This window comes from Microbacterium sp. BE35 (assembly GCF_031457705.1).
GTDB lineage: Bacteria > Actinomycetota > Actinomycetes > Actinomycetales > Microbacteriaceae > Microbacterium > Microbacterium trichothecenolyticum.
Genome location: NZ_JAVDXD010000005.1, coordinates 111926 through 222713, shown reverse-complemented (window position 1 = coordinate 222713; position 110788 = coordinate 111926). Strand labels below are relative to the sequence as shown.

Below are 110788 nucleotides of genomic sequence, written 5' to 3'. Positions count from 1 at the left end.
GTTGGATGCCGGGCACACGTGGGACCGGTCGCGGATGGTGACGCAGGACGAGATCCTCACCGCGCTGTCCGCGCGGTGGACGCTGACGCCGGTGCCCGGTCGGGGTGGGGCGCCCGCGGCGCGGTGGACGCTGGATGATGGTCCGCATTCGGTGGGGGTGATCGCGTCGGTGACGGCGCCGTTCTGCGGCGACTGCGACCGGTTGCGGTTGACCGCGGACGGACAGTTGCGGAACTGCCTGTTCTCGACCACCGAGTACGACCTCCTGCCGATCCTGCGGGCGGGCGGCGACGACGACGAGATCGACGGGATGCTGCGCTCCTGCGTGCGCGGCAAGCTCCCGGGCCACGCGATCAACGACCCGTCGTTCCTGCAGCCCGCGCGCGGCATGAACGCGATCGGCGGCTGACATGGGACGCATCACGACGCGCACCCCCGTCACCCGCATCGCGCTGAACGACGGCGATGTCGCGGTACGCCGTCGCGCCGACACCCTCGTCGTGGAGGAGCCGCTCGAGATCCGCATCGCCGGCGAGCCTCTCACCGTCACGATGCGCACGCCGGGCAACGACCTGGAACTCGCGGCCGGATTCCTGGTCTCGGAGGGCGTGATCTCGACCGCCGCAGACCTGCGTTCCGCGATCCACTGCGGCGGACCGGGCACCGGGGCTGCGGCACCCTCGTCGCTGTCGACGATCGGCGTCGGTCCCGCGGAGCCGGCGACCTCGAGCGAGAACACCTACAACGTCCTCGACATCGCTCTCGCGCCCGAGCTCGCGCCGCTCGTCACCGACATCGCCCGCAACTTCTACACGACGAGTTCGTGCGGCGTGTGCGGCACAGCGTCCATCGAGGCGATCGAGAAACAGTCGCGCTACGACGTCGGAACGGATGCCGCGGCCGTCGACGCGACGATGCTCGCCGGTCTTCCCGACGCCCTGCGCGCCGGCCAGACGGTGTTCGACAAGACCGGAGGTCTCCACGCGGCGGCTCTGTTCGACGCGGCGTCCGGTGAGCTCCTCGTGCTGCGCGAGGACGTCGGCCGGCACAACGCCGTCGACAAGGTCATCGGCTGGGCGGTGCTGGAGGATCGCCTGCCGCTGAGCGGAATCGTGCTGCAGGTGTCGGGCCGCGCGAGCTTCGAGCTCGTGCAGAAGGCCGTGATGGCCGGCATCCCGATCCTGTCCGCGGTGTCGGCGCCGTCGTCACTGGCCGTCGAGCTGGCTGCGGCCTCCGGGCTCACGCTCGTCGGGTTCGTGCGAGGGTCGTCGATGAACGTCTACGCGCGGCCCGACCGGGTGCGGGTCACTGCCGCGGTGCGCTGACCGCGCCGGGGATTCAGCCGCGCGAGGTGGCGAGCTGCACCACGCACTGCGTCGGGTCGCACGACGGCGCGATGCCCTCGACGCGCAGCGGGCCGCCGGCCTGCGCCAGCACGCTGTCCATGAGCGCGACGTGCACGCTGCACAGCACGCCGCGATGTTCGGCGGCGGGCACGTGCGGACACGGCGTCAGGTCGACCGTGAGGTGGCGCTCGTCGACCACGGGGTCGAAGCCGGCATCACCGAGGTCTTCGACGAGTGCGTCGAGCTGGTGCAGGGCTTCGGCGCCGAGGTCGGCATCCGTGTCGGATCCGTAGACGCGACGCAGCAGGTCTCCGCGACGGGCAGCCGCCTCCGCACGGCGGGCGGCGACGGGGCTCGAGGCCTCGTCGGAGCCGGTGGCGGCCGAATAGAGCACGCGCGGGCGACCTCTTGTCGTGCGGCGCTCGGTCTCGGCGATCACATACCCGGCGTCGATGAGACGCTGCACGTGCTCGCGCACGGTGTTGGCGTGCAGGCCGGTCGCCTCGACGAGCTCGGAGATCGCCCGCTGCGGGCGCTCCTGGAGCAGGTGCATGATCTCGACGCGAGAGTAGCTCGAGATCGCGCTGTACCCGGTCGTCATGGTCCCATTATCGCGGGGCGTCATGACGACCGGGTGCCCGCAGGTTCAGCCGTGTCGGATCAGAACAGCTGGCCGAAGATGAGGATCGCGACGAAGAACACCGCGACGATGCCGACGATGATCGCGAGCGTGCGTCCGGAGAGCTTCGCGACGCCCCAGCCGACCAGCACGGGGATGGCGAGGAGGAACAGCGCGACGATCCACCAGAACGCGGAGTAGGCGCCGCTGGTCGCCTCCTCGAGGCGTCCGCCGAACAGCGACTGCGTCGCCGGGTGCGTCGCGAAGCGCACCGCGATCGAGATGGGGACCGCCACGAACACGAAGACGACGAGTCCGATGAGCCAGCCCCAGAGGGTGGCGCTTCCGCCGCCCGAGAGGACGCCGCCGTGGAGCTCGGGTTCGGGCTTCTGCTGCTGCTTGCCTGATGCCATGGGCATGACTCTAGTGGCGCGCGATGGCGGGGCATCGCACGATTCGCACGATTTCGCCCGGATATGGCGCTGTCCGCCGGCGGGGACGGGCGGACAGCGTCGGGGCGCCAGGGAGAACCGCCACTGGGGGAGCGGACTCCGCGCTCACCATCCACGACCGCCGTCCGTCGAGGGGTGGAGCTTCGGGGCGCACGGTCACGGGGTCTGAGGGAGAAGCTACGCCCACCGCCGGTATTCGCAAGGGGGATTGCCTGTGCGTCTCCTGAGTGCTATTCGGTCGTGCCGATCGCCGCTGTTCGCGCGCTCGTGGTGGGATGGGACCGACATGAGCCAGCCGCCGCCTCCTCCCATCGATTCCGCCACTGCGATGGCCGCTGCCGTACGGGAGGGGGAACTGACCGCGCAGGAGGTCGTCGAGGAGCATCTGGCCCGCATCGGGCGGATCGATCCCGGCGTCAACGCGCTCACCGTGGTCTTCGCCGACCGTGCGCGCAGCGCGGCCGCCGAGATCGATGCCGCCGTCAAGGCAGGTCGCGACCCCGGGCCTCTCGCGGGCGTCCCGATCTCGGTGAAGGAGAACATCGACCTCACCTGGTCGGCGACGACGAACGGCTGGCGCGGGCTGGCCGACGCCGTGCCCGCCCGAGACGCCGCCGTCGTGCGGCGGTTGCGGGATGCCGGGGCGGTGCCCGTCGCCCGGGGCAACATGCCCGACTTCGGGATGCGGTGGGACACGGACAACGACGTGTTCGGCCGCACCCTGAACCCGTGGAACCGCGCACGCAGTGCCGGCGGATCCAGCGGCGGAGACGCCGTCGCCGTGGCGACCGGGATGAGCGTGATCGGCCTCGGCAACGACTTCGGCGGCTCGCTCCGCCTCCCCGCCTACGCGGCAGGCGTGGTCGGACTCCGCCCGTCGCTCGGGCGCGTGCCGCGCGCGGCGGTGCGAGAGCAGCCGGTGGCGCTCACGCTCCAGCAGTTCTCCGTGAACGGGCCCATGGCGCGGCGCGTCGACGACGTCGCGCTCGCACTCGGGGTCATGCAGGGATGGGATGCCGACGACCCGGTGTCGATCGCCGCGCCCGCGGTGCGACCCGCTGCGGTGCCGCGCCGCGTCGGCGTGGTGCGCGATCCTGCGGGCCTCGAGGTGGATCCGGATGTGGCGGCCGGACTCGACCGGGCCGCAGCATCCCTCGCGCGTGCAGGCTGGGAGATCGTCGACGCCGCCGGCCCGCTCCTCGAGGAGGCGGCCGTGCTGTGGCGGCGCCTGTCGTGCACCGACATGCTCATCTCGCTCGACCCCGCGGCGCTCGGCCTGCCGCTCGGGCGTTCCGCCACGCAGTTCCTGCGCGACAGCACGGCGGCGGCGCGCCCGTACGAGTCGGCGCGCGAGTACGCGCAGGCGTGGGCGCGGCGGGCCGTGATCGCGGCCGAGTGGAGACGGCTGCAGGTCGAGGTGCCCGTGATCCTGGGTCCCGTGTCGATGTCCCGGATGCGCGAGCCCGACTACGACCTGGGCGGTCAGGAGGCCGCGGATCGCGCATGGCGAGATCTGTGGCTGACGGTGGTCGTCAACTTCCTCGGACTGCCGGCGCTGGCCCTGCCCGCCGGCCTCGGGGCCGACGGCATGCCCACCGGCGTGCAGCTCATCGGCCCCATGTTCGGCGAGGACGTGCTGTTCGAGGCGGGGCGCGCGGTCGAGGCCGGAGTACCGGCACTTCCCCCGGTTCCTTCGCCGGTCTGAGGGGACCTCTGGCGCCCGGAGGCGCCCCTGCGCCAGGCTGAGGCAGGCCAGCCGGGGGTGCGGGCAGGTATCAGCGGCATCCGTCCGTCCTCCTCCGGGACGGAGCCGAACGGAGGACCCATGTCTCGCACGCAGGCGTCGCCGGTCGCGCTGCCCGATCTGCGGGGGCGCACTGCGCTGGTCACGGGCGCGAGCGATGGCGTCGGTGTCGAGATCGCACGTGGCCTTGCGGCGGCGGGCGCCGATCTCGTGCTGCCGGTGCGCAATCGCGTCAAGGCAGAGCGGGCGGTCGAACGCATCCGGGAGAGCGCGCCCGACGCGCGTGCCGACCTGGTCGACCTCGATCTCGCGCGGCTGGACTCGGTCCGCGCGCTCGCGGCGGCAGTCCTCGCCGAGCGGACGCAGCTCGATCTGGTCGTGCTGAACGCCGGCATCGTGCTGCTCGGCGACCGCGAGCGCCATATGAGCGCCGATGGTTTCGAGCTGCACTTCCAGACGAACTTCCTGGGGCACTTCGCGCTCACGACGGCGCTGCTGCCGCTGCTGCAGGAGCGAGGTGCGCGCGTCGTCGTGCAGCTGAGCCTGGCGGCCGGCGTCTCGCGCCTCGTGTGGGACGACCTGCAGAGCGAGCACCGCTATGCGCCGCTGCGCGCCTACGGGTCGTCGAAGGTGGCGCTGGGACTGTTCGGCTACGAACTCGCCCGGCGCTCGGCGGCGGTCGGCGGGGGCATCACCGTGCGCCTCAGCCACCCCGGCGTCGTGCCCGGCACCGGGATCGCGCCGGCCATGCGGGCCCGCGATCGGGGCGGGCTCGGACGCCGGCTCGCCGACCGCCTCGGCAGCACGCCGGCGCAGGCAGCGCAGCCGGCGCTGCTGGCCGCGGTGACGAACGCGCCGGCCCCGGGCTTCTTCGGCCCCACAGGCGCCCTGCACTTCGGCGGGGCGGCCGGCCCCGTGCGTCCGTATCGACGACTCGCCGATCCGGTCGACGGTTCGCGGATGTGGGCAGTGGCCGAACAGCTGCTGCAGGACCGCAGCGATGCCGTGCGCGCGTGACCGTCGGCTACGGGCCCGGCGTCTCGGGTGTCCGCGGAAACGGCGGCTCCTCCGGGTGGGGCGCCAGCGGCTCTTCCGGCCACGCCGCCATCGGCTCGTCCGGCGGCGTCGGGATGCTGGGGCCGGGACCCGGCTCAGGGTTCCCCGGCCCGGGAGAGCCCGGTCCGGGCGGCATCCCATCCGGCGGATTCTGGTCCGGCAGCGGTTCGGGGACTGTGGGGTCGGTCATGGCCTCTCCTGGGAGGAACGAGGGTCGCGCGTCACGCCCCTTCTGCGGGTGTCAGTCTGCGCATCCCGGCGCGGCCCGGCGAGGCCCTTGACCTCGTCGGGCGAAGAGATTACAGCGGCCTCCGTAGGCTGGAGGGGTGGCATCCGTTCTCAACATCTCGGCGTACCTCTTCACGCGCATCGACGACACCGGTGAGCTGCGCACGCTGCTGCGTGAGTGCGCGGTCGCTGCCGGGTTGAAGGGCACGATCCTGCTCGCCGAGGAGGGGATCAACCTCTTCCTCGCGGGTGACGCCCAGGGGGTGCGTGGCTTCGTCGCGGAGCTGCGGGCGGATCCGCGCTTCGCCGCGCTCACGACGAAGGAGAGCTGGTCGGACGCGCAGCCGTTCGGCAAGATGCTCGTCAAGGTCAAGCGCGAGATCATCCGCATGGACCACCCCGCCATTCGCCCCGAGGGCGATCGTGCGCCCGCCGTCGCTCCCGCCACGCTGCGCCGCTGGCTCGACAGCGGTCACGACGACGACGGCCGCGAAGTCGTGCTGCTCGACACCCGCAATGCCTTCGAGGTCGACTACGGCGCCTTCGACGGCGCTCTCGACTGGCGCATCGAGCGGTTCACGCAGTTCCCGGATGCCGCGGCCGCCGCAGCGCGCGACCTCGAAGGCAAGACCGTCGTGAGCTACTGCACGGGCGGCATCCGGTGCGAGAAGGCCGCGATCTACCTGCGCGAGGCGGGCGTCGAGGCCTACCAGCTGGAGGGCGGCATCCTGGGCTACTTCGAGCACGTCGGCGGCGACCACTGGAACGGCGACTGCTTCGTGTTCGACGAGCGGGAGGCCTTGACGCCGGCGCTGGTGCCGCGATCGGGAGCCGTCGCGTGACCGTGCCGGAATCGGCGGCTGCGAGCCCCGTCGGTCGCGCCACGGTCCTGGGCGCGCTCGCCCTCGACGTCGCGCTCGTGATCGCGTTCGCCGCCATCGGCCGCGCGAGCCATGACTCCGACGTGTGGACCGGCCTCTGGCAGACCGCCTGGCCGTTCCTGGCCGGCCTGGGTATCGGCTGGCTCGTCACGCGAGCGTGGCGTGCACCGGCGGCGCCCGTACGCACCGGCCTGGGCGTCTGGGCGATCACCGTCGCCGGTGGGATGCTGCTGCGCTGGGCATCGGGTCAGGGCACCGCTCTGGCGTTCATCATCGTCGCGTCGCTGACGCTGCTGGTCGCGCTCGTGGGCTGGCGGGTCATCGTAGCGGTTGTGCGACGCGTGCGCCGGCGCTGATCGGAGCGAGTTCAGTCGGTCTCGCGGAGGCCGGTCGCTATCACGATCCGGTTGCCCTCGATCACGCCAGGGCCGTCGCCGGGAAGCGGCGCGGGTGCGGGGGTGATCTGCTCCGCCTCCCACACGGCGCGGGCGTTCTCCGCGGTCGGGTAGAAGAACTCCTCGACCCCGAGCAGTCCGCCCGACGAGTGCGACGGCGTCTCGCCGCGCCGGCGGCGGCGGTGAGTGTCGAACGCGAACCACAGGAAGTACACCGGCAGCGCGACGATCACGGAGACGAATCCCCATACCATCACGTCGCCCAAGGCCATGCCGACAGCGTACGTCGCGTCAGCGGTGAGCGGAGGCCTGGAGGGTCGCGTCGGGAGGGAACTCGGCGAACCACGCCTCGAACGGCACCGGTCTGCCGTCGCCGGGCACCGCGTCGACATACGCGGTGGCGGCGCGCACGATGCGGCCGTCGGTCGCCCGCGCGACCACGGTGACGGCGACGTAGCGCTGGTCGTCTGCGAACCGCCCGCTCACGGTGCCGGTCGCTGAGCCCGGCGGTGTCCGTGTCGATGTCCCGCCGGGATCGGGCGCGCCGGTGAGCCCGTCGACGCTGAACGAGCCCGTCTCTTCCCCCGGCGAGAGCGTCGCTTCCGAGGCCTCGGGCACGGTCACCTCGATGGCGTCGATCAGCTCTTCGCCCTCGATGGTGAAGTAGCCGACGACCGCGGTCTGACCCGACAGCAGGGTCGCGATGGCGGTCGAGGAACCGATGACGGTGCCGTCCTCGGCGTACGCCTGTGCGTCGAGGAAGGCGTCGAACACATAGTCGGCATTCGGGTTGTCGACCACGACGACGTACCACCAGATGTCGCCGAAATCGTGCCCGAACGCGGTCTCCGTCACCGTCGGCTGCTGGGGCGTCGGGAACTGCGCGCCGGGGTCGGGCTGGCCGTCCGTGCCCGGCGCGGCGACGCCGGGGATGGCGTAATCGTCGTAGTAACCGTCGCCTGAGTTCGAAACGACATCATCGCCGGAGGAGGTGCCGAACGGTCCGAGCCACGCGACCGCGATCACGATCGACACCAGGCCGCCGAGGACCGAGGTCACCAGCGCGCCCACGCCGAAGCCTTTGCCCCCCTGATGCCGGCCGAGGAGAGCGACCAGCGACAGTACGAACGCCGCGAGGAGCAGCAGGGGAGCGAGCAAGCCTGAGCTCGACCCGAGCCCTGCACCGACGAAGAGCAGGAGCATGCCGGCGCCGGCGAGGACCAGCGCGACGATGGCGAGCGCCTTGGGTCGGCTGCCTCCGGGCAGGGGGTACCCGGCCCCACCGGGTGCCGACGGGGAGCCTGGCGCAGCCGGGTACGCCGAGGTCGTGGGGTAGCCGGGCCCGACGGGGCGGCCGGATGCCTGAGCCGCGCCGTCCCGCGCGTAGGGCGGGAGCAGGGGGTCGGCTCCGCGCGGGTCCGTGCCGGCGAGCGCGTAGCCGTGCGGCGCCGCGTAGCGGCCCGGCGTGCCCGACGCCGTGGGCGGGGATGCGGCGTCGCCGGGTTCCGGCGCCGCGTACGCCGGGACCGCGTATTGGGGAGCGTCGAGGTCGGGTGTGCGATAGCGCTGCGGGGTGGCAGCGCCGTCCGCAGTCGACGCGTTCGCCGGGTCGCCCGGCGTCGCGGTGTGGGCGTCGCCCGGAGGCAGGGGATCGGGCATGCGGCTCCTGTTCGCGGTCTCCTGGGTGCCCAACCTAGCGAAGTCGCGTGGCCGCGGTCGGGCGCCTCTCGCTCCCCGACACGACGGCGGCGCCCCCGGCGCGGCCCTGGGCGGGCGACGCGGGGGCGCCGTCGTGGCTTCGCGGCGTCAGCTCAGGCCGTTGTCGGCGAGCCAATCCTTCGCGATGTCTTCGGACGAGCGCTGGTCCACCGTCGATTCGACATTGAGCGCGACGAGGCCCTCGGGCGTCAGCGCGGCGCTCACGGCGTTGATCACGTCGGCGATCTCGTCGGCGATGTCGGCGTTGACGACGGGGACGACGTTCGACGCCAGGAAGAGGCCCTTCGGGTCCTCGAGCGTCACCAGATCGTCGGTCTTGATGCGGGGATCGGCGCTGTAGACGTTCGCCACCTGGATGTTGCCGGCGACCAGCTCGTCGACGGTGGTGTCGGCGGTGGCGCTGAAGGCCACGTCGACGTTGTAGAGGTCCTTGAGGCCCTTGGGGCCGTAGGGACGCTCCTCGAGCTCCGGCGCCCCACCCAGCACCAGGCCCTCGATGCCGGCGAGGTCCTCGATCGAGGTGAGTCCGTTCTCCTCGGCGAACGCGGCCGTGACGTTGTAGGAGTCCTGATCGGTGGCGGGCGACTGGTCGAGGACCGTCAGCCCGTCCGGCAGGGCGTCCTTGAGGGCCGCGTAGACGTCATCCGACGTCGTGGCCGTCGTCTGAGGGTCGAAGAACTGCAGCAGGTTGCCGGTGTACTCCGGGAACAGGTCGATCGAGCCGTCCTCGAGCGAGGGGATGTACACGTCGCGCTGTCCGATGTTGAAGTTGCGCTCGACGGTGAAGCCGGCGCCCTCGAGCGCCTGCGCGTAGATCTCGGCGATGATCTCGTTCGAGTAGTAGGCCTGCGAGCCGATGACGATGGTCGACGAGTCAGCGGTGTTGCCGCTGTCGTTGCTGTCGTCGCTGAGGGGGTCGCTCGAGGCGCAGCCCGCGAGGGCGAGCGCCGCGATCGCGGTTCCGGCCAGGGCGGCCGTGAGGCGGGTTCGTGCTGTGGACATTGTCATACCTCCGGTGTGGTGGTGGGGGATCAGTGGGAGACCTGCAGCGAGCGGACCGAGTCGGTGCGGGCGGCTCGTGACGACCGCCGGCGAGGGCCGTCGGTGCGGGGCACGGCGAAGCGGGCGAGCAGGGCGAAGAGTCCGTCGAGCACGATGGCGAGGGCCACGACGATGATCGAGGCCCCGAGGATCTCGGCGAAGTCGCGCAGCGCGATGCCCTGCAGGATGTAGAACCCGAGGCCGCCCACCCCGATATAGGCCCCGATGGTCACCGTGGCGACCACCTGCAGCGTCGCGGAGCGGAAACCGCCGATGAGAAGAGAGAGTCCGAGCGGCACTTCGATCCGGAACAGGATCTGCCACTGGGTCATTCCCATCGCGCGCCCGGCGTCGATCACCGAGCGGTCGATCGCCTCGATGCCGGCATACGCTCCGGCGAGGATCGACGGGATGGCGAGCACCACGAAAGCTGCGACGGCGGCCTCGGTCTTGAGCGAGACGCCGAACAGCAGGTAGAGGAGCACGACGAGCCCGAGCGCGGGCAGCGCGCGGGCAGCCCCCGACAGGAACACCGCTACCTCGCGCCCCTTGCCCGTATGACCGATCAGCCAGCCGACGGGGACGGCGATGACGGCCGCGATCGCCACAGAGCCGAACGTGTACGCGAGGTGCTGGGCGATCGCGGTCGGCAGCGGCAGGGAGCCCGTCAGCCGCGCGGGGGAGAAGATCCAGGCGAACGCGTCGGCGAGCAGGTTCATGCGGCCACCGCCCGGGGCCGGGCGCGGCGCGGCGCGGAGATGCGCCGGGTCCACGGCATGAGCGCGCGCCCCGCCAGCATGAGCAGGAGATCGGTGAGGACCGCGATCACGACGACCGCGACGACGCCGGCGAACACCTCGGCGATGATGCGTCGCTGCGACCCGTTCGTGAACAGGTAGCCCAGGTTCTGAACGCCGATGAGGGCTCCGACGGTCGCCAGCGAGATCGTGGACATCGCCGTCACGCGCAGCCCCGCGAGCACCACGGGCCCGGCCAGGGGGAAGTCCACCGTCCAGAAACGTCGCCAGCCGCCGAAACCGACCGCGACCGCGGCGGACCTCGTGCCGGGGTCGACCGAGGCGAGACCGTCCGTGACGGATCGGGTCAAGATGGCCACGGCGTAGATCGTGAGCGCCACCACGAGGTTCAGCTCGGATTGGTAGGGGATGCCGAACAGTGTGGTGAGCAGAGCGAAGAGTGCGAACGACGGGATGGTGTACAGCAGACCGACGACGGTCAGCACGGTGCCGCGCAACCGCGTGTACCGGAAGGCCACCCACCCCAGAGGCACCGACAGCACGAAGCCCGCGATGATCGCGATGGCGCTCTGCCGCAGATGATCGAGCGTCAGCGCCCAGATCATGTCGACGTTGTCGGCGACCCAGCTCACAGTTCGTCCTCCACGAGCACGCCCTGTGTGCGGCCGGCGTCGTCGACGAGCACCGTGCCGCGCGCCGTGCGCTTGGCGCGCAGTGCCCGCGTGCCCCGCTCGACCCCGATGAAGTCGGCCACGAAGTCGCTCGCCGGGTTCTCGATGATCTCGCTGGGGCTGCCGATCTGCGCGATGCGCGCGCCCTTCTCGAGGATCACCACCTGATCGCCGAGCAGGAACGCCTCGTCGATGTCGTGGGTGACGAACACGATCGTCTTGTCGAGCTCCTTCTGCAGGCGGAGCGTCTCTGTCTGCAGTTCGCGGCGCACGATGGGGTCGACCGCTCCGAACGGCTCGTCCATCAGCAGGATGTTCGGGTCGACGGCGAGGGCGCGGGCGACGCCGACGCGCTGCTGCTGACCGCCCGAGAGCTGGCTCGGATACCGCTTGGCCAGACCGCGCTCGAGGCCGACGACATCCATGAGCTCGAGAGCCCGCTCGCGCGCCTTCGCCTTCGCGACGCCGTTCAGCACCGGCACCGTCGCGATGTTGTCGACGACGGAGAAATGAGGGAGGAGGCCGGCGTTCTGCAGCACGTAGCCGATGCCCCGGCGCAGCGTGACGGGGTCGCGTTCCGAGATCGGCTCGTCGTCGATCGTGATGACGCCGCCGGTGGGGTCGACGAGCCGGTTGATCATACGCAGCAACGTGGTCTTGCCGCTGCCGGACGAACCGACGAGCACCGTGGTCTTGTGCGCGGGCATGAGCACGCTGAAGTCCTCGACGGCGGCCGTGCCATCGGGGTACCGCTTCGAGACCCCACGGAATTCGATCGCCATGCTGCCCTTTCGGCCGGGGTTCCCAGATAACCACAGGCCGCGGACATGGCGGCTCAGGCTGGACAGACGCCGTAACCTGCGCCATCCTTCCGTCTGCAGGCGCTGCGGGCAATGGCTTCGCAGCTGTCACCGGCGGCCGCTACGGTGGGGCGCATGACTGCTCGGGAGTACGACCTCATCGTGATCGGCGGCGGTCCTGTCGGCGAGAACGTCGCCGACAGGGCGACGCAGGGCGGCCTGTCGGTCGTCGTGGTCGAGAGCGAGCTCGTCGGCGGGGAGTGTTCTTACTGGGCCTGCATCCCTTCGAAGGCGATGCTGCGCGCGGGCGCCGCGGTGCGTGCCGCGCAGCGCGTGAAGGGCGCCGCCGAGGCGGTGACCGGAAACGTCGACGTGGCCAGGACCCTGGTGCGCCGCGACGAGCTGGTGCACAACTGGGACGACACATCGCAGGTCGAGTGGCTCCACGGTGCGGGCATCGATCTCGTCCGCGGGCACGGGCGCCTGACCGGCGAGCGCGAGGTCACCGTCACCGGTGCCGACGGTGCTGAGACCGAGCTCGTCGCCCGCCACGCGGTCGTGGTGTCCACCGGTTCGGCGGCGCTCCTTCCCGACATCCCGGGGCTGCGCGATGTCGCACCGTGGACCAGCCGCGAAGCCACAGGCGTCCACGACGTCCCGACATCGTTGGCGGTGCTCGGCGGCGGCACCGTCGGAACCGAGATGGCGACCCTGTACGCGTCGTTCGGCTCCACCGTGACCCTGATCGCCCGGTCCGGCCTCCTGCGAGGCGTCGAGGCCTTCGCGGGCGAGGCCGTCGAGAAGGCGCTGACGGATGCCGGGGCCACCGTCAAGACCGGCGTGGAGGTCGAGCGGGTCTCGCGTGACGACGCCGGCGAAGTGGTGCTGGCGCTGTCGGACGGGTCCGAAGTGCGGGCGGCCGAAGTGCTGGTCGCGACGGGCCGGGTGCCGCGGACCGAGGATCTCGGGCTCGAGGCGGTCGGGCTCGAGCCCGGTTCCTGGCTCGACGTCGACGACACGCTGCGCGTGCGCGGGGTGGACTGGCTCTACGCCGTCGGCGACGTCAACCACCGGGCGCTGCTGACGCATCAGGGCAAGTACCAGGGCCGCGCCGCGGGCGATGTCATCGCCGCGCGGGCGAAGGCCGCCGACGTCGACGACGCCCCGTGGGGCAGGCATGTCGCCACGGCCGATCACTCGGCGGTCCCGCAGGTGATCTTCACCGACCCCGAGGTCGCCGCGGTGGGGCACACCGAGAAGTCCGCGCGCGAGGCAGGTCTCAGCATCCGCGTCATCGATTACGACCTGTACTGGATCGCGGGCGCGAGCGAGGTCGCCGACGACTACCAGGGACGAGCGCGAGCGATCATCGACGAGGAGCGCCGCGTGCTGGTCGGCGTGACGTTCGTCGGGCAGGACGTCGGCGAGATGCTGCATGCGGCCACGATCGCGATCGTCGGCGAGGTGCCGATCGAGCGCCTGTGGCACGCGGTGCCGTCGTATCCGACGATCAGCGAGGTGTGGCTGCGCTGGCTCGAAGAGTACGGCCGCTGATCCCGTGAGGAGGACCGCCATGCGACCCGAACCCCTGCCCGCTGGTCCCGGCCAGGAATCGGTCTGGGACTACCCGCGCCCGCCGCGCCTGGAGCGGGTCGGGCGCCGCGTGCAGATCCGGCTGGGCGGCGAGGTCATCGTCGACACAGACGATGTCGTCCGTGTCCTCGAGACGAGCCATCCGCCCGTCTACTACCTGCCGATCCAGGCGTTCGCCGAGGGGGCGCTCATGCCCGGCGAGGGGTCGTCGTACTGCGAGTTCAAAGGCGGCGCCGCCTACTTCGACGTGCACGGGGGCGACCAAGTGCGCCCGCGCGCGGCGTGGACGTACCCGCGTCCCTCCGAGGGGTTCGAGCAGCTCGCGGGTCGGGTCGCGGTGTACCCGCGTGAGATGGACCGCTGCACGCTCGACGGCGTGGAGGTCGTGCCCCAGCCCGGGCGCTTCTACGGCGGGTGGATCACTCCCGATGTGGTCGGTCCGTTCAAGGGAGAGCCGGGCTCGCTGGGCTGGTGAGACACCGGTCCACGACCCGTCCACGCGCCGCCGGCGCGTCGCGCGGAGTCTCCGGTCGCGTGGACCCGGCTGCGGCATCCCTCGTGCGAACTGCACAGCGAACGCCCAGGCCCGGACCTTGTCCACCGATATATCGGTAGGTATCGTCAGGGTATCGGCACACGCTCGTTCAGGAGGTCGCCATGAGCGGTTCATTCCAGGGATTCGGTTCCCGTCCGGGAGGGCAGGGCTCGGGGCTTCCGAGCAGCTTCTGGGACGCGATGGACCAGTTGAAAGACACATTCGAGCGCAGCTTCTCGCCGCGCGTCGCAAAGGGCGATGTGCGGGCCGCAGTGCTCGCGATCCTCGCCGAGAAGCCCATGCACGGGTACCAGATCATTCAGGAGATCGAGGAGCGCAGCGACGGCGCGTGGAAGCCGAGCCCCGGCTCGGTGTACCCCACGCTGCAGATGCTCGCCGACGAGGGCCTCGTCGCCGCCGAGGAATCGAACGGCAAGAAGACCTACTCGCTGACCGAGGCGGGTCGTGCGGCGGCGGCGGCCGCCGAGGGGCAGTCGGCCCCGTGGGAGGCGGCCGGGTCACGCGACTCGGGACGCGCCACAGCGCTCCCCAAGGCCGGCGCGAAGCTCGCTCAGGCCGCCGCGACGGTCGGCCGCAGCGGCACGCCCGAGCAGGTGGCGAAGGCCGTCGAAGTGCTCGACGACGCGCGGCGTAAGCTCTACTCGATCCTGGCTCAGGACTGACGGCCGGCGTGCCGGCAGACGGCGTCGGCCCGAGTCCGCGGGTTCGGCGGGGCACACGATCCCGGGCGACCGGGATCGCAGGCATCCCTAACCGCTGAACAGCACCGTCCGAGGAGCTTCGATGGCCGACGTCGGGAACCCGCGCGCCCGCTACCGCCGGATCCTGCGCTTCGCCGGCAGGTACATCGCGCAGGCGTGGTGGTACGAGCTCGTCCTGCCCCGGTTCGGCTTCGGCGCGCTCGCCGCGCGCGGCCGCACCCAGCGCCTCCAGAACATCGCCCGCCGGTTCCACGTGCTCGCGGTCCAGTACGGCGGCCTCATGATCAAGGTGGGGCAGTTCCTCTCGTCCCGGCTCGACGTGCTGCCGCCCGAGATCACGAAGGAGCTGGAGGGACTGCAGGACGAGGTCCCTCCGGTCGCCTTCCCCGCGATCCGCGCGCTCGCCGAGGCGGAGCTGGGCATTCCACTGAGCCGCGCGTTCGAGTGGGTCGACGAGACTCCCGTCGCCGCGGCATCCCTCGGCCAAGCGCATCGCGCGCGGCTGACGCCGGCCGACGCGGCTGAGACAGGGTTCGCCGGCGTCGTCGTCAAGGTGCAGCGGCCCGGGATCGAGGAGATCGTCGATGTCGACCTGGCGGCGCTGCGCCGCGTGGCCGGCTGGCTCACCCGTGTGCGGATCGTGCGCGATCACGTCGACCTGCCCGCGCTCGTCGAGGAGTTCGCACACACCAGCCGTCAGGAGATCGACTACCTTCACGAGGCCCAGAATGCGGAGCGCTTCGCGATGGACTTCGCGGGCGACCCGCGCGTCACGGTGCCCGAGATCGCGTGGGAGCGCACGACGCGCCGCGTGCTGACGCTCGCCGACGTCACCGCCATAAAGATCAACGACGTCGAGGGACTCCGGGCTGCGGGCATCGATCCGGCGCAGGTCGCGGTCGAGTTCGCGAACGTGATGTTCGACCAGCTCTTCCTGCGCGGCTTCTTCCACGCCGACCCCCATCCTGGGAACATCTTCGTGACGCCGGTCACGCGGGCCGTCGGCGACTCCCGGCATCCCTGGACCCTCACCTTCATCGACTTCGGCATGATGGGCGAGGTCCCCGACAAGCTGCGCCACAACCTGCAGCAGCTGATGATCGCGGTCGCCTCGCGCAACAGCGCGCAGATGATCGACAGCATCCGTGCCGTCGGCGTGCTCCTCCCGTCGGCGGACACGGTCGAGCTCGAGCGCGCGATGACGGCGCTGTTCGGGCGCTTCGGGGGCATGGGGTTCGCGGAGCTGCAGGAGGTCGACCCGCGCGAGTTCCGCCAGTTCGCCAAGGAGTTCGGCGACGTGATGCGGTCGCTGCCGTTCCAGCTGCCCGAGAACTTCCTGCTCATCATCCGCGCGGTCTCGCTCACCAGCGGCATGTGCAGCTCGCTCGACCCCGCCTTCAACGTGTGGGACGCCGTCGAGCCGTATGCCGCGCGCCTGCTGCGCGACGAGCGCGGCAACGCCGCGAAGGCGATCGCGCAGGAGGCAGTGTCGACCGCCGGCGTCATGGCCCGGCTGCCGCGTCGCCTGGACGACATGGTGACGCGCATCGAGGACGGGCGCCTGGTCGCCGACGTTCCCAAGCTCGACCGGTGGCTGCGCCGTCTCGAGCGCCTGATCAGGCGCGTCGTGGCGGCCGTGCTGTTCGCCGGGCTGCTGATCAGCGGGGCAGTGCTGCGCGCCGAAGACCTCACGATCGGCACCGTGCTCATGATCGGCTCGCTCGTGCCGCTGCTGTACGCGCTGTTCGCGGGCTTCTCAGGCAGTCGCGGCCCGCAGGGCTGAGCGCGCATCGGCAGGTCCAGAAGTCGCGTGACGGATGCTGCGCCCCCGGCGCGTCAGCGGCCGTCGAGGTCCGCGATCGCGGCCTCGACCTGCGCCAGCCGAGCGGTCGGGGCGCCGGTGACCTCGATCACCGTGGCGTCACCGAGCAGGTCGGGGTCGTCCGAGAGCTCGAGGAGCGCACCGTCCATGGCCTCGCGCAGCTGCGGATCCTCGTCCGCGGGCACCCGGATGTCTCCACCGAGCGGCAGGATCACGAGCAGATCCACGTGCGCCATCGCGGCCACGGTGAGGTCGAGGGCTCGGGCCGGGTGACCGCCGGGCCGGGACACGCGGCCCAGCTCGTCGAGGGCCGTGAGGTACGCGAGGAAGTCGAGCGGGCCGCGCTCGGCGATGACCTTCGCGCCCTGCTCGAACGCGGTGAGGCGCCGGGCGGAGATGCCGAGCTGGGCGAGGAACAATCCCGCATCGGGCTCGTCGCCTGCCTCATCCAGGAGCTCGTAGGGGTCCGACAGGACCTCGTAGCCGGGGTGTGCCGCCGAGAAGTCGCCGATGAGGGTGCTCTTCCCGCTCGCATGGGTGCCCGAGACCACGATCCGCATGATCGGAGCATACGGGTGGCGCGCGTCCGGCTGGGCAGGCCCCCCACCCGCTACGGTGGCACGCAGGAACTCGTCCTCGGGGGTGCGTGTGGTCTGGGCGGTGATCGTGCGGGTCGCAGATCTGCTGGTGCAGCTCGCCCTGATCTGGCTCGGGCTCCAGATCCTCCTCGTGGACGACATCGAGCCCACCCTTGACGCGCTCGCCGCATGGTGCGCGCTCGGCGGGCTCTACTGGCTGGCATCCGTGGTCGCCGTCGGCGCGAGTGTGAAGCGATCCCGGATCGCCGCCCCGCGGTGGATCGGACAGTTCGACGCTCATCCGGTCGTCGCGGCGATCACCGCGTCCGCGACCTTTCTCGCGAGCGTGGTCGGAATCGTGGCGGCCATCGAGATCGTCGTGCTGCGGGGCGACCCGGACTGGGCAGGCTGGGTGGAGCCGGTCGGCGTACTCGCGATGCTGCTGTCGTGGGGGCTGTACCACTGGGGCTTCGCGCGCATCTACGACCGCCGCTACCGCCTCGCCGCCAATCCGCCGCTGATCTTCCCCGGCACCCGGAACCCGCGCCTGGCAGACTTCGTGTACTTCTCGTTCACGAATGCGACCACGTTCTCGGTGTCGGACGTGCAGGTCGTGACGACACGGATGAGGTGGACCGTGGTGTGGCACACCACGACCAGCTTCTTCCTCAATGCGGTCATCATCGTCCTCGCGTTCAGCACCATCATCAACGCCGACCTGACGGCTCCCTAGACTTTCGAGCACGGGCGCCCGCGCACGGCGCCCTTCACAGGTGAGCAGAGGGAGCGGCGATGCAGCTGGGAATGGTGGGCCTGGGCCGGATGGGCGGCAACATCGTCCGGCGTCTGATGCGGGACGGTCACGAATGCGTCGTGTACGACGTCAGCCCGGACGCCGTGTCCGGACTCGCTGGTGAAGGCGCTGTCGGGTCGGACAGCCTGGCGGATCTCGTCGCCAAGCTCCAGGCGCCGCGCGCCGTCTGGCTCATGATCCCTGCCGGGCTCACCGGCAGAGTCGTGGACGAGGTCGCCGCGCTGCTCGATCCGGGCGACATCATCATCGACGGCGGCAACTCGAACTACCGCGACGACGTGCGCCGTGCGGCCGCCCTGCGCGACAGCGGCATCCATTACGTGGACGTCGGCACGAGCGGCGGCGTGTTCGGCCTCGAACGCGGGTACTGCCTCATGGTCGGCGGGCCCGACGAGGCGTTCGCCCGCATCGAGCCGATCCTGCGCACGATCGCCCCGGGCAGCGGTGAGGTCGAGCGCACGCCGGGGCGCGCCGGGGACTTCGCCCCCGAGGAGCTGGGGTACCTCCACTGCGGGCCGTCCGGCGCCGGCCACTTCGTCAAGATGGTGCACAACGGCATCGAGTACGGGGTGATGGCGGCGCTCGCCGAAGGCCTCAACATCCTCGAGCACGCGGACGCCGGTGTTCAGGAAGCCGAGCACTCCGCCGAGGTCGCCCCGCTCGAGGAGCCCGAGTTCTACCAGTTCACGATCGACACCCCGAAGGTCGCCGAGCTGTGGCGCCGCGGATCCGTGATCTCGTCGTGGCTCCTCGACCTGACCGCGGCGGCGCTCCAGGGCAACCCCACACTCGACGGCCTCGCGGGGCGTGTCTCGGACTCGGGCGAGGGACGCTGGACGGTCAAGGCCGCGGTCGACACGGGCGTGCCGGCGCCGGTGCTCGCAGCATCCCTGTTCGAAAGATTCGCATCGCGCGGCGAGGACCATTTCGCCAACCAGGTGCTCTCGGCCATGCGGTTGCAGTTCGGCGGCCACCAGGAGCTGCCTGCCGGCGACGTGCTCGAGGCGGGCTCGCGCAAGTCGGAGTCGTCCGGCGGCCGTCAGCCAGGGACCGACGGCGCTTCGTGACCAAGGCCGACCTCAAGAAGTCGATCGCGGCGTACACAGCACCGCGCGGGTCGTTCGAGATCGTCGACGTTCCACCGCTGCAGTACCTCATGGTCGACGGCCACGGCGACCCCAACACCTCGGACGAGTACGGCGAGGCCGTGGCGGCGGTGTTCGGGGCCGCCTACAAGCTCAAGTTCCTGAGCAAGGGCGAACTCGGCCGCGACTACGTCGTCATGCCGCTCGAGGGCTTGTGGTGGTCCGACGACATGGCGGCGTTCACGTCGGAGCGCGACAAGTCCCGGTGGAGCTGGACGATGATGAGCCTCGTTCCGGAGTGGCTCGACGGCAGCCATTTCGAACGCGCGCGGGATGCGGCCGCCGCCAAGGGCGGGTCACCCGCCCTGGATCGACTGCGGCTGGCGGAGCTCGCCGAGGGCCGGTGCGTGCAGAGGCTCCACGTCGGGTCGTACGACGACGAGGCGCGGGTGCTCGCCGAGATGCACGAGCGCTTCATTCCCGAAGCAGGGCTGCGCATGCGAGGCCGGCACCACGAGATCTACCTGACCGACGCCCGCCGCACGGCCCCCGAGAAGCTCCGCACGATCCTGCGTCAGCCGGTCGACCCCTCGGGCTGACGTTCAGACGGTCGGCGGCTTCGCCGCGTCGGCCGCCTCCTGCGTCGGGTGGCCGTGGGCGCCCTCCGCCGTGCTGCCAGGACCGCGCGAGATGAGGTTCGTCGCCCAGCGCTCGTTGAAACCTGCCAGGAATCCGACGGCGCCCCAGAAGAACCAGCTCGCGACGTGATCGTCGGGGACGGTGAAGATGCCGGCGAGCAGGCCGCTCTTCAAGAAGAACACCACGGCCGCGGCGAAGAACCAGCCGAGGAAGATGCGGTAGATCGCCGCGCCTCGGGCGGCCGACTCGATCGTGAGATTGTGCATGCGATGCATGCGCAGCATGACGCTCACGCAGGCGCCCGCCGCGCCCGCTCCGACGGCGACCAGCACGTCGCGCAGAGCCTCGCTCTGGTCCACCGGCATCGGCCCATGGCGCCACAGCGTGATGACGGCCACGCCGCCCGCGCCGATGAGCAGGAGGAGGAAGAACGTCATCGTGACGCCGCCGAGCAGGCCTCGCGCGTACCGTCGGCGTGCGATCTCGCCCTCTCTGCGCTGGAGGAAGTCGGCCGCGTAGATGATGCGGCCGTCCAGGGCGGTGAGCTCCGAGGGGTGGGGCCCTGGTCCGTCGAAGCCGATCGCGGCGATTCTCACCGCTTCGTGAACGAGTTCGTCGAGCGTGGCGACGTCTTCGCCGCGCAGGACGAAACGGCCGCGCAGGATGATCTCGTCCAGCCTGCCGAACTGCTGCGGGGCGTTCACGGCGACGATCAGAGCCGCCCTCTGGAACTGCGCGTCGTCCACATGGAGGAGCCCGATCGGCTTCTTCCGCGAAGTCGCTCTCCTGCGTGCGGCCGCGCGTGAACGTGCAGCATCCCGCATCCGTGCGATCTCGAGGGCGAGCCAGGACCTGCCCTCAGGGATCTTGATGCCGACGGTGGGTGGCGCCGGCAGCGTCGCATCAGCCACGATCGCTCTCCCTTGGCCTCGCGGCGCGGGTTGCGCCGCATGCTGTGAGGAGGGTGCCCGTGCGCCCCGTGATACCCCGACGCACGAACGGATGCCGCGACCCGGCCGGGTCGCGGCATCCGTTTCTCGTCTGGCTTACGCCGTCGCGTCGGCGCGCTTGGGGAGCACCCAGCCGGCCCGCGGGAAGTGGCACGTGTAGCCGTTCGGGATGCGGATCAGGTAGTCCTGGTGCTCGGGCTCGGCCTCCCAGAACGGGCCCTCGGGCTCGATCGTGGTGACGGCCTTGCCCGGCCAGAGCCCCGAGGCGTCGACATCGGCGATGGTGTCGCGGGCGACCTCGGCCTGCTCGGGGGAGAGCGGGAAGATCGCGGAGCGGTAGCTCGAGCCGATGTCGTTGCCCTGACGGTTCAGGGTCGACGGGTCGTGGATCTGGAAGAAGAACGCCAGGATGTCGCGATACGTGGTCTTCGTGGGGTCGAAGACGATCTCGACCGCCTCGGCGTGACCCGGGTGCTTGCGGTAGGTCGCGTGAGCGTTCTCGCCGCCGGTGTAGCCGACCCGGGTGGCGAGCACGCCGGGCTGGCGGCGGATCAGGTCCTCCATGCCCCAGAAACAGCCGCCGGCGAGGACCGCAGTCTCGGTGCCGGGGGTGCGGGTGATCTCGCCGGTGTCGAAGGGACCGCTGGTCATGATGCGTGCTCCTGGTTCTCGGTGGTGAAGAGGTGTCGGTAGGCGCCATAGCCCTCGTCCTCGAGCGACGAGGCGGGCACGAAGCGCAGTGCGGCCGAATTCATGCAGTATCTCAGGCCCCCGGCCTGCCGTGGGCCGTCGGGGAAGACGTGACCCAGATGACTGTCGGCGCCCGACGAGCGCACCTCGGTGCGCGGCAGCAGCAGCTTCCAGTCCTTCTTGGTCGAGACGGCGTCGGGCTCGATGGGCTTGGTGAAGCTCGGCCATCCGGTTCCACTGTCGTACTTGTCGGTCGACGAGAAGAGCGGCTGGCCCGAGACGACGTCGACGTAGATGCCGGGCTCGTGGTTGTTCCAGTACGCGTTGCGGAAGGCGGGCTCGGTGCCCTCCTCCTGCGTCACGCGGTACTGGGTGTCGGTGAGGCGGCTGAGCGCCTCGGGGGTCTTGCGGTAGTCGTTGCTCACGATTCCTCCAGTTCGACGCGGCTGGCTGCGGCGTCATAGAGGAGAACGGATGCCTCCCGGGTTTTGGTCCCGCGAACCTGGGAGCGCGCCGTGAGTTCCGTCGCACGCGCCCAACTGCGATCGACCGCGGGGCGATCGAGAGATGTATGCATTCTGCAGGCGTGGAAGGTATTATGCATGCATGGCTGTCACCGTCACGATTCGCAACGTGCCGGACGACGTGCGCGATGAGCTCGCCGCTCGCGCGGCGCGGTCCGGCAGGTCGCTCCAGGAGTACTTGAGCTTCGAACTTCGCCGCCTGGCGACGACGCCGAGTGCTGCCGAGGCCATCGCACGTGCGCGCCTCAATGCGCAGACGTACCCGCAGCTGGAGATGGATGAGATCGTGAGCGCCGTCGATGCCGAACGGCCCTGATGCTCCCGGCATCCTGGTCGTAGATGCGAGCGTCGTGGTCGCGCTCGTCGCAGCACAAGCCGCACGCACGGCGACGCTCGCGGGCCGGATCGGCAGTGCGAGCCTGCATGCGCCGGCCATCCTCCCGATCGAAGTGGACAGCGCGCTTCGTGGCCTCGAGCGCGGAGGGCGGCTCAGTGCGGCGCAGGCGTCGGCAGCACGTCTGCATGCCCACGCTCTTCCGATCGAGCTGTGGCCATGGGAGCTGCTCGCTGATCGGGCGTGGGCCTTGCGGGCGAACCTTTCGACCTACGACGCCGGCTACGTCGCGCTCGCCGAGCGACTCGGTGGGACTCTTCTCACCGGCGATCGGCGCATCGCCTCGGCCCGCGTCGCGGGGTGCCCCATCGAGGTCGTCCGCATCTGAACTCGGGCTCAGGCCGAGCCGAGCTCTCCGCTGAGGCGGCCATGGAAGCGGGCCGCAGCATCCGTCATCCCGTACAGCTCGACGGTCGTTCCGCGCGCCTCGTACTTCGTGACGATGGCATCGAGGGCGGCGACCGTCGAGGCGTCCCAGACGTGGGTGCGCGAGAGGTCGATGACGACGTGCGGCGGATCGGCAGCGTACTCGAACTGCGTGGTGAGGTCGTTGCTCGACGCGAAGAAGAGCTCGCCGTCCACGCGGTACCGGGCGGTGTCGCCGTCGACCTCGCGCGTCACGGTCGTGAAGTGCGCGACGCGGCGGGCGAACAGCACCATGGCGGCGAGCACGCCGAGGATCACGCCGACGGCGAGGTTGTGGGTCCAGACCGTGGCCACGACGGTCACGAGCATCACGAGGGTCTCGCTCCGCGGCAGCCGCTTCAGCGTCGACGGACGGACGCTGTGCCAGTCGAACGTCATGACCGACACCACGATCATCACGGCGACAAGGGCCGCCATCGGGATGAGTCCCACGATGTCGCCGAGGGCGACCACGAGGATCAGCACCCACACGCCCGCCATGAACGTCGAGATCCTCGTGCGACCGCCGGACGTCTTCACGTTGATCATCGTCTGGCCGATCATCGCGCAGCCGCCGGTGCCGCCGAGGAACGCCGACGCGATGTTGGCGACGCCGAGTCCCCACGCCTCACGGGTCTTGCGTGAGCGGGTGTCGGTGATGTCGTCGACGAGCTTCGCGGTCATCAGCGACTCGAGGAGCCCCACCAGCGCGGCGGCGAACGCGTACGGCGCGACGATCTGCAGCGTCTCCCACGTCAGCGGGACGTTCGGGATGAGGAGCTCCGGAAGGCTCCGGGGCAGTTCGCCCTGGTCGGCGACGTTCGGCACCGCCGAGAGCCCGAACGCCACGACGACCGCGGTCAGCGCCACGATCGCGATGAGCGGTGCGGGGATCGCGCGCGTGACGCGCGGCCAGACGAACAGGATGCCGAGACCCACGGCGACGAGCACGTACACCGCCCAGGGCACGTCGACGAGCTGCGGCATCTGCGACAGGAAGATCAGGATCGCGAGGGCGTTCACGAAGCCGACCATGACGCTGCGCGGAATGAACCTCATGAGCCGGGCGACGCCCAGCACCGCGAACAGCACCTGGATGACGCCCGCCAGCGCGATGGTGACGATGAGATAGTCCGAGCCGTACTCGCGCGCGACGGGTGCGATCACCAGCGCGACCGCCCCGGCAGCGGCGGTGATCATGGCCGGACGCCCGCCGGTGAACGCGATGACGACGGCGAGCACGAACGATGAGAACAGTCCGACGCGTGGGTCGACGCCCGCGACGACCGAGAAGGCGATCGCTTCGGGGATGAGGGCGAGCGCGACGACGAGGCCGGCGATGACCTCGCGGGTCAGCAGACCCGGGTGCCGCAGCGCGTGCAGCACGGTCGGCCGGCTGCCGGAGCGATCGGCGGATTCGCTGACGGCGGACACGGGCGCTCCTCGGATATCGCGCGCACCGTTGCGCCCGCAGGGGGTGGATGAGGGGAGGGACGCCGCGACCCGCGCGGCCCTTCGACTCTAGCCGCGTCCCCGAGGACGCCACCGATCTTCGAGCCCTCCGGGTCGATCGTGCGGAGTGACGTGACGGCCGATGTCGACCTCCGGGTTCACAGGGCATCTGCCCGGTGAGCCGGCGTACCGCCGGCTCACCGCGGGAGGGTCCCCGCGATGACGGTGGGAATCATCGCCGCGCCGGGGATGCGGCCGACGGCGTCGCGCATTCGTGATGGGAGAGCGGATGCCGCGGGTCGAGCATCCGCGGCCGAATGGTGGAGTGCTCCCGGCCTCTCGTCAAGGGGGTGACAGCTGTTCACCCCGCCGGCCTACAGTCGCTCGAGTGGTGGACCGAGTCAGCGCCCAGCCCGACCACTCGGGTTTTCGCGCCGATATCCAAGGACTGCGTGCGATCGCAGTCGGGTCGGTCCTGCTCTATCACGCGGGAGTGCCGTTCCTGCCCGGCGGTTACGTCGGCGTGGACGTCTTCTTCGTCATCTCGGGCTTCCTCATCACGTCCCACCTCCTGGGACAGCTGGAGAGCCACGGCACGCTGAGGTTCGGGGAGTTCTACGCGCGACGCGCGCGACGCATCCTGCCGGCGTCCTTCGTCGTGCTCACGCTCTCGGTGGCAGCCGCGCTCATCTGGTATCCACCGCTGCTGATGAAGGACCTCTGGGCGGCCGCCGTCGCCACGGCGCTCTACGTGCCGAACTACTTCTTCGCCTCTGCGAACTCGGACTACCTCGCCGAGTCGTCGAACCCGTCGCTGTTCCAGCACTACTGGTCGCTCGGCGTCGAGGAGCAGTTCTATCTCCTGTGGCCGGCGCTGCTCGCGCTGGTCTGGGTGCTGGCCCGGTCGCGACGCGCGCTGCTGGGGGTGCTCATCGGGGTGGTGGCCGCGTCGTTCGCGCTCTGCGTGTGGCTCACGTTCACCGCGCAGCCGTGGGCGTTCTTCTCGCTCCCCTCGCGCGCGTGGGAGCTCTGCGTCGGGGGCTCGTGGCCGTGCTGCTGCAGCGGCGGCCCGGGATCGTGGGGGAGCGGGGGGCCGCTCTCCTCGGGTGGGCGGGCATCGCGGCGGTCGCGGCGTCCGTGTCCTTCTTCTCGCCCGAGACGCTCTTCCCCGGCGCGGCGGCCGCCCTTCCCGTGCTCGGCACGGCTGCCGTGATCGCGGCGGGCGAGTCGCGGCTTGGACCGACTCGGATGCTGTCCGCCCGCGGCATGGTGTTCCTCGGAACGATCTCGTACTCGCTGTACCTCGTGCACTGGCCGGCGATCGTCCTCCCCGGCACCGCGCTGCCGGGGGAGCTCCCGCTGTGGATGACGCTGCTGATCGCGGTCGCGTGCGTGCCTGTCGCGTGGCTGCTCTACCGGTTCGTCGAGGACCCGGTGCGGCGGACACCGCTGCTCACGAAGCGGCGGGCGCGCGTCACGCTGGCGGGCGCGCTGGCGGGCTCGCTCGCGTGCCTCGGCCTCGCCAGCGCCGCGTACGCGGTGGCCGACACCCGGTCGCTGCACGCGGAGCGCGCGGCGTCGAGCACCGTCATCGCCGACGCCCCGCGCGGCACCGACTTCGTGCCCGACAACCTCGCGCCCGCGCTGCGGGACGCGCGCGACAGTCTCCCCGAGGTCTACGACGACGGCTGCATGCTGGGCATCGCCTCCACGGACGCCGAGGGCTGCGTGTACGGGGATCCCGCGGCGCCACGCATCGTGCTGTTCGGCGACTCGCACGCCGCGCAGTGGTTCCCGGCGCTCGAGGGCTTCGCCACCTCGGCGGGGTACTCCGTCGAGGTGCACACGAAGAGCTCATGCCCCGCCGCCGACATCGAGTCGCTGCGCCGCGGTGCGCCGTACCCGCAGTGCCCCGAATGGCGCGATGCCGTGATCGACCGCATCAACGCCTCGCCGCCTGCTCTGGTGGTCCTGGCGACGTTCACCGACCCCGAGCTCGCCCCGGGCGTCGACGACGACGCGAAGACGTGGGCGGCGGCATTCGGCCGCACGCTCGACGCGATCGACGCGCCCGTCGCGATGATGGCCGACACCCCCGACATGCGTGAGGATCCGGCGCCCTGCCTGTCGGCGCACCTGTCCGACGCCGCGGCCTGCGCGCAACCGCGGACGGTCGCGCTCGAAGGACCCGCGCGTCAGGGCGAGGCTACGGCGGCCGCGAAGCGCGGCATCCCGCTCGTCGACCTCAACGAGTACCTCTGCGACGCCGACGCCTGCCCGCCGATCATCGGCAACACGCTCGTCTACCGCGACTCGCACCACCTCACCGCCGCCATCAGCGCCGACATGGCCCACGTGCTCGGCAGGGCGCTGCAGCCCCTGCTGCCGCCTCATGCAGGAGGGTGACTGCGACGGCACTCCGCCACCGGCCGGTCGGCCGTTGCGCGCGGCCCCTCGCGCCCGCGACGATGGGGACATGCGCGCGGTCATGTACGAGCGGTACGGGTCGCCCGAGCGGCTCGAGCTGCGCGACATCCCCCGGCCGGTGCCCGGCGCCGGCGAGGTGCTCGTGGAGGTCTTCGCGACGTCGGTCAACCTGTCGGATTGGGAAGGGCTGCACGGCAGCCCGGCTTACGCCCGGCTCGGCGGGCTGTTCCGGCCGCACCGCGGGATCCTCGGCTCCGACATCGCCGGCCGGGTCGCGGCCGGCGGCGACGGCGCGACCCGCTTCGCGGTCGGCGACGCGGTGTTCGGCGACATCATGCCTCGGTACGGAGGGTTCGCCGAGTTCGTCGCCGTGCCCGAGTCGATGCTCGCTCCCAAGCCCGTGCAGCTGTCGTTCGCCGAGGCGGCCGCTCTTCCGCAGGCCGCGGCGATCGCGACGCACGCCGTCGCACTGGCGGAGCCGGGAGCACGGATGCTGCTCAACGGCGCCGGCGGAGGATCGGGGAGCCTGGCGATCCAGCTCGCGGTCCAGCAGGGCGTGCACGTGACGGCGGTCGACAACGCCGGCAAGCTCGACTTCCTTCGCGCGCTCGGCGCGGACGAGGTGATCGACTACCGCCGCGACGACTTCACCCGACAGGGGCCGTACGACCTCATCGTCGACCTCGTCGCCCGCCGTTCGGTGTTCGCCTACGCCCGCGCGCTCGCGAAGGACGGCCGGTGCGTGATGGTGGGCGGAACGGCAAGGACACTGGTACGGATGCTGACCGCCGGCGCGCTTGTCGGGGTCCTCACCCGCAAGCACCTGGGTGTGCTCTTCGTGCGCCAGGGGCCTTCCGCGTTCGTGCCGGTCGCCGAACGCTGCGCGGCAGGAGAGGTGCAGGTGCACATCGATCGCGTGTTCCCGCTCGACCAGGTCCCCGAGGCTCTCGCGTGGCACGGTGAGGGCCGCGCCCTCGGCAAGGTCGTGGTGGCGGTGCGCAGGGAGTGACCCATCAGGGGTGCCAGGCTGCGGTTACCAGTTCGGCGCGGAGCATGTCAACGGGCAGACGGATCCGGGTGGCGATGCATAACCTGGCGGAGCAACACAAGCAGTTCAACGCGTAGCGGTCGAGCTTCGGCGTTCGGGTCGCCGTACCGTCTCCCGTCGACGCGTGATGGTCCCGGTGGGAGGGCAACCCACCGGGACCATCTTCTTCGTCTGGGACTGCGGATGCCGGGTGCCGAGGCATCCGAGCGGCATTAGCCTGTCGGCATGCACCGGATCTTCACGATCAGCTTCGCCTCGGTCTACCCGCTCTACGTCACGAAGGTCGAGAAGAAGGGACGCACGACCGCGGAGCTCGACGAGGTCATCGAGTGGCTCACGGGATTCGACGACGCGGAGCTGAAGCAGCACATCGACGAGCACACGACCTTCGAGGACTTCTTCGCGGACGCCGACCTCAACCCGAACGCCTCGCTCATCACCGGCGTCATCTGCGGCATGCGCGTCGAGGAGATCGAGGACCCGTTGATGCAGAAGATCCGCTACCTCGACAAGCTCGTCGACGAACTCGCCCGCGGCAAGTCGATGGAGAAGATCCTCCGCGCCGCCTGATCGACCGGGTCGACGCCCACCTCGACGCCGTCGAGCCAGCGGCGTACGCGGCCGGCGTCGTCGACGATCAGGCCGGTCGTCGGGCCCGCGCGTCCGATCCACCCGAGGTCGTCGAATCCGGCCACGACAGCCGCGGTGGCCCAGACATCGGCATGGGCGAGGCTCGCCGACACCACCGTCGCCGACGCGGCTCCCGCCGCCGCGCGGCCGGATCTCGGATCGATGATGTGCGCGCCACGCTCCGCGCTCCCCGAGGTGGCCACGGCTCCATCGCGCACGGGCACGGTGGCGAGCACCCGCGCCCGGTCGGCGGGATCGACGATCGCGACGTTCCAGGTCCAATCGGCTCCCGGCGCGGTGAGGAGCTGAAGGTCGCCGCCGGCGTTGATCCCCGCCGCGACCACGCCGGGATGATCGAGCAGCGGGGCGAGGTGCGTGCGGGCGGTCCGCTCCGCGGCCCATCCTTTGACATACCCGGTCGGATCGAACACCCCGGCCCACGTCGCGGTGAACAGGCCGCCGGTGTCGGACTCTGCCTGCGCGCATGCCTGGGCGACCTCGGCGACCCAGGGCGAGGCATCCACCATCGCGAGCTCGCCGCGCGCCACGCGCAGCAGATCGGAGTCGTCGCGATACGGCGAGAAGACCCGATCCACGAGGCGCAGCTCGTCGAAGAGGGCGGCGGTGGCGGCGGCGAACACGTGAGAGTCGACGTCACCGATCACGTGCACGCTGATCGCCGTGCCCATGATGTCGGCGACCTCCACATGCCGGTGCGGACGCTTCATGCCCGTGCCTGGTCGATCGCGCTCTGCAGCGACTGCAGGTAGCCCTGGCTGGTGTACGTCGCGCCCGACACCATGTCGATGTCGGCGGACTGGGCCGCGGTGGTCTCGGCGACGAGCACGGGGAGTGCGCGCTGGTTGATCTGGCGGTCGCGAGGGTTTCCCGACGGGTACTCCGGCACCTGCACGTCGGTGATCTGCCCGCCCGAGACGCTGATCTGCACCTGGACGGGGCCGAAGCGGGTGTTCGCCGACGAGCCCGTGTAGGTGCCGTCGGAGAGTCCCGTGGACGACCCGGAGCCCGCGTCCGAGCCCGTCGCCCCGGATGTCGAATCGCCGGAGCCCGCGTCGGTCTCGGCCCCGCTGCCGGTCTGAGTGCCGGTGTCGGTCTCGCTTTCGGTGCCACTGCCGTCGCTCCGTGTCGAGCCGGATGAGCTCGACGAGGTGCTCGCGGTGTCTGCGGCGACCGGTTGGATCGCGTCGATGTGCGAGGTGCGGTAGCTGAACAGCAGCACCAGGCCGCTGACGGTGGCGAGGACGGCGTAGACGATCTTCTTCATCTCGGACTCCTGGAAGGGTGCATGACGGCCTCAGATCGTGAAGGACTCGGTGTGGATGCGGGCCGGCGCGACCCCGGCTGCACGCACGTCGCGAGTGACGGCATCCATCCACGGCTGCGGACCGCAGACGAACACGTCGTAATCGGCGAGGTCGGGCGCGAGGTGGCGGAGGGCATCGGCGCCGTTCCATGCGACGTGGGACGCGGGCAGCCACGGCGTTGCGGACGACGCGCGCGGTCCGTCGAGAGGAACGTGCCGCAGTCCGCGATCACGCACGAGCGCTGCGATGGCGGCGCCCCGCAGCGCGGCGTCAGGAGTCGAGTCGCGGGTCACGAGCGTGGCCTCGCCCGCAGCGAACGGCTCGGACTCCAGCAGCGACACGAGTGGTGCGACCCCGGCCCCGGCGCCGACCAGGAGCAGCTTGCGCCCGCAGCGTGCCTCTCCGGTCATCCGGCCGTACGGACCCTCGACGAGCACCCGCGTGCCGGGGCGAAGCCCGGCGAGCCGTGCGGTGCCGTCCCCGACGATCCGCGCCGAGATGGCGAGCTCGTCGCCGCGGGGTGCGGCCGAGAGGGAGAACGGATGGCCGCGCGACCACCCCGGGCCGTCGAGGAAGCGCCAGACGAAGAACTGGCCGCCACGTGGGGCGAGGCGATCGAGCCGGCGTCCGCGCATCCGCACGGTCACCCCGCCGGAGCCGTCGGCCTCGACCGCGGCGACCCGCAGGCCGTGCCGGATCGACTGTGCCGCCGGAACCCCGAGGCGGAACACGACGATCGCGGCCGCCGCGAGCGCCCACAGGGTCCACCAATAGACGGTCGCCCACGCGGACGCCGTGAAGTCGGCGCCGGCCCACAGCTGGTGCGGCAGTGCGATGCCGACGCCGACATACGCGTACAGGTGGAGCAGGTGCCACGACTCGTACCGCAGCCGGCGCCGTGCCCGCCGGATCGACGTGACCGCGACGAGCACGATGAGCACGGCGCCCGCCGTCGCGAGCAGCATGCCGGGGTAGTCCCACACGAACTCCCACAGCTGCACGAACGGGTTGACCTGTGCGACCGCCGCGTAGCCGGCGACCAGCAGCGCGATGTGCGCGAGCATGAGCCAGAACGACCAGAACCCGACGACGCGGTGCATCCTCGTGATGCCGTCGCGTCCGAATCCCCGTTCGAACAGCGGCACCCGCGCCATGAGCAGCACCTGGTACAGCAGCAGGTTCGCCGCGACCAGGCCGCACAGGCGCCCCACCGCGTTGAGCGCTTCCGCGCCCTCTCCGAGGACCGCGTCGACTCCACCGCCGGACACCCACAGGGCCGCCACGAACAGGCTCGTCAGCCAGATGACGGCGATCGCGCCGGCATTCCACGCGGCAGCGCGGCGGCGCCCTGCGGCGAGGGACGGACGCCGCAGCGCGAGCGGTGCGGTCGGTGACGCGATCGTAGCCATGGCTGCTCCTCAGGGTTGGTCGGCGGAGGAGGGTCAGGAGCCGTCGGACTCGGTCCCGGAGTCGGAGTCGGCGTCGTCGCCGTGCGGGTCGCCCTGACCCGGACCGCCGGGTGCGCGGTTCTGCCGGCCGTCGTCGGGGCCGCCGCGCTGCCCGGAGCCGTCTCCGGGGCTGCCCGGCGTGTGGCCGCCCTGGTTCCAGCCGACCGGAGCCCCGACGGGTCCGCGGGCGCTGCCCGCCGCCCAACCGGTGCCGAAGCCGACGCCGAGGAGCAGGACGGCGGCGACCGCGGCACCGGTGACCTTGACCCACGTGCGCCGCAGCAACGTCGGCGTCTCCGTGGCGGTCGCGGGTGCGGCCGCTGCGGCCGGAGCGACCGGAGCGGCCTGTGTCGCATCCGGTGTGGGGGACGCCGGCGCGACGGGCGGCTGCGGCGGGAGAGGCGTCATCGCCGGGGTGGGCGCCGCAGGTCGGGAAGGGGCGGACTCGGGAGCGACCGGCTCGGTGGGTGCGGCCTCGCCGGGCGTGCCGCCGGGCTTTTCAGGGGTGCTGTCGGACATGACCACACTGTCCCTCCGAGGTTCCAAGAATGCTCAAAGAGTCGGTCGATCTGGGCATTCTCATAGGTTCGCGCCCGGGAACCCTCAGCGTTCCCCCGCGCGCCGGCCGCCCGAGGGCAGATCCAGCAGGAACGTCGTGCCGGCGCGCGATGTCTTCTCGACGCGCACGCTGCCGTCGAAGCGCGTGACGATGTCGCGCACCAGAGCGAGGCCGAGCCCGAACCCACGTCGCCCGTCCTCGCTCGCCACGTCGGTCGAACGGGCGAAGCGGTCGAACAGCCGATCGGGATCGATGCCGGCGATGCCGCTGCCCTCATCGACCACCCTGATCTCCACGCGGCGCCCGGCGGGTCGTGCGCGGACGGTGATCGTCGAGCCGGTGGGGGAGTAGCGCACAGCATTGTCGAGCAGCGCCATCAGCGCGCGCGTCAGCGAGGTGTGGTCGGCACAGACGAGCAGATCGGCGGATGCCTCGGCGATGAGTGCGACGCCGCGCGCGGCGGCCCGAGGCTCGATGACCGCGATGGCGTCGTGCGCGGCGGCGGCGACCGATGCGAAGGCGCCGCCGTCGCCGGCGCGGGCGCCGGCCGTCTCGGCCGTGAGCAGCAGGTCGGTGAGCACCGCATCCATCACCATCGCATCCCGGCGCAGATCGGCGAGTACGGCGTCGACGTCGCCGCCGCGTTCAGCCCGATGCTGTGCGAGCTGGATCCGGCTGGTGAGGGTCGTCAGGGGCGTGCGCAGCTCGTGGCTGGCGTCGGCGACGAAGGTGCGCTGCACCTCGAGGGCATCCGCCAGCGGCTGCGCCGCCCGCTTGGACGCCCACCAGGCGACGAACCCCAGCGCGACGACGCCGATCAGCCCGATCAGGATCGCGAGGGGAACGACGTCGTCGAGGTCGATCACCCGATCACCCGGTCCGTCCCAGCCCCCACCGCCGGGACCGTGCGGCGGACTGTGCTCGGGCCGCGAGGTCGCGAACATCACCGCGACGATGACCGTGGTGATGATCGCCACCACCGCCGCCGCGGCGACGGCCACCCAGACCCCGGCGCGGAGGGCTGCCTGCTGCACGCGCCGGCGGTCGGCGGCGGTGGCAGCATCCGTCCGCTCGCTCATCAGGGTGTCCCGCTGCGATACCCGCGCGCGCGGACGGTCTCGATGATCTCGGGCGTCGACTTGCGGCGGACGTAGTGCACGTAGGTGTCGACCGTGGTGGCCGAGCCGCCGGGGAACACATGAGCGAGGATCTCGTCGCGCGAGAACACGTGCTCGGGGCTCGAGGTCAGAAGTTCCAGCAGCTCGGATTCGGCCTGCGTGAGCGGGATGCGGCCGTCGGCGGGGGAGTAGAGCGCCTGCGAGGCGGGGGTGAACACCCAGTCGCCGAGCTCGCGGCGATCGCCGGCTCCGCGCCCGCGGCGGAGCGCGCGCAGCCGGGCGCGCAGCTCGGCGAAGTCGAACGGCTTCATGAGGTAGTCGTCGGCGCCGGCGTCGAGCCCGGTCACGCGGTCGTCGACCGCGCCGAGCGCCGTGAGCATGAGTGCGGGCGTCGCGATGCGCGCCGTGCGGACGGCGCCGACGAGTTCGACGCCCGACATGCCGGGCAAGCGGCGATCAACCACGATCACGTCGTAGCGGCGGCCGAGCGCAAGACGCAGCCCCTCCTCGCCCGTCGACGCGTGGTCGACGTCGTACTCGTCGCCGAGCATCTCGACGACGATGCCGGCGATCTCGGCCTCGTCCTCGACGTACAGCAGACGCGGCCCGGGCGACGGCGGAGATGACGAAGAGGGCACGTCCACAGTCTGGACGTGCCCTCTTCGAGGCTGTCAGGCGAGCGCTATGGATCGCCTATGAGCTTCGCGGCGTTGATCAGTACCAACCGGTCGACTGCGAGTGGCTCCACGCGCCGCAGGGGCTGCCGTAGCGGCCCGAGATGTAGCCGAGACCCCAGGCGATCTGCGTCGCCGGGTTGGTCTGCCAGTCGGCACCGGCGCTGCCCATCTTGCTGCCGGGAAGAGCCTGCGGGATGCCGTAGGCGCCGCTCGAGCGGTTGTAGGCCTGGTAGTTCCAGCCCGACTCCTTGTTCCACAGCGACACGAGGCAGCCGAACTGGTCGTCGCCCCAGCCGTAGCCTCCGAGCATCGATCGGGCGGTCGCCTGGGCGTCGGCAGGACTGGTGCCGCCCACGGCGCCGCCGGTGGCGAACACCGGCGCGCCGCCGCCGGACGAACGCGGCGCCGACGACTTCTTCGCGGCGGCCGCGGCGGCGGCTTCCTCGGCGGCCTTGGCGGCTGCGGCGGCTTCAGCCTCCTTGCGGGCCTTCTCCTCCGCCTCCCGCTGCGCCTTGAGCGCGATCGCGGCGTCGAGCTTGCCGCGCAGGCCCTGCGCCTGCTCGTTGACCGACGCGGTCAGGGTGGTCACCGCATCCGTGACCTCCGTCGTGTACTCGGCCGGGAGCGACTGCGCGCGCTTCAGCTGAGCGACGGCACCCTCGAGCTCCGAGGTGTCGACGGTCGTGTCGGGCGTGCCGACGTCGAGGCCCGACGTGGCGATGTCGGCGGCGACGGTGGTCGCGGCGGTCACCGCTGCGTCCGCGTCGGCGACCGTCTTCTCGAAGGCGCTCGGAGTTGCGGCAGCCTCGGCCTTGACGGAGGCGGTGGAGTACGACGCCAGCGCGAAATTCGTGAGCGCGCCGGACGCCTCGGCTTGCGACGCGGGGGTCGCCGTGCTGAACGCGGCGGTGGCCAGCACGCCTACTGCGAGCGTCGCGGCGACCAGCACCGGGCGGCGGCGGAGGCGGCGTTCGGCGCGGCGGACGGTGCGACGTGCGGGCAGAAGAGACGTGTGGGAGCGCATATAAGACCGGGTTCCGTATCAGCGAAATGCGCCATCGGGCGGCGCGTCGTGACCGTTCGGGCGGGCACAAGTCCCCGAGTCTCCCGGGCCTTTCTGGACGCTTCCGGTGCGTTACCTGAACGTTACATGTGAGCGCAAAGTCTGAAAAGGCCAGGTCAAGAGCTCAGATCCCGCTCCCTGGGCGCCCTGGGAAGGTCCTCCGAACTACGATCGAAGCACCCGCCGCATGTCTACAGGAGGCTCATCCGTGCCCTCGTCCATCGCTCCCGCCCGCCCCGCAGCCCTCGCGCACGCGGACGATCTCGCCGCGTTCGTGGCGGCGTCGCCGTCGAGCTTCCACGCCGCTGCCGAGGTCGCGAGCCGCCTCGAGGACGCGGGGTTCACGCGTCTCGACGAGGCGGCCGGGTGGCCGGCTCCCGCCGGTGGGAAGTACGTCGTGGTGCGCGACGGCGCGGCGATCGCGTGGGTCGTGCCGAAGGGTGCGTCGGCGTCGACGGGTGTGCGCATCTTCGGCGCCCACAGCGACTCGCCGGGGTTCAAGCTCAAGCCGAAGCCGACCACCGGCAAGCTCGGCTGGCTGCAGGCCGGCGTCGAGATCTACGGCGGCCCGCTCCTGAACTCGTGGCTCGATCGCGAACTGCGGCTGGCGGGTCGCCTCGTGCTCGACGACGGCACGGCCGTGCTCGCCGCGACCGGTCCGCTGCTGCGGCTGCCGCAGCTTGCGATCCACCTCGATCGCGAGGTCAACGACCACCTCGCGCTCGACAAGCAGTCGCAGACCCAGCCGGTGTGGGGCCTCGGCGAGGCGGAGTCCGCCGACATCCTCGGCGAGCTCGCGCGCGAGGCCGGCGTCGACGCGGCGCGCGTCCGCGGCTACGACGTCGTCACCGCCGACGCCGCGCGTGGTGCGGCGTTCGGACGCGACGACGTCTTCTTCGCCTCCGGCCGCCTCGACGACCTCGCGTCCGTGCACGCCGGGGTCGTCGCCCTCGAGCGCGCGGCCGACGGGCACGACGCCGACCACATCGCTATGCTCGCCGTCTTCGACCACGAGGAGGTGGGCTCGGGCACCCGGTCGGGCGCGGCCGGTCCGTTCCTGTCCGACGTGCTCGAGCGGCTGTGGCTGTCGCTGGGCGCCGACCGCGAGCAGCAGCTGCGTGCGCTCGCCGCGTCCTGGTGCGTCTCGAGCGACGTGGGCCACTCGGTGCACCCCAACTACCCCGACAAGCACGACCCCGTCGTGCAGCCGGTGCTCGGCTCCGGCCCGATCCTGAAGATCAACGCCAACCAGCGGTACGCCACGGATGCCGCCGGCGCGGCCGCCTGGAACGGCTGGTGCGCCGCGGCGGGCGTCACGAGCCAGGAGTTCGTCTCGAACAACGCGGTGCCGTGCGGATCGACGATCGGCCCGATCACGGCGACCCGTCTCGGCATCCGCACCGTGGACGTCGGCATCCCGATCCTCTCCATGCACTCGGCACGCGAGCTCGCCGGCGTGAGCGACCTGTGGGACCTCGCCCGCGTCGCAGAGACCTACTTCCGCGCCTGACGCCCGAGCACAGAATCGGACCTGTCCGACGACACGCCGGGACCCGGATGCTGCCACCCGGCGTGTCGCGAGAGGCGTCCGATCCTGTGCGCCCGCGAGGGTGCGACCGCGGGCGCAGAATCGGAAGTTCGGGGAGACACGCCGGCGACGGATGCCGCCACCCGGCGCGTCGGGCGAAGCCTCCGATCCTGTGCGCGCAGTCAGGCGCGCGGTGCGGCCGCGCCGAGCGCGAGGTACTGGTGCGTGAACGCGATCGCTGCGCCGCCCTCGCCGACGCCCGCGACGACGCGCTTCACCGAGCCGGACCGCACGTCGCCGATCGCGAAGACGCCGGGCACGGTCGTCTCGAGGGCGAACGGGCGGCGCGCATGGTGCCACGAACCCGATTCCGCCGCATCCGCCCCAGTGAGCACGAACCCGCGCGCGTCGCGCGCGATCTCAGCCGGCAGCCACGCGGTCTCGGCGTCGGCCCCGATCATGACGAAGAGCACGTCGACGTCGCGCTCCTCGACGGCGCCCGTGCGGCGGTCGGCGATGTCGGCGGCGCGGAGCGCATCGGCGCCGTGCAGTCCGACCACCTCGCTGCGGGTCTCGACGCGGATCGCAGGGATCGCCGCGATCTGGTCGATGAGGTAGCGCGACATGCTCGACTCGAGCGATTCGCCGCGCACGAGCATCGTGACCGACCGTGCGTGCCTGCTGAAGAACAGCGCCGCCTGCCCGGCCGAGTTCCCGGCGCCGATGATGCAGACGTCCGCACCCTGCGCCACCGCCGAGTCGCTGCGCGCGGCGCCGTAGTAGACGCCGCTGCCGAGGAACCGCTCCACGCCCTCGACCGGGAGCGTGCGCCACACCACGCCCGTCGCGAGGATGACGACCTCGGCGCGCACGACGTCGCCGCCGTCGAGCGTCAGCTCGCGCGTCTCAGGGTCCAGTGCCTCGACCGTGCGCGTGACCACGATCTCCGCGCCGAGCCGCTTCGCCTGTGTGAAGGCGCGTCTTGCCAGGTCGTCGCCCGAGATGCCGAACGGGAATCCGGTGTAGTTCTCGATCCGCGTCGAGGTGCCCGCCTGGCCGCCGGGCGCGAAGGTCTCCACGACAAGCGTCCGCAGACCCTCGGCTGCGGCGTTCACGGCGGCGGTAAGACCGGCGGGGCCGGCGCCCAGGATCACGACGTCATAGCGGTCGGCTGCGGGCGTCACATCGAGCCCGACCGCCTCGGCGATCTGCCGCATCGTCGGATTCTCGAACCGCGCGCCGCTCGCGAGCTCGATCAGCGGGTAGTGCGGGGCGTCGGCGGCGGCATCCACGTCCACGCGTTCGAAGTCGACCTGGTTGCGCGAGAGGAACCCGATCACGCGGTGCGCGCGGGCGCTGCGTCGCGGATGGATGAGCCGCACCTCGTACTCGTGCTGCTCGGCGGCCATCGTCTGGAGCGAGTCCAGGTACCGCCGCGCGAGCCCCGCGACCCGGTCGGGGACCGACGGCGCGTCCGCGGCGAGCGAGTAGTAGACGGCGGGCTCGAGTTTGAGCACGCGCGTCGGCTCCCCGGCACGGCCGCTCGCCGGGAACGGCGTGCTGAGGGTCATCGGGACTTCGCCGAAGAACTGACCCGGCCGGCGCGTGCCGATGACGCGCTCCTCGCCGCCCACCACTTTCGTGATCTCGGCCACCCCTTCGACCACGACGAAGAGGGCCCGAGTGTCGCCTTCGTGCGCGAAGTACTCGCCCGTCACGAGCCGGATGTCCTCGACCGCGCCGGCGAGGTGGGCGAGGGCCGCGTCGGGCACCTCGGCGAAGACGTGCAGGGCCCGAAGGCCTTCGACGGTGATCATGCGGCTCCCCAGCAGCGCAGGCACACGCGGCGCGGTGCGCCCGATGGCGCCGGTGCGCCACGGGGCGAACGTAGCGGCACGGCCGAGCGGCGGTCAACAGCCGGTTCCGTCAGCCGGGACCGCGTGTCCAGGATGCGGCGTAGCCTGAACGGATGCCGCAGCCGTCGACTCCGCAGACCGGCGAGCCGCGCCGTGGTCATGCCCTCGGTGCGCGTGCCCAGCTCGCCGCGCTCGCCGACGATTCCGCGACCGGAGCGGGCGCGTTGGTGGATCTGCCTTCACCGGCCGATCCGCGCCCGGCGGCGGTGCTCATGCTCTTCGGGGTGCTCGACACGCTCCCCAGCGATCACGACGCGCAGGCCCACGCCGTGTCGCGCGACCTCGACGTGCTGCTCCTGTCGCGCGCGACGACGCTGCGCGCGCACCCGGGGCAGGTCGCGTTCCCCGGCGGCCGTCTCGATCCGGGCGACGACGGCCCCGTGGCCGCGGCGCTGCGCGAGGCGCGCGAGGAGACCGGCCTCGACCCCGCCGGCGTCGAGGTGCTGGGCGAGCTCGTCGACATCCCTCTCGCCTTCTCGCAGCACGTGGTGACTCCGGTGCTGGCGTGGTGGCGGCATCCGTCACCGGTCCGCGTCGTCGACGAGGCGGAGTCCGCCGAGGTCTTCCGTGCGCCCGTCGCCGATCTGCTCAGCCCGGCGAACCGCGGGGTCACGGTGATCCGTCGCGGCGGGCAGGAGTGGCGCGGCCCCGGATTCCTCGTGCGGCATGCGACCGGCGAGCACCTGGTGTGGGGATTCACCGGGATGGTCCTCGACGCGCTGTTCGACCGCCTCGGCTGGACCGAGCCGTGGGACGACGGGCGCGAACTCCCGCTCGCGCTGCCCGACTGAAGACCCGTCAGCGGTAACGGTAGTGGTCGGCGCTGCTGTTCACCCAGGTGATGAAGCGGCGGGCCTCGGCATCGCGCGCCGCCGGGAACGGCGAGACCCATAGCTGCGGCCCCGCGATCACGAGGTGCGGTGCTGCACGCGTGATCGCCCTGTTGAGCGTGCGCGGCGTGATGGGGCCGGCCGGCCCGAACATCCGCCTCTCGACCGCCGCCTTCGTGAACTCCGGGCGCCGAAGCAGCGCATCGCCCGAGTCGGCGGACGCCGCGACCTCCCTCACAGGCTGGCTCAGGTCGCCGAAGTGGATCCACCGACCATCGATCACGACGCCGGTGAAGTCCTGCTCCTGCCCGCTGTAGCGCACCTCGCTCGTCCAGCGCCGGCCGTCCCACCAGCGTGTGCGGCCGCGCTGGTCGTCGTACCACCCTGCCTGTGCCGGGCCGGATGCGGCGGGTCCGGCATCCGTTCGCAGTTCGGTGTCGCGCTCGCGCAGGTCGATGAACTGGTCGGTCCAGTGCGTGCCGTCCCACCAGCGCTGTTTGCCGGAGCCGTCCTCGTACCACCCCGGTGCGGGCTGCGTCGCCATGGTCCGAGCGTAGTTCGTGCCCGGGCGGTGTCCAGCTGCGGCGGCTATGCTCGAGCCGTGCATTTCCACTTCTTCATCTGATCCGACGTGCGGCCGCGCCCGCATGTCGCTCGTCGAGTCATCCGAGCGACGCGTGCCTGCGGCATCCGGCCCCTTCCCGGGCCCCGTCAGATCATCCGCACGCGCGCGCCCACGGGCCCAGCGTGCCCGCAGAGGCCCCGGTCTCGGAAGTGGACACACCACATGCCTTCCCTCACCCGCACTCCTGCGCGCGACCGCGCGCAGCTCACCGCCGCGCGCGTCTCGTTCTCGCGTGCGGGTCACCGGATCCTGAACGACGTCGACCTCGTGGTGACGCCCGCCGCGCGCATCGCGATCGTCGGCGAGAACGGCCGTGGCAAGTCCACGCTGCTGCACCTGCTCGCCGGCCTGCTCGTGCCCGATGCGGGCGACATCGCGCGCGTGGGCACCCTCGCGCTCGCCGAGCAGGAGATGCCGAAGGGTGATCGCCGCACGGTGGGCGACGCGGTGGCCGAGGCCATCGCGGACGCCCTCGCGGCTCTCGATGCGCTGGACGAGGCATCCGTCGCCCTCAGCACGGATCACCCGACAGGCGCCGCTGCCGACGCGTACGCGCAGGCGCTCGACCGCGCCGTCGCGCTGGACGCCTGGGACGCGGAGCGGCGCGTCGAGGTCGCGCTCGAAGCGCTCGGGGCCGAGACGGACCGCACGAGGCCGCTTGCGCAACTCTCCGTGGGGCAGCGCTATCGCGTGCGTCTCGCGTGCCTGCTGGGCGCGGACCACGACTTCCTGCTGCTGGACGAGCCGACCAACCACCTCGATCGGGAGAGCCTCGACTTCCTCACCGCACAGCTGCGCGCACGGGCCGGAGGCGTCATCGTGGTCAGCCACGATCGCGCGCTGCTCGCCGATGTCGCCGACACGTTCGTCGACCTCGACCCGACCCCGGACGACCGTCCGCGCGTGTACGGCGGCTTCGACGCCTACCGCGAAGGGCGCGAGGCCGAGCGCGAGCGCTGGCAGCAGCTGTACGACCGCGAGCAGGCCGAGCGGACACGACTGCAGGACGACCTGAGCGCGGCGCAGAACCGGCTCGTGACCGGCTGGCGGCCGGAGAAGGGATCGCCGAAGCACGGTCGGGCCACCCGCGCCGCGGGCATCACGCAGACGATGCACCGCCGCCGCGCCGCGCTCGAGGCGCACGCGGTCACCGTGCCCCCGCCGCCGATGCGGTTCGCATTCCCGGCGCTGCCGTCCCGCGGTGCGGCGGCGCTGCTGGTCGCCGAGCACCTGCACCTGGACGGACGGATGCCGCGGCCGGTCTCGCTGGTGCTCCACAGCGGCGCGCGGGTCGTCGTCACCGGCCCCAACGGCGCCGGCAAGTCGACGCTGCTGGCGGCGCTGGCCGGCACTGTCGACTCCCACGATGCGGACGCTGCGGCCCAGGAAGCGGGTGCCCTGGGGGGCGCGGTGCGCCGGGGCGGCAGCATCCGTCTCTCCCTGCTGCGTCAGGAGTCCGTGCTCGATCCCGACCGGCGTGCGTCCGAGCTCTACGACGAGCGGGTCGGGAAGGCAGTCGCGTCCGGCGCGCTCGCGGCGTCGCAGGCGGCCGGCCTGAGTGCGCTCGGGCTGCTCACGTCGCGGGAGACCGGGCGCCGCGTCGGAGAGCTGTCGATGGGGCAGGTGCGCAGGCTCGATCTCGCGCTCGCCCTCGCGGTGCGCCCGCACGTGCTGCTTCTCGACGAGCCTACGAACCACCTCTCGTTCACGCTCGTCGACGAGCTGACGGCGGCGCTGCAGGCGACGGATGCAGCCGTGGTCGTGTCCACCCACGACCGGCAGCTGCTTCGCGACGTCGTCGAGTGGGACCGCATCGACCTGGGAGTGCGTGGGTGACACCGTTCGACCGTCGGTCTCCGGAGCCACGGCAGACTGGAGCCATGCGCCACGTCGACGACATCGTCCCCGCTGACCGCCGCCACCTGCTCGCGCTCCCGGTGTACGCGCACCTCGGGACCATCCGGCCCGACGACACCGTGCAGGTCAACCCGATGTGGTTCGAGTTCGACGGCGAGCACGTCCGGTTCACGCACACGAACTACCGCCAGAAGTACCGCAACCTGCAGCACAACCCGTCGATGTCGCTGTCGATCCTCGACCCCGACTCGCCGTTCCGGTACCTCGAGGTCGCGGGCAAGCTCGTCGACGTCGTCCCCAACCCCGAGGGCGCGTTCTACGTGCGGCTCCAGAACCGCTACGGGAACCCGAGCTCGACGCCGCCCCGCGACAAGGAGGACCGCGTGATCCTCGTCATGTCGATCGATCGCGCAACCCGGCAGTAGAGCCAACGGCGAAGGGGAGGATGCTGCGGTTGCGGCATCCTCCCCTTCGCCGTCATCGCGTCAGGCGTTGACGCGCGACGCCGCCACGGCGGCGCGCAGGCCCTCGGCGACCGGTGTGGTGGGGCGGCCGAGGAGGCGCGCGAGCGTCGGGTCGGCGTCGGCCAGGACGCCCCGCGCGATACCGGCCTCCAGCTCGGCGACGAAGCCGACGGTGCCCGCGTCGAGACCTGCCTCGGTGAGAGCGGCCTCGAGCTGCTCGCGAGAGACCGGCACATAAGCGACGTCGCGGCCGAGCACCGCGGCGGCAGCCGTGGCGAGGTCGGCGTACGACACCGCGGTGTCGCCCGAGAGCTCGTAGGTGCGGCCCAGGTGGCCGCCCTCGGTGAGCACGACGGCCGCGGCCTCGGCGTAGTCGGCACGGCTCGCGGCGGCGACGGTCGCGTCGCCGACGGACGCGGCGACCACACCGGTCTCGGCGGCGCGCAGCACGTCGGGGGTGTAGTTCTCGGTGTACCAGTTGTTGCGCAGCACGACGGCGGGAACGCCGCTTGCGGCAAGGTACTCCTCGGTCGCCTTGTGATCCGGCGCGAGCACGAAGTCGACGGAATCGGCGTGCGCGAGGCTCGTGTAGACGACCTTCGCCGTGCCCGCGGCCTTCGCCGCGTCGATCACGTTCACGTGGCCCTCGTGGCGCCGGCCGGGCTCGGACCCCGAAATCAGCAGCAGTGCGTCGACACCCTCGAGCGCGGCGGCGACGGACTCGGGAGCGTCGTAGTCGAGGGGGACGACACGGATGCCGCGGTCCACCAGATCCGCGACCTTCGAGGTCGTGCGGGCGCCGGCGACGATATCGCCAGGGGCGACGCCGCGATCGAGGAGCGCATCGATGACGAGGTGGCCGAGCTGTCCGCCGGCGGCGGTCACGAGGATGGTCATGGGTGTCCTTTCGGTGGGGAGGCGCCTTGCGCACCCACCCCACGGCAACGCCCGCGATGGCGATTGACATTCCAGCCGGAGGGTACCCACTTTGAGGTAAGGTACCCACGTGGTGGTGAGTTTTGCGGAAATCCGGGCAGAGATTCCCGGCGTCTTCGACGAGGCGTGCCCGACGCGTGTCGTCCTCGACCACGTCATGAGCAAGTGGGGTGTACTCGTGCTCATGGCCCTCACCGAGGGCACGATCCGGTGGGGCGAGCTGCGTCGCACCGTAGAGGGCATCAGCGAGAAGATGCTCGCCTCGACGCTGCGCACCCTCGAGAAGGACGGTCTGGTCGCGCGCACGTCGTATCCCGAGGTGCCGCCGCGCGTGGAGTACTCGCTGACACCGCTCGGCGACGAGCTGATGGAGCGCATGATGCCGCTCATGGCGTGGATCGGCGTCCACGCGGGAGACATCGTCGAACGCTGACGCCGAACGGTCGACCGCGTCGGCGCATCGGGCTAGCGTGGGGCGCGACCGCACGTTCTCATCGGAGGTTCGCATGTCCGCCGTCGTCGCAACGATGTCGCTCTCGCTCGACGGGATCGGCGCCGGAGTGAACCAGACCGAGGAGCGCCCGGTCGGCGAGGTGCCTGAAGGCACGCTTCATCGGTGGATGGTGCTTCCCGCGGAAGCCGCTGCGTCCGCGTGACGGCGCATCAGCTCACGCGGGATCAGGCGCGGCGCATCGTGGTGCGCGCCCAGCTGCTCGACGCCGAGCGTGCGGGCGACGTCGTCGAGGTGGCCGAGCAGCTCGGCTACATCAAGATAGATCCCACCGCGACGATCGCGCCGTGCGAGCACACCGTGCTGTGGTCGCGGATCGGCTGGTCGTACGAGCCCGGGCAGCTGCGCAAGGTCGTCGAGGACGAACGGCTGCTCTTCGAGTTCGACGGCACGTTCCGGCCGACGAGCCTGCTGCCACTGATGCTGCCGGCCATGCGCCGGTGGCCGCAGCGCGAGAGCAGTCGGCAGTGGCTCGAGGCGAACGCCGGGTTCCGCGCCGACGTGCTGGCGCGGCTGCGCGCCGAAGGTCCGCTCCTCGCGAGCGACATCCCCGATACGGCGCAGGTGAGCCGCTCGCCCGACGGCTGGTCGGGGTCGAACCAGGTGCCCCACATGCTGGACTTCCTGCTGCGCCAGGGAGAGGTCGCGGTCACCGGCCGTGAGGGTCGGCATCGCGTGTGGGACCTCGCCGAGCGCGTTTACCCGCAGGACCTGCCCGAGTACGCGGACGACGAGGCCGCCGTACTGCTCGCGGCACGCCGGCTCCAGTCGGCTGGACTCACTAAACCCCACTGGTACTGGAGCGGCGTCGCGAAGGACACCGGCGAACCCGCGGTCGTCGAGGGCAGCACCACGAAGTATCGCGTCGACCCCGAAGCGCTCGCCGCGCTCGACGACGAGGATTCCGGCGGTCGTGTCGCCTTCCTGAACCCTTACGACAGCCTGCTCTTCGACCGCAAGCGGCTCGAGGAGGTCTTCGAGTTCACCTACGTCCTCGAGCAGTTCAAGCCGAAGGCCCAGCGGCGGTACGGCTTCTTCGCGCATCCGATCCTGATGGGCGACCGATTCGTCGGGATGCTCGACGCGGAGGTCGACCGGAACCGCGAGGTGCTCAGGATCAACGCCCTGCACGAGTTCCTGCCGTTCGACGCCGAGGAGTCCGAAATGGTGCGCGCCGAGATCGCCGAGCTGGCGGAATGGCTCGGCGTCTCGGTCACGGGACTGCCCTGAACACGCCGGAGTCAGTCCGCTGGGCGACCGGAGCTCAGGGCACGCGGTTCGAGACGGTCAGCAGCACGACGGAGTCCTCGAGCGCCGCGAGACTGTGGCGCTGCGGCGGAACCGTGAGGTGATCACCGGATGCTCCGTCCCACGCGTCGTCGCCGGCGACGAGGCGCACGCGCCCGCGCAGCACCTGCAGCGTGGCTTCGTGAGGGCTCTCGTGCTCGGCGAGTTCGTGACCGGCGCGCAGCGCGATGACGGTCTCGCGCAGGGCGTGCTCATGGCCTCCGCGGATGGTGCGCGCGGCGCGCCCGCTCGACGCGTCGCGCGCCTTCGCGGTCAGGTCGTCGATCAGATCGGCCAGATCCGTGCTGTCCATCCGCGTCGCCTCCATCGCCTCGACAGGCCGGAGTCTACCCGCGGGCCTGCCGACTGAGACAGGCCCTGCGGCACCCGGCATCGGGAATCCCTTCGCCCCGTGCGCGGTTGCGAGGATCATTGCACTGAAGGGAGGCCGCGCATGAACGGACTCGAAGTCACCGTGCTCGTCGGGATCACTGTGCTCACCGGCGCGATCCTCGCGCCCCGGCTCAGGGTGGCGGTTCCCCTGCTGCTGGTGGTCGCGGGGCTGGCGCTCGGATTCATCCCCGAGGTTCGCGAGATCGAGCTGCCGCCTGAGACCGTGCTGCTGCTGTTCCTTCCCGTGCTGCTGTTCTGGGAGAGCCTCACCACCTCACTGCGGTCGATCCGCCGCGACTTCCGCGGCATCTTCCTGATGAGCACGGCGCTGGTGGTCGCCAGTGCGTTCGCCGTCGCCGGCGTCGCGTACCTGCTCGGCCTGCCGTGGGACGCCGCGCTCATCCTGGGGGCGGCGGTCGCCCCGACGGACGCGACCGCGGTGGCGGCGCTCGGCCGCATGCTGCCTCGTCGCAACTTCATGAACCTCAAAGCCGAGAGCCTCACCAACGACGGCACGGCGCTCGTCATCTACGGGGTGGCCGTGGGAGTGGCGGTCGGCGGCACGTACACCCCGCTGGACGTCACCGGCCTCGTCGCGCTGTCGTACGTCGGCGGGGCGGCCGCAGGGATCGTCGTCGCGGGCCTCGCCTACCTGGTGATGCGACGCACCCGTAACACGCTGAACCTCAATATCGCTCTGCTGCTGGTGCCGTTCACGGCGTTTCTGGTAGCCGAGCTCATCCAGGCGTCGGGCGTGCTCGCCGTCGTGGTCGCGGGCCTCATCATCGCCTACATCCAGCCGCGCATCAGCACCGCCGCCTCGCGCCGGCAGGCCGCGTGGACCTGGCCCCTCGGCTCCTTTCTGCTCAACGGCTCGCTGTTCGTGCTGATCGGGTTCGAGGTGCAAGCCGTCGCTCATGAGATCCCGGGCCGCGAGATCGGCTGGCTGGCGGTCATGACCGTCGCGGTGTGGCTCGTGCTGCTCGTCGCGCGGTTCGTCTTCCAGACGACGTCCGTCATGATCATCCGCCTGCTCGATCGCCGGCCCTCGCAGCGTCTGCGCCGCACGACCTATCGGGCGCGGATCGTGAGCGCCGTCGCCGGGTTCCGCGGTGCGGTGTCGCTCGCGATCGCCCTGTCGGTTCCGCTGACCACCGCCTCGGGGGAGGCGCTGCCCGGCCGCGACGAGATCATCTTCGTGACGGCCGGTGTCATCCTCCTGACGCTGCTCGTACAGGGACCTCTGCTGCCCGCGGTCGTCCGGTGGGCGCGCCTGCCCGACGACATGGCGATGCAGAAGGAGCTCGAACTCGCCGAGCGCGCGATCACGGGTGCCGCTCTCACCGCGGTCAAGGAGATCGCGCACGACCATGGCATCAGCGAGGAGACGCGAGATCGGCTGACTCGCGACTACTACGAGTTCCTCGAGCGCAACAACGAGCGCGCGCAAGCGCGGGAGCAGGCCGAGGTCGACCGCCAGATCGCCGACCTCGACCGTCGGATAGGGGAGACGGGTGACACCGCCTCGGATCCGGTGATGGCTGCCGGCCTGTCCCGGGCGGGCGCGGACCGGCCCGAGGCGGCTGCGGACGAGGCGCCCGGCACGGCCACGGCGCTGCTCGAGGCACCGGCCCCGCTGCCCTCGCCCCAGGAGCGCGACGAGGAGTATTCGCGGCTGCGCATCGCGGTGCTCGACCGCAAGCGCGATGTGCTCTATCGCCTCCGGCGCGAAGGCGCGGTGGATGATGCTGTGGTCACCCAGATCCAGACGCGCCTCGACGTCGAGGAGCTGCGGATCACCGGCATCGAGACGCTCGATTGACGCCCGGCGGGTTCACGCCGCAGAGTCGCGCAGGCCCGCCGAGATCAGGTCCGCGAGGGCGGGCAGGTCGGCCGGTTCGGCGGGGCTGATCACCGTCTCAGCCGCGTCGTCGCCCGCCGATCCCTCCTTGCCGACGTGGTCGAGGAGCGTCGGGGTGGTGATGATCGCGACCCAGGCCGCGGCCGCGGTGCGCACCCGGCGCGCGGCGATCGGGTGGAGGATGCTCGCCCCGAGCACACGCTCGACGATCGCCTGCAACTGACTGCGGTAGTCGTGGAGCTTCTCGCGCACCTCCGGGTGCGTGCGGTGTTCGCGCCACACGATGACCCGCCGCACCGCCGACTCCGCCTGCAGTTCACGCAGCCGGTCCGTCACGTTCAGCAGGGTCTGTGCCGGATCCCCGCGCGCGATCAGTCCGGAGGTGTCGATCGGATCGAGGTCCAGGCGCTCACCCACCAGGGCGCGGAGCAGATCGGTCTTGGTGGGGAAGTAGTAGAACAGCAGCCCTTTGGGCACACCGGCGAGGTCGGCGATCGCCGTCGTGGGTGTGGCATCGAAGCCGCGCTCCGCGAAGAGGCGCTCGGCGGCGTCGAGGATGAGCGTGCGGCTCTCGCGGCTGCGGGTCATGTCGAGTCCTGGAAAAGGTCGGCGGGGGCGTCGGTCTGATCCGGCGCCCCCGTCTCGGCTCGCACCTCAGTGCGGGATGGCCTGGTCGTGCATGTGCATGGCGGGTCTCACGGCGAGCGCGGCCACGATCACCGCGACCGCCCCACCGATCCAGCTGACCCAGGCGGCGCCGGACTGCATGTCGGCGTATCCGCCCAGCCAAGGAGCCACGAACAGCAGCGCGCCGAGCGCGAGCTGCACATACTCCATCGCCACCATCCCCGGCATCGCGAGGTTGGCGACGCCTGCGGCGATCAGCAGGACGCCGACGATCAGCATCCACGGCATCGACGCGCCCATCTGCGGCAGGGCGAACGCGCACACCACGGCGATGAGGCCGACACCGGCTGCGACCCAGTCCTCCCAGCGAGTCCACTTCTTCATTCGGATCTCCTCCTTTCCAGATCAGATGGCTCCCGATCGGGGGTCGATTCGAACGGTACGCCTGACTGACCGACCGGTCAAGAACCCGCTCGCGTGACGACGAGGGGTCCTCCGCGGCGCCTCGAGGAGAGTGATTCCGGTCAGACGCGCGTGGACTGCCAGCCCAGCGCCGGCGCGACGTATTTGGCGAACGACTCGACGACCCGCAGGTTGAACTCGACGCCGAGCTGACTCGGGATCGTGAGCATCAGGGTGTCGGCCGACGCGATCGCGGCGTCCTCCTTGAGCTGCTCGACGAGCTCGTCGGGCTCTGCCGCGTAGGTCTTGCCGAACGTCGAGCGGATGCCGTCGATCACGCCGATCTGGTCGCCGTCCTGGCGCCCGCCGAAGTACATCCGCTCCTCGGCGGTCGTGATGGGGAAGATGGAGCGGCTCACCGACACGCGCGGCTCTCCGGTGTGCCCCGCTTCGCGCCACGCGGCGCGGAACGCGTCGATCTGCTGCGCCTGCAGCAGATCGAACGGGGTGCCGTCGGCCTCGGTGAGGAGGGTCGACGACATCAGGTTCACACCCGTCCGGCCGGCCCATTCCGCGGAGTCGCGGTTGCCGGCGCCCCACCACACACGCGAGCGCAGGCCGGGGGAGTGCGGCTCGATGCGCTGCAGTCCGGTGGCGCCGGCTCCGAAGGGAGACGATGCATCGCGTTCCGCCAGTCCTTCACCGTCGATCGCGCGGAGGAAGAGGTCGAAGTGCTCACGTGCGAGGTCGGCGCCGCGCGGATCCTCGGACCCCGTGTAGCCGAACGCCTCGTATCCGCGAACGACGCTCTCGGGGGAGCCACGGCTCACGCCCAGCGCGAGCCTGCCGCCCGAGATGAGATCGACGGAAGCCGCCTCCTCGGCGAGGTAGAGCGGATTCTCGTAGCGCATGTCGATGACGCCGGTGCCGACCTCGATGTTCTCGGTGCGCGCGGCGATGGCGGCCAGCAGCGGCATGGGGGAGGACTGCTGGCGCGCGAAGTGGTGCACCCGGAAGTACGCGCCATTCGCCCCCAGTTCGTCCATTCCCTGGGCGAGGTCGATCGCCTGCAGCATCGAGTCGGCGGCGGTGAGCTGCCGGCCGCCGCCGAGCGGGCCGTAGTGTCCGAACGAGAGGGTTCCGAATCGCTGCATGTCGTCTGCAACCGTACGCGCGCGGCATCCATTCCGGTGAATGCACTCTCGCTCCGGGAGAAGCCACGCCAGGTCGCGAGGCGTCATGTCGCGTCATCGGGGAAGCGATCGGCGCGCCGCGTGGTTGCCTCGAAGCATGACCTTCATCGGAACCAGCTCCCTCGACGTCCTTCCCCTCTCGCTCGGCGGCAACGTGTTCGGCTGGACGGCCGATCGCGACGCGTCGTTCGCGATCCTCGACGCCTTCCACGCCGGCGGCGGGAACTTCATCGACACCGCCGACTCGTACAGCGCGTGGGTCGACGGCAACTCCGGTGGCGAGAGCGAGACGATCATCGGCGAGTGGCTCGCGGCGCGGAAGCCCGAGAACGTCGTGGTCGCGACGAAGGTCAGCCAGCACCCCGGATTCAAAGGGCTGTCGGCGAAGAACGTGCGCGCCGCCGCCGAAGCATCGCTGAAGCGCCTCGGCGTCGACACCATCGATCTCTACTACGCTCACTTCGACGACGAGACGGTTCCGCTGGAGGAGACCGTCGCCGCTTTCGGTGAGCTCGTCACCGACGGACTCGTGCGATACACAGCGGTCTCGAACTACAGCGCCGACCGCATCCGCGAGTGGGTCGGTCTCGCGCAGGCCGCCGGCAGCGCGCTGCCCGTGGCCATCCAGCCGCATTACAACCTCGTGCACCGCAATGACGTCGAGGAGCACATCATCCCGCTCGCACAGGAGTTCGACCTGAGCCTGGTGCCGTACTTCTCGCTCGCGAAGGGCTTCCTCACCGGCAAGTACCGGTCGACGGATGCCGCGGGCCAGTCCTCCCCGCGCGCCGGCGCCGCGTCCCAGTACGCCACTGCCCAGGGGCTCGAGATCCTCGACGCGCTCGAGGGCATCGGCCGCGCCCACGGTGTGTCGACCGCCGCGACGGCGCTCGCGTGGCTGCGTGCGCAGCCCACGGTGGCAGCGCCGATCGCGAGCGCATCGCGTGTGGAGCAGGTCGCCGACCTCCTGGACGGCGCGCGTGTGGAGCTCACGGCCGACGAGGTCGAGGTGCTCACCCGCGTGTCGGAGTGGACGCCCGCGGCCGTCTGAGCACCGGTCGGTTCCCGCGCCGGGTCATGCCGGCTGCGGGGCCGCCGTCTGCAGCACCTCCACGACCGGCGCGAGCTCGGGCTGCTCCGCGGCGTCGGTGAGAACTCGCGCGAGCGTGTCGTCGTGGATGGGCCGGGCGCGCTCGTAGAGCTCCCGCCCGGCAGGGGTCAGTTCGGTGTAGATGCCGCGGCGGTCGTCGGCGCAGAGGATGCGCGTGATGAGGGCGCGGTCCTCGAGCCGGTTCACGAGGCGCGTGGTCGCGCTGGGACTCAGCGCCGTCGCGCGCGCGAGCTGCTGCATGCGCATGTGCCAGCCGTCCTGGCGGCTGAGGGCGTCGAGCACTGTGTACTCCACGACGGACAGATCCACGGATGCTGCGAGCCCGCGCTCGAGTTCGGCCTCGATGAGTCCGTGCAGCGCGGCGAGCGTGCGCCAGCCCTGTGCGCGCACTTCGACGGCGTCGTCTGCAATGCCCATGGGTCCTCCTTGTCGACGCGGCGTTGTCCATGCGAAGGAATAGTTGTTTGCGCGTATACCTAGCGTGTGCAACTATTTATCCCGCCTACGCAATATCCCGCGTGTGCAACTAAACCTCAGCATACCAGGAGACCCCTCATGCCACTCGGACTCGTCGCGCTCGCCATGGGCGCCTTCGGCATCGGACTCACAGAGTTCGTCATCATGGGCCTGCTGCCCGAGGTCGCCCGGGACTTCGCCGTCAGTGAGGCCGCAGCGGGCTGGCTCATCTCGGGCTATGCGCTGGGCGTCGTGGTCGGGGCGCTCGGCCTCACCGCGGCGACCACCCGCCTGCCGCGCAAACCCGTGCTCCTCGGCCTCATCGTGCTCTTCATCGCCGGGAACGTGCTCACCGCCCTCGCCCCGGACTACGGCATCGCGATGACCGGCCGCATCCTCGCCGCGCTGTCGCACGGGGCGTTCTTCGGCATCGGCTCCGTGGTCGCCGCGAGCCTCGTGGCGCCGGAGAAGCGCGCCGGCGCGATCGCGATCATGTTCACCGGCCTCACGGCGGCCAACGTGCTGGGCGTCCCGTTCGGCACGTTCCTCGGCCAGCAGTTCGGATGGCGCTCGACGTTCTGGGTGATCGCCGGCATCGGCGTCGTCGCGTTCGCCGGCATCGCAGCTCTCGTCCCCGCCCCGGCGGAGGCGCAGGAGCGCATCAGCCTCCGTCGAGAACTGCGGGCGTTCAGCTCGGCCCAGGTGTGGCTGTCTCTCGCCGTCACCGTCCTGGCCTTCGGCGGCATGTTCGGCGCATTCACCTACATCGCCTATACGCTCACCGAAGTGAGCGGGTTCGCGTCCAGTGCGGTGCCGTGGCTGCTCGTGCTGTTCGGCGCCGGTCTCGTCGGCGGCAACTGGCTTGGCGGACGCCTGGCCGATCGCCGCCTGGACGCGACGCTGATCGCATTCATCACGGCGCTGGTGGTCGTTCTTGTCGCCCTCGCCCTGTTCGCCGGATCGCAGCCGGCGACGATCGCCGGCCTCGTGCTCATGGGCGCCTTCGGCTTCGGCACCGTGCCCGGACTGCAGAGCCGCATCATGCATTACGCCGACGGCGCTCCCACTCTCGCCTCGGGTGCCAACATCGGCGCGTTCAATGTCGGCAACGCGCTGGGCGCGTGGGCCGGCGGGTTCGGTATCAGCATGGGTCTCGGCTACACCGCCCCCATCTGGATCGGCGCCGCCATCTCGGCCGTGGGGCTCGTCGTGATGGTCGTCGCCGCCCTCGCCGCACACCGCGCGCGCGGCCGTGTCGTGCGGGCGACGCGTCCGGTGACGCCCGCCACGACGAGCACGGTGCCCGTTCCTGTCATCTGACCCCGCAGTCCGGCGACACCGCGCGCGCACCCCCTGTCCCGGGTGCGCGCGCGGTGCCTACGATGGCCCAGAGAGAAGACGGCGCCGACGGATGCCGCGAGCCGAGGGGGTGCGCAATGGTCCAGGTACGTGTGGCCGGCGTAGCCCTCGACGCGTCGGGACAGCACGTGCTGCTGCTGAAGCCCGTCGACCAGATCCCCGGCGACGGGCTCGTGCTCCCGATCTGGATCGGCCAGCTCGAGGCGACCTCGATCCTGGTCGCCGTCGAGAACGCCGATGTGCCGAGGCCGCTCGCGCACGACCTCATGGGTCTCATCCTGACCGCGCTCGACGCGGTGGCGACGAAGGTCGAGGTCACGCGCATCGAGGACGGCACGTTCTACGCCGAGATCACGCTCTCGACCGCGCTCGGGGACCGCATCGTGGATGCTCGCCCGTCCGATGCCGTCGCCCTCGCGTCGCGCGTGGGTGCGCCGATCTGGGTCGCCGACGCGGTGCTCACCGAAGCGGGCGTGCCCGACGTGCTCACAGAGACCGATGCCGCCGAGCGGCTCGACGAGTTCAAGCGGTTCCTCGACGAGGTCGAGCCGGAGGACTTCGAGAGCTGAGCCGGACTCGCGCCCGCGATGTATCTGGGGCGGCGGAGCCTGCTCTTTCGTGGGGTGGCCGCCGCGTGTGGCGCGGCCACGCGGACGGATCCCGTCGTGATGCTCCGTCGCGCTCCCTGACCGAAAGGCATCTCCATGTCCCTCAACGACCTCGCCCTCGACGTGCCCCACGCCGCCGTTGCCGCCGCCGCGGCCGAGCTGCGCGCCGCTCTCGGTGACCGCGCGCTGCTGCGCGGCGACGCCGGATACGACGCCGCCCGGACGCCGTGGAATCTCGCCGTGGCGCAGCATCCGTTCGCCGTCGTGATCCCGGAGTCCGCGCAGGACGTCGTCGACGTCGTGCGGGCAGCGACGCTCTCGGGGCTGCGCCTCGCGCCGCAGTCGACCGGCCACGGGGCGGGGGCGCTCAGCGACACCGACCTCGCACACACCGTGCTGGTCTCGCTGCGATCCCTGTGCGGCGTGACCGTCGACCCCGAGACGCGCACCGCGCGCGTGCTCGGCGGCTCGCTCTGGAACGACGTGCTCGAGGCGGCCGCCCCGCACGGGCTGACGGCCCTCCACGGCAGCGCCGGCGACGTGTCGGTCGTCGGGTATTCGCTCAGCGGCGGACTGTCCTTCTATGCCCGCGCGCACGGCCTCGCCGTGAACGCGGTGCGTGCCGTCGAGGTCGTGACGGCCGACGGCTCGCTGGTACGAGCATCCGCCGCCGAGCACCCCGACCTGTTCTGGGCGCTGCGCGGCGGATCGGGCTCGTTCGGTGTCGTCGTCGCGATCGAGATCGACCTGCTCGCGGTCGCCGACGTCTTCGCCGGCATGCTGCTGTGGGACGCGTCGCGCGCCTCGGAGGTCGCGCACGCGTGGGCGCAGTGGACGCAGTCCGCGCCCGAGACCGCGACCACCACCCTGCGTATCCTCCACATCCCGCAGATGCCCGAGCTGCCGCCGTTCCTGTCGGGTCGTTCGGTGGTCGTGATCGACGGGGCGATCGAAGAGACGGATGCCGCGGCATCCGCTCTGCTCGGACCGCTCCGTGCGTTACAGCCCGAGGTCGACACGTTCGCCCGCATCCCGGCGCCCGCTCTCGTCGGCGTGCACATGGACCCGCCCGAGCCTTCGCCGTCGGTGACGTGGCACGCGGTGCTGGGGGAGCTGCCGGCACGTGCCGTCGACGCCTTCGTCGAGGCGGCTCAGACCCCGGGGATCTTCGTCCAGGAGCTGCGTCACCTCGGCGGTGCCGTGAATCGGCGGCCGGAGGGCGGCGGCGCGATCGCCTCGCTCGACGGCGAGTACCTGGTGCACTCGATCGCGATGGTGCCCGCGCCCGAGGCTGCGGCCCCTGCGACGGCTGCGGTGCGCGCGGGCGTCGCGGCCATGGTGGCGTGGCGGGTCGATGCGCTCGCCCTGACCTTCGTCGACGCTCCCGGCGCCGATCGCTCGGTGGCGTTCGGTGCCGCGTGGGCGCGGCTGCGTCAGCTCAAGCTCGACTACGACCCGGCGAACCTCTTCGCAGCCGCGCGGCCGGTCTGAGTCGACGCGTCCACGTCGAGAATCCCGGGTCTCGGCGACCGGCGGTGGGTGTCGAGGCGGGTGCGGCTCAGGCCGTACCCGCCCGGACGGCCGCTGCGACTTCGGCGGGCGATCCCTTCCAGGGCGCGCCGTGACCCGGGAGCACCCAAGAGGCCTGCACGGCTGCGAGGTGGTCGAGCGAGGCCAGGGCTTCGGCCGGATCGTCGGTGAACGGCGCGGGCTGCATGCCTTCACGACCCGTGAGAACGTGGCGCGTCGTGAGGGCGTCGCCCACGAACACGGCGTCGGCGACGGGGATGTGCACCGCGATGCTGCCCGGCGAGTGGCCGGGCATCCCGACGATCACGGGGGCGCCGGGCAGATCCAGCACATCGCCGTCGTGCACCTCGACCACCTCCGCCACGTAGGCCGTGGGCATCGCGCGCTTGCGCAGCGCGTATGCGAAGAACCCGAGTGTCGGCCCGAGCTTCATCGGCCCCGTCGACACCTTCGGCTTCGCGCCGGTCCGCGCGCGCTCGGCATCGGCCTCGTGCACGTAGACGGGCACGCCGTGGTCTCGGCGCAGGCGCTCAGCGAAGCCGATGTGGTCGCTGTCGCCGTGGGTGAGCACGACGCCCTTGACGTCGGCGGGGGAGAGGCCGAGTCCCTCGAGTTCGCGGACGAGGTCTTTCCAGTGACCGGGAAGGCCCGCGTCGACGACGGTGACGCCGTCGTCCGTCACGACGAGGTAGGCGGCGACGATGTCGTTGCCGATGCGGTGCAGATGGGGTGCGAGCTTCATGGGGGATCCTTCGCGGGTGCCGCCGGTGTCTCCGAACTTGGCATGGCTACGATACGTAGCTATGATGGCTACTGTCAATAGCCATCGAGGGAGGCTCGCATGCCGACACCGGAACGCACGTCGTACGCCGAGATCGTCGCGGCGGGACGCGACATCCTGGAGGAGTCCGGCCCGGCGGGCCTGACGATGCAGAGCGTCGCGCAGCGCGTGGGGGTGCGGGCGCCGTCGCTGTACAAGCGCGTGCGGGACCGCGACGCCCTCATCGGGGCCGTCGCCGCCGCGACCGTGGACGACCTGACCGGCCGGCTCGAGGCATCCGATCGCTCTCTGGAAGGCCTCGCCCGCGCCTACCGGGCGCTCGCGCACGAGCGCCCCGAGGGATTCCGGCTGATGTTCGCGGCCGCTGCTCCCCAGGAGCTGCTCGACCGCGCGGGGCTCACGATCGTCGACAGTGCTGCGGTCATCACCGGTGAGGAACACGCCCTCGACGCCGCGCGCCTCGTGACCGCGTGGGCGACGGGGTTCATCCACATGGAGCTCGCCGGAGCATTCCGGCTCGGCGGCGACGTCGACGGGGCGTTCGACTACGGTCTCGCCGCGCTGCGCCGCGGCCTCGGCTCCTGAGCCGGCCGGGTCATGCGGCGCGGCCCCGGACGCGATGGATCGTGAGGCTCGCCGGTCCGGTCATCTCGGAGGACACGAGTTCGAGGTCGACGGGGTCGGGGAAGAGCCGGCGGCCGGCCGTCACGGCGGTCGGGAACGCGATGAGCCGGTACTCGTCGATGAGATCCTGCTCACGCAGCGCGCCCACGACGGAACCGCTGCCGATCACGACCACGTCCCTCGTCGCGATGGTCTGGGCGATCCACTCGCCGAGGGGCCCGTCGACTGCCCGCGAGTTCGTCCACGCACCCTGCGGGAGGGCGTGGCTCGTCGCCACCGCCTTGTCGGCCTGGTTCATCGCGTGTGCGAACGGGGTGTCGCGGCCCGGCCACAGTTCGGCGAAGTGGTCCCAGGTGCGGCGACCGAACAGGAGCACCCCTGTTTCGAGCAGGTCGCCCAGCCGGAACTTGTCGCCCGCGACGCCCTCGGGCCCGTAGCGCATGGCCCATCCGCCGAACGGCGTGCCGCCGCTGCCGTCCGGGTCCTCGACCACGCCGTCGAGCGTGATGTACTGCACGACGATCACTCGTCCCATCCTTGCCTCCTCGTGAAGTGGGTTCACAAGGACATACGGATGGGATGCCGCGAACTCATCGCCCCGGGGAGAACTCGTTCTCGAAGAGGGCGAAGAGCCGCGGGTCCTGGTAGACGAGCACGTGCGCGATCATGCCCGACGCGTCGCCGTCGAAGATCTGCACCGTGTGCGGCCGGCGCCCGTCGGCAGTCAGCCGGTACAGCAGGATCCCGGGCTGACCGTTCGCCGAGATGGGCGCCGTCTCCCAGTCCTCACCGCGCCGGGCGAAGAAGTCCACCATGAAGTCTCGATACGTGTCACGCCCGCGCGACCAGGCAGGCACCGGCGGCATCTCGAAGACGAGGTCGTCGGCGACGAGGGAGGCGAGCGCTGCGACATCCGCTCGCTCGATCGCCCGTGCGTACCGCTCGACAGAGGTCGGAGCGAGGGTATGCGGACGCCGGGCGCCGGTCGAGATGGCGACGCGAGCCCGCTGCAGAGCCGAGTTCGCGGAGGCGACCGACACCTCGAGTGTCTCCGCCGTCTCCACGGCCGACAACCCCACGAGATCGCGCAGCACGAACGCCCCCCGCTGGAGCGGGGAGAGCGACTGCAGCATGGCGGTGACGGCGAGGCGCACGTCGCTGCGGCGCTCGACGACGGTCTCGACGTCGGAGCCGGCGAGCCAGCCGGTCGGGGCGGGGGTGAGCCACGGAACATCGAACGCGGGCACGAGCGGGGCGCCGATCTCGATCCCCGGCTCCTGCAGATCCCTCGGCAGCGGGCGCCGAGGCGCCTCGCGGAGCCGGTCGAGGCAGACGTTGCGGGCTATGCGGTACGCCCAGGTCGCAATGCTCGCGCGCTCCGGGTCGAAGGAGTGGCGGGCACGCCAGATCCGTTCCATCGCGTCCTGCACGGCGTCCTCCGCCTCGAACGGCGAGCCGAGCATCTGGTAGCAGAACGGCATGAGCCGTCGACGGATGCCGGACAGCTCGACCTCGTCGAACTCAGCCACACGGCGAGCATAGGCGCCGGATGCGGATCGATTCGATACAGCGATCACTGTACTATTGCGGCTATGACCTCGGCGACCGCCACCGTGTCCCACACCGCGGCCCTCGCACGGCTCGGCTACGCGCTCGCCGACCCCACGCGCAGCGCCGTCCTGCTGGCGCTGCGAACCGGGCCCGCATACCCGTCCGATCTCGCGGAAGCCGTGGGTGTGTCGCGTCAGGTGATGTCGAACCAGCTCGCGTGCCTGCGCGGCTGTGGTCTGGTCGAGGCCACTCCCGAGGGTCGGCGCGCATCGTACCGGCTCGCCGATCCTCACCTCGCGCCGGCACTCGACGAGCTGCTGCAGGTCGTCCTGTCGGTCGATCCCGCATGCTGCACGGGCGAGACCTGCGGGTGCGTATGAGCGCCGGCATCCTCACCCACGAGCGACGCAACAGCCTCGAACGTCGCATCCGCTGGATCGTCGCGGCCACGATCGCCTACAACGTGGTCGAGGCGATCGTCGCGATCACGGCCGGCAGCATCGCGTCGTCGGGTGCGCTCATCGCCTTCGGACTGGACTCGACGATCGAGGTGGTGTCGGCGGCGGCCGTCGCGTGGCAGTTCACACGTCGCGATCCAGAGCGCTGGGAGCGGCCGACGCTTCGGGTGATCGCGGTGGCGTTCTTCGCGCTCGCCGCGTATGTGACCGCGACGTCGGCACTGACGCTGATCCTGCGGGTCGACGTAGAGCACAGCCCGGCCGGCATCCTGATCACCGCGCTGAGCGTCGTGATCATGCCCTTCCTCTCCCTGGCCGAGCGGCGCGCAGGTCGCGAGCTCGGGTCGGCGACGGCGGTCGCCGATTCGAAGCAGACGCTGATCTGCACGTATCTGTCGGCGTCGGTTCTCCTCGGACTCGTGCTCAACAGCCTCTTCGCCTGGTGGTGGGCCGACGCGGTGGCAGGACTCGTGATCGCGGTCTTCGCCGTCCGTGAGGGACGGGAGGCCTGGCGGGGCGACGCGTGCGCGACGTCCGTCGGCATGCTCCTCGACGAGGACCACGACCACCATCGCGGCTGACGCAGGGGGCGTCGTCGACCATCGAGCGTCGATAGGATTCCATCTATGAAAGGCGCGGCCCAGCGCGGACTCACGGTCCTGGCCGACCCGACCCGTGCCCGCATCCTTCGCTTGATCCGTGACGCGGACGGCGGGCACGCGCTGGTCGGAAAACTCGCCGATGCGCTCCAACTCCGCCAGCCCACCGTCAGCCACCACATGAAGGCGCTGCTGTCCGAAGGCGTCGTCGTGAGGGAGCGCGACGGACGACGCGTCTGGTATTCGATCGCGCCGGACCAGATCGATCGGGTGAACGCGCTCATCGGGGCCGGCGACAGCGAGGCGGCGCCGGCGGCGCCCGATCTCGAACGGATCGTCGACGACCTTGCGCTCCGGTTCCGCGGCACCTTCAGTCCCGAGACAGTACGTGCCGGCGTTCAGAGCAGCTACGACCTGCTGGTCACCGGCTCGAGCTCGCCGCTGCTCACTTCTCGGACCGCCGCCTTCGCGGCGGCGCGACTCGAAGCGCTCAGCCGAGCCCAGGGCGATCTGCCCGCCCGCCCTGAGGTGCTGTTCGTCTGCGTGCAGAACTCGGGGCGCTCCCAGCTCGCCGCGGGAATCCTCCGGCACCTCGCTGGCGATCGTGTCGGGGTGCGCAGCGCCGGCTCGGCGCCCGGGCCGGAGGTGCGCACATCGATCATCCAGGCGCTCGACGAGATCGGCGTGTCCGTCGGCGGGGAGTTCCCGAAGCCGCTCACCGACGACGTCGTCCGCGCGGCGGACGTCGTCGTGACGATGGGATGCGGCGATTCCTGCCCGGTATTCCCTGGTCGGCGGTATCTCGACTGGCCCCTCGAAGACCCCGTGGGCAAGCCGATGGTCACGGTTCGCAGCATCCGTGACGACATCGAGGGCCGTGTGCGCGCCCTGCTGGACGAGATCCTCGCGTACTGACCCGGCGGGTCGTCAGCTCCTGGTGGTCCGGATGGTCGCCCCCGCCACAAGGAACAGCACGGCGGCGACCGGCTGCGCGGCCGTCCAGACGGGCCCGTCGAACGCGAAGGGGAAGATCGGGTTCCAGAGGACGGCGATCGCCGAGAACACGGGGATCCACCACCAGTGCCGTGCCTGGAACGCGAACCACGCGACGATCACGGCCAGGGTGGCGACGATGAACCGGATCAGCAGGAACCAATCGCCGCCGATCAGCAAGGGCGCCAGGAACAGGGCGATCGCCGCGATCAGGCTGGGCGCGAAGGCGTTGCGCTGATACGTCGAGGCGGTCCGGTCCTTGTTCGTCATGCTCCGACTCTCTCACCGTTGCGTTGCGCGGGGAGAATCCGCACGTGCTGCACGGCGACGACAGTGCCGGCGGGGCAGCCTCCCTGTTCGGAGGCGGGGGACCGCGTTCTCGGGTTACTGGTCGTCGGACGCCCGCGAGGCCCGGCGGCGTTCGAGACGCCAGTGGATCTCGTGAGTCTCGGGATGGCGCCATTCGTGCATCCGGTACTCGAAGCCCGGCAGCAGCACGATCGGGATCGGATCAGGAGAGGCCGGCGCGACGGCGCCGACCACGATCTTGGCGTCAGCCGGGATGAACGGCGACTGCGCCGGCACGGGTGCGGTGATGATCTCGACAGGGTCTCCGTAGGGGCGCGCCATGCGGGCACCTTAGCATGACCAGGGAACCTCCTGAGAGATACCTTAGAGCATCTATACACGGCCGATAGCAGCGTCATAGGGTCTAGATAGAAGACGAAGCGCTCGTCGTGTCGAGGCCGAACCCGAAGGCCCCGTTCCTTGCCGGTGTGTGGGGCTGGCGAGCCGGCGGCGCTACCCCACGTCTTCTAGCCGGTGCGGGTTGGGGGCGTACTCGTTACGCGGGGGAACCCGGTCCACAGCACTGCGGCGGCCCGCCTCTGGATGCACCGCGTCCAGAGGCGGGTCGGCCGGGCTTTGTGCGACGAAAGGAACACCCATGCGTGATTCGGTATCCGCTCCCGCGAAGGCCGGGTGGTATCCCACCCCGGTTCACGACAGAGAACGCTACTGGGACGGGGTCCGATGGACCGAGATGTTCCGCCAGGCCCGGGCGAGTGCGCCGACCTCGATCGGTGGCGGCGTGGGGTCCGAAGCCACCGTCTGAGCATCTTGGCGACCCGTCCGCGACATCAGCGGCCGCTAGCACGACCGTCGATCACGCACAATCCCGGCGCGTGAGTCCGCGTGAGTCCGTACGTTCGGCGTCATGGCCACCACCACGAAGAACCCCACCGCGTCCGCCACTCGGAACAAGCGGCGCGCCGCTCGCGGCGCCCAACTCACCAAGGAGCAGAACGCGGAGAGCGGGTTCACCGCCTCCGCCACGCTGAGCGACAACCTCCAGAAGGTGCTCGTCGATCTCATCGAGCTCGCCTCGCAGGGCAAGCAGGCCCACTGGAACGTTGTCGGCAAGAACTTCCGCGACACGCACAGACAGCTGGACGAGATCATCGAGTCGGCTCGTGAATTCAGTGATGACGTAGCCGAGCGGATGCGGGCGCTCCACGCCCTCCCCGACGGTCGCAGCGACACCGTTGCGGAGACCACCAGCCTCCCCGAGTTCCCCCAGGGTGAGATCGCCACCACCGAGGTGATCGACCTCGTCACGGAACGACTCGAGAACACGGTCGCCACGTGCCGGGACGTGCACGACGCGGTCGACGAGGAGGATCCCACCAGCGCCGATCTGCTGCATCAGATCCTCGAGAAGCTCGAGCAGTACGCATGGATGGTGAGCGCGGAGAACCGGGTGCCGAAGCAGGGCTGAGCCGGAGCCGGGGAAACGGGGTGCGGCCTTGTCGCTGCACCCCGTTTCCGCCATTCTCTGAAGCCGCCCGCACGATCCTCGACGGATGTCGTCGGTCGATGCAACCATCATCAGAACAAATGTTCGATGGGAGGCGGCATGCGGGGCGAGGCGACCGTGCTGCACGCCGATCTCGACGCCTTCTACGCGTCGGTCGAGCAGCGCGACGCCCCCGCGCTGCGCGGCCGGCCCGTGATCGTCGGCGGTGGGGTGGTGCTTGCGGCCAGCTACGAAGCGAAGGCTCGTGGCGTGCGTACCGCGATGGGTGGGCGGCAGGCGCGCGACCTCTGCCCGGATGCAGTCGTCGTGCCGCCCCGGATGGAGGCGTACTCGGCGGCCAGCAAGGCGGTCTTCGCGATCTTCCGCGATACGACGCCGCTGGTCGAAGGGCTCTCCATCGATGAGGCGTTCCTCGAAGTCGGCGGCCTCCGCCGCATCGCGGGCACGCCCGAGCAGGTCGCGGTGCGCCTGCGGGAGCGGGTTCGTGCGGAGGTCGGACTGCCCATCTCCGTCGGGATCGCCCGCACCAAGTTCCTCGCCAAGGTCGCCAGCGCCGTCAGCAAGCCCGACGGGTTGCTGGTGGTCGAGCCGGAGCGGGAGCAGGAGTTCCTGCTTCCGCTGCCGGTGGAGCGGCTGTGGGGTGTGGGCGCGGTAACCGCCGAGAAGCTCCATCGGCTCGGCATCCGTACCGTCGGTCAGCTGGCTGAGCTCGAGGCCGCGACCGCCGAGAGACTGCTGGGGAAGGCGGTCGGGGCCCATCTGCACGCGCTCGCCCGGCTGCGGGATCCGCGCCCGGTCGACACCACGCGTCGCTGTGGGTCCATCGGCTCGCAGCGAGCCCTCGGGACGCGTCCGCGGGGCGCCGAAGAACTGGAGGTGATCCTCACCCAGATCGTCGATCGTCTCGCCCGTCGCCTCCGCGACGGCGACCGCGTGTGCCGCACGGTGGTGCTCCGGCTCCGCTACGGCGATTATGCGAAAGCCACCCGATCCCGCTCGTTCCGCTCGCCGACCGACCGCACCGCGCTGATCCTCGCCGTCGCGCAAGGCCTGCTCGCCGCGGCGCAGCGGGAGATCGCAGAACGCGGCATCACCCTCATCGGCGTCTCGCTGTCGCAGCTCGGCCGCGTCGACAGCGTCCCGCCGGAGCTTCCGATCGACTGGGACGACGGCGTACGCCTCGACACCGTACTCGACGCGGTCCGCGATCGCTTCGGCGCGGCCTCGGTGTCGCGAGCCGCGCTCCTCGGCCGTGATCCGGGCTGGTCGACTCCGCTGCTCCCGGAGCACGAATGAAGACGGTCAGTGGGCCTGAAGATTCCCGCGCCAAGAGGTGTCCGCCACGCTGCGCGGGAGGCGTTGCGACCTGGGCAGACGGGGAGTCCCGCCATGCGGATGCCGCGGCGGAGCTGTCTCCGTCAGCCTCGAGAGACAGCGGGCTCGGGTAGCGCCACGGGGAACAACACTCGAACCGCCCCGTAGCCGAGCGCCGCGCCCAGGAGCTGCGCGACGATGAACGGCAGTACGGACGCAGGGGCTATTCCGGCGAACGTGTCGCTCAGGGTGCGCCCGATGGTGATGGCAGGGTTGGCGAAGCTCGTCGACGAGGTGAAGAAGTACGCCGCACCGATGTACGCACCCACGGCGGGCGCGGCGAGATGCGAGCGGCCGGTCCGCACCAAAGCGAAGATCAGGAGGATGAGCCCGGCCGTCGCGACGACCTCGGACAGCAGCAGCGGCCAGGCGGAGCGGTCGGTGGTGCTCAATGTGACCGGTGCAGCCCCGAACATGAGGTTGGCGACCACGGCACCGGCGATGCAGCCCAGCACCTGAGCGGGCAGATACACCGCAGCGATGGACCAGGTCCGTCGGTGGAGGGCGATGTCGACGAGGGTGACCACCGGGTTGAAGTGGGACCCCGATACCGTCGCGAAGACGAGGATCAGCACGGCGAGGCCGAGAGCGGTGGCGAAGGCGTTCTCGAACAGCTGCAGCCCGACATCACCGGGGGAGAGGCGCTGGGCGGCGATGCCGGACCCGATCACGACAGCGGCGAGCCCTGCGCTGCCGAGGAACTCGCCGGCGGCGCTGCGAACGGTGTGCGTCACGAGGCGACGAGGAGTTGTGAGACCCGGTCCAGCGCGCCGGGAACCAGCTTGAAGTACGCCCACGTGCCGCGCTTGCTGCGAGTGAGGAATCCGGCAGTGGTGAGGATCTTCAGATGGTGGGAGACCGTCGGCTGACTGAGACCGACGGGCTCGATCAAGTCGCAGACGCACGCCTCGGAGTCTTCCGATGCTGCGACGATGGAGAGGAGCCGGAGGCGGGTCGGATCGGCCAGGGCCTTCATGGTCGTGGCGAGCTGTTCGGCCTCGTCGGCGGTGAGCGGCTCGCGAACGAGGGGGGTGCAGCACACGTCGGCGGTGACGTCGGTCACGGCGAGCATCGTGGTCATACATCGAGGTTAGTCGATATTGACAAGTGTCGATAGATGAGTTCAGACTCGGGTATCGAAGTTCATCGATATCGACTGGAGGATGCTGTGACCCTGCTGGACCTGACCCCCCGCGTCGTCGACGCCAGTGCGTTGTCGACACTCCCTGTCGCGATCATCGGCGCCGGACCGATCGGACTCGCCGCCGCTGCCAACCTGGTCGAGCGTGGCATCGACTTCGTGGTCTTCGAGGCAGGCGACGAGATTGCCGCGAGCATGCGCTCGTGGGGTCACACGAGACTGTTCTCGCCTTGGAAGCACCTCGTCGACCCGGTCTCGCGTCGCCTGCTCGAAGACCGCGGATGGTCCCTGCCAGAGCCCGAGCGTGCGCCGACCGGGACAGAACTCGTCGAGAAGTACGTCGAACCGCTCGCCGCCCTCGAAGAGATCGCACCGCGGATCCGTACCGGTGTCGCGGTTATCGGCGTGACGCGCGAGGGGATGGACCGCACCCGCACGGCGCGGCGCGCCGCCACTCCCTTCGCTGTGCGGATCCGAACCGCTGCCGGTGAAGTGGAGGACTTCGTCGCGCGCGCCGTCATCGACGCATCCGGGACATATCTCTCGCCGAACTCCCTGTCTTCCAGCGGACTGGAGCTGCTGGGCATGGCCGGCATCGCCGACCGCGTCACCGCCGCACTCCCAGACGTCCTCGGCAGGGATCGCGCGGTGTTCGCGGGTAGGCGGGTGACGGTCGTAGGTGCGGGCCATTCCGCCGCCAATACGCTGTTGGCCCTCGTGCGGCTCGCGCGCGAAGCACCCGGCACTACGGTGACCTGGCTGATCCGCAACTCCAAGGCCGTGCGGGTATCGTCCTCGCCCGATGATGAGCTCATCGGTCGGGCGAGCCTCGGCAGCCGTGTCGACCGAGCCGTGGAGCGCGCCGACATCACCCTCATCGACGGCTTCGAGATCATCCGGGCCCGCCGAACGACCGACGCCGTCGAGCTGCTCGGACATCGCGATGGGGAAGTGGTAACCCACGAGAGCGACATCGTGGTCAACGCGACGGGGTTCCGGCCGAACCTCGACATCCTCAGGGAGATCCGGCTCGAGCTCGACGAGATCGTGGAGGCCCCCAAGCGACTCGCACCGCTGATCGATCCGAACGTGCACTCGTGCGGCACCGTCGAGCCGCACGGCTTCCGCGAGCTGACCCACCCCGAGCAAGGATTCTTCATCGTCGGTATGAAGTCATACGGACGCGCGCCGACATTCCTGCTCGCCACCGGATATGAACAGGTCCGGTCCGTGACGGCATGGCTCGCCGGGGACATCGCGTCCGCGTCGAACGTGGAGCTACTCCTCCCCGCCACGGGCGTCTGCTCCACCGGCGCCGGCAACGGGGGTGGATGCTGTTCATGACCCGATTGCGTGAGATGGTCGCGGCTGACTGGCCCGCGGTCGAAGCGATCTACGCTCAAGGAATCGAGGACGGGGAGGCGACCTTCGAGGTCGCCACCCCCGCCTGGAACGCGTTCGACGCAGGGAAGCTCCCTGCACTGCGGTTCGTCATCCCCGACGAGAGCGGCGCCCTTCTCGGCTGGATCGCCGCCTCGCCTGTGTCTTCGCGTCCGGCATACCGCGGCGTGGTCGAGCACTCGGTCTACGTCGATCGGAACGCCCGGGGGCAGGGAATCGGTCGCCGCCTCCTTGACGCGTTCGTCGCCGGCGCCGAAGAGAGCGGAATCTGGACAATCCAGTCGAGCATCTTCCCAGAGAATGCCGCGAGCCTCCGACTCCATGAGACAGCCGGATTCCGTGTGGTGGGCCGGCGCGAGCGCATCGCCCGGTCAGAGATCGGCCCGCACGCGGGCGCATGGCGCGACACGCTCCTGATCGAGCGACGCAGCACGAGCGTGCACGCGTCTGAGCATGGGTGACGCGATCAGTCGGCCGCGGCACGATATGAATAGATCTACGTCTATGCTTTCCCTGAGAGAGAAAGCGAGGCCGTCATGAGTGACAAGCCGACCGTCCTGTTCGTCTGCGTGCACAACGCCGGGCGTTCGCAGATGGCTGCCGGCTACCTCCGTGCCCTCGCCGGCGCCGATGTCGAGGTGCTTTCCGCGGGGTCCGCGCCCAAAGACGTCATCAATCCGGTCGCCGTCGAGGCGATGGCAGAGGAAGGCATCGACATCGCGGCTCACACGCCGAAGGTGCTGACGGTCGACGCCGTCAAGGAATCGGATGTGGTCATCACGATGGGGTGCGGCGACGCGTGCCCGATCTTCCCCGGCAAGCGCTATGAGGACTGGGAGCTCGACGATCCCGCCGGACAGGGGATCGAGGCTGTGCGACCGATCCGCGACGAGATCCGCCGGCGCATCGAGGCGCTGATCTCCGACCTGTTCCCTGAGCGGGTGGCGTAGTCAGAACGGGACATTCTTTCTCCCACGCTCATCATCTGCGGACTCATCACCCGGGGTGTGCATGCCCTCGAGCGGAAGGCGAGAGCCCGCCCTCCACTCATCCCGCGCTGAAGCGGGGAACGCGAGTCTTCTTCGGGGCCCGCACCCGGCCCGCACAACGCGCGCGACGGGCGTACGTCCGCCCGAAGGCCCGCCCCCGCAAGGCGGTGAACGGATGATGGGCACACAGCCCGCATGGCGACTCGACATCCCCGTTTCCGAACCATTCACGGAGTCCTTCTAGGCGTAGCCTCTGACTGGATCGGGACGTCGTCTCAGATCGTGAGGTGCGCCTATGGCTCGGTGGAGCACGAGTCGTCTTGTCCGCAGCGGTGCGCGGTCACCTGCCGGGCGGTTCGCGTTGCGAGTCGCCCGCGATCTGGCCGATCTGGGCCTGATCGATCGCGGTATGACCCTCGCGGCGCACACATTCACGTCGGTGCTGCCGATATTGATCGTCGTAGGTGCTGTGCAGTCCAGACTCGACACCCGCACTGCCGCGATCTTCGCGGAGCACATGGGATTCGATGCGGCCACGGCCGAGACTCTGGAGAAGTCGCTGCCCGGCGGCGCTCAGGAGCTTCGCGCGACAGGTGTCATCGGGGTGATCCTCCTCGTCATCGCTGCAACCTCGTTCGCGCGGGCCCTGGAACGGAGCCTTCGCAGGATCTGGCGCACGCCCGCCGTCAGCCTGAAGTTCGCCTGGCGGTGGCTGGCGGCGGTTGCCGCGGTCGTCATCGGAATCGCGGTGGTCGTCGCGACGCGCGTCATCATTCGCGACGACGGACCATTGCCGGTGATCGAGTTCATCGTCGAGGTCGTGCTGTGGGGTTCGCTCTGGTGGGTCGCTTCGTGGATCGTCGTCAATCGCGGGGTCAGCCTTCGAGAACTGCTGCCCGGCTCCGTTCTCGCGGGAATCGGATTCGCCGTGGCCGGACGGTTCGGAAGGGTGTTCCTGCCACCGCTACTCGCGGACTCGGCACTGCGATTCGGCGTCTTGGGCATGGCATTCACCTATATCGGATGGCTGCTCGTGCTGGCCTGCGTCCTCCTCGTCGCGGCGACCGTCGGTCGCGTCGTGTATCTCACCTACTCGGGCCGAGCGTGGCGTCACTCCGTTTCGAGGTTCTTAGTCGAGGCTCGAGCTGGTCGGGTGTAGGAGCGGGGAATCTTCGCGCTTCCCCGAAGCACGCCGCGGCGGATCCGGTACGGCTGCTGGCGCTCGTCCCGAGAGGTCAACCGACACACTCGTTGGGCGGAACGCCTCAACCGCCGCTCGTCGTGCAGACACCTCGCCTTTGGGACGGTTGGTCTCAACGGGATCCGCCGAATAGTGTGGTGACGCCGGGCCCGCGCTGCTAGAGCGTCACAACGATGTCCCCAGCGTCGAGCCTGTCCCCAGCGGGCGCGTGACGCACGTGGGCAAGGCAAAGGTCCCTCGGACGCCACAAGCACTAGTTGCGGCGTCCGAGGGGCCGTCTCATGCGCAGGTAGTTGCGCACAGGGAGTCAGTGGCCCCAGCCCCAGATCCCCAGATCGGTGTCGCACGGGGCCAGATCCCAGGGTCCCCGCGAGCTCACGTCGCCCACCCTACCGTGTCCCCCGTTCGGGGGACAGCATCGATTCGCCCGCCGGCGCTCGGAGGGTCGAACGCATGCTCGATGGGCGGCACCCGGCCCATCGCCCCCTGCGCGGTCTACGTCGAGGGTGGCTCGCGCGAGGCCGTCCAGGTTGTCGTCGCTGGGCGGCTGCGGGTCGGCAGAGACGTCGTCGACCCCTCGGGCGCACTGACTACCCGTTCGCCCATCGGGTCGGTGGTCGCGCGAGTCGCGGTCGATGAGCGAGCGGGGCGTGGGCGGTTCAGGGAGAAGGTGAGTTCGCCTGAAACACGAACCGATCGCCTGGGGACCAGATGTGCTCGTCGTCGCATCGATAGCCGCGTAGCCAAGCGCGCCCGTCGACGACTCGCAGATAGAAGCCTTTGGGATAGTCGTCGTCAGCGCTCAGCGGTTCGGATGCCACGGTGAGTGAGCCGTCGGGAGCTTTGCCCGTCGACATCGTCGCGTCGGCCGATGTCGCTTGATCGTTCAGAGCCAATCGCAGGTAGGGGCCCGCTTCGGCAGGACAGAGCGCCAGCCCGAGATTCCGACCGAGCTCGAGGATGTCGGGGAGCGGCGCGCCATGAGGGCGACCGAGGTCAGCGACGGTTCGTTCGGTGACCGCGATGATGTGGGGGCTGCGTTTGTCGAAGACCTCAGCGTCGAGCAGAGTTTCGGCGTGCGCGTTGAGAAGGATGTTTCGAGAGGCGAGGGTGCGTCTGAGTTCGGCTCGCGAAAGGCCGCCGACGGCGACCTCGAGTCGGTCGATGCGAGATGTGTTCACCATGGCTCCGGACACGAGCCGCTCGGCGAGAGATCCGAAGATCGGCAGACGTCGATCATCGGGCGCCGGCGTCGTCGGCGGTGGTGCGCAGCATCGCCTGTATTTGTCTGATGTGCTGTCCGAGGTCACCGGAAGCCAGGAGACCTGGCCCGAGCGGTCCCGCAGTATCGTCGCCCAGCAGGGGCAGCTTTCGCAGCGCAGCCGCTACTTCGAGGCTCATCTGCTTCAGCTGCCATGCAAGCTCGTGGGCAGCGCCGTCGGAGCGGTCGGACGCCGACCCGGCGGCCCTGGCTGCGTAGGCGGACGCGCCGAGCGCATGCGCACCCATGTGTGCGACAGCGGCAGCCTGTGCGGCAGCCCGTGCAGCTGCGACGCCTGCGGGCGTTGTCGCAGAGTGCGCGGCACGGCCGGCGACGAATCGGAGCCGGATCTCGGCCGCCGCTGCGAGCTCGCCGCGGGCGAAGGCTCGAGCACGCTCGATCGCGTCACGGGGCCGGTCGTCGTGCGGGGCCTCCGCCTCGAACACCGGCAGCACCCGTTCTGCGCAGTCGGCCGCCCACGCTGCGACCCGCCGACGGTCTTCTTCACTGAGTGACTGGGGTGACGGCACGCGAGCACTCTGCCACACCCAACCGCCGCGCATGCACCTCCGACCCGGAGACCGGCGTGCTCTCAGCCTGGTCGCTCGGCGGGCGACCTGAGCGAGCAGTGGGCGGAGGCAGGGGCGTCAGGTCGCCGAACGCCACGCGTCTGGTTCTGTTTCGAAGGAGTCGCGATCCCTTGAAAACACTGGGATCGCAGGTGCGGAGGATGGGGGATTCGAACCCCCGAGGGCTTGCACCCAACACGCTTTCCAAGCGTGCGCCATAGGCCACTAGGCGAATCCTCCAGGAGGCCCCGGAGGGCCGCCGACCATCCTACCCTGCTCCGCTACCGTGCCCGAACCGGGGCCGTCCCGGCGTACACGCTGCCGGGCCGGATCACGAGCGAACGCGGCGCCAACAGCGCGAGAATGCGGCGCGAAGGCGGCACAGATGCGAGCAGGGATGTTCGGACGGATGCTGCGGCATCGGCCGCCGCGTCTCCCATCCAGTACGAGCGGGTTCCGGCGCGCGAGTAGCTGGCGCGCTCGATCGCGAGGAGGACCGTGTTCATCTCCGATGCCGCGACCCCGTGCTCGGCGACGAGTCGGCCGGCGAACGCGCGCGGCGTCTCGCTCGCGGGCACGGGGATGCCGACGTCGATTGCGGCCTCCTGGACGGACTGCCACGCGGCCGCCGCGTCGCCGCCCCGGGCGGCGGCATCCTGCTGTCGGCGGCGCAGCTCCCGGATGAGGAAGGGGAGCGCGAGGAGCACGATCATGGCCGCGACCACGCCGAGGATCGGCAGCGGGTCGAGGGCGTCCTGTGACGTGCCGCCCGACGCATTCTGCCGCTGTTCCTCGAGGTCGATCTGCGCCTGGTCGCCGCGCGCCGTCGGGGTGGGGTTCGTCTGAGGAGTCGTGGCGTCGGGGTCGGCGGTCTGGCCAGGAAGCGTGAGCTCCGACGAGAAGGTCGTGGGAACCCCGAGGCCCGAGGTGGGCTCGAACGGGATCCACCCGATGCCCTCGAAGAACACTTCGGGCCAGGCGTGCAGCTGCGAGCTCGACACCGAGAAGACCGGCTGTTCGTCGATGGTGTCGGTGGTCGGCGTGCCCGGCAGGTAGCCGACCACGATGCGCGACGGCATGTGGAGCGTGCGCGCCATGAGTGCGAACGCCGATGCGAAGTGGATGCAGTAGCCCTCGCGGACCTCCAGGAACCGCGCCACCGCCTCGGCCCCGCTGCCGTCGAACCCGTCCTCGACGGGCGACTCGAGCGAGTAGCGGAAGTCGGTGCCGCGGAACCACCGCTGCAGCGCCGTCAGCCGGTCGTAGTCCGTGGTGGCATCGGCCGTCAGCTGCACCGCCAGCTCGCCGATGATCGGCGGGATGTCGTCGGGCAGTTGCGTCGTCTCGTCGCGCACCTGCGAACCCACCGACACCGCGGCCCGCACCTGCTCCAGGGACGGCCGGGGGACGTCGTACGCCACCTCGTAGGACTGGCCCTGCGTCGAGCCGCCGGTCGTGGCCACCGTGTGGTTGTAAGGGACCGCGCCCCACATGCCCCCGCCGAGCCCGGTGATGCCCACCGCCGGGTAAGGCACGGGCGCCCATTGGGAGTCGAGGTTCACCACGTCGATCTTCGCCGTGTACTCGCCGATGCGGATGTCGTCGCCGGAGTCGACGACGCCGAACGCGCGCTCGCTCTGGAGCGAGACGGTCTGCGAACGATCGGGCTCCCACGCCCCGCCGTCGAAACGGGAGAGGGTCGTCGCACGCAGATACGGCACCGACGGCGCGTTCGTGCGGACCCGGAGGACCTCCATCTCCTGCGGGCGGCGCAGGTCGTCTCCGAGCTGCAGCGTCGCGTCGATCCCCGGACCGGGTCCAAGGCCCGATCCAGCCCGCGCACCGGGCTGCGGCAGCACCGGCGTGGCCACGACAGCCACGACGATCGCGATCGCGCCGATGCCGAGTGCGGTCGCGGGGACGCCCGCGGTGCGCTCCGCTTCGCGCTCGGTCGGCTTCTCCCTCGAGCGCGTCTCCGAGCGCAGGAGGAACAGGATCGTGACCGCGAGGAACACGAACCCGATGACGTCGACCTTGCTCGGCGCGGCGATCGCCGGGATGAGCGACACCGCGACGATGCCGACGGACGCCAGCAGCGGCATCCGTGCGGTCACGACGACGTGGTCGACGATGATCGTGAGGAGCCCCATCGACCCCACGACGACGAACGCCAGCGACCGCGTCGGCTCCAGCGGCGCCGCGCCGATGGTGATCTCCTCCATCGCGGCCTGCACCAGCATCGGCACCGCGCGGAAGGTGTCGAGCGTCGGGATCACCCACAGCAGGGCGGTGTCGCGCAGGAAGATCAGTGTCATGAACACGACCCACACCGCGACCTCGATGAGGGTCACGGCGACCGCGGGGAGGCGGTAGAGGCGGGCGGTGTACCCGGCGGCGAGCACCATGGCCGACAGCGCGAGGGCCGCGACGAGCCACCACCCGGGCTCGATGACCCGGACGACCGGCAGCAAGGCCGCGAGCAGCGCCGCAAGGATCGCGAACGTCAGCAGTCGCTCCCCGCCGCGCGCACGTGCCTGGCGCCCTGTCTCAGCCGAAGACATGGTGCACCCCCCGTCCGATCGCGTTCGCCCATGCGCTACCCAGGTCGCGGTCGGGACCGATCGCCGCCACGTGCCAGCCGTGATCCGCCGCGATGTCCAGTGCGTCGCCGACTGGCGCCGCGGACAGGAGGAGCGGGAGCGTGCTGTGGTGCGACACGGGGCCGACGGCCACCGCATCGGCCGGGTCGAGCCGACCGACGATGAGCACGATCGGACCCGTCGACGCCCCTGCGAACAGCCGCGACAGGCGCGGGAGGGTGTCGTCGCGGTGTGCCGTGATCGTCGCGAAGTGCACGAGCATGGCGTCGACCTCGGTCATGTCCCCGCCGTCGATCCGGTCGACGAGCACGGTTCCCTCCGTGTCGAGCACCTCCACGGCGTAGCCGTCGTGCACGAGGCGCGCGACCGCGGAGACGCACGCCGAGATGCCGGCTTCGAAGCCGGGGTCGGCGCCCGGAGCGCGCAGCGCCTCAGGAGACCAGCGCAGCGCGGCGCGGTCGATCACGACCGCCGCCTCGGGCGTGGACTCCTGCTCCTCCTGGCGCACCATGAGCTCGTCGCGGTGGGCGGTCGCCCGCCAGTGGATGCGACGCATCGAGTCGCCCGGGGCGTACGGCCGCGCGACGAGGTTGTCGGCGCCCTGGCCGAGCTGATCGGTCGTGGTGTGGAGCATCCCGCCGGTGGCGCCCGCGTAATCGACGAGCGGCGGCAGCTCGACGATGGCCGGCGCCACGGTGACCGGCGTGCGCTGGCTGAACACGACGGTGCGCCGGGCGAGCCCGAAAGGATCCGACGACCGCACGGTGAGCGGCCCGAGCGAGTGGACTCCGCGCCGCGCTCCGGTGACGGTGTACATCAGGTCGATGCTGCGGGCACCGCCGCGCTCGCCGCCGCGCAGCCCCGAGCCGAGTGCGGGGAACGCGCCCTCCGCCTTGCCGCGCAGCCCCTTCGGCAGGGCGTCGCGCCAGGTTCCCGGCGCCGTGGGCAGCGCGGTGCGCACCTCGACGCGCACCGACACGCGTGCGTCACCTCCGACCGGGACGACGTCCGGGACGAGCGCCCGGGTGACCGCGTCGGAGCGGCGCCCGACATACAGCGAGGCGATGCTCGCGACCACGACCGCCAACAGCAGGATGCCGAAGTACATCAGCTCGACGATGCTCGCCTCGTTCGCCACGATGAAGCACGCGATCGCGAGGACCAGCGCTCCGGTGCCCCGGACGGTCAGCGGCCACACGCTTCTCATCGCTCGCTCACTGACGTGCGGCGATCGGCACCCGCACGGTCGCGGCGATGCGCTCGAGGATCGTCGCGATCGCATCTGCGGCGCTCGACCCCCGGGCGCCGCCCGCGGCGCGGGTCGGGATGAGTCGGTGTGCGAACACGGGGGCGAGGAGCGCCGTGATGTCGTCCGGGATGACGAACGCCCGACCGTCGAGCGCGGCCCACACCTTGGCCGCGCGCACCAGCTGCAGCGTCGCGCGGGGGCTGGCGCCCAGGCGCAGATCGCTGTGCGTGCGGGTCGCCTGCGCGAGGGCCACGGCGTAGTCCTCGATCGCGGGCGCGACGTGCACCGCCCGCGCCCACGCCACGAGACCGGCGACCTCCTCGGCCGAGACGACCGACCTGAGCTCGTCGAGCGGGTTGACCGTGTCGCGCTGGCGCAGCATCAGGGCTTCCGACCGCGCGTCGGGGTAGCCCATCGAGATGCGCATCATGAAGCGGTCGCGCTGCGCCTCGGGGAGGGCGTACGTCCCCTCCATCTCGAGCGGGTTCTGCGTCGCGACGACGAGAAAGGGCTCGGGCACGAAGTGCGTGCGCCCGTCGACGGTGACCTGGCGCTCCTCCATCGCCTCCAGGAGGGCGGACTGCGTCTTGGGGGAGGAGCGGTTGATCTCGTCGGCGATGACGATGTTCGCGAAGATCGCACCCGGCTTGAACTCGAACTCGCGCTCGACCGGGTTGAACACGCTCACGCCGGTGACGTCGCCGGGGAGCAGATCGGGCGTGAACTGGATGCGGCGGACCGTGGCATCCACACTGGTCGCGAGCGCCCGCGCGAGCATGGTCTTGCCGACGCCGGGCACGTCCTCGATGAGGAGGTGCCCCTCGGCGAGGAAGCACACCAGGGCGCTGCGCACCGCGTCCGGCTTGCCGTCGATGACGCTGCCGACCGCATCGAGGATCGCGTCGGTGACGCGGGCGAATCCCTCGGCGGTCGTGGCCCCGAGTGCACCCGAGCCTTTCGAGGCAGCATCCGTCATCGCGGTATCGACCATCGCCGGCTCCTGTTCCGCCCTCGAACGGGCGGGTCGCGGGTGGGGTGCGGGCTCCCTCGCCCACGGGACCGATCCTAATCGCGCGGATATCGGATCGGTATCGATCGCGCTGGGAGAACCCTGGACGGAGTCCGCCGTGGCGTACGCGACTAGACCGACGCGCCGACCGCCATGAGCAGCACCGACGCGCCCATGCAGATCAGCTGTGTCCGGTCCAGGGCCCGATGGGCGCGGAAGACCATGAGCGCCGACAGGGCGGCGTACGCGACCGCACCGCCCAGCAGGAGGACGGCGAGGAGCGTTCCGCCGTCTCCGCCGTGGCCGTGCGCCGGCGCGGCGCTCGCGCCGACCGGCGGATGGGCCATGCCGAGCTGCAGCGCGGCCATCGCCACCAGCCCGAGTCCGGTGTGGACGGTCATCGTTGCCGGGGCTGACGCGGCGCGGCCGTTGCTCCGGCGCGGGCGTTGCCAGACAGCGATCGCCATCGCTGACAAGAGAAGCAGCGCGGCCCAGTAGACGGGTGCCACGAGGCGGGTGGTCACCGCGTCGAGCATTGCGATCAGCATGATCGCCGACGCGACGGCGTCGGACCACCGCGCCCGGCCCCGGTCGGCCGCCAGACAGCAGGCGCCGATCGCGGCCGGGGCGATGGCCCAGGCGTGGAGCAATTCGGTCACGGATCAACCGTGGTGGTGGTGCTCGCCGTGCGCGTGACCGTGGGCGCCCGAGTCGTGCCCGTGAGCGCTCGGGTCATGCCCGTGCGCACCGGGCGTCGGCCCGTAGCCACCGGCCGCACTGTGGACGTGGCCGGTGCCGGCCGAGCAGTGCGCCGACTCAGGCGCGGGCACGTTGAGCGTGGGGTTGCGCTCGAAGAAGTTGTACGGCTTCAGCGTGAACTTCGCGTAGTCCATGGGCATGACGGGCCAGTCCTCGTTGCGCGGGAAGTGCGTGAGCCCGAACGTGTGCCACAGCACCACGTCTTCGCCGATCAGCGGCTCGTCGCCCTCGATGAACGCGGGGATTCCGCCGCCGCCCGGGTGCTGGTTCACGAAGTCGCCGGCCGCGTACCGCTCGGCCGGGTCGTACTTCGTCACGAACAGGTTCTTCGTGGCGAAGGCGGCGCGCGAGGCGATCGACGACGCATCGTCGGCGAGCAGGACGGGCGACTCGGTCGGGAACAGCACGTAGGAGGTGGGCTGTCCCATCGACGTCGTCTTCTCGGTCGATGCGATCTGCCACACGCGGTTGCGCGCGCCGTCGGCGAGGCGGCCCGAGACCTTCTCGGACGCGATCGGCACGACGCTCTTCGTGAACGCGTTGCCCGCCGGGTTCTCGGCCGAGATCGGCACGCGCACGGCATCGATCTCGTTCACGACGTTCGCGATGCCGTCGACGGTCATGTCGAGTCGTGCCGAGAACAGGTGCTGGTGGTAGGGCGCCCCGAGGCCCGGTGCGACCTCGGACGCGTAGCCGTACGGCGAGCCGTCCTCGTTCGGCCCCGGGTAGGCGGAGGTGAACAGGATGCCGGTGAGCTTCGCCTCGCACTCGATCGTGCCGTCGAGGTAGAGGTACCAGAAGAACCCGTAGTCGTAATTGCCCACGGTCGTGAAGAACGAGATCACGAGGCGACGCGACCGACGCACCTCGGACGCCCCGGTGAACAGGTCGGTGTGCTTCCACAGCGACCCGAAGTCCTCTTCGTGCATGCACACGCCGTTGCGCACGGTGCGCGGCATCCCCAGCTCGTCGGCGAGGATCGCGTCGACGTAGGTGATGTCGCCGACGCAGTCGCAGCCGAGCTCGAGCTCGTTGGTGTAGCGGCCGAAGAGGTACTCGCCGGTGTCGAAGTAGTTCTGCCAGAACCGGTTCGGCTGCGGGTCGGCGTACGGCACGACCATCTCGCTGATCGACCCGCGGTACATGACCGGCCGTCCCGCGAACGTCAGCTGCCGGAGGATCAGCCCCTCGCGGGTGTCGAAGCCGATCCGGAATTCCCACTCACCCCATGTCACGTGCTCGTCGTCGACGGTGAAGCTCGACCCTTCCGGCTGGGTGATCACGATGGGCTTCAGACCCTCGAGCGGTGCGCCCTGCAGCTCCGGATCGTCGTAGTTTCCGCTGGTCTGCGGGATGTCGTAGCCGGGGTTGTCGACGATCTTGATCACCGCCCGCGCGGCGACGTCGATGTAGGCCGTCAGCCCGTCCACGGGGTGCGCCCACGGGTGGTCGGCGGCGTGGAACTGCTGGAACGCGAACGTGCGCAGGATGCGCCGGCCCGCCTCGTCTTCGTAGCCGTAGTGGCCGGCGGACAGGGGGACGAGCACCACGTCGTCGGAGGTCAGCCCCCGCGCCGCCAGGGCGGCGACCCACTCCGCGCTCTCGTTCGCGATCACGCCGACCTCTTCGAACTCGGCGTCCAGGATGGGCAGCTGCCCGGCCGTGCCGTCCAGCGTGACGCTCGAGAGCACGGCGCCGGTCGCGAGCGACACGACCAGGTCCAGCGACAGCGCCGAGCGCATGTCGAGCAGCTGCACGCGCGCCCGGCGCTCCGGCAGGGCGCCGGTGCCGGCCTCCCACGCGAGCACCTCCGGTTTCGGCGCCTCCTCCAGCCCCACGTAGGCGAACCGGGTGGCGTCGGTGGTGGACTCGAGCCCGAGGACGATCGTGCGGACGGCTTCGATCTCAGCGGGCGTGAGCGAGGCGAGCGGATGCTGCGGTGCCGGCGCCGGGGTGAACCCCGAGGCGGTGGCGATGTCGGTGATGGTCATGGTTCTCCTTTGTTGCGGGGCGACGCGGGTGGGTCGCGGGTCAGCCGGCGATCGAGTCGGTGAGCTTGGCATAGGCGGCGGGGCGCCGGTTCTTGATCCACGCGGCCTGGGCGTAGCCGATGATCGGCACGACCACCACGAGGCCCAGGAGGAACCAGCTGACGGCGCCGAACACCGGGTTTCCGCCGGCGTCGACATCGCCGACCATGATCGGGAAGTAGGCCACGATGAGCGCCGCCGACAGCACGAGCCCGACGAATCCGAGTGCGGGGGCGATCACGGTGTTCCACGCCCGGCCGTCCTTCTTCGTCCTGGCGAAGTAGACGATGACGGCCACCGAGGTGACGGCCATGAGGATGGCGATGGCGAGCGTCGCGACGCCGGCGAACCACGTGAACACCTGGAGGACGGGGTCCAGGCCCAGCACCGCGAAGACGGCGATGAGCACGACCGCGGTGACGGTCTGCACGAGCGACGACACGTGCGGCGACAGATGCTTCGCGTGGACGGCGCCGAGCTTGTCGGGCAGCACTCCCGCGTTCGCCATGGAGTGCTGATAGCGCGTGACGACGTTGTGGAACGACAGCACGCACGCGAACATGGCCGTGATCAGCAGGATGTTGACGGCGACCTCGCCGAAGGGGCCGAGGTAGCGGGCCATGGTCGCGATGATGAACGTGCCCGGGTCTTCGGCGATCACCTCCAGCACGCTGCTCGGGCCCCACGCCATGACCAGGCCCCACGAGGCGAGCGTGTAGAAGATGCCGATGCCGATGACCGCCGCGTACGTGGCGCGGGGGATCGTGCGGTTCGGATCCTTGGCCTCGTCGCGGAAGATCGCCGTCGCCTCGAACCCGATGAACGCGGCGATCGCGAACATCAGCCCGACGCCGGGCGAGCCGGCGGCGATGTTGGCCGGCTCGAACGGCGCAAGGCTCAGACCCTCGGCTCCGCCGCTCGCGATCACGACGACGATCATCGCGAGCACGATGCCGACCTCGGCGACCAGCAGCACACCGAGCACCTTGCTGGACAGGTCGATGTGCCGGTAGCCGAGCACGCCGACGACGGCGATCGTCGCGAGCGACATGAGCCACCAGGGCAGCGCCGGTCCGCCGAGCGACTGCACCGTGACCGAGAGGATATAGCCGAGGTAGCCGTACACCGAGACCTGGATGGTCGTGTACGTCAGCATCGCGATCCACGCGCTGGCGAGGCCGGTCGATCGCCCCAGGCCGTAGCCGACATAGGTGAAGAAGGCCCCCGGCTTCGGGACATGACGAGTCATCGCCGCGAGGCCCACCGCGAACAGGAGCAGGATGACGGCGCTGATGGCGTAGAGGGCGGGGAAGCCGATCCCGTTGCCGAGCAGCATGCCCAGCGGCGCGGCGCCGCCGATCACGGTGAGAGGGGATGCGGCGGCCACCACCATGAAGACGATGGCGGTGACTCCGAGGGAGCCGGTGAGCGTGCGCTTGGCGGACGCCTCGACTCCCTTCGATTCGAGCTGGGTCATGGCAGGACCTCCGGGGCGAACGCGGGAACGGGATGCCCCGAGCATCGCTGCACCGGATTGCACCGTCGTCACCCGCTCGTGAAACCTCCCGCACGCCGACTGAGACCCGGCGTCGGCGGTGTCTCATTCGGGCGATACGCGGCCGAAACACGAGGGAAGCGGGGTGGCAACGGCAGCCGCGTATCGTGTGGTCCGCAACACCCGGAGGGCGACATGACCGCACTGGAGCGCGCGATCGCGCGGCCCGACCCCGTCCACGACTTCGGAGCCCGCTCGCCCTTGTACGGTCTCGAGCGGCGCAGCGTCGGTTTCATGGACGTGCTCGCGCAGTCCGTCGCCGCGGTCGCACCCGCCGCCGCGGCGACGACCGTCGTGCTCCTCGTCGCGGGCATCTCACCGTCGGCGACCGTGCTGTCGATCGTCCTCGCCGGGGTGCTGAGCCTGCTGGTGGCCCGCACGATCTCGCAGTTCGCGCGCCGACTGGCCGCCGCAGGCTCCACCTACACCTACACGGCGCGGGGTCTGGGGGCGGGTGCGGGCCTCGCGTCCGGCGCGGCGATCCTCGTCGGCTACGGCGCGATCGCGATGTTCGCCCTGCTGGGCGGCGCCTACTACGTGACATTCCTGCTGGAGGCGGTCTGGCCCGCGTTCGGCGGACCCGGCACCCTGGCGGCGGTCCTGGCGGCGGAGGCCGCATTCGTCGCGGTCGTGCTGGTGCGCGGCATCCGCATCTCATCGCGGATCGCCCTCGTCGTCGAGGGGCTGTCGGTGGTGCTCATCGCGGTGCTCCTGGTCGTGCTGCTGGTCCGGATCGGCCCGATCGATCCGGCGGAGGTCCTGGGACTCGGTGGGATCGAACCCGCCGCGCTCGCCGCGGGTTCGGTGATCGCACTCACCGCGTTCGTCGGCTTCGAGAGCGCCTCGACGCTCGGCGTCGAGGCGCGCACGCCTCTTCGCAACGTGCCCCGCGCGATCGTGTGGACGGTCATCCTGTCGGGTGGGCTCTACGTGCTGGCCGCCGTCGCCCAGGTCGCGGGCTTCGACGCGCTCGGAGCATCGCTCGCCGCGAGCGCCTCTCCGATCAACGAGCTCGCCACCGCGTACGGGCTGGGCGGATGGGGCGTCGTGGCCGACATCGGCATCGCCGCGTCGTTCCTCGCGTGCGCGATCGGCTCGACCACCGCGCTCACGCGGGTGGTGTTCACGATGGGCCGCGACGGCGTCCTTCCGCCGGTGGCCGGGCGAGCCCACCCACGCTTCGGAACGCCGATCGGCGCCGTCGCACTGGCCCTGCCGGTGATCATCGTGGTGCCGTTCGCGCTGCTGCTCGCGGGACTCGACGTCCGCGGCGCGATGCACGCGACCATAGCCGTCGGGGGCGCCGGCTATATCGTCGCGTACATCCTGGTGTGCGCGGCGGCGCCGGTGTTCCTGCGGCGCATCGGCGAGGCGACGATCGGGTCGACGGTCGCGGCGACGGTGTCGGCGGTCGTGCTCGCAGCCGCGCTCGTCACCTTCTTCGCGGTCGACGCCGCGGCGGGCAGCGTCGCACTGTGGGTGGTGCTGGCGGTCGCCGGGATCGCCGCCGTCGCGGTGGTCGTGCGGCTGCGACGGGGGCTGCCGTCCCTGGCGCGGATCGGCTCGTACGACGAGCCCGTCGCCTCCCAGGTGCTCGGCGGTGTCGCCCGACCGGAAGCGGCCGATGGTGACTGACGAGCCCTCGCGGGGGCCGACGCTCACGGCACGCCAGCCCAAGGCGGTGCACAGCGCGCTCGGCGTGCTGGAGGCCGTGGCGCATCTGGGCGCGGGGGCGACGGCGCGCGAGATCTCGCAGGAGCTGGGACTGCCGCGCGCGACCGCCTACCGGCTGCTCAACCTCCTCGTGCAGGACGAGTACCTCGTCCGCACGCCCGACCTCACGGGCTTCGCGCTCGGCGCCAAGGTCGTGCAGCTCGCCGCGGTGGCCGCGGGACCGGCGCGCCTGACGTCAGCCGCGCGGGGAATCGTGGCGGAGGCCCGCGCCGCCCTGCGCGGCGGGGTGCACGTGGTGTTCTTCGTCGACGGGCGCGTCGCGGTGGTCGACGCCGATCCCGACTTCCCGCTGTCGGACGAGGTTCGCCTCGCGCGCGAACCCGCCAGGTCCGCGATGGGGCGCCTCCTGCTGGTCGAGCAGGAGAGTGCGCAGAGCACGACCCGACAGGAATTCGCCGAGCTCGGCGCGACGCGGCAGCTGGGCGAGATCGTCCCGGGCTACGGCTGCGTCGCCGTGCCCATCCGGGATGCGACCGGCCGCTTCGCGGGCGCCGTCGGCTTCTCGGGTCCACGTCATAGGGCCGACGAGCCCTCGCAGGTGCTGTCGGTCCTTCACCCGCTCGCCGTGCGTCTCGGGCCGCTGGTGGTGTGACTGACCGGTCTGCGGACGGGTTAGACTTGACCCAGCTCTCCGCGAGGCGGCATCCAGGCCAACTCCCCCAGGACGGAAACGTAGCAAGGGTAACCAGGCTCTGCCGGGTTCGCGGAGAGTCTTAATTTTCCCGGGCGAACGGGCCCTCCAGCATCGACCACTGCAGCAGCATGATGGTCTTCGCGTCCTGGATCCGCCCGTCGCGGACCATCGCGAGAGCCTCCTCGATGCCGAGGTCGAGCAGCTCGATGTGCTCACCCTCCTCCGCCAGGCCGCCGCGCTCGCCGACCCCGGCCGCGCCGTCGTAGGGCGCCGCGAAGAAGTGCAGCCGCTCCGTGACCGAGCCCGGGCTCATGTAGACGTCCCACACGTGCTCGAGCTCGCCGATGTCGACACCGGTCTCCTCGACGGCCTCGCGCCGGATCGCGGTGGCGGGGTCGTCCTCGTCCAGGAGTCCTGCGGCGGTCTCGATCAGCATGCCGTCGGGGTGGTCGTTGACGTAGACGGGGTAACGGAACTGGCGCGTGAGCAGCACCGTGCGTCGGGCCGGGTCGTACAGCAGCACGGTCGCGCCGTTCCCGCGGTCGTACGTCTCGCGCTGCTGGGTCTCCCAGCGGCCGGACGGCCCGCGGTACTCCAGGGTGGTGCGCCGCAGCACGTGCCACGCCGACGCGAGAACCTCGACGTCGGTCACGCGCACGTCCCGGTTGCGGTCGAGCTCCCGCCCCGTCCGGTCGAGGCCGGTCCGGCCGCGATGATCGGGGACGTCGATTCCGGGGCGAGGTTCGTGCATGCCGTCGAGGGTATCCGCGGGGGCCGCCGATGCGGACTCCGTGGGGCGTGCTGCTTTTGTTCCGGTGGCACGCCTGGCCGCGGCATCCGTCCCGCCCATAGGCTGGTCGCGTGGCGCAGAGCATCTACATCACGTCGGCAGAAGGCCACTCGGGGAAGTCAACGGTCGCTCTCGGGGTGCTCGACGCACTGAGCCACGCGACACCGCGGGTGGGGGTGTTCCGGGCGATCGCCAGGTCGACCGTCGAGCGCGACTACGTGCTCGAGATGCTGCTCGATCACGACGGCGTCGATCTTCCGTACGACGACTGCATCGGGGTCACCTACGACGACGTCAGGCATGATCCGGATGCTGCGCTCGCGACCATCGTCGAGCGCTACAAGGCGGTCGAGGCCCAGTGCGACGCGGTCGTGATCGTCGGCAGCGACTACACGGATGTGGGGAGCCCCGCCGAGCTCGCCTACAACGCCCGCATCGCGGCGAACCTCGGAGCCCCGGTGCTGCTGGTGCTGGGAGGCCGCTCGGCTCAGAACCAGACGCAGCCCGAGCAGCTCGGCTCCTCGCTCGCGCGCACGCCCGCCGAGATGGGCCAGATCGCCGACCTGGCGCTCGCGGAACTCGCCCACGGGCGGGCGAAGCTGTTCGCCGTCGTGGCGAACCGCGCCGACGCCGAGCGCGCCGATGAGACCCTCGACGCCATCCGGCGGTCGATCCAGGCGCACCTCGACGGCGCCGCCCCTGCCGCACCTGTTCCCGTCTGGGCGATCCCGGAGGACCGGTTCCTCGTGGCGCCGTCGATCCGCGGCATCATGCGCTCGGTCGACGGAGAGATGCTCGCCGGCGATGCCGGCCGGCTCACGCGCGAGGCGCTCGCGGTGGTGGTCGCGGGGATGTCGATGGTGAACGTGCTGCCGCGCCTGCTGGAGGGTGCAGTCGTCATCATCCCCGCGGACCGCTCCGAGGTGCTGCTGGCGACCCTGCTCGCCAACGCGTCGGGTACGTTCCCCTCGATCTCGGGCATCGTGCTCAACGGCGGGTTCGAGCTGCCCGAGCCCGTCACGCGCCTGATCGACGGCCTCGGCTCGAGCGTGCCGATCATCACGACCGAGCTCGGCACCTACGAGACCGCCGTGCGCATCATGGGCACCCGCGGCCGCCTCGCCGCCGACTCGCAGCGCCGCTACGACACGGCGCTCGCCCTCTTCGAGCAGAGCGTCGACACCGACGAGCTCCTCGTCGCGTTCGGCCTGGCGCGCGCGACGGTCGTCACGCCGCTCATGTTCGAGTTCCAGCTCATCGAGCGGGCGCGCGCGCAGCGCAAGCGCATCGTGCTCCCCGAGGGCGACGACGACCGCGTGCTGCGTGCTGCGGCGACGGTGCTCAAGCGCGGCATCGCGGACCTCGTGATCCTCGGCGAGCCCTTCGAGGTGCGCGCCCGCGCGATCGAGCTGGGCATAGACATCCAGGGCGCCGAGGTGCTCTCGCCCATGGACGCCGTCCACGTGCACAAGTTCGCCGAGGAGTACGCGCGCCTGCGCGCCCACAAGGGCGTCACCGTGAGGCAGGCCGCCGACACCGTCACGGATGTCTCGTACTTCGGCACGATGATGGTGCACCTCGGTCTCGCCGACGGCATGGTGTCGGGCGCCGCGCACACGACGGCGCACACGATCCGCCCCGCGTTCGAGATCATCAAGACCAGGCCGGGCGTCTCCGTCGTGTCGAGCGTCTTCCTCATGGCACTCGCCGACCGCGTGCTGGTCTACGGCGACTGCGCCGTCATCCCCGACCCGACGAGCGAGCAGCTCGCCGACATCGCGATCTCGTCGGCTGCGACCGCTTCGCAGTTCGGGATCGACCCGCGCGTGGCGATGCTCTCCTACTCGACGGGGGAGTCGGGATCGGGTGCCGATGTCGAGAAGGTGAGGGATGCCACGGCCCTCGTCCGCTCGCGAGCCCCGGAGCTCCTCGTGGAAGGGCCGATCCAGTACGACGCGGCGGCCGATGCCGCGGTCGCCGCGGCGAAGATGCCCGGGTCGGCGGTCGCGGGGCGCGCGACGGTCTTCGTCTTCCCCGACCTCAACACCGGGAACAACACGTACAAGGCGGTGCAGCGCTCGGCGGGTGCCGTCGCGATCGGGCCGGTGCTGCAGGGCCTCAACAAGCCGATCAACGACCTTTCGCGAGGCGCCCTGGTCGACGACATCGTCAACACGATCGCGATCACCGCGATCCAGGCGCAGGAGGCCGGGCGCTGAGACGGCGACCGGAAGAAGAAGGGAACGCGCGATGACCCCGGTGCTCGTGATCAACAGCGGCTCGTCGTCGTTCAAGTACCAGCTCCTCGACATGGACTCCGAGCGCACGCTCGCTTCCGGACTCGTCGAGCGCATCGGCGACCCGATGGGCGTCGCGCGTCACACCGTGTACGCCACGCCGACGGACGGCCCCTCGCCGGCCTTCCTCGACGCCACGCGCACCCGCGAGCTTCCGATCCCCGACCACACCGCCGGCTTCGGCGTGATGCTCGAGGCGTTCGCGTCGGACGGCCCGTCGCTCGCCGAGACGCCGCCGGTCGCCGTGGGGCACCGCGTCGTGCACGGCGGTGCACGCTTCTTCGAGCCGACGCTGATCACGCCCCTCGTCGAGATCAACATCGACGAGCTGTCAGTGCTCGCCCCTCTGCACAACCCCGCGAACCTCGCCGGCATCGTCGCCGCCCGTGCGGCCTTCCCCGACGTGCCGCACGTGGCCGTCTTCGACACCGCCTTCCACCAGACCCTGTCGCCGGCGGCCTACACCTACGCGATCGACGCCGAGGTCGCGGCATCCCATCGCATCCGCCGCTACGGATTCCACGGCACGTCGCACAAGTTCGTGAGCGAAGCCGCGGCGGCGTTCCTCGGGCGCCCGCTCGCCGAGCTAAGGCAGATCGTGTTCCACCTCGGCAACGGGGCGTCGGTGACCGCGATCGACGGCGGCCGCTCGGTCGACACCTCGATGGGGTTCACCCCGCTCGAGGGGCTGGTGATGGGCACCCGCTCGGGCGACATCGACCCGGCCGTGCTGTTCCAGCTCGAACGGCGCGCCGGCATGACCGTCGACGACCTCGACGAGCTGCTCAACAAACGCAGCGGGCTGCTCGGGCTCGCGGGCTCCAACGACCTGCGCGACATCCGCGCTGCGATCGAACGAGGCGAGGAACGCGCGATCCTCGCGTTCGAGGTGTACGTGCACCGGCTGCGCGCCTACGCCGGCGCCTACCTCGCGCAGCTCGGCGGCGCCGACGTCATCTCGTTCACCGCGGGTGTAGGCGAGAACGCACCCCACGTGCGCGCGGGAGCGCTCGAGACGCTCGGCTTCGCGGGCGTCGAGATCGACCCGGCTCGAAACGAGAGCCGCGAGCGCGGCATCCGGATCATCTCGACGGATGCCTCGGCCGTGACCGTCCTCGTCGTGCCGACCGATGAGGAGCTCGAGATCGCGCGCCAGACCCTGAGTGTCGCCCGCGCGTGACCGTCACGGGGTGCGACCGGACACCTGCCCGCATTACGCTTGCTGGACGGCGCGATGCAGTGCCGACGCACCCGCACCCGCTCTCGGAGGTTCTGTGGCTGACGACGCCCTGCCCGATCTGACCGCTTACGACGCCGTGCTGTTCGATCTGGACGGCGTCCTCACGCCCACCGCCGAAGTGCACATGCATGCCTGGCAGACGATGTTCGAGGAGCTCTTCGCGGCGTGGGACATCACCCCGCCGTACGCCGAGCGCGACTACTTCGATCACCTCGACGGGAAGAAGCGCTACGACGGAGTGGCGAGCCTGCTGCGCTCCCGCGACGTCGAGGTGCCGTGGGGCCACCCGTCCGATCCGGTCACGGCCGACACGGTGTGCGGCATCGGCAATCGCAAGAACGCCGTGTTCGAGCGCGTGCTCCGCGCCGACGGCATCTCGGCGTACCCGGGCTCGCTGCGGCTTCTCGACGCGCTCGCGGCAGCAGGCACCACCGTCGCGGTGGTGTCGAGCTCCAAGAACGCGGAGGAGGTGCTGGCGGCAGCCGGCATCCGTGATCGCTTCGCCGTCGTCATGGACGGCGTCATCGCCGAACGCGACCACCTCGCCTCGAAGCCCGCACCCGACGTGTTCCTGGAGGCGGCACGGATGCTGGGCGTCGAGCCCGCGCGCAGTGTCGCGGTGGAGGACGCCATCAGCGGCGTGCAGTCCGCTGCGGCCGGCGGGTTCGGGCTGGTGGTGGGCGTCGACCGCGGAGCCGGCGAGGAGGACCTCGTCGAGGCGGGCGCACACGTCGTGGTGAAGGATCTGGAGGAGTTCGCACGATGATCGATCGCGACCGGTTCCCCGTCGACCCGTGGCGCCTCGTCGAGACGTCGTTCGACCTCGATGACGCCGGCGTCACAGAGACGCTGTTCGCCGTCGGCAACGGCTACCTCGGCCTGCGAGGCAACCAGCCCGAGGGCCGCCACGCACATGAGCACGGCACGTTCATCAACGGGTTCCACGAGACGTTCCCGATCCGTCACGCCGAGCAGGCCTACGGCTTCGCCGAGGTGGGCCAGACGATCATCAACGCCCCCGACGCCAAGGTCATGCGCGTCTACGTCGACGACGAGCCGCTGTCGCTCGATGTCGCCGACGTGCGCGAGTACGAGCGGACGCTCGACATGCGCGACGGCGTGCAGCGCCGGCACATCCTGTGGGTCACGCCGTCGGGCAAGGAGGTGCGGATCGATTACGAGCGGCTGGTGTCGTTCGAGGAGAAGCACCTCGCGCTCATGACGGTGGACGTCACCGTGCTCAACGCCGACGCCCCCGTCACCGTGAGCTGCCAGATCCTCAACCGTCAGGATGGCGAAGACGTCTACGGCGGCACTCCGGCGGCGCCGCGCAGGGCCGGATTCGACCCGCGAAAGACAGAGAAGCTGCACGAGCGCGTGCTGCAGCCGCAGGAGTACTGGCAGGACAAGCTGCGCTCGGCCCTGTCGTACCGCGCCACCGACTCGGGCATGACCATCGCCGTCGTGGCCGATCACCTCGTCGAGACGGCGAACGAGTACACCTCGCGCACGCTCATCGAGCCGGACATCGCGAAGAACGTGTTCCGCGTGAACGCGAAGGCCGGTGTGCCGATCCGGGTCACGAAGCTCGTGAGCTACCACACGTCGCGTGGCGTGCCCGCGCGCGAGCTCGTCGACCGCTGCCGCCGCACCCTCGACCGCGCCCTCGGCGAGAGCGTCGATGCGATCCGCGCCCAGCAGCGTGCGTGGCTCGACGCCTTCTGGGAGCGTTCGGACGTGCGCATCGGCGGCCACGACGACCTCCAGCAGGCGACCCGCTGGTGCCTGTTCCAGCTCGCGCAGGCGTCTGCGCGTGCCGACGGCCAGGGTGTGCCGGCGAAGGGCATGACGGGCTCCGGATACTCCGGGCACTACTTCTGGGACACCGAGATCTACGTTCTCCCGTTCCTCGCGTACACGACGCCGCTGTGGGCGCGCAACGCGCTGCGGATGAGGTACCTGATGCTGCCCGCCGCCCGCAAGCGTGCCTTCCAGCTCAACGAGGCCGGCGCGCTGTTCCCGTGGCGCACGATCAACGGCGAAGAGGCCTCCGCCTACTACGCCGCCGGTACCGCGCAGTACCACATCAACGCCGACGTCAGCTTCGCGCTCGCGAAGTACGTGCGCGCGACCGGCGACACCGACTTCCTCTTCCGCGAGGGCGTCGACATCGCCGTCGAGACGGCGCGCCTGTGGGCGACCCTCGGCTTCTGGCGCTCGAGCGACGGCGTGCTGGACGGCGAGGGCGACACGTTCCACATCCATGGCGTGACCGGGCCCGACGAGTACACCACCGTCGTCAACGACAACCTCTTCACGAACGTCATGGCGCGCTTCAACCTCCGCTTCGCCGCCCGCACCATCCGGGAGATGGCCGAGGCCGACGGCGAGGTCTACCGCCAGATGGTCGATCGCCTCGCCCTCGAGCCGGGCGAGCCCGAGGCGTGGGAGCGGGCCGCCGAGGCCATGCACATCCCGTTCAGCCCGAGCCTCGGCATCCATCCGCAGGATCACGTGTTCCTCGAGCGCGAGATCTGGGACCTCGAGAACACCCCGCCCGACAAGCGGCCCCTGCTGCTGCACTTCCACCCGCTGGTGATCTACCGGTACCAGGTGCTCAAGCAGGCCGACGTCGTGCTCGCCCTGTTCCTGCAGGGCAACCACTTCTCCGACGAAGACAAGCTCGCCGACTTCGAGTACTACGACCCGCTGACCACCGGTGACTCGACCCTGTCGGCGGTCGTTCAGTCGATCCTCGCCGCGGAGGTGGGCTACCAGGACCTCGCGCTGGAGTACTTCCGGCAGTCGATCTTCGTCGACCTCGGCGATCTGCATCACAACGCGTCCGACGGTGTGCATGTGGCGTCCGCCGGTGGCGTGTGGACCGCACTGGTGTCCGGATTCGGCGGCATGCGCGACCACTTCGGCGAGCTGTCGTTCGACCCGAGGCTTCCCGCCTCGTGGCCGTCGCTCGAGTTCGTGCTTCACTGGCACGGCACGCGCCTGGTCGTCACGGTCACCCGCGACGAGGTGCGGGTGCGCGCCACGGAAGGCGACCCCGTGGGCTTCAGCGTGCGAGGCGCGGGCTACGTGGTCGGCGCGGGCGAAGAGGTCGTCGCTCCGCTCGACGGGCAGGGCCCGGTGATCCCGGGGCGCCCATCGCTGCGCGAGCTCGGCGACGCTCGCCGTGAGGACGGCTCGCTGCTGTCGGCATCGGTGCCCACGGTCACCTCGACGATCCCCATCATCGTCGGCGCCGCCGACGTCGAGCACGGCGCCGACGTCTGACGCGCCTGCGAGATCAGGAGATCTGGCCAGAGCAGGGCGATTCGCGGGGAATCCACCTGTCGCCGCCGGATCTCCTGATCTCACCGACGTCGCGGTGCCGCCGCGGCACCGTCACGCTCGGGCGAAGAACTCCCGCTCGTGCGCCATCGAGCACGCGAAGGCCGCGTCCATGCGCGCCCGTTCGATCGGCCCGGCCTCGAGCGCAGACGCATCGGCGATCTCGGTCGCGCGGGCGGTCGCGGCGGTGAAGCCGGGGTCGCCGTACATCGCGAGCCAGTCGTCGTAGGGATGCGCATCGTGTCGCCGGGCGGCGAGACGGATTCCGAGGTCCGTATAGAGCCAGAAGCACGGCAGCAGCGCGGCCACGAGTTCGCCGTAGGAACGGGCCGACGCATGGAGGTGGTTCGTGTACGCGAGCGTCTGCGGCGCGGGGGCGACCACCGCCGAGCCGAGGTGCGACTCGTGGAGCCGGCGCTCCTCGACGATGGCGGACTCCGCTGCGCGCGCCCAGAACGCCTGCTCCTGCGACGTCGGAGCGAGCGCGCTCGCCTTCGCCAGCACGCGCGAGTACTCGCCGAGGTAGATCGCGTCCTGCGCGAGGTAGCGCAGGAACGTCTCGCGCGGCAGCGTGCCGTCGCCGAGCCCGCGCACGAACTCGAGGTCGTCGACGTCGGCGCGCACCGCTGCCGCGGCCTCCCACACGCGTGCCGACCATGAGGGGAGGGGACTGGTCCCCACGACCGCTCCGCACGCCGCCGGCGCGTCGCGCAAAGCCTCCGGCGGGGGCCCAGCCTCGCCCCGGAGCTCGTGGAAGTGGTCGACCGGACCGTTGCCCTCGCCCACCCGCAGCGCGTCGGCGTGCGCGAGCGCGCCGGTGAGCCACGTCTTCGCCCGCTGCAGTGCATCGGGCCAGGTCGCGCCGCCCGCACGCAGCGTCGCCATAGCGGACGAGAGCGAGCAGCCGGTGCCGTGGGTGTGACGCGTTTCGACGCGCACGCCCCCGACTTCGTGCACCGTGCCGTCGGCCGCCACGATCGCATCCGGGCATTCGGCGCCGTCGAGGTGCCCGCCTTTCAGCAGCACCGTCGTGCCGGTGTCGCGTGCGAGGGTCTGCGCGTGATCGATGGCCTGCACCCACGAGGTCGCGTGAGTGCGTCCGATCAGCACCGCGAGCTCCGCGAGATTCGGGGTCACGAGATCGACCTCGCCGGCGAGCGCTCGCAGTGACTCCTCGGCAGCGGGGTCCAGCAGCGGGTCGCCGCTCGTCGCCACCATCACCGGGTCGAGCACCACGATCGGCGGGCGCACGCGTCCGAGCCACTGCCGAACGGTGGTGATGATCTCCGCCGACTGCAGCATGCCGATCTTGACCGCGTCGATCTCGACGTCGTCCGACACGGCGTCCAGCTGCGCGGCGAGGAACGCCGTCGGCGGCACGTGCACGTCGCGCACGCCGAGCGTGTTCTGCGCCACGAGTGCGGTGACCACGGCCATGCCATAGCCGCCGAGGGCGCCGATCGACTTGAGATCCGCCTGCACACCGGCGCCGCCGGTCGGGTCGGTGCCGGCGATGCTGAGCACCCGCGGGATCGACACGGCTCGAACCGGCGTCGGTGCAGGCGCGGCGAGCGAGGTGCCGGTCACTGCGCGACCCCCTCGAGCGAGGTCGCATCGGCTGCGCTCCGCAGCGCGCGGGCCGCCGCGGCCGGGTCGTCCGCGCCGCAGATCGCCGACACGACCGCGACGCCCGCAGCCCCGCAGTCGCGCAGGGCAGCGACATCCGACTCGGTCACCCCGCCGATCGCGATGCACGGCAGGTCCGCGCCCGCGGCGAACGCCGCGAAGCCCTCGACGCCGAGCGCCGGCGGGTGGTCGGGCTTCGTCGACGTCGGCCGGATCACCCCGACCCCGAGGTAGTCGATCGTGCCGTCGCGGGGGAGACGCGCTGCAGCCCGATGCTCCGCGGAGTTCGCGGTCCATCCGATCACGGCCTTCGACCCGAGCAGCCGGCGCGCCGTTTCGGGCGGGAGGTCGCTCTGTCCCAGGTGGACGCCGTCGACGCGGGCTCCGGCATCCTGGGCGGCGACGGCCACGTCGACGCGGTCGTTGACGAGGAGCAGGCAACGGCGGTCGATGACGTCCGAGAGGGCTCGCGCCTGGCGCAGCATTTCGCGGGCGGTCACCGACTTCGCTCGCAGCTGCACGACGTCGACCCCCGCGCCGACCGCGGCGTCGACGACCTCGAGCAGTCGGTCGAACGGCAGGCGGTCGTCGGTCACGAGGTGCAGCGCGAGACGCGCGCCGCGCCTCGTCATCGGATCGCCAGCACGTCGGCGACGCGCGCGTCGAGCTCGGCCGGTGCTGCGGCCACGGCGTCGAGCGCGTCGAGCAACGCCACGCCGAAGGTGCCCGGTCCCTCCGCGCGGGCCGCGGCCCGTTCGGACGCGACCGCGTAGAGGACGGACGCCGCCACCGCCGCCTCGAACGGAGCACACACGCCGACGAGCGCGGCCATCACCGCGCCGAGCGAGCAGCCGCCGCCGGTGACGCGCGTGAGCAGCGCATCCCCACCATGGACGCGGACCACCCGCTCGCCGTCGGTCACGAGGTCGACCGGGCCCGACACGGCCACCACGCCGCCGGTGCTCAGCGCGAGGGATCGCGCGGCGCCGGCCGCGGCATCCGTTCCGTCCGTCGCATCGACTCCGCGACCGCCGCCGCCTCCGCCGGCGAGGGCGAGGATCTCGGAGGCGTTGCCGCGGATGATCGCGGGACGGTGCTCGAGAAGCTCGGCGGCGAGGGCCGTTCGCACGGGCAGCACGCCGACCGCGACCGGGTCGAGCACCCACGGGGTGCCGGCGCGCACCGCTTCCCGGGCGGCCTCGCGCTGCTCGGCGGTCGGGGTGCCCAGGTTGACGAGCACGCCGTCGGCGACGCCGGCGAAGAGCCCGGCCTCGCCCGGTATGTCGGACATCGCGGGGGCGGCGCCCACCGCCAGGAGTGCGTTCGCGGTGTAGTTCGTCACCACCGAGTTGGTGATGCACTGCACCAGGGGCGAGGTCTCCCGCAGCGCCGTCAGCGCGGCGGCGGGGGAGAGGGCGGACAGGTGTGCTTCGGTGCGCGCGTTCATCGCGACATCCCTTCGCTCGCATGATCGAGATCAGGTTCGACGGGTGTGTTCTCAGCCCGCCGTGCGGGCACCCCGTGTCACTGCCGAGCAATCTAGCAGGGGATCCCGACGGGCCATCGCCGTGTGTCGCCGGCCGGCGCGGCTCGGGTCCGACCTCCGTCGCCGAGCCTGTCGAGGTGCGGTCGCGGTGCGATGGGCTGAGCCTGCCGAAGTGTCGGCCCCACGCCGTAGGCTGGGGGAGTGACCACCGCCCTCTACCGCCGCTACCGGCCCGAGTCGTTCGGCGAGATGATCGGGCAGTCGCAGGTCACCGAGCCGCTCATGACCGCGCTGCGCGGCGACCGGGTCGGTCATGCGTATCTGTTCTCGGGCCCCCGCGGGTGCGGAAAGACCACGTCGGCGCGCATTCTCGCCCGGTGCCTGAACTGCGCGCAGGGCCCGACCGACACGCCGTGCGGCACGTGCGACAGCTGCGTCGAGCTCGGCCGTGGCGGCGGAGGTTCGCTCGACGTCGTCGAGATCGACGCGGCGAGCCACAACGGCGTCGACGATGCCCGAGACCTGCGCGAGCGCGCGGTGTTCGCGCCGGCCCGCGACCGGTTCAAGATCTTCATTCTCGACGAGGCGCACATGGTCACCCCGCAGGGCTTCAACGCCCTGCTCAAGCTCGTCGAAGAGCCGCCCGACCACGTGAAGTTCATCTTCGCGACGACCGAGCCCGAGAAGGTCATCGGCACCATCCGGTCGCGCACCCATCACTACCCGTTCCGGCTCGTGCCTCCGGCCGCCATGCTCGAGTACGTCGAGCAGCTGTGCGCGCAGGAGAGCGTGAACGTCGAGCAAGGCGTGCTGCCGCTCGTCGTGCGCGCGGGCGGCGGATCGCCCCGAGACACCCTGTCGCTGCTCGACCAGCTGATCGCCGGCTCGGAAGACGCCAAGGTCACCTACGCCCGCGCGGTCGCGCTGCTGGGCTACACTCACGCCGAGCTGCTCGACGAGGTGATCGACGCGTTCGCCGCCTCTGACGCATCGGCCGCCTTCGCCGCGGTCGACCGCGTGGTGCAGACCGGGCAGGACCCGCGCCGCTTCGTCGACGACCTGCTCGAGCGCCTGCGCGACCTCATCGTCGTGTCGGCGACCGGACAGGGCGCCGCCGCCGTGCTGCGGGGCGTCTCGGCCGAAGACCTCGCGCGCATGCAGCGCCAGGCCGACGCGTTCGGTCCGTCGCGGCTGTCGCACATCGCCGACCTCGTCATCGCGACCCTCGACGACATGACCGGCGCCACCTCGCCGCGTCTGCAGCTCGAGCTGATGGTCGCCCGCGTTCTGGCGCGCGGCGCCGCTCCCGTCGCCGCGCCCACGGCAGCTGCTGCACCCGCTCCCGCTTCGACGGCTCCCGCCGCCACCGCACCTGCAGCCGCTGCGCCCGCCGCCACTGCACCTGTACCTGCAGCCGCTGCAGGTACCCCGCCAGAAGTGGCTGCGCCGGCGGCTCAGGTCGCGCAGCCTGCCGAGCCCGCGCCTGTGGCGTCCCCTCCCGTCCCCGCCGGCCCGGTCACGCTCGACCGCCTCCAGCAGGCTTGGCCGCACGTGCTCGCGCAGCTCGAGAACGTCAGCCGCTCGTCGTGGATGCTCGCTTCGGGCGCCCGTACCGTGGCGCTCGACGACGACGTGCTCACCCTCGCGTTCTCGAGCCAGAGCGACGTCGCGAAGTTCAAGCAGCTCGCCGCGGGCAAGGGACCCAGCGAAGACCTGCGGCAGGCGATCCTGGCCGTGCTCGGCATCCGCGTGAAGTACATCGCCCGTCACGACGCAGCCGGCGGCTCCGGTGGAACCGGCGGTGCGGGCGGCCCGGTGGCGCCGGCACCCTCCGGCCCCGGTCGCGAAGCTCCGCGCCAGGCGGCCGCAGCCGAGGCGCCGGCCGCCCGCGCCACGGTCGCCCCGCCGAGCGGGTCGCGGCCTGCGCAGGCGGCGTCACCGCGTGCGTCGGCACCTGCTGCGCCCGCCCCGGTAGCGGCTGCGCCGCGTGCGACAGCTCCCGCGGCGCAGCGTGCGACAGCTCCCGCCGCGCCGCGACCGACCACGCCGGCTGCGGCTGCGCCGGTCACCGACTGGGCCGTCGCACCCATCCCGTCCGACGACGACGCGCCGCCGCCCGACCCGGGCCCCGCCGCCTTCCCCGCCGAGACTCCTGCGCAGTTCGCGGTCGACGACGAACCCGAAGACGCCGAGGCAGCGACCGCTCGGGTCGCGACGCTCGCGCCGCCTCGCGAGGGCGAGGTCCTGCCGCGTGCCGAGATCGCGCCGGCGCTCGAACGCGATGACGATGACGATGACGACGAGGACGACGCGGATGCCGCCGCCGACCTCCCGGTCCCGCCCACGGTCGCGCCGCCGCTGACCCCGGTGGTCACGACCCGCAACGGCGGCGTGCAGCGCTACGGCGAGGCGGTCGTGCGTCAGGTGCTCGGCGCGACGTTCGTCCGCGAGGAGCCCTACGAGCCCCCGACGAGGTTCAGCTAGCCCATGTACGACGGCATCGTCCAAGACCTGATCGACGAGTTCGGCCGCCTTCCCGGGATCGGGCCGAAGTCGGCGCAGCGCATCGCGTTCCACATCCTGCAGACGCCGAACTTCGACGTGTCGCACCTCGCCGAGCTGCTCAGCGAGGTGCGCGAGCGGGTTCGCTTCTGCGAGGTGTGCGGCAACGTCTCCGAGCAGGAGCGCTGCTCGATCTGCCGCGACCCCCGCCGCAATCAGACGCTGATCTGCGTCGTGGAGGATGCCAAGGACGTGGCGGCGATCGAGCGCACCCGGGAATTCCGCGGGCTGTACCACGTGCTCGGCGGCGCGATCAGCCCGATCGCGGGCATCGGGCCTGACGACCTGCGCATCACGCAGCTCATGCAGCGGCTCGCCGACGGCACTGTGCAAGAGGTCATCCTCGCGACCAACCCGAACCTCGAGGGCGAGGCGACGGCGACCTACCTCAGCCGTCTGCTGCACACCCTCGAGATCACGGTCACCCGCCTCGCCTCCGGTCTCCCGGTCGGCGGCGACCTCGAGTACGCCGACGAGGTCACGCTGGGTCGCGCCTTCGAGGGCCGCCGCTCGGTCTGACCCCGATGCCGGTCCAGGAGTCCTCCGCGATCGCCGAGGATGTCGGAAGTCCGTCGTAGATTGGCGGTCGGCCGTCTCGCGCGCAACGCCGGCGACCGCGGAACCTGAGTCCATGACGACGTCGTCCGTCCGGCGACGTCTCGGCTGACTCGCCACACCACTTTGGACACACCCCGCATGAACTCCTCACAGCGGTTCGACACGCGCGCATGGCTGCTGTTCGCCGCGATGGCGCTGCTGTGGGGTGTCCCGTACCTGTTCATCAGCGTCGCCGTCGAGTCCTACTCGCCCGCGGCGGTGGTCGCCGGGCGCACGCTGCTCGGCGCGCTGCTCCTGCTGCCCTTCGCGCTGCACCAGAAGGCACTGCGCCCCGCGTTCGCGAAGATCGGCTGGGTGCTGCTGTTCGGCGCCATCGAGATGGCCGGGCCATTCCTGCTGCTCGGCCATGCTGAGCAGACGCTGCCTTCCGGACTCACGGGACTTCTGGTGGCGACCGTGCCGCTGTTCGCGGCGCTGATCGCCTTCGGCGGCGGCGACCGGTCGGTGCTCAGCCCGGCGCGGGCGATCGGCCTCTTCATCGGCTTCGCGGGCGTGTTCGTGATCGTCGCCGGTCCGGGGCTCGCCATCGAGGGCGGCGGCGGTCTCCTGGCCGTCGGCGAGGTGCTCCTCGTCGCGCTGCTGTACGCGATCGCGCCTTTCGTCATCGCGACCAAACTGCGCGACGTGCCGTCCGTGGGCTCGATCACCCTCGCCCTCTTCGCGGTCGGCATCTTCTACACGCCGATCGCGTTCCTGACACAGCACCAGGTGCCGACCGTCGAGAGCACCGTGTCGCTCGTGGCCCTCGCTGTGCTCTGCACCGCGCTCGCGTTCATCGCCTTCTTCGCGCTGATCTCGCGGGTCGGCCCGGTCAGGGCCCCGCTGTTCACCTACGTCAATCCCGTCGTCGCGATCGTCCTCGGCACGATCATCCTCGGCGAGCCGCTGACGCCGGGCCTGCTGATCGGCTTCCCCCTGGTGCTCCTCGGGTGCTGGCTCGCAGCCACCGGCGGCGCGCTGCGCGCACGCAAGACCGAGACGGCCGACCTGCCGCCGATCGCCCCGAACTGAGGTCAGCGCAGCACTTCGACCAGCACGATCCACGACACCAGCAGCGCGGCGCCGATCGCGACGATCGACCCGACGGCGAACCACGCCAGTCCGGCGGGCTGTCCGGCCGCCAGGAGTGCGCCGCCGATCAGGTAGGCGAGCGGGGCGACGAAGCCCACCGCCGACTTGAGCCAGCGCATCCGGTTGGCGGGATGCTGATTCTCGAAGATCCTCCGGGTCGCCTGCACCTGGAACAGCCCGGCGCCGAGCGCGATGACGATCATCGCGACTCCATACGGGACGGGCCCGACCTCCGGAATGAGCCCGATTGCGGAGCCGATGAGCGCGAGCACGAGGCTCGAGATGCCCGCGGCGAGACGGGCAGTGAGCGACGGCTCCTTGATGATGTCGCCGATGTTGACGCTCGCGGCGACGATCACGAGACCCGCGAGCGCCGCCGTCGCGCCGACCATGGCCACATTGAAGTCCGACCACGTCTCGATCTGCTCCATCCTCGGATGCTACTGGCGCCGCACAGAATCGGGACCTTTCGCCGACACGCCGGTCGGTGGGCGCCCTGAGCGGCGTGTCGGGCAGAAGCTCCGATTCTGTGCAGCGCTCGCCGCACTCGGGCGGTGCGACACATGGCCGGGCGCGCATCAGCGCGTCCGTAAGATGGACCCTTGGGTGAGAGGAGACCGCGGTGAGCGGCATCCGTTCTCACCCGTCCTCAGACAAACGCGTGGAGTTCGATGTGGCGCTGATCGTCCAGAAGTACGGCGGATCGTCGGTGGCTGATGCCGAGAGCATCAAGCGCGTCGCGAAGCGGATCGTCGACGCCCGTCGTGCCGGTCACGACGTCGTGGTGGCCGTCAGCGCGATGGGCGACACGACTGATGAGCTTCTCGATCTCGCAAGCCAGGTCGCGCCGATCCCGGCGCCGCGCGAGCTCGACATGCTGCTGTCGAGCGGGGAGCGCATCTCGATGGCGCTGCTCGCGATGGCGATCCACTCCATGGGCTTCGAGGCCCGCTCCTTCACCGGCAGCCAGGCGGGCATGATCACGACTGCCGACCACGGCTCGGCTCGCATCGTCGATGTGACGCCGATCCGCCTGCGCGAGGCCCTCGACGAGGGCGCGATCGTCATCGTCGCCGGGTTCCAGGGGTTCAACCGCGACACCCGCGACATCACGACGCTCGGCCGGGGCGGCTCCGACACCACGGCTGTCGCCCTCGCGGCGGCGCTCGAAGCCGACGTCTGCGAGATCTACAGCGATGTCGACGGCATCTTCACGGCCGACCCGCGTGTCGTGCCGAAGGCGAAGAAGCTCACCGTCGTGTCGGCCGAGGAGATGCTCGAGCTCGCCGCCAACGGCGCGAAGGTGCTGTACATCCGTGCCGTCGAATACGCACGCCGTCACGGCGTGCTCATCCACGCCCGCTCCACGTTCAGTTCGGGCGTGGGGACCTACGTGCTCGGCCAAGGGATGAACCTTCCCGAGGGCACAGTTCCCGACATTTCAGGGGGAGAAGAGATGGAAGAGCCCATCGTCGCCGGCGTCGCCACCGACCTCGGCCAGGCCAAGATCACCGTGATCGGCGTCCCCGACGTGCCCGGCAAGGCGGCCGAGATCTTCAAGGTCGTCGCGAAGTCCGGTGCCAACGTCGACATGATCGTGCAGAACGTGTCGGCGGCGACGACCGGTCGCACCGACATCTCGTTCACTCTTCCCAAGACCGACGCCGCCACTGCGCTCAAGGCGCTCGCGGCCGACCAGTCCGAGATCGGGTTCGAGAACCTGGTGCACGACGACCAGATCGGCAAGCTCTCCGTCGTCGGCGCGGGCATGCGCACCCACACGGGCGTCTCCGCCACGCTCTTCGAGGCGCTGAGCGTCGCGGGCATCAACATCGAGATGATCTCGACCTCCGAGATCCGCATCTCGGTCGTGGTGCGCGGCGATGACCTGGCCGAGGCCGCCCGCGTCGTCCACACCGCCTACGGCCTGGACGGCGACATCGAGGCGACCGTCTACGCCGGCACCGGCCGCTGACGACATCTCGGGTCAAGCGGATGCCTCGGCCCGAGGCATCCGTTCATCCCCGGCGCTCGCCGTCGCGGGTGCGACCTCCCAGCAGCCCCTCCACGAACGCCTCGACGATCTCGTCCGTCGACGCCTCGGGGTCGATCGACACCGTGAGCCGGTCGAGGATCAGCCCTTCGATCGCATAGTGGAACAGCGCGATCTCGAACGCCCCGCCTGGGAGCCCGGCGTCCCGGTTGAAGGCGACGTCCGCGGCGAACCCCGCCCGCATCCAATCGCCGAGCGCTGAAGCGATCGCGGGCGAGCGCGCTGCTTCCAGCCGCAGCGTGAACAGCGCGAGGGTCACGTCCCGCTCGGCGCTGAGCCGGCGCACGATGTCCCGGGTGTAGTCCGCGAACAGTGCGGCGGTCGGGGTGCGGTCGCGCCACTGCGCGTGGACCGCGGGATCGGGGGCGAGGCGTTCGCCGATCCGCTCCACGAGCGCTCCGACGAGTGCCTCCCGGCTGCGGAAGTAGTTCGACGCGGTCCCTGTCGGCACTCCTGCGCGCGCGTCCACCGCCCGGTGCGTCAGCCCCCGCATGCCGTCCGCGGCGAGGACGCCGATCCCGGCATCCGTGAGCAGTCGGCGCCGTTCGTCGTTGCGTGCCATGGCCCTCACTCTAGCTAATCCACGACAGATGTCGTAGTCTGTTCAATCACTACACATGTCGTGAAAGGACAGCCATGCGCGAGCTCATCTATTACGCCGCCGTGTCGCTCGACGGCCGCATCGCCGCACCGGACGGAGCCTTCGACGCGTTCCCCGTCGAGGGCGACCATATGGACGCGATCAACGCGGAGTGGGCAGACACCGTGCCCGGCCTGCTCTACGAGGCGCTGGGGTCGACCGCCCCGCGCGGACGCTTCGCGACCGTGCTCATGGGCTGGAACACGTTCGCGGCGGGACTGCCGCTCACCGATGATCCTTATCCGCACCTCGAGCAGATCGTCTTCTCGCGCTCGCGGACCTCTCGTGATGTCGGAGGCAGTGTCCGCATCACGGCCGACGATCCGCGCGGTGTGGTAGCCGACCTCAAAGGGCGGCCGGGTGCCGACATCTGGCTGTGCGGCGGCGGAGTGCTCGCGGCGCAGCTGCGCGATGACATCGACCGGCTCGTGCTCAAGGTCAATCCGATCGTGTTCGGTGACGGCCTGCCGCTGTTCGCCGGCGGCTACGCCCCGGAATCGTTCGTGCTCGAGCGGTCGCGCGCCTTCGGTTCGGGAGTCGTCATGAACGAGTACCGCCGCCGGTGACATGTGCGGCGGAAGAGGCGTTCGCCTCGATCGGCGGGCCAGGGGCGGGTCATCCTTCGGAGCCTGTCGTGGCCCACCGCTCGCCGTAATCCGGCCTGCCCCGCTCCCGCCCAGCGGTAGAATCGCCCAAACCCCGCGCGTCCGACGGTGCCCGCGCGTCCGCTCCACGCTTGTGCCCACGCTGAGGAACCACCATGACCCGCATCTCCGATTCAGGACTCTCCGTCGCCGTCGTCGGCGCCACCGGCCAGGTCGGCGGCGCGATGATCGACATTCTCGAAGAGCGCGGGTTCCCGATTCGTGAGATCCGTGCCTTCGCCACCGCGCGCTCCGCCGGCTCCGACATCGTCTTCCAGGGCAAGGCCGTGACCGTGGAGGATGTGGCGACCGCCGAGCTCGGCGGCATCGACATCGCCCTCTTCTCAGCCGGCGCCACCGGCAGCCGCGCCCACGCCCCGCGCTTCGCCGAGGCCGGCGCCATCGTGATCGACAACTCCAGCGCCTGGCGCATGGATCCCGACGTGCCCCTCGTCGTGAGCGAAGTCAACCCGCACGCGATCGCGGAGGCACGCAAGGGCATCATCGCCAACCCCAACTGCACCACGATGGCCGCGATGCCCGTGCTCAAGGTGCTCGACGCCGAGGCCGGCCTCGAGCGCCTCATCGTCAGTACGTATCAGGCGGTCAGTGGGTCCGGCCTCGCCGGCGTGCAGGAGCTGCTCGGCCAGGTCGAGGGCGTGCTCGCGCAGGGCGACGTCGAGCGCCTCGCCCGCGACGGCTCGGCGCTGGACTTCCCGCAGCCCGACAAGTACATCGCCCCGATCGCCTTCGACGTGATCCCCTTCGCCGGCAACCTCGTCGACGACGGCCTGAACGAGACCGACGAGGAGAAGAAGCTCCGCAACGAGAGCCGCAAGATCCTCGAACTGCCCGACCTCCGCGTCGCCGGCACCTGCGTGCGCGTGCCCGTCTTCACCGGCCACTCGCTGTCGATCAACGTCGAGTTCGCCCGCGACATCACTCCCGAGCGCGCCACCGAGCTGCTCTCGAGCGCTCCCGGCGTGAAGTTCGAAGAGGTGCCGACCCCGCTGCAGGCCGCGGGCACCGATCCCAGCTACGTCGGCCGCATCCGCGCCGATCAGTCCGCACCCGAGGGCAAGGGCCTCGTGCTCTTCATCTCGAACGACAACCTCCGCAAGGGCGCAGCGCTCAACGCGGTGCAGATCGCCGAGCTCGTCGCCGCCAAGCTGGGCGCGAACGCCTGACGCCTCGCGCGAACCACCACGAAGCGAGCGGATGCCGCCCCCCGGCACTCGGATTCAACCGCATGTCCGTTTCCGAGGTCGGCCCCACGCGCCCCGAGGCTCCACGCAGCGCGAAGCGATGCGCGGAGAGGGCGCGGGGAGCATCCGCTCGCTTGGCGTTCCGGAAAGAATCGCCGGATTTTCGGTGTGAGAACCCGGCCAGGGTCGGGGATGCTTTCACGCGGAACTAGAATCGTCTGGTGACCGCAACGCCCGCTCAGAACCACGCCGACAACAATCCCCACGTCGAGACCGTCGACGTGCTGCTGATCGGCGGCGGGATCATGAGCGCGACGCTCGGCACGCTCCTGCAGGAGTTGCAGCCCGACCTCAAGATCGCCGTGTTCGAACGGCTGAGCGACGTCGCGCTGGAGAGCTCGAACGCGTGGAACAACGCCGGCACAGGCCACGCGGCCCTGTGCGAGCTGAATTACATGCCCGAGGGCAAGGACGGCTCGGTCGACCCCGCCAAGGCGATCTCGATCAACGAGCAGTTCCAGCAGAGCCGGCAGCTGTGGTCGTCGCTCGTCGAGGCCGGCGTGCTCGACGCCCCGTCGACATTCATCAACTCGGCCCCGCACATGACGTTCGTGCGGGGCGAGAAGGACGTCGCGTACCTCAAGAAGCGCTACGAGGCCCTCAAGGACGAGCCGCTGTTCGCCGGCATCGAGTACAGCGAGGACTCCCGCGTGATCAACACGTGGGCACCGCTGCTCATGCAGAAGCGACGCAAGGGCGAGCCGTTCGCGGCGACGCGTGTGCCCGCCGGCACGGATGTCGACTTCGGCGCCCTGACCCGTCAGCTGGTCGACAGGCTCGCCGAGAACGGCGCCGACGTCCGAGTCAACACCGAGGTGCGCAAGCTGAAGCGCCTCTCGGACGGCACTTGGAGCGTGAAGTACCGCCGCACGATCGGCCGCACGCCGGGCGAGATCCGGGCGAAGTTCGTCTTCGTCGGCGCCGGGGGCTGGGCGCTCAAGCTGCTGCAGCGCTCCGGTATCCCCGAGATCTCGGGCTATGGCGTGTTCCCGATCGGCGGGCAGTTCCTCAAGACGTCGAATCCCGCGGTCGTGGCGCAGCACAAGGCGAAGGTGTACTCGCAGGCCTCGGTCGGCGCGCCGCCGATGTCGGTGCCGCACCTCGACACGCGCGTCGTGGACGGCGAGGCCTCGCTGCTGTTCGGGCCGTTCGCGACGTTCAGCCCGAAGTTCCTCAAGACCGGATCGTGGTTCGACATCGTGGGCCAGGTGCGCCCGGGCAACCTCGGCCCGATGCTCAAGGTGGCGTGGGACAACCCCAGCCTCATCACCTACCTGGTCGGCGAGCTGCTGAAGAACCACAAGAAGAAGGTCGACAGCCTCCGCACCTTCATGCCCACCGCGAAGGACGAGGACTGGGAGATCATCCAGGCCGGCCAGCGCGCGCAGGTCATGAAGAAGGACCCGGAGAAGGGCGGCGTGCTGCAGTTCGGCACGGAGGTCGTCACCGGAGCCGACGGCACGATCGCCGGCCTGCTCGGCGCCTCCCCGGGCGCCTCGACCGCCGTCTCGATCATGCTCGGCCTGCTGAAGACCTGCTTCCCCGACCGCATCGAGGGGTGGGAGCCGCGCCTGCGCGAGCTCATCCCGAGCTACGGCGACACGCTCAACGCGCGTCCCGAGGTCGCGCGGGAGTCGCTCGACGAGACCGCCGAGGCGCTGGCGCTCACCGCCTGATCCGCCGCGCGCCCTCCTGGGCGAGCGGGCCCGCGCGCCCCTAGGGTGGGTGCATGTCGGTGTCACGACGCGGATGGCGTCGCTGGGGGATCGCCACCGGGGTGCTCGTCGCGCTCGTCGTCGCGGGTGCGATCACGCTCGGGGTCGCGGGTGCCTCCGCCACGCCCGCGGCGGTAGCGGCGCGGGGGAGCGAACGCCCCGCCGTCCTCGACGCGGTGGGGGCAGCATCCGTCGACGATTTCACGTTCGATTCGTTCCGGGCCGACTACTGGCTCGTCCGCGGCACGGGCGAGCGCAGTCGCCTGCTCACCACCGAGACGATCGTGGCGCGCTTCCCGGACTTCGACCAGAACAAGGGCATGGTGCGGGCGCTGCCGGTCGTCGACAGCGGCATCGACCTCGGCACCGTCGTCTACACCGTGACCGGCGCCGACGGCGCGGCGATCCCGTGGTGGACCGAACGCGACGGCGACTGGATCTACGTGCTCACCGGCGACGACTCCTACGTGCGCGGTGCGCAGACCTACGTCATCACGTACGAGATGAGCGACGTCGTGCTGCGCTACGAGGACACCGCGGCCGACGAGTTCTACTGGGACACGGTCGGCACCGACCACGCGCAGCCGTTCGATGTCGTCACCGCTGACGTGCATGTGGCGACGGATGCTGCAGCCGGCCTGATCGAAGGGCGTGCGTTCTGCTATGCCGGGCCCTACGGATCGACCGAGCAGTGCGCGATCGAGCGCGCGGCGGAGCCTGAGTCGCTGCCGGACGCCGTCCAGGCGTGGGCGCAGGCCGTCGGCGCGTCGGCGACGAGCGCGGTCGTGTTCAGCGCGGGTGACGAAGGCCTGGGCCCGAACGAGAACGTGACGGTGGCGCTCGGCTTCGAGCAGGGCACCTTCGCAGCCCCGAGCCCGCCGCCCCCGCCCCCGTACCCGTGGTGGCTCTGGATCCTCCCGGTGCTCGCCCTGGTGTCGGGAATCGGCGGTCTCGTGTTCGTGCTCGTGGTGAAGGCCGCCGCGCGGCGGAACCCCGACCGGTCGCCGGTGATCGTGCAGTACACGCCTCCCGACGACGAGTCGCTGACGCTGTCGGCGGGGGTGCTCGACGTTCCGGAGCGGGCCCTGGCGGCGAACGTGGTCGATCTCGCGGTGAAGGACGCGGTCGAGATCCGGGCGACGGGCGACCTCGAGGACGCCGACGACTTTGAGGTGGTGCTGCGCGACAGCGCCGGCCTCGACAGCGACGAGCGTCGCATCGTCGACACTCTGTTCGGCCGCAAGGCCGAAGCCGGCGCCGACGTCGACCTGGGCGCGTTCGCCCGCAAGCCCCCGTCGCGTGCCGTCACGTACGTGCGGCGGATCGATGAGTTCACGGTTCAGCGCGGGTATCGCAGCAAGCTGCCGGACTGGATCACGCTGCTGCGCGGATTCATCCAGCTGGCCGGGCTTGCGCTTGCGATGCTCCTCATCTTCTTCGCCGACGGCGCATTCGTGGTGCTCGATCCCCTCGGGCAGCTGGGGAACGTCATCTACTTCGCCGCGCTGGGCAGCGCCTTCTTCGCGTTCATCGGGCTGCCGTTCTTCTCGCTCCCGAAGTCGGTGCTCACCGTCGCGGGCGGCATGCACAAGACCTTTCTGGAGGGGATCCGCGAGTATCTGCAGCTCGCGGAGGAGGACCGCCTGCGCGCGGCGCAGTCGCCGCGGACCGCCGATCTCGTCTCGTCGGGGCGTCGCCCCTACGGTGACTCGCCGGATGCTCCCGGCGCATCCGTCGTCAACCTGTACGAGCACCTGCTGCCGTACGCGGTGCTGTTCGGCATGGAGCGCGAGTGGGTGAACGTCATCCGCGCGGCGGGAGCCGTCGAAGGCGCCTCGCAGCTGGCACTGTTCGACGCGGTGACCTCGCGCTCGCTCTCCGACGCGTCGTCGTCGATCGGACGGCTCGCGGCCACCCCGGTGTCGCGCCCGGGGTCGTCGTCGAGCTCGTCCTCGAGTTCGAGCTGGTCGTTCTCGGGCGGATCCTCCGGAGGCGGGTTCTCGGGCGGTGGAGGCGGCGGCGGAGGCTTCGGCGGCCGCTGACCGGCGTCCGGCGCAGGCAGACGTGCGGGCGGGCGCCGAGAGCGCCACCGACTACGCTCGATCCGTGGCCAAGCTCTACTTCCGCTACGGAGCGATGAACTCCGGCAAGTCGACGTCGCTCCTCCAGGCCGCCTACAACTACGAGGAGCGGGGGCAGCATGTGCTCCTCGCCAAGCCCGCCATCGACACCAAGGGTGCCGACCAGATCGACAGCCGCCTCGGCGTCAAGCGCACTGTCGACTTCCTGGTGCGTCCCGAGGACGACATCCGCGTCCTGTTCGCGGAGCACCGCGCGCGGGTCAAAGCCGAGGCGTCAGACACTCTCGTTCCGGAGTCAGACGAGCACGAGGTCGACGTCGCGTGCCTGCTCATCGACGAGGCGCAGTTCCTGACCCGGGAGCAGGTCGACGACCTGCTCCGCATCGTCGTCTTCGACGGCGTGCCCGTGCTCGCCTACGGCATCCGCACCGACTTCCAGACCCAGGCGTTCCCCGGGTCGGCGCGGCTGCTCGAGCTCGCCCACAGCCTCGAAGAGCTGAAGACCATCTGCCGCTGCGGCCGCAAGGCGCTGTTCAATGCCCGCCTCGTCGGCGGCCGGTTCGTCTTCGACGGCGATCAGGTGGCGATCGACGAGCTCACCGCGGACCGCGTCACCTACGAATCGCTGTGCGCCGAGGACTACCTTCGGGCTTCCGGCGGCCGTCTCGAGTGACGGCGGCGCCGGTGCGGCGGCCCGCTGTCAGGCCGTCTCGGGTGCGCGTCCGCGCCGGCGGGGAAGTGGGACCAGCATCGACGTCGTGCGCTGATACTCGCGGTAGGCCGGGTACTTCGACGTCGAGATGGACTCGGTGAACACCGTCGAGCCGATGAACAGCACGGTCAGCAGGGCAGCGCCGGCGATCGTCCAGTTCAGCCAGCTGCCGCCGTCGGCGACGAGAGCGACGGCGCCGAGCGCGTAGAACGCCCACCACTGCGCCTGCTCGAAGAAGAAGTTCGGGTGGCGGCTGTAGCTGAAGAGCCCGGTCGTGACGAAGCCGGGCTCGAGCGTGCCGCCCGCCGCCTTCTTGGCCTTGTGGAACGCCCACTGCTGCTGATCCGCCACGGTCTCGCCGACCAGGAACGCGGCGAACAGCACCGCGAACGCGGCATCCCATCCGGTGAACGGCGCGGGATGCTGCCACGCGATGTATGCGGGAAGCGAGATGAGCACGAGCAGCGCGCTCTGGAAGAGCACGATGAAGAAGATGTTGAACAGCTGGAACTGCCAGCGCGTCATGCGGCCGCGCAGGATCGCCCACCGGTAGTCCTCCATGCCGGTGTAGCCGCCCTTGCGCGCGAAGTTGAAGGTGAGCCGCGCACCCCACGCCGTGACCAGGAGCGCCATCACGACGAGGCGCGTCGCGTCGACGCCCGCGATGAGCGCGGCAGCCGCGAAGATCCACACGTAGATCACGGGGACGATCGACCACAGTCGATCGATCCAGGACGTCTCGTTCGTGACGAGCGAGGTGATCCAGCAGAACGCGGCGGCGACGCCCGCGACGATGAGGACGAGGAGGAGGGGGTCCATGGGGTCAGCGTAGTGGTCCGTGCAGACATGCGTCGTCATACGGGTTGTCTGTGGTCCGACCACAAGATATCGTGGTCAGACCACACCGTGCCCTTCAATGAGGAGGGCGCCGGATCCGACATCGACGAGGAGATCCGTGGCAGGCACCCCGACTCCGCCGGCGCTCGCGCCTGCACGCGCGTGGCGCGTCGTGCTCGAGAGGATCGAGACCGACCTGCTCGACGGCACCCTCAAGCCCGGCGATCGGCTCGCGCCCGAGCGCGAGCTCGCCGCCACGCTCGGTGTGGGGCGTTCCAGCGTCCGCGAGGCGCTGCGCGTCCTCGAGGTGATGGGGCTCATCCGCACCGGGACCGGGTCGGGGCCGACCTCCGGGGCCATCATCATCGCGACACCGCAGGGCGGCATGTCGGCGCTGCTGCGGCTGCAGGTCGCCGCGCAGGGCTTCCCTTTCGACGACGTCGTCGCGACCAGGCTCGTGCTGGAATCGGCCGTCGTCGACACCCTCGCCACCGACCCTGCGCGTTCGACCGCGCAGGCGCGCGAGGTGCTCGATGCGATGGACGCCGACGATCTCACCGCTCCCGAGTTCCTGGCCCTCGACGCCCAGCTGCACCTCGCGCTCGCCGAGGCCTCCGGCAACCTCGTCATCGCGGCGATGATGGCGGGGCTGCGCACGGCGATCGAGTCGTACGTGCAGGCGGGTGCGGCGGGCATCGCGCAATGGGATGCCGCGGCCGACCGCCTGCGCCACGAGCATCACGCGATCCTCGATGCCGTCGACGCGGGCGAACCCGCCCTCGCTCGCACCCTCGTCCACGACCACATCGTCGGCTACTACGCGGCGGCGGGTCTCGCCCGCTCGGCCGCCGCACGCACCCAGATCTGACCCATCGGAGAGGTACTCATGGTCACCCGGCAGTTCCCCAATCCCAAGGAGCTCCTCGAGCTCATGCAGTTCAAGAAGCCCGAGCTCGACGGCAAGAAGCGCCGCCTCGAGTCCGCGCTGACGATCTACGACCTGCGCGACATCGCGAAGCGCCGCACGCCCAAGGCCGCGTTCGACTACACCGACGGCGCCGCCGAGGGCGAGCTGTCGCTGTCGCGCGCGCGCCAGGCGTTCGAGGACATCGAGTTCCACCCCGATGTGCTGCGCCCCGCCGAGAACGTCGACATGTCGACCGAGATCCTCGGCGGCCCGTCGACCATGCCGTTCGGCATCGCACCGACGGGCTTCACGCGCCTCATGCAGACCGAGGGCGAGATCGCCGGCGCCGGTGCCGCTGGTGCCGCCGGCATCCCGTTCACGCTCTCGACGCTCGGCACGACGTCGATCGAGGGCGTGAAGGCCGCGAACCCGAACGGGCGCAACTGGTTCCAGCTGTACGTCATGCGCGACCGCGAGATCTCGTACGGCCTGGCCCGCCGCGCGGCCGAGGCAGGATTCGACACGCTGCAGTTCACGGTGGACACGCCGGTCGCCGGCGCACGCCTGCGCGACAAGCGCAACGGCTTCTCGATCCCGCCGCAGCTGACGCTCGGCACCATCGTCAACGCGATCCCGCGCCCGTGGTGGTGGTACGACTTCCTCACCACTCCCAAGCTCGAGTTCGCGTCGCTCTCGACGACCGGCGGGACGGTCGGCGAGCTGCTCAACTCGGCGATGGACCCGACCATCAGCTATGACGACCTCGCGATCATCCGTGAGATCTGGCCGGGCAAGATCGTGATCAAGGGCGTGCAGAACGTCGCGGACTCGAAGCGGCTCATCGACGCCGGCGTCGACGGCATCATCCTGTCGAACCACGGCGGCCGTCAGCTCGACCGCGCGCCGATCCCGTTCCGCCTCCTCCCCGAGGTCGTGCGCGAGGTCGGGAAGGACGCCACGGTCATGGTCGACACCGGCATCATGAACGGTGCCGACATCGTCGCCTCGATCGCACTCGGTGCGAAGTTCACGCTCATCGGCCGCGCGTACCTGTACGGCCTGATGGCCGGCGGACGCCAGGGCGTCGACCGCACGATCGCGATCCTGCGCAGCGAGATCGAGCGCACCATGAAGCTCCTCGGCGTCTCGTCCATTGCGGAGCTCGAGCCGCGCCACGTCACGCAGCTGCAGCGGCTCGTCCCGATCGCGGTGTCCGCCCCCGCCGCTGAGGCGGCCGTCGCCTCGGCGCCGCGCCCGCGCGCCGGCCGGGCCACGACGGCGTCGAGTGCTGCGAGCGGGGATGCTGCAGCATCCCGTCCTGCGAAGGCTCCCGCCGCGAAGAGCACCGGGCCGCGCGCGAAGGCCTGACCGCTCGCCCGTCGATGCTCGCCTGTCACGATCTGCCGCTCACCGCAGCAGAGCGTGACCGGCGAGCGATCCGGCCGGCGCGAGGCCACCGATGCTGCGTCAGACGCGGACGGGAAGCGTGGGGATGAGCTGCTCGAGGTAGACGACCGTGTCTTCCCAGCCGTCGACGGACTGGCAGCGCACGCCCATCGCGAGGACCGGATAGTCGTTGCCGTCGGGGTCGAGGCGGTCGCCGACGAAGAGCATGTCGTCGAGGGAGATGCCGGTCTGCTCTGCGAGCTGACGCATGCCGTAGGCCTTGTCGATGCCCTGCTCGGTGATGTCGACCGAGGTCGAGCCCCCGGAGCGCACCTCGAGATCGGGCAGCAGCGCAGCGACCGCGGCACGCAGGCTGTTCTTCTTCTCGCCGGTGGGGTCCCACGCTGTCTTCGCCAGAACGGGAGCCCGCTGGCCGAGGGCCGAGAAGGTGATCTGGGACCCGCGATCCTCCAGGATGTCGCCCCACGTCTCTGACTCCCACAAACCGAGGCGGCGAGCCTCGCCCTCGACGGCGGCAAGGGCGCGCGACTTCTGGTCGTCCGTGAGCGAGCGCTTGTAGACCGTGACGACTTCGTCCCCGGCGAGACGGTAGTACTGCGTGCCGCAGGTGGGGAGGAGGTGCAGACGCGCCAAGGTGTCGGCCGGGGCGTCCGGAAGGCGGTCGACGACCTGCGTCGTGAACTGTGCGAGCTGGCCGCCGGAGATGATGGCCACGTCCACGCGCTCTGCCAGCGCGACCAGCAGTTCGCCGATGCGAGGGTCGATCTGGCTCTTGGATGGAGCAAGCGTGTCGTCGAGATCGAACGCGACGAGAAGGGGCGGGGTGGCGATGTCGACCATGGTGTCCGTCCTTTCATGCGAAAGGCTCCGCCTCGCGGCGGAGCCTCTCTGCTGTCGGGGTGACAGGATTTGAACCTGCGGCCTCTTCGTCCCGAACGAAGCGCGCTACCAAGCTGCGCCACACCCCGTTTTGCAACCCTCCGAGTCTAACCGATCGTCAGGGGTGCTGCTGACCACGGCCGTCTCGAGCTCACGATCGCGACACCGAGGCTGAGGAGAGCGACGGCGATCGCCGCGGGTGCTCGGAGAGCGGCGGCGTCCGTGCCGGTGGCCGCCAGCTCCGCCGGAGACGCGGCGGCCGCGGCCGGAGGCGCTTCGGCGGCCGGGGTAGCAGCGGGCGTCGGTGGCGGTGGGGCGATCACGGTGACCTGCGAGGGCTCGCCGAACCGTTCGGTCCAGGCGAAGTCAACGCCGGTGTGGGCGGCCACGGAGGGAAGTTGGTCGGCCGCACGCAGGCTCCAGACGGCGGTGTAATACCCCGCGGTGGTCATCTCCCACGAGGACGCGATCGTGTACGGCGCGGTCGGCCCCGTCGCGGGGTCGGTCGTGAGCTGCAGCGTGCCGACCATAGCCTCGTCGCCGGGGAGTGCCGAGCCGGCGACGGGCTCGGTGTCGGTGCGGTACACGACCGCGCTCGCCGTCACCGGCAGGTAGGAGCCGTCGTCGGCGCGCGGCCACGAGCCCTCGGTCGCGGTGAAGGTGACCTCGTCTGTGTACGGACCGCCTGCTGCGTCCCGCTGCGCGACCTGCGTCGATATGGCCGGCGAGAACGGCGGGAATCGCGGGGCGGCGTCGGCCCCGGACACCTCGAACTGGACCCGCCCCGCCGGTCCGGCGGTCTCCTGGCCCCCCGGCGTCGTGAAATGCCGAACCGCGGCGGGGAGGCCGGCGTCGAAACGACCCGTTCCGCTCACGGTATAGGCACGACCTTCGGTCGGCGGCGCGGTGCGGATGGCGTACGTCGACCCCGATGCCGCGCTCTCGAGCGTCGGTGAGCCCGATTCCGCGAAGACCGCGTTCGTCAGGGTGATCGTGCCCGTCGCTGCGGCGGTCGTGTCGACCCGGACGGTACCCCTGCGGTGGTCGGCGGCATCCGTCGTGAACACGAGGCTTCCGCTCGCGGTGGAAGGGCCCGCCGGAGCACGTGTTGCTTCGTCGTAGTACGCCGCGGCACGCTCCTGGACGGCGCGGTCGTGCTGCGGGGAGAGTGCGGACATCGTCCAGTGGACAGCACCGGCGAGCGAGTCCCCACGGTAGCCGAAGGCATGCAGCGTCTCTTCGCGGTTCGCGATCGCCTTGACCGCCCATGCCACCGCTGCGGCCTGGACGGGGTCATCGGTCTGTCCGTACGTCGTCACGAGGAGATTGATTCCGGCGAGCTGCTGCGGCAAGAGGCCGGCAGCCGATCCGCTGATTCCGTGGTCGGCGGTCGGGCCTGTCGGTGCGGGCGCGCCGGGAGTGATGCAGTACGTGTGCACGCCGCCGACCAGCATCGATCCGTGCCAGCCGTAGGTCGAGACCGGAGCCCAGGTGCCGAACCCGGTGCCGCGCTCGGCGGCGTCGGCGCGGGGCGCGGAGAGGAGGGTGATCCCGATCACGATCGCGGCGATGACCAGGGGCAGCGCCGACGCGCGCCGTCGGGACCGGGGCCGGAACAGCGCTGTCGAGGAGTCCGTCGTGGACATGCTTACTCTCCGTCTGGGTTGACCGGCATGAACGGGGCGTGCCGACCGAAGCCACGGGTCCGATCCGTGTTGCCGTCATCGGCACCCTCCGTCAGGTCGACGGCGGACGGAGCGGACACGACCATGATCACCAGGGCGATCAGGAGCGCGAGCAGCCGCAGGCGCACGGGCAGCCCGATGCCGTGAACGATCGTCGTGGCGACGAGCGTGTTCCGGAACGGGGGGTCAGCGGATCGTGTGGAACGCGGAGCAGCCATGCATCGAGGATCGACGCCTCGCGCACGTGGCGGCGGCCGCGGCCGGCGAACTGTGGACGACCGATCCGCGGGCGTCGTTGGGGAGGAGCCCTGATCGCGCCGCTATGCCCGCGGAACGAGCGTGAGGAGGGAGGCCTCGGGGCGGCAGGCGAAGCGCACCGGAGCGTAGATCGAGTGACCGAGCCCTGCGCTCACGTTGAGCGGCACCGAGTGGCCGTCGTGCTCCCACGCGCTGAGCCCGCGGGCCTGACGAAGCGGGATGTCGCAGTTGGCGACGAGCGCGCCGAAGCCGGGGACGCGGACCTGGCCGCCGTGCGTGTGGCCGCCGAAGATCGCGTCTGCCCCCAGGCCGACGAAGTCGTCGAGCACACGGCGATAGGGGGCGTGGGTCACGCCGATCGAGAGGTCGAAGGTCTGCCCGTCGCGGAGCGCGGCCAGCGGCTCGGGAAGTGCCTCGAGGCGGTCCCAGTGACGATGGGCGTCACTCACGCCGAACGCGGCGATGCGCAGACCACCGGCATCCAACGATCCCACCCTGTTGTTGAGGTCGAGCCAGCCGAGCTCGCGGGCGAGATAGTCGTCCAGCGCATCGGTGTCGAGAGGCTCCGCGGCGTGCTTCACCTTCGAAGGTCCGGTGAAGTACAGGAACGGGTTGCGAGGAGACGGCGCGGCGTGGTCGT

The 110788-nt window shown here is 70.8% G+C and carries 113 protein-coding genes, 2 tRNA genes, 1 other RNA gene and 1 riboswitch (2 of these 117 cut by a window edge); of the genes, 60 read left to right on the top strand and 56 right to left on the bottom strand.

The features are described 5' to 3' along the window. Both moaA and fdhD read left to right on the top strand, forming a co-directional pair. On the top strand, positions 1-409 hold the end of the coding sequence (gene moaA / locus J2Y46_RS16995; protein WP_310243825.1) for a GTP 3',8-cyclase MoaA. It extends 689 nt beyond the left edge of the window; the window shows 409 of its 1098 coding nt (coding positions 690-1098); its start codon lies beyond the left edge, outside the window; its stop codon occupies positions 407-409. Position 410: 1 nt separating this feature from the next. Then, positions 411-1325 (top strand): formate dehydrogenase accessory sulfurtransferase FdhD, encoded by a 915-nt coding sequence (gene fdhD, locus J2Y46_RS16990; protein WP_310243824.1) that lies wholly within the window; start codon positions 411-413, stop codon positions 1323-1325. A 13-nt stretch (positions 1326-1338) separates the two neighbouring features. Here fdhD and J2Y46_RS16985 read toward each other — a convergent pair whose 3' ends face one another. Together J2Y46_RS16985 and J2Y46_RS16980 are read right to left on the bottom strand one after the other, a co-directional pair. Further along, a complete protein-coding gene (locus J2Y46_RS16985) occupies positions 1339-1947 on the bottom strand; it encodes an ArsR family transcriptional regulator (RefSeq protein ID WP_084695641.1) in 609 nt (202 codons plus the stop codon). A gap of 59 nt (positions 1948-2006) precedes the next feature. Further along, entirely contained in the window at positions 2007-2378 is a 372-nt protein-coding gene (locus J2Y46_RS16980) for a hypothetical protein (RefSeq protein ID WP_310243823.1), read from the bottom strand. A 325-nt stretch (positions 2379-2703) separates the two neighbouring features. On the opposite strand from J2Y46_RS16980, the gene J2Y46_RS16975 reads away from it, so the two are divergent. The 4 genes from J2Y46_RS16975 to J2Y46_RS16960 all read left to right on the top strand — a co-directional run bounded on the left by J2Y46_RS16975 (position 2704) and on the right by J2Y46_RS16960 (position 6682). After that, positions 2704-4122: an amidase family protein gene (locus J2Y46_RS16975; protein ID WP_310243821.1), complete on the top strand. Its 1419-nt coding sequence runs from the start codon at positions 2704-2706 to the stop codon at positions 4120-4122. Positions 4123-4242: 120 nt separating this feature from the next. After that, positions 4243-5178, top strand: a complete 936-nt coding sequence (locus tag J2Y46_RS16970) for an SDR family oxidoreductase (RefSeq protein WP_310243820.1) — start codon at positions 4243-4245, stop codon at positions 5176-5178. A 365-nt stretch (positions 5179-5543) separates the two neighbouring features. After that, positions 5544-6287 carry a sulfurtransferase gene (locus J2Y46_RS16965; protein WP_310243818.1) on the top strand — a complete coding sequence of 248 codons (744 nt, stop codon included), beginning with the start codon at positions 5544-5546 and terminating at the stop codon, positions 6285-6287. Then, on the top strand, positions 6284-6682 hold the full coding sequence (locus tag J2Y46_RS16960) for a DUF3054 domain-containing protein (RefSeq protein WP_396653208.1): 399 nt from the start codon (positions 6284-6286) through the stop codon (positions 6680-6682). The genes J2Y46_RS16965 and J2Y46_RS16960 overlap by 4 nt, the downstream gene beginning before the upstream one ends. Positions 6683-6693: 11 nt before the next feature. Here J2Y46_RS16960 and J2Y46_RS16955 read toward each other — a convergent pair whose 3' ends face one another. The 6 genes from J2Y46_RS16955 to J2Y46_RS16930 all read right to left on the bottom strand — a co-directional run bounded on the left by J2Y46_RS16955 (position 6694) and on the right by J2Y46_RS16930 (position 11692). Further along, positions 6694-6993 carry a hypothetical protein gene (locus J2Y46_RS16955; protein WP_045300258.1) on the bottom strand — a complete coding sequence of 100 codons (300 nt, stop codon included), beginning with the start codon at positions 6991-6993 and terminating at the stop codon, positions 6694-6696. A gap of 19 nt (positions 6994-7012) precedes the next feature. Beyond that, a complete protein-coding gene (locus tag J2Y46_RS16950) occupies positions 7013-8380 on the bottom strand; it encodes a hypothetical protein (RefSeq protein WP_310243816.1) in 1368 nt (455 codons plus the stop codon). A 147-nt stretch (positions 8381-8527) separates the two neighbouring features. Further along, positions 8528-9442, bottom strand: a complete 915-nt coding sequence (locus J2Y46_RS16945; RefSeq protein WP_045300254.1) for an ABC transporter substrate-binding protein — start codon at positions 9440-9442, stop codon at positions 8528-8530. A gap of 29 nt (positions 9443-9471) precedes the next feature. Then, entirely contained in the window at positions 9472-10200 is a 729-nt protein-coding gene (locus J2Y46_RS16940) for an ABC transporter permease (RefSeq protein WP_045300591.1), read from the bottom strand. Further along, positions 10197-10871 carry an ABC transporter permease gene (locus J2Y46_RS16935; protein WP_310243814.1) on the bottom strand — a complete coding sequence of 225 codons (675 nt, stop codon included), beginning with the start codon at positions 10869-10871 and terminating at the stop codon, positions 10197-10199. The genes J2Y46_RS16940 and J2Y46_RS16935 overlap by 4 nt, the downstream gene beginning before the upstream one ends. Then, positions 10868-11692, bottom strand: coding sequence for an ATP-binding cassette domain-containing protein (locus J2Y46_RS16930; RefSeq protein ID WP_310243813.1), 825 nt, complete (start codon positions 11690-11692; stop codon positions 10868-10870). The genes J2Y46_RS16935 and J2Y46_RS16930 overlap by 4 nt, the downstream gene beginning before the upstream one ends. A 153-nt stretch (positions 11693-11845) precedes the next feature. Between J2Y46_RS16930 and J2Y46_RS16925 the strand changes: the two genes are divergently transcribed. The 4 genes from J2Y46_RS16925 (at position 11846) to J2Y46_RS16910 (ending at position 16343) form a co-directional block, all read left to right on the top strand. Further along, positions 11846-13264 (top strand): NAD(P)/FAD-dependent oxidoreductase, encoded by a 1419-nt coding sequence (locus J2Y46_RS16925; RefSeq protein WP_045300249.1) that lies wholly within the window; start codon positions 11846-11848, stop codon positions 13262-13264. A 19-nt stretch (positions 13265-13283) separates the two neighbouring features. After that, the gene (locus J2Y46_RS16920; protein ID WP_045300247.1) at positions 13284-13778 is read left to right on the top strand and encodes a DUF427 domain-containing protein; all 495 of its coding nucleotides are present in this window, start codon (positions 13284-13286) and stop codon (positions 13776-13778) included. Between the two features lie 182 nt (positions 13779-13960). Beyond that, the gene (locus J2Y46_RS16915; RefSeq protein ID WP_045300245.1) at positions 13961-14521 is read left to right on the top strand and encodes a PadR family transcriptional regulator; all 561 of its coding nucleotides are present in this window, start codon (positions 13961-13963) and stop codon (positions 14519-14521) included. A 121-nt stretch (positions 14522-14642) separates the two neighbouring features. Next, entirely contained in the window at positions 14643-16343 is a 1701-nt protein-coding gene (locus tag J2Y46_RS16910) for an AarF/ABC1/UbiB kinase family protein (protein WP_045300243.1), read from the top strand. A gap of 53 nt (positions 16344-16396) precedes the next feature. Here the strand turns inward: J2Y46_RS16910 and J2Y46_RS16905 are convergent, their stop codons facing one another. Beyond that, positions 16397-16942, bottom strand: a complete 546-nt coding sequence (locus tag J2Y46_RS16905; protein ID WP_045300241.1) for an AAA family ATPase — start codon at positions 16940-16942, stop codon at positions 16397-16399. 106 nt (positions 16943-17048) lie between these two features. Here J2Y46_RS16905 and J2Y46_RS16900 point away from each other — a divergent pair, with 106 nt between their 5' ends. The 3 genes from J2Y46_RS16900 to J2Y46_RS16890 are packed head-to-tail and all read left to right on the top strand — an operon-like array spanning position 17049 to position 19458. Then, positions 17049-17693: a DUF1345 domain-containing protein gene (locus J2Y46_RS16900; protein WP_211255934.1), complete on the top strand. Its 645-nt coding sequence runs from the start codon at positions 17049-17051 to the stop codon at positions 17691-17693. A 59-nt stretch (positions 17694-17752) separates the two neighbouring features. Then, positions 17753-18841 carry a phosphogluconate dehydrogenase (NAD(+)-dependent, decarboxylating) gene (gene gnd, locus J2Y46_RS16895; protein WP_045300237.1) on the top strand — a complete coding sequence of 363 codons (1089 nt, stop codon included), beginning with the start codon at positions 17753-17755 and terminating at the stop codon, positions 18839-18841. Beyond that, on the top strand, positions 18838-19458 hold the full coding sequence (locus tag J2Y46_RS16890; protein WP_045300235.1) for a GyrI-like domain-containing protein: 621 nt from the start codon (positions 18838-18840) through the stop codon (positions 19456-19458). Before gnd ends, J2Y46_RS16890 begins: the two co-directional genes overlap by 4 nt. Positions 19459-19461: 3 nt before the next feature. Here J2Y46_RS16890 and J2Y46_RS16885 read toward each other — a convergent pair whose 3' ends face one another. The 3 genes from J2Y46_RS16885 to msrB all read right to left on the bottom strand — a co-directional run bounded on the left by J2Y46_RS16885 (position 19462) and on the right by msrB (position 21563). Further along, positions 19462-20409, bottom strand: a complete 948-nt coding sequence (locus J2Y46_RS16885; protein WP_310243809.1) for a hypothetical protein — start codon at positions 20407-20409, stop codon at positions 19462-19464. A gap of 135 nt (positions 20410-20544) precedes the next feature. Next, positions 20545-21099, bottom strand: a complete 555-nt coding sequence (msrA, locus tag J2Y46_RS16880; RefSeq protein WP_045300231.1) for a peptide-methionine (S)-S-oxide reductase MsrA — start codon at positions 21097-21099, stop codon at positions 20545-20547. Further along, positions 21096-21563, bottom strand: coding sequence for a peptide-methionine (R)-S-oxide reductase MsrB (gene msrB / locus J2Y46_RS16875; RefSeq protein WP_045300229.1), 468 nt, complete (start codon positions 21561-21563; stop codon positions 21096-21098). The genes msrA and msrB overlap by 4 nt, the downstream gene beginning before the upstream one ends. 181 nt (positions 21564-21744) lie before the next feature. On the opposite strand from msrB, the gene J2Y46_RS16870 reads away from it, so the two are divergent. Both J2Y46_RS16870 and J2Y46_RS16865 read left to right on the top strand, forming a co-directional pair. Continuing rightward, the gene (locus J2Y46_RS16870) at positions 21745-21978 is read left to right on the top strand and encodes a FitA-like ribbon-helix-helix domain-containing protein (RefSeq protein WP_045300227.1); all 234 of its coding nucleotides are present in this window, start codon (positions 21745-21747) and stop codon (positions 21976-21978) included. Beyond that, on the top strand, positions 21962-22384 hold the full coding sequence (locus tag J2Y46_RS16865) for a type II toxin-antitoxin system VapC family toxin (protein WP_157005571.1): 423 nt from the start codon (positions 21962-21964) through the stop codon (positions 22382-22384). The genes J2Y46_RS16870 and J2Y46_RS16865 overlap by 17 nt, the downstream gene beginning before the upstream one ends. A gap of 8 nt (positions 22385-22392) precedes the next feature. On the opposite strand, the gene J2Y46_RS16860 is transcribed toward J2Y46_RS16865, so the two are convergent. Continuing rightward, the gene (locus J2Y46_RS16860; RefSeq protein ID WP_045300225.1) at positions 22393-23895 is read right to left on the bottom strand and encodes a SulP family inorganic anion transporter; all 1503 of its coding nucleotides are present in this window, start codon (positions 23893-23895) and stop codon (positions 22393-22395) included. A gap of 406 nt (positions 23896-24301) precedes the next feature. On the opposite strand from J2Y46_RS16860, the gene J2Y46_RS16855 reads away from it, so the two are divergent. The 4 genes from J2Y46_RS16855 to J2Y46_RS16840 all read left to right on the top strand — a co-directional run bounded on the left by J2Y46_RS16855 (position 24302) and on the right by J2Y46_RS16840 (position 27958). Then, positions 24302-25126: an acyltransferase gene (locus tag J2Y46_RS16855; RefSeq protein WP_245619611.1), complete on the top strand. Its 825-nt coding sequence runs from the start codon at positions 24302-24304 to the stop codon at positions 25124-25126. Further along, the gene (locus tag J2Y46_RS16850) at positions 25051-26319 is read left to right on the top strand and encodes an acyltransferase family protein (RefSeq protein WP_245619610.1); all 1269 of its coding nucleotides are present in this window, start codon (positions 25051-25053) and stop codon (positions 26317-26319) included. Before J2Y46_RS16855 ends, J2Y46_RS16850 begins: the two co-directional genes overlap by 76 nt. A 70-nt stretch (positions 26320-26389) precedes the next feature. Continuing rightward, positions 26390-27349 (top strand): NAD(P)-dependent alcohol dehydrogenase, encoded by a 960-nt coding sequence (locus tag J2Y46_RS16845; protein ID WP_045300223.1) that lies wholly within the window; start codon positions 26390-26392, stop codon positions 27347-27349. 264 nt (positions 27350-27613) lie between these two features. Next, positions 27614-27958 carry a DUF2200 domain-containing protein gene (locus J2Y46_RS16840; RefSeq protein WP_045300220.1) on the top strand — a complete coding sequence of 115 codons (345 nt, stop codon included), beginning with the start codon at positions 27614-27616 and terminating at the stop codon, positions 27956-27958. Here J2Y46_RS16840 and J2Y46_RS16835 read toward each other — a convergent pair. The 7 genes from J2Y46_RS16835 to J2Y46_RS16805 form a co-directional block, all read right to left on the bottom strand. After that, positions 27889-28746 (bottom strand): FAD:protein FMN transferase, encoded by an 858-nt coding sequence (locus J2Y46_RS16835; RefSeq protein ID WP_084695640.1) that lies wholly within the window; start codon positions 28744-28746, stop codon positions 27889-27891. The two genes, J2Y46_RS16840 and J2Y46_RS16835, sit on opposite strands and share 70 nt — an antisense overlap. Further along, on the bottom strand, positions 28743-29303 hold the full coding sequence (locus tag J2Y46_RS16830; RefSeq protein ID WP_045300218.1) for an FMN-binding protein: 561 nt from the start codon (positions 29301-29303) through the stop codon (positions 28743-28745). Before J2Y46_RS16830 ends, J2Y46_RS16835 begins: the two co-directional genes overlap by 4 nt. Positions 29304-29333: 30 nt before the next feature. Next, positions 29334-30752, bottom strand: a complete 1419-nt coding sequence (locus J2Y46_RS16825) for a ferric reductase-like transmembrane domain-containing protein (protein ID WP_052676832.1) — start codon at positions 30750-30752, stop codon at positions 29334-29336. A gap of 33 nt (positions 30753-30785) precedes the next feature. Next, positions 30786-31310, bottom strand: a complete 525-nt coding sequence (locus J2Y46_RS16820) for a hypothetical protein (RefSeq protein WP_045300216.1) — start codon at positions 31308-31310, stop codon at positions 30786-30788. A gap of 84 nt (positions 31311-31394) precedes the next feature. After that, entirely contained in the window at positions 31395-32429 is a 1035-nt protein-coding gene (locus J2Y46_RS16815; RefSeq protein ID WP_045300214.1) for a sensor histidine kinase KdpD, read from the bottom strand. After that, the gene (locus J2Y46_RS16810) at positions 32429-33106 is read right to left on the bottom strand and encodes a response regulator transcription factor (RefSeq protein WP_045300581.1); all 678 of its coding nucleotides are present in this window, start codon (positions 33104-33106) and stop codon (positions 32429-32431) included. Before J2Y46_RS16810 ends, J2Y46_RS16815 begins: the two co-directional genes overlap by 1 nt. Positions 33107-33182: 76 nt before the next feature. Further along, the gene (locus tag J2Y46_RS16805) at positions 33183-34169 is read right to left on the bottom strand and encodes a lytic transglycosylase domain-containing protein (protein WP_045300212.1); all 987 of its coding nucleotides are present in this window, start codon (positions 34167-34169) and stop codon (positions 33183-33185) included. A 226-nt stretch (positions 34170-34395) separates the two neighbouring features. Between J2Y46_RS16805 and J2Y46_RS16800 the strand changes: the two genes are divergently transcribed. Next, positions 34396-35718 carry a M18 family aminopeptidase gene (locus J2Y46_RS16800; RefSeq protein WP_045300209.1) on the top strand — a complete coding sequence of 441 codons (1323 nt, stop codon included), beginning with the start codon at positions 34396-34398 and terminating at the stop codon, positions 35716-35718. A gap of 200 nt (positions 35719-35918) precedes the next feature. Here J2Y46_RS16800 and J2Y46_RS16795 read toward each other — a convergent pair whose 3' ends face one another. Then, a complete protein-coding gene (locus tag J2Y46_RS16795) occupies positions 35919-37553 on the bottom strand; it encodes a cyclic nucleotide-binding domain-containing thioredoxin-disulfide reductase (RefSeq protein ID WP_045300207.1) in 1635 nt (544 codons plus the stop codon). A gap of 152 nt (positions 37554-37705) precedes the next feature. Between J2Y46_RS16795 and J2Y46_RS16790 the strand changes: the two genes are divergently transcribed. Further along, positions 37706-38443 (top strand): CoA pyrophosphatase, encoded by a 738-nt coding sequence (locus J2Y46_RS16790; protein WP_045300205.1) that lies wholly within the window; start codon positions 37706-37708, stop codon positions 38441-38443. A 7-nt stretch (positions 38444-38450) separates the two neighbouring features. Here J2Y46_RS16790 and J2Y46_RS16785 read toward each other — a convergent pair whose 3' ends face one another. Then, positions 38451-39026, bottom strand: coding sequence for a DUF2510 domain-containing protein (locus J2Y46_RS16785; protein WP_045300203.1), 576 nt, complete (start codon positions 39024-39026; stop codon positions 38451-38453). A gap of 243 nt (positions 39027-39269) precedes the next feature. On the opposite strand from J2Y46_RS16785, the gene J2Y46_RS16780 reads away from it, so the two are divergent. Continuing rightward, complete coding sequence (locus J2Y46_RS16780; RefSeq protein ID WP_045300200.1) at positions 39270-40943, top strand: ATP-binding cassette domain-containing protein; 1674 nt, start codon at positions 39270-39272, stop codon at positions 40941-40943. A gap of 44 nt (positions 40944-40987) precedes the next feature. Continuing rightward, positions 40988-41389 (top strand): PPOX class F420-dependent oxidoreductase, encoded by a 402-nt coding sequence (locus J2Y46_RS16775; protein ID WP_310243782.1) that lies wholly within the window; start codon positions 40988-40990, stop codon positions 41387-41389. 60 nt (positions 41390-41449) lie between these two features. On the opposite strand, the gene J2Y46_RS16770 is transcribed toward J2Y46_RS16775, so the two are convergent. Next, positions 41450-42325 carry an SDR family oxidoreductase gene (locus J2Y46_RS16770; protein WP_310243779.1) on the bottom strand — a complete coding sequence of 292 codons (876 nt, stop codon included), beginning with the start codon at positions 42323-42325 and terminating at the stop codon, positions 41450-41452. A gap of 109 nt (positions 42326-42434) precedes the next feature. On the opposite strand from J2Y46_RS16770, the gene J2Y46_RS16765 reads away from it, so the two are divergent. From J2Y46_RS16765 to J2Y46_RS16755, 3 genes are all read left to right on the top strand, one after another. Next, positions 42435-42797: a helix-turn-helix domain-containing protein gene (locus J2Y46_RS16765; RefSeq protein WP_045300196.1), complete on the top strand. Its 363-nt coding sequence runs from the start codon at positions 42435-42437 to the stop codon at positions 42795-42797. Positions 42798-42870: 73 nt separating this feature from the next. Beyond that, positions 42871-43020: a hypothetical protein gene (locus J2Y46_RS16760; RefSeq protein WP_310243776.1), complete on the top strand. Its 150-nt coding sequence runs from the start codon at positions 42871-42873 to the stop codon at positions 43018-43020. Further along, complete coding sequence (locus J2Y46_RS16755; protein WP_310243773.1) at positions 43017-44105, top strand: DNA glycosylase AlkZ-like family protein; 1089 nt, start codon at positions 43017-43019, stop codon at positions 44103-44105. The genes J2Y46_RS16760 and J2Y46_RS16755 overlap by 4 nt, the downstream gene beginning before the upstream one ends. A gap of 34 nt (positions 44106-44139) precedes the next feature. On the opposite strand, the gene J2Y46_RS16750 is transcribed toward J2Y46_RS16755, so the two are convergent. Further along, positions 44140-44475, bottom strand: coding sequence for a cupin domain-containing protein (locus J2Y46_RS16750; protein ID WP_045300190.1), 336 nt, complete (start codon positions 44473-44475; stop codon positions 44140-44142). A 141-nt stretch (positions 44476-44616) separates the two neighbouring features. Between J2Y46_RS16750 and J2Y46_RS16745 the strand changes: the two genes are divergently transcribed. Continuing rightward, positions 44617-46377, top strand: coding sequence for a Na+/H+ antiporter (locus J2Y46_RS16745; RefSeq protein ID WP_045300188.1), 1761 nt, complete (start codon positions 44617-44619; stop codon positions 46375-46377). A gap of 12 nt (positions 46378-46389) precedes the next feature. Here the strand turns inward: J2Y46_RS16745 and J2Y46_RS16740 are convergent, their stop codons facing one another. The 3 genes from J2Y46_RS16740 to J2Y46_RS16730 all read right to left on the bottom strand — a co-directional run bounded on the left by J2Y46_RS16740 (position 46390) and on the right by J2Y46_RS16730 (position 48599). Then, positions 46390-47004 (bottom strand): TetR/AcrR family transcriptional regulator, encoded by a 615-nt coding sequence (locus J2Y46_RS16740; protein WP_045300186.1) that lies wholly within the window; start codon positions 47002-47004, stop codon positions 46390-46392. A gap of 66 nt (positions 47005-47070) precedes the next feature. Beyond that, positions 47071-47427 (bottom strand): SPW repeat protein, encoded by a 357-nt coding sequence (locus J2Y46_RS16735; protein WP_045300185.1) that lies wholly within the window; start codon positions 47425-47427, stop codon positions 47071-47073. Positions 47428-47567: 140 nt separating this feature from the next. Then, positions 47568-48599 carry an LLM class flavin-dependent oxidoreductase gene (locus J2Y46_RS16730; protein WP_045300184.1) on the bottom strand — a complete coding sequence of 344 codons (1032 nt, stop codon included), beginning with the start codon at positions 48597-48599 and terminating at the stop codon, positions 47568-47570. A gap of 136 nt (positions 48600-48735) precedes the next feature. Between J2Y46_RS16730 and J2Y46_RS16725 the strand changes: the two genes are divergently transcribed. Beyond that, on the top strand, positions 48736-49689 hold the full coding sequence (locus J2Y46_RS16725) for an aldo/keto reductase (RefSeq protein WP_045300182.1): 954 nt from the start codon (positions 48736-48738) through the stop codon (positions 49687-49689). A 24-nt stretch (positions 49690-49713) separates the two neighbouring features. Here the strand turns inward: J2Y46_RS16725 and J2Y46_RS16720 are convergent, their stop codons facing one another. Continuing rightward, positions 49714-50166, bottom strand: coding sequence for a MarR family winged helix-turn-helix transcriptional regulator (locus J2Y46_RS16720; protein ID WP_045300180.1), 453 nt, complete (start codon positions 50164-50166; stop codon positions 49714-49716). A 138-nt stretch (positions 50167-50304) separates the two neighbouring features. On the opposite strand from J2Y46_RS16720, the gene J2Y46_RS16715 reads away from it, so the two are divergent. The 3 genes from J2Y46_RS16715 (at position 50305) to J2Y46_RS16705 (ending at position 53663) form a co-directional block, all read left to right on the top strand. Then, a complete protein-coding gene (locus tag J2Y46_RS16715; RefSeq protein ID WP_310243766.1) occupies positions 50305-51525 on the top strand; it encodes an MFS transporter in 1221 nt (406 codons plus the stop codon). A 116-nt stretch (positions 51526-51641) separates the two neighbouring features. After that, on the top strand, positions 51642-52133 hold the full coding sequence (locus J2Y46_RS16710) for a bifunctional nuclease family protein (protein WP_045300176.1): 492 nt from the start codon (positions 51642-51644) through the stop codon (positions 52131-52133). A 135-nt stretch (positions 52134-52268) separates the two neighbouring features. Then, positions 52269-53663 carry an FAD-binding oxidoreductase gene (locus tag J2Y46_RS16705; protein ID WP_310243763.1) on the top strand — a complete coding sequence of 465 codons (1395 nt, stop codon included), beginning with the start codon at positions 52269-52271 and terminating at the stop codon, positions 53661-53663. A gap of 67 nt (positions 53664-53730) precedes the next feature. Here the strand turns inward: J2Y46_RS16705 and J2Y46_RS16700 are convergent, their stop codons facing one another. Next, positions 53731-54444: an MBL fold metallo-hydrolase gene (locus J2Y46_RS16700; RefSeq protein WP_310243761.1), complete on the bottom strand. Its 714-nt coding sequence runs from the start codon at positions 54442-54444 to the stop codon at positions 53731-53733. 99 nt (positions 54445-54543) lie between these two features. On the opposite strand from J2Y46_RS16700, the gene J2Y46_RS16695 reads away from it, so the two are divergent. Further along, positions 54544-55068: a TetR/AcrR family transcriptional regulator gene (locus tag J2Y46_RS16695; RefSeq protein ID WP_045300169.1), complete on the top strand. Its 525-nt coding sequence runs from the start codon at positions 54544-54546 to the stop codon at positions 55066-55068. A gap of 10 nt (positions 55069-55078) precedes the next feature. Here the strand turns inward: J2Y46_RS16695 and J2Y46_RS16690 are convergent, their stop codons facing one another. Together J2Y46_RS16690 and J2Y46_RS16685 are read right to left on the bottom strand one after the other, a co-directional pair. Then, the gene (locus J2Y46_RS16690; RefSeq protein WP_310243757.1) at positions 55079-55642 is read right to left on the bottom strand and encodes a dihydrofolate reductase family protein; all 564 of its coding nucleotides are present in this window, start codon (positions 55640-55642) and stop codon (positions 55079-55081) included. Positions 55643-55697: 55 nt separating this feature from the next. Next, a complete protein-coding gene (locus J2Y46_RS16685; protein WP_310243754.1) occupies positions 55698-56636 on the bottom strand; it encodes an RNA polymerase subunit sigma-70 in 939 nt (312 codons plus the stop codon). A gap of 63 nt (positions 56637-56699) precedes the next feature. Between J2Y46_RS16685 and J2Y46_RS16680 the strand changes: the two genes are divergently transcribed. Genes J2Y46_RS16680 through J2Y46_RS16670 form a run of 3 tightly spaced genes read left to right on the top strand, consistent with a single transcriptional unit; the run spans position 56700 to position 58630 of the window. After that, a complete protein-coding gene (locus J2Y46_RS16680) occupies positions 56700-57038 on the top strand; it encodes a helix-turn-helix transcriptional regulator (protein WP_045300166.1) in 339 nt (112 codons plus the stop codon). Then, on the top strand, positions 57035-57697 hold the full coding sequence (locus tag J2Y46_RS16675; protein WP_045300577.1) for a cation transporter: 663 nt from the start codon (positions 57035-57037) through the stop codon (positions 57695-57697). The genes J2Y46_RS16680 and J2Y46_RS16675 overlap by 4 nt, the downstream gene beginning before the upstream one ends. A gap of 45 nt (positions 57698-57742) precedes the next feature. After that, entirely contained in the window at positions 57743-58630 is an 888-nt protein-coding gene (locus J2Y46_RS16670; protein WP_084695639.1) for a metalloregulator ArsR/SmtB family transcription factor, read from the top strand. A 12-nt stretch (positions 58631-58642) separates the two neighbouring features. Here the strand turns inward: J2Y46_RS16670 and J2Y46_RS16665 are convergent, their stop codons facing one another. Together J2Y46_RS16665 and J2Y46_RS16660 are read right to left on the bottom strand one after the other, a co-directional pair. Beyond that, complete coding sequence (locus tag J2Y46_RS16665) at positions 58643-58978, bottom strand: DUF6804 family protein (protein ID WP_310243748.1); 336 nt, start codon at positions 58976-58978, stop codon at positions 58643-58645. Between the two features lie 114 nt (positions 58979-59092). Next, a complete protein-coding gene (locus J2Y46_RS16660; protein WP_045300162.1) occupies positions 59093-59338 on the bottom strand; it encodes a hypothetical protein in 246 nt (81 codons plus the stop codon). 316 nt (positions 59339-59654) lie between these two features. On the opposite strand from J2Y46_RS16660, the gene J2Y46_RS16655 reads away from it, so the two are divergent. The 3 genes from J2Y46_RS16655 to dinB all read left to right on the top strand — a co-directional run bounded on the left by J2Y46_RS16655 (position 59655) and on the right by dinB (position 61820). Continuing rightward, positions 59655-59822 carry a DUF2510 domain-containing protein gene (locus J2Y46_RS16655; protein ID WP_084695638.1) on the top strand — a complete coding sequence of 56 codons (168 nt, stop codon included), beginning with the start codon at positions 59655-59657 and terminating at the stop codon, positions 59820-59822. Positions 59823-59924: 102 nt separating this feature from the next. Further along, entirely contained in the window at positions 59925-60485 is a 561-nt protein-coding gene (locus tag J2Y46_RS16650; protein WP_045300160.1) for a Dps family protein, read from the top strand. A gap of 138 nt (positions 60486-60623) precedes the next feature. Continuing rightward, complete coding sequence (gene dinB, locus J2Y46_RS16645; RefSeq protein WP_310244111.1) at positions 60624-61820, top strand: DNA polymerase IV; 1197 nt, start codon at positions 60624-60626, stop codon at positions 61818-61820. Positions 61821-61942: 122 nt separating this feature from the next. On the opposite strand, the gene J2Y46_RS16640 is transcribed toward dinB, so the two are convergent. Continuing rightward, entirely contained in the window at positions 61943-62632 is a 690-nt protein-coding gene (locus J2Y46_RS16640; RefSeq protein ID WP_045300158.1) for an aquaporin, read from the bottom strand. Beyond that, positions 62629-62979 carry a metalloregulator ArsR/SmtB family transcription factor gene (locus tag J2Y46_RS16635; RefSeq protein ID WP_045300156.1) on the bottom strand — a complete coding sequence of 117 codons (351 nt, stop codon included), beginning with the start codon at positions 62977-62979 and terminating at the stop codon, positions 62629-62631. The genes J2Y46_RS16640 and J2Y46_RS16635 overlap by 4 nt, the downstream gene beginning before the upstream one ends. 87 nt (positions 62980-63066) lie before the next feature. Here J2Y46_RS16635 and J2Y46_RS16630 point away from each other — a divergent pair, with 87 nt between their 5' ends. The 4 genes from J2Y46_RS16630 to J2Y46_RS16615 all read left to right on the top strand — a co-directional run bounded on the left by J2Y46_RS16630 (position 63067) and on the right by J2Y46_RS16615 (position 66588). Further along, positions 63067-64383 (top strand): FAD-dependent oxidoreductase, encoded by a 1317-nt coding sequence (locus tag J2Y46_RS16630; RefSeq protein WP_045300154.1) that lies wholly within the window; start codon positions 63067-63069, stop codon positions 64381-64383. Next, positions 64380-64901: a GNAT family N-acetyltransferase gene (locus J2Y46_RS16625; RefSeq protein ID WP_045300152.1), complete on the top strand. Its 522-nt coding sequence runs from the start codon at positions 64380-64382 to the stop codon at positions 64899-64901. Before J2Y46_RS16630 ends, J2Y46_RS16625 begins: the two co-directional genes overlap by 4 nt. A 75-nt stretch (positions 64902-64976) precedes the next feature. Next, a complete protein-coding gene (locus J2Y46_RS16620) occupies positions 64977-65390 on the top strand; it encodes an arsenate reductase ArsC (protein ID WP_045300150.1) in 414 nt (137 codons plus the stop codon). 448 nt (positions 65391-65838) lie between these two features. Further along, positions 65839-66588: a YhjD/YihY/BrkB family envelope integrity protein gene (locus J2Y46_RS16615; protein WP_045300148.1), complete on the top strand. Its 750-nt coding sequence runs from the start codon at positions 65839-65841 to the stop codon at positions 66586-66588. A gap of 701 nt (positions 66589-67289) precedes the next feature. Here the strand turns inward: J2Y46_RS16615 and J2Y46_RS16610 are convergent. The 9 genes from J2Y46_RS16610 to J2Y46_RS16570 form a co-directional block, all read right to left on the bottom strand. Beyond that, a complete protein-coding gene (locus J2Y46_RS16610) occupies positions 67290-67814 on the bottom strand; it encodes a hypothetical protein (RefSeq protein ID WP_045300146.1) in 525 nt (174 codons plus the stop codon). A gap of 52 nt (positions 67815-67866) precedes the next feature. Then, a complete protein-coding gene (locus tag J2Y46_RS16605) occupies positions 67867-68421 on the bottom strand; it encodes a putative immunity protein (RefSeq protein WP_045300571.1) in 555 nt (184 codons plus the stop codon). 194 nt (positions 68422-68615) lie between these two features. Next, positions 68616-68700 (bottom strand) — tRNA-Ser (locus J2Y46_RS16600). A gap of 41 nt (positions 68701-68741) precedes the next feature. Then, positions 68742-71021 carry a DUF3488 and transglutaminase-like domain-containing protein gene (locus J2Y46_RS16595; RefSeq protein ID WP_045300144.1) on the bottom strand — a complete coding sequence of 760 codons (2280 nt, stop codon included), beginning with the start codon at positions 71019-71021 and terminating at the stop codon, positions 68742-68744. Beyond that, positions 71008-72267, bottom strand: coding sequence for a DUF58 domain-containing protein (locus tag J2Y46_RS16590; RefSeq protein WP_045300142.1), 1260 nt, complete (start codon positions 72265-72267; stop codon positions 71008-71010). Before J2Y46_RS16590 ends, J2Y46_RS16595 begins: the two co-directional genes overlap by 14 nt. 7 nt (positions 72268-72274) lie before the next feature. Beyond that, a complete protein-coding gene (locus J2Y46_RS16585; RefSeq protein ID WP_245619609.1) occupies positions 72275-73300 on the bottom strand; it encodes a MoxR family ATPase in 1026 nt (341 codons plus the stop codon). A gap of 149 nt (positions 73301-73449) precedes the next feature. Beyond that, positions 73450-73977, bottom strand: coding sequence for a hypothetical protein (locus J2Y46_RS16580; protein ID WP_045300140.1), 528 nt, complete (start codon positions 73975-73977; stop codon positions 73450-73452). Positions 73978-73980: 3 nt separating this feature from the next. Then, positions 73981-76068 carry a primary-amine oxidase gene (locus J2Y46_RS16575; RefSeq protein WP_045300138.1) on the bottom strand — a complete coding sequence of 696 codons (2088 nt, stop codon included), beginning with the start codon at positions 76066-76068 and terminating at the stop codon, positions 73981-73983. A gap of 40 nt (positions 76069-76108) precedes the next feature. After that, positions 76109-77584, bottom strand: a complete 1476-nt coding sequence (locus J2Y46_RS16570; protein WP_045300136.1) for an APC family permease — start codon at positions 77582-77584, stop codon at positions 76109-76111. A gap of 213 nt (positions 77585-77797) precedes the next feature. Here J2Y46_RS16570 and J2Y46_RS16565 point away from each other — a divergent pair, with 213 nt between their 5' ends. From J2Y46_RS16565 to ffs, 3 genes are all read left to right on the top strand, one after another. After that, positions 77798-79297, top strand: coding sequence for an APC family permease (locus J2Y46_RS16565; protein ID WP_045300134.1), 1500 nt, complete (start codon positions 77798-77800; stop codon positions 79295-79297). Continuing rightward, complete coding sequence (locus tag J2Y46_RS16560; protein ID WP_245619608.1) at positions 79290-79988, top strand: IclR family transcriptional regulator; 699 nt, start codon at positions 79290-79292, stop codon at positions 79986-79988. The genes J2Y46_RS16565 and J2Y46_RS16560 overlap by 8 nt, the downstream gene beginning before the upstream one ends. A gap of 30 nt (positions 79989-80018) precedes the next feature. Next, an RNA gene (gene ffs, locus J2Y46_RS16555) (signal recognition particle sRNA small type) lies at positions 80019-80115 on the top strand. Here ffs and J2Y46_RS16550 read toward each other — a convergent pair. Then, positions 80110-80781: an NUDIX domain-containing protein gene (locus J2Y46_RS16550; protein ID WP_045300132.1), complete on the bottom strand. Its 672-nt coding sequence runs from the start codon at positions 80779-80781 to the stop codon at positions 80110-80112. The two genes, ffs and J2Y46_RS16550, sit on opposite strands and share 6 nt — an antisense overlap. 110 nt (positions 80782-80891) lie before the next feature. Between J2Y46_RS16550 and pta the strand changes: the two genes are divergently transcribed. The 4 genes from pta to J2Y46_RS16530 all read left to right on the top strand — a co-directional run bounded on the left by pta (position 80892) and on the right by J2Y46_RS16530 (position 87645). Continuing rightward, a complete protein-coding gene (gene pta / locus J2Y46_RS16545; protein WP_045300130.1) occupies positions 80892-83039 on the top strand; it encodes a phosphate acetyltransferase in 2148 nt (715 codons plus the stop codon). 31 nt (positions 83040-83070) lie between these two features. Then, on the top strand, positions 83071-84297 hold the full coding sequence (locus J2Y46_RS16540; RefSeq protein WP_045300128.1) for an acetate/propionate family kinase: 1227 nt from the start codon (positions 83071-83073) through the stop codon (positions 84295-84297). A gap of 94 nt (positions 84298-84391) precedes the next feature. Further along, positions 84392-85123, top strand: coding sequence for an HAD family phosphatase (locus J2Y46_RS16535; protein ID WP_045300126.1), 732 nt, complete (start codon positions 84392-84394; stop codon positions 85121-85123). After that, on the top strand, positions 85120-87645 hold the full coding sequence (locus J2Y46_RS16530) for a glycoside hydrolase family 65 protein (protein WP_045300124.1): 2526 nt from the start codon (positions 85120-85122) through the stop codon (positions 87643-87645). The genes J2Y46_RS16535 and J2Y46_RS16530 overlap by 4 nt, the downstream gene beginning before the upstream one ends. A 111-nt stretch (positions 87646-87756) precedes the next feature. Here the strand turns inward: J2Y46_RS16530 and J2Y46_RS16525 are convergent, their stop codons facing one another. The 3 genes from J2Y46_RS16525 to thiM form a co-directional block, all read right to left on the bottom strand. Further along, positions 87757-89289, bottom strand: a complete 1533-nt coding sequence (locus tag J2Y46_RS16525) for a bifunctional hydroxymethylpyrimidine kinase/phosphomethylpyrimidine kinase (protein WP_310243730.1) — start codon at positions 89287-89289, stop codon at positions 87757-87759. Continuing rightward, the gene (gene thiE, locus J2Y46_RS16520; protein ID WP_310243728.1) at positions 89286-89960 is read right to left on the bottom strand and encodes a thiamine phosphate synthase; all 675 of its coding nucleotides are present in this window, start codon (positions 89958-89960) and stop codon (positions 89286-89288) included. The genes J2Y46_RS16525 and thiE overlap by 4 nt, the downstream gene beginning before the upstream one ends. After that, entirely contained in the window at positions 89957-90775 is an 819-nt protein-coding gene (thiM, locus tag J2Y46_RS16515; protein WP_310243726.1) for a hydroxyethylthiazole kinase, read from the bottom strand. The genes thiE and thiM overlap by 4 nt, the downstream gene beginning before the upstream one ends. Beyond that, positions 90766-90860, bottom strand: a riboswitch (TPP riboswitch). It overlaps the preceding gene by 10 nt. Positions 90861-91015: 155 nt before the next feature. Between thiM and J2Y46_RS16510 the strand changes: the two genes are divergently transcribed. From J2Y46_RS16510 to J2Y46_RS16500, 3 genes are all read left to right on the top strand, one after another. Continuing rightward, positions 91016-93298: a DNA polymerase III subunit gamma and tau gene (locus J2Y46_RS16510; RefSeq protein ID WP_310243725.1), complete on the top strand. Its 2283-nt coding sequence runs from the start codon at positions 91016-91018 to the stop codon at positions 93296-93298. Between the two features lie 3 nt (positions 93299-93301). After that, the gene (gene recR, locus J2Y46_RS16505) at positions 93302-93895 is read left to right on the top strand and encodes a recombination mediator RecR (RefSeq protein ID WP_045300115.1); all 594 of its coding nucleotides are present in this window, start codon (positions 93302-93304) and stop codon (positions 93893-93895) included. A gap of 177 nt (positions 93896-94072) precedes the next feature. Then, positions 94073-95005, top strand: coding sequence for a DMT family transporter (locus J2Y46_RS16500; RefSeq protein WP_310243722.1), 933 nt, complete (start codon positions 94073-94075; stop codon positions 95003-95005). 2 nt (positions 95006-95007) lie between these two features. On the opposite strand, the gene J2Y46_RS16495 is transcribed toward J2Y46_RS16500, so the two are convergent. Continuing rightward, complete coding sequence (locus tag J2Y46_RS16495) at positions 95008-95496, bottom strand: hypothetical protein (protein ID WP_310243719.1); 489 nt, start codon at positions 95494-95496, stop codon at positions 95008-95010. A gap of 242 nt (positions 95497-95738) precedes the next feature. On the opposite strand from J2Y46_RS16495, the gene J2Y46_RS16490 reads away from it, so the two are divergent. Then, positions 95739-97040, top strand: coding sequence for an aspartate kinase (locus J2Y46_RS16490; RefSeq protein ID WP_045300566.1), 1302 nt, complete (start codon positions 95739-95741; stop codon positions 97038-97040). Between the two features lie 43 nt (positions 97041-97083). Here J2Y46_RS16490 and J2Y46_RS16485 read toward each other — a convergent pair whose 3' ends face one another. After that, positions 97084-97680 carry a TetR/AcrR family transcriptional regulator gene (locus J2Y46_RS16485; RefSeq protein ID WP_045300110.1) on the bottom strand — a complete coding sequence of 199 codons (597 nt, stop codon included), beginning with the start codon at positions 97678-97680 and terminating at the stop codon, positions 97084-97086. 74 nt (positions 97681-97754) lie between these two features. Between J2Y46_RS16485 and J2Y46_RS16480 the strand changes: the two genes are divergently transcribed. From J2Y46_RS16480 to J2Y46_RS16460, 5 genes are all read left to right on the top strand, one after another. After that, positions 97755-98324, top strand: coding sequence for a dihydrofolate reductase family protein (locus J2Y46_RS16480; protein ID WP_045300108.1), 570 nt, complete (start codon positions 97755-97757; stop codon positions 98322-98324). A 194-nt stretch (positions 98325-98518) separates the two neighbouring features. Further along, positions 98519-99589: an aspartate-semialdehyde dehydrogenase gene (locus J2Y46_RS16475; protein ID WP_045300107.1), complete on the top strand. Its 1071-nt coding sequence runs from the start codon at positions 98519-98521 to the stop codon at positions 99587-99589. Positions 99590-99828: 239 nt separating this feature from the next. Beyond that, on the top strand, positions 99829-101343 hold the full coding sequence (locus J2Y46_RS16470) for a malate:quinone oxidoreductase (RefSeq protein WP_084695636.1): 1515 nt from the start codon (positions 99829-99831) through the stop codon (positions 101341-101343). A 53-nt stretch (positions 101344-101396) separates the two neighbouring features. Beyond that, positions 101397-103424: a DUF2207 domain-containing protein gene (locus J2Y46_RS16465; protein ID WP_310243713.1), complete on the top strand. Its 2028-nt coding sequence runs from the start codon at positions 101397-101399 to the stop codon at positions 103422-103424. A gap of 64 nt (positions 103425-103488) precedes the next feature. Then, positions 103489-104136 (top strand): thymidine kinase, encoded by a 648-nt coding sequence (locus J2Y46_RS16460; protein ID WP_045298294.1) that lies wholly within the window; start codon positions 103489-103491, stop codon positions 104134-104136. Between the two features lie 27 nt (positions 104137-104163). Here the strand turns inward: J2Y46_RS16460 and J2Y46_RS16455 are convergent, their stop codons facing one another. Further along, positions 104164-104994, bottom strand: a complete 831-nt coding sequence (locus J2Y46_RS16455; protein ID WP_045298296.1) for a DUF1295 domain-containing protein — start codon at positions 104992-104994, stop codon at positions 104164-104166. Between the two features lie 136 nt (positions 104995-105130). On the opposite strand from J2Y46_RS16455, the gene J2Y46_RS16450 reads away from it, so the two are divergent. Together J2Y46_RS16450 and J2Y46_RS16445 are read left to right on the top strand one after the other, a co-directional pair. Continuing rightward, positions 105131-105880 (top strand): FadR/GntR family transcriptional regulator, encoded by a 750-nt coding sequence (locus J2Y46_RS16450; RefSeq protein ID WP_045298019.1) that lies wholly within the window; start codon positions 105131-105133, stop codon positions 105878-105880. An 18-nt stretch (positions 105881-105898) separates the two neighbouring features. Further along, positions 105899-107287 (top strand): alpha-hydroxy acid oxidase, encoded by a 1389-nt coding sequence (locus J2Y46_RS16445; protein WP_045298020.1) that lies wholly within the window; start codon positions 105899-105901, stop codon positions 107285-107287. Between the two features lie 99 nt (positions 107288-107386). On the opposite strand, the gene J2Y46_RS16440 is transcribed toward J2Y46_RS16445, so the two are convergent. The 5 genes from J2Y46_RS16440 to J2Y46_RS16420 form a co-directional block, all read right to left on the bottom strand. Beyond that, the gene (locus tag J2Y46_RS16440; protein WP_045298021.1) at positions 107387-108166 is read right to left on the bottom strand and encodes an HAD-IIB family hydrolase; all 780 of its coding nucleotides are present in this window, start codon (positions 108164-108166) and stop codon (positions 107387-107389) included. Positions 108167-108220: 54 nt separating this feature from the next. Next, positions 108221-108294: transfer RNA gene (locus J2Y46_RS16435), tRNA-Pro, on the bottom strand. An 18-nt stretch (positions 108295-108312) separates the two neighbouring features. Further along, a complete protein-coding gene (locus tag J2Y46_RS16430; RefSeq protein ID WP_045298022.1) occupies positions 108313-109851 on the bottom strand; it encodes a hypothetical protein in 1539 nt (512 codons plus the stop codon). A 2-nt stretch (positions 109852-109853) separates the two neighbouring features. Then, positions 109854-110108, bottom strand: a complete 255-nt coding sequence (locus tag J2Y46_RS16425; protein WP_045298023.1) for a hypothetical protein — start codon at positions 110106-110108, stop codon at positions 109854-109856. A gap of 102 nt (positions 110109-110210) precedes the next feature. Then, positions 110211-110788: the 3' portion of a metallophosphoesterase gene (locus tag J2Y46_RS16420; protein WP_045298024.1), read on the bottom strand. Its footprint extends 355 nt past the window's final position; only the last 578 of its 933 coding nucleotides appear in the window; its start codon lies beyond the right edge, outside the window; the stop codon is at positions 110211-110213.

Coding starts and splice junctions, on each gene's coding strand:
- fdhD (WP_310243824.1), top strand. CDS start 411: ATGGGACGCATCACGACGCGCACCCCCGTCACCCGCATCGCGCTGAAC.
- J2Y46_RS16985 (WP_084695641.1), bottom strand. CDS start 1,947: ATGACGACCGGGTACAGCGCGATCTCGAGCTACTCTCGCGTCGAGATC.
- J2Y46_RS16980 (WP_310243823.1), bottom strand. CDS start 2,378: ATGGCATCAGGCAAGCAGCAGCAGAAGCCCGAACCCGAGCTCCACGGC.
- J2Y46_RS16975 (WP_310243821.1), top strand. CDS start 2,704: ATGAGCCAGCCGCCGCCTCCTCCCATCGATTCCGCCACTGCGATGGCC.
- J2Y46_RS16970 (WP_310243820.1), top strand. CDS start 4,243: ATGTCTCGCACGCAGGCGTCGCCGGTCGCGCTGCCCGATCTGCGGGGG.
- J2Y46_RS16955 (WP_045300258.1), bottom strand. CDS start 6,993: ATGGCCTTGGGCGACGTGATGGTATGGGGATTCGTCTCCGTGATCGTC.
- J2Y46_RS16950 (WP_310243816.1), bottom strand. CDS start 8,380: ATGCCCGATCCCCTGCCTCCGGGCGACGCCCACACCGCGACGCCGGGC.
- J2Y46_RS16945 (WP_045300254.1), bottom strand. CDS start 9,442: ATGTCCACAGCACGAACCCGCCTCACGGCCGCCCTGGCCGGAACCGCG.
- J2Y46_RS16940 (WP_045300591.1), bottom strand. CDS start 10,200: ATGAACCTGCTCGCCGACGCGTTCGCCTGGATCTTCTCCCCCGCGCGG.
- J2Y46_RS16930 (WP_310243813.1), bottom strand. CDS start 11,692: ATGGCGATCGAATTCCGTGGGGTCTCGAAGCGGTACCCCGATGGCACG.
- J2Y46_RS16925 (WP_045300249.1), top strand. CDS start 11,846: ATGACTGCTCGGGAGTACGACCTCATCGTGATCGGCGGCGGTCCTGTC.
- J2Y46_RS16920 (WP_045300247.1), top strand. CDS start 13,284: ATGCGACCCGAACCCCTGCCCGCTGGTCCCGGCCAGGAATCGGTCTGG.
- J2Y46_RS16915 (WP_045300245.1), top strand. CDS start 13,961: ATGAGCGGTTCATTCCAGGGATTCGGTTCCCGTCCGGGAGGGCAGGGC.
- J2Y46_RS16910 (WP_045300243.1), top strand. CDS start 14,643: ATGGCCGACGTCGGGAACCCGCGCGCCCGCTACCGCCGGATCCTGCGC.
- J2Y46_RS16905 (WP_045300241.1), bottom strand. CDS start 16,942: ATGCGGATCGTGGTCTCGGGCACCCATGCGAGCGGGAAGAGCACCCTC.
- gnd (WP_045300237.1), top strand. CDS start 17,753: ATGCAGCTGGGAATGGTGGGCCTGGGCCGGATGGGCGGCAACATCGTC.
- msrA (WP_045300231.1), bottom strand. CDS start 21,099: ATGACCAGCGGTCCCTTCGACACCGGCGAGATCACCCGCACCCCCGGC.
- J2Y46_RS16870 (WP_045300227.1), top strand. CDS start 21,745: ATGGCTGTCACCGTCACGATTCGCAACGTGCCGGACGACGTGCGCGAT.
- J2Y46_RS16865 (WP_157005571.1), top strand. CDS start 21,962: ATGCCGAACGGCCCTGATGCTCCCGGCATCCTGGTCGTAGATGCGAGC.
- J2Y46_RS16845 (WP_045300223.1), top strand. CDS start 26,390: ATGCGCGCGGTCATGTACGAGCGGTACGGGTCGCCCGAGCGGCTCGAG.
- J2Y46_RS16840 (WP_045300220.1), top strand. CDS start 27,614: ATGCACCGGATCTTCACGATCAGCTTCGCCTCGGTCTACCCGCTCTAC.
- J2Y46_RS16835 (WP_084695640.1), bottom strand. CDS start 28,746: ATGAAGCGTCCGCACCGGCATGTGGAGGTCGCCGACATCATGGGCACG.
- J2Y46_RS16830 (WP_045300218.1), bottom strand. CDS start 29,303: ATGAAGAAGATCGTCTACGCCGTCCTCGCCACCGTCAGCGGCCTGGTG.
- J2Y46_RS16825 (WP_052676832.1), bottom strand. CDS start 30,752: ATGGCTACGATCGCGTCACCGACCGCACCGCTCGCGCTGCGGCGTCCG.
- J2Y46_RS16820 (WP_045300216.1), bottom strand. CDS start 31,310: ATGTCCGACAGCACCCCTGAAAAGCCCGGCGGCACGCCCGGCGAGGCC.
- J2Y46_RS16815 (WP_045300214.1), bottom strand. CDS start 32,429: ATGAGCGAGCGGACGGATGCTGCCACCGCCGCCGACCGCCGGCGCGTG.
- J2Y46_RS16805 (WP_045300212.1), bottom strand. CDS start 34,169: ATGCGCTCCCACACGTCTCTTCTGCCCGCACGTCGCACCGTCCGCCGC.
- J2Y46_RS16800 (WP_045300209.1), top strand. CDS start 34,396: ATGTCTACAGGAGGCTCATCCGTGCCCTCGTCCATCGCTCCCGCCCGC.
- J2Y46_RS16795 (WP_045300207.1), bottom strand. CDS start 37,553: ATGATCACCGTCGAAGGCCTTCGGGCCCTGCACGTCTTCGCCGAGGTG.
- J2Y46_RS16790 (WP_045300205.1), top strand. CDS start 37,706: ATGCCGCAGCCGTCGACTCCGCAGACCGGCGAGCCGCGCCGTGGTCAT.
- J2Y46_RS16785 (WP_045300203.1), bottom strand. CDS start 39,026: ATGGCGACGCAGCCCGCACCGGGGTGGTACGAGGACGGCTCCGGCAAA.
- J2Y46_RS16780 (WP_045300200.1), top strand. CDS start 39,270: ATGCCTTCCCTCACCCGCACTCCTGCGCGCGACCGCGCGCAGCTCACC.
- J2Y46_RS16775 (WP_310243782.1), top strand. CDS start 40,988: ATGCGCCACGTCGACGACATCGTCCCCGCTGACCGCCGCCACCTGCTC.
- J2Y46_RS16770 (WP_310243779.1), bottom strand. CDS start 42,325: ATGACCATCCTCGTGACCGCCGCCGGCGGACAGCTCGGCCACCTCGTC.
- J2Y46_RS16760 (WP_310243776.1), top strand. CDS start 42,871: ATGTCCGCCGTCGTCGCAACGATGTCGCTCTCGCTCGACGGGATCGGC.
- J2Y46_RS16750 (WP_045300190.1), bottom strand. CDS start 44,475: ATGGACAGCACGGATCTGGCCGATCTGATCGACGACCTGACCGCGAAG.
- J2Y46_RS16745 (WP_045300188.1), top strand. CDS start 44,617: ATGAACGGACTCGAAGTCACCGTGCTCGTCGGGATCACTGTGCTCACC.
- J2Y46_RS16740 (WP_045300186.1), bottom strand. CDS start 47,004: ATGACCCGCAGCCGCGAGAGCCGCACGCTCATCCTCGACGCCGCCGAG.
- J2Y46_RS16735 (WP_045300185.1), bottom strand. CDS start 47,427: ATGAAGAAGTGGACTCGCTGGGAGGACTGGGTCGCAGCCGGTGTCGGC.
- J2Y46_RS16730 (WP_045300184.1), bottom strand. CDS start 48,599: ATGCAGCGATTCGGAACCCTCTCGTTCGGACACTACGGCCCGCTCGGC.
- J2Y46_RS16725 (WP_045300182.1), top strand. CDS start 48,736: ATGACCTTCATCGGAACCAGCTCCCTCGACGTCCTTCCCCTCTCGCTC.
- J2Y46_RS16720 (WP_045300180.1), bottom strand. CDS start 50,166: ATGGGCATTGCAGACGACGCCGTCGAAGTGCGCGCACAGGGCTGGCGC.
- J2Y46_RS16715 (WP_310243766.1), top strand. CDS start 50,305: ATGCCACTCGGACTCGTCGCGCTCGCCATGGGCGCCTTCGGCATCGGA.
- J2Y46_RS16710 (WP_045300176.1), top strand. CDS start 51,642: ATGGTCCAGGTACGTGTGGCCGGCGTAGCCCTCGACGCGTCGGGACAG.
- J2Y46_RS16705 (WP_310243763.1), top strand. CDS start 52,269: ATGTCCCTCAACGACCTCGCCCTCGACGTGCCCCACGCCGCCGTTGCC.
- J2Y46_RS16700 (WP_310243761.1), bottom strand. CDS start 54,444: ATGAAGCTCGCACCCCATCTGCACCGCATCGGCAACGACATCGTCGCC.
- J2Y46_RS16695 (WP_045300169.1), top strand. CDS start 54,544: ATGCCGACACCGGAACGCACGTCGTACGCCGAGATCGTCGCGGCGGGA.
- J2Y46_RS16690 (WP_310243757.1), bottom strand. CDS start 55,642: ATGGGACGAGTGATCGTCGTGCAGTACATCACGCTCGACGGCGTGGTC.
- J2Y46_RS16680 (WP_045300166.1), top strand. CDS start 56,700: ATGACCTCGGCGACCGCCACCGTGTCCCACACCGCGGCCCTCGCACGG.
- J2Y46_RS16675 (WP_045300577.1), top strand. CDS start 57,035: ATGAGCGCCGGCATCCTCACCCACGAGCGACGCAACAGCCTCGAACGT.
- J2Y46_RS16670 (WP_084695639.1), top strand. CDS start 57,743: ATGAAAGGCGCGGCCCAGCGCGGACTCACGGTCCTGGCCGACCCGACC.
- J2Y46_RS16665 (WP_310243748.1), bottom strand. CDS start 58,978: ATGACGAACAAGGACCGGACCGCCTCGACGTATCAGCGCAACGCCTTC.
- J2Y46_RS16660 (WP_045300162.1), bottom strand. CDS start 59,338: ATGGCGCGCCCCTACGGAGACCCTGTCGAGATCATCACCGCACCCGTG.
- J2Y46_RS16655 (WP_084695638.1), top strand. CDS start 59,655: ATGCGTGATTCGGTATCCGCTCCCGCGAAGGCCGGGTGGTATCCCACC.
- J2Y46_RS16650 (WP_045300160.1), top strand. CDS start 59,925: ATGGCCACCACCACGAAGAACCCCACCGCGTCCGCCACTCGGAACAAG.
- dinB (WP_310244111.1), top strand. CDS start 60,624: ATGCGGGGCGAGGCGACCGTGCTGCACGCCGATCTCGACGCCTTCTAC.
- J2Y46_RS16635 (WP_045300156.1), bottom strand. CDS start 62,979: ATGACCACGATGCTCGCCGTGACCGACGTCACCGCCGACGTGTGCTGC.
- J2Y46_RS16625 (WP_045300152.1), top strand. CDS start 64,380: ATGACCCGATTGCGTGAGATGGTCGCGGCTGACTGGCCCGCGGTCGAA.
- J2Y46_RS16620 (WP_045300150.1), top strand. CDS start 64,977: ATGAGTGACAAGCCGACCGTCCTGTTCGTCTGCGTGCACAACGCCGGG.
- J2Y46_RS16615 (WP_045300148.1), top strand. CDS start 65,839: ATGACCCTCGCGGCGCACACATTCACGTCGGTGCTGCCGATATTGATC.
- J2Y46_RS16610 (WP_045300146.1), bottom strand. CDS start 67,814: ATGGTGAACACATCTCGCATCGACCGACTCGAGGTCGCCGTCGGCGGC.
- J2Y46_RS16595 (WP_045300144.1), bottom strand. CDS start 71,021: ATGTCTTCGGCTGAGACAGGGCGCCAGGCACGTGCGCGCGGCGGGGAG.
- J2Y46_RS16590 (WP_045300142.1), bottom strand. CDS start 72,267: ATGAGAAGCGTGTGGCCGCTGACCGTCCGGGGCACCGGAGCGCTGGTC.
- J2Y46_RS16585 (WP_245619609.1), bottom strand. CDS start 73,300: ATGGTCGATACCGCGATGACGGATGCTGCCTCGAAAGGCTCGGGTGCA.
- J2Y46_RS16575 (WP_045300138.1), bottom strand. CDS start 76,068: ATGACCATCACCGACATCGCCACCGCCTCGGGGTTCACCCCGGCGCCG.
- J2Y46_RS16570 (WP_045300136.1), bottom strand. CDS start 77,584: ATGACCCAGCTCGAATCGAAGGGAGTCGAGGCGTCCGCCAAGCGCACG.
- J2Y46_RS16565 (WP_045300134.1), top strand. CDS start 77,798: ATGACCGCACTGGAGCGCGCGATCGCGCGGCCCGACCCCGTCCACGAC.
- J2Y46_RS16550 (WP_045300132.1), bottom strand. CDS start 80,781: ATGCACGAACCTCGCCCCGGAATCGACGTCCCCGATCATCGCGGCCGG.
- J2Y46_RS16540 (WP_045300128.1), top strand. CDS start 83,071: ATGACCCCGGTGCTCGTGATCAACAGCGGCTCGTCGTCGTTCAAGTAC.
- J2Y46_RS16530 (WP_045300124.1), top strand. CDS start 85,120: ATGATCGATCGCGACCGGTTCCCCGTCGACCCGTGGCGCCTCGTCGAG.
- thiE (WP_310243728.1), bottom strand. CDS start 89,960: ATGACGAGGCGCGGCGCGCGTCTCGCGCTGCACCTCGTGACCGACGAC.
- thiM (WP_310243726.1), bottom strand. CDS start 90,775: ATGAACGCGCGCACCGAAGCACACCTGTCCGCCCTCTCCCCCGCCGCC.
- recR (WP_045300115.1), top strand. CDS start 93,302: ATGTACGACGGCATCGTCCAAGACCTGATCGACGAGTTCGGCCGCCTT.
- J2Y46_RS16500 (WP_310243722.1), top strand. CDS start 94,073: ATGAACTCCTCACAGCGGTTCGACACGCGCGCATGGCTGCTGTTCGCC.
- J2Y46_RS16495 (WP_310243719.1), bottom strand. CDS start 95,496: ATGGAGCAGATCGAGACGTGGTCGGACTTCAATGTGGCCATGGTCGGC.
- J2Y46_RS16485 (WP_045300110.1), bottom strand. CDS start 97,680: ATGGCACGCAACGACGAACGGCGCCGACTGCTCACGGATGCCGGGATC.
- J2Y46_RS16480 (WP_045300108.1), top strand. CDS start 97,755: ATGCGCGAGCTCATCTATTACGCCGCCGTGTCGCTCGACGGCCGCATC.
- J2Y46_RS16475 (WP_045300107.1), top strand. CDS start 98,519: ATGACCCGCATCTCCGATTCAGGACTCTCCGTCGCCGTCGTCGGCGCC.
- J2Y46_RS16465 (WP_310243713.1), top strand. CDS start 101,397: ATGTCGGTGTCACGACGCGGATGGCGTCGCTGGGGGATCGCCACCGGG.
- J2Y46_RS16455 (WP_045298296.1), bottom strand. CDS start 104,994: ATGGACCCCCTCCTCCTCGTCCTCATCGTCGCGGGCGTCGCCGCCGCG.
- J2Y46_RS16445 (WP_045298020.1), top strand. CDS start 105,899: ATGGTCACCCGGCAGTTCCCCAATCCCAAGGAGCTCCTCGAGCTCATG.
- J2Y46_RS16440 (WP_045298021.1), bottom strand. CDS start 108,166: ATGGTCGACATCGCCACCCCGCCCCTTCTCGTCGCGTTCGATCTCGAC.
- J2Y46_RS16430 (WP_045298022.1), bottom strand. CDS start 109,851: ATGTCCACGACGGACTCCTCGACAGCGCTGTTCCGGCCCCGGTCCCGA.
- J2Y46_RS16425 (WP_045298023.1), bottom strand. CDS start 110,108: ATGGCTGCTCCGCGTTCCACACGATCCGCTGACCCCCCGTTCCGGAAC.